The sequence below is a fragment of the Nonomuraea turcica genome (assembly GCF_030718205.1).
GTDB lineage: Bacteria > Actinomycetota > Actinomycetes > Streptosporangiales > Streptosporangiaceae > Nonomuraea.
Genome location: NZ_JAUZQF010000037.1, coordinates 1 through 94,547 on the forward strand (window position 1 = coordinate 1; position 94,547 = coordinate 94,547).

Below are 94,547 nucleotides of genomic sequence, written 5' to 3' on the forward strand. Positions count from 1 at the left end.
GCCAGGATGACGCGCTGCTGGACATCTACCGCAAGCTGCGGCCGGGTGAGCCGCCGACCAAGGAGTCGGCGCAGACTCTGCTGGAGAATCTCTACTTCAATCCCAAGCGGTACGACCTGGCCAAGGTAGGCCGCTACAAGATCAACAAGAAGCTCGGGGTCGACTCGGAGATCACCCAGGGCACGCTGACCGAAGACGACATCGTCGCCACGATCGAATACATCGTGCGCCTGCACGCCGGCGAGGAGTCGATGCCGGGTGTCAACGGCGATGCCATCGTCGAGGTCGACGACATCGACCACTTCGGCAACCGTCGCCTGCGCAGCGTCGGCGAGCTGATCCAGAACCAGGTCCGCCTGGGTCTGGCCCGTATGGAGCGCGTCGTGCGTGAGCGCATGACGACGCAGGACGTCGAGGCGATCACGCCGCAGACTCTGATCAACATTCGCCCGGTCGTGGCGTCGATCAAGGAGTTCTTCGGCACCTCGCAGCTGTCGCAGTTCATGGACCAGACCAACCCGCTGGCCGGCCTGACGCACAAGCGGCGTCTGTCCGCGCTGGGTCCCGGTGGTCTGTCCCGTGAGCGGGCCGGCTTCGAGGTCCGTGACGTGCACCCGTCCCACTATGGCCGGATGTGCCCGATCGAGACCCCTGAAGGTCCCAACATCGGTCTGATCGGCTCGCTGGCCTCCTACGGGCGGATCAACGCCTTCGGCTTCGTCGAGACGCCTTACCGCAAGGTCGTCGACGGCAAGGTGACCGGCCAGATCGACTACCTCACTGCCGACGAGGAAGACCGCTACGTCAAGGCGCAGGCCAACACGGTGCTCAACGCCGACGGCACGTTCGCCGACGCCCGCGTCCTGGTCCGCACCAAGGGCGGTGAGACCGAGCTCGCCCGTGCCGAGGAGGTCGACTACATCGACGTGTCGCCGCGCCAGATGGTGTCGGTGGCCACCGCGATGATCCCGTTCCTCGAGCACGACGACGCCAACCGCGCGCTCATGGGCTCCAACATGCAGCGGCAGTCGGTGCCGCTGCTCAAGAGCGAGGCGCCGCTGGTCGGCACGGGCATGGAATACCGTGCCGCGACCGACGCCGGTGACGTCATCAGCGCCGAGAAGGCGGGCGTGGTGGAGGAGGTCTCGGCCGACTACATCACCGTGATGAACGACGACGGCACCCGCACCACCTACCGGGTGGCCAAGTTCAAGCGCTCCAACCAGGGCACGAGCTTCAACCAGAAGCCCATCGTCGCCGAGGGCGACCGGGTGGAGGTCAACCAGGTCATCGCCGACGGCCCGTGCACCGACAAGGGCGAGATGGCGCTGGGTAAGAACCTGCTGGTGGCGTTCATGCCGTGGGAGGGCCACAACTACGAAGACGCCATCATCTTGTCTCAGCGGCTGGTCCAGGACGACGTGTTGTCCTCGATTCACATCGAGGAGCACGAGGTCGATGCCCGGGACACCAAGCTGGGTCCGGAGGAGATCACCCGGGACATCCCGAACGTGTCGGAGGAGGTCCTGGCCGACCTCGACGAGCGCGGGATCATCCGGATCGGCGCCGAGGTCGTGCCGGGCGACATCCTGGTCGGCAAGGTCACCCCGAAGGGTGAGACCGAGCTGACCCCGGAGGAGCGGCTGCTGCGTGCGATCTTCGGTGAGAAGGCGCGTGAGGTCCGTGACACTTCGCTGAAGGTGCCGCACGGTGAGCAGGGCAAGGTCATCGGGGTGCGGGTGTTCTCCCGTGAGGAGGGCGACGAGCTGCCCCCGGGGGTGAACGAGCTGGTGCGCGTGTATGTGGCGCAGAAGCGTAAGATCACCGACGGTGACAAGCTGGCCGGCCGGCACGGCAACAAGGGCGTCATCTCCAAGATCCTGCCGGTCGAGGACATGCCGTTCCTGGAGGACGGCACCCCGGTCGACATCATCCTCAACCCGCTGGGCGTGCCCGGCCGGATGAACGTCGGTCAGGTGCTGGAGACCCACCTGGGGTGGATCGCCGCCCGCGGCTGGGACATCTCGGGCATCCAGGAGGCCTGGGCCGAGCGGCTGCGTGACAAGGGCTTCGAGAAGGTGGCCCCGCGCACTAACGTGGCGACCCCGGTCTTCGACGGCGCTCACGAGGCGGAGATCGTCGGCCTGCTCAGCAACACCGTGGCCAACCGCGACGGTGACCGCATGGTGCAGGAGACCGGTAAGGCCCAGCTGTTCGACGGCCGCTCCGGTGAGCCGTTCCCGTACCCGATCTCGGTCGGCTACATCTACATCCTCAAGCTGCTGCACCTGGTCGACGACAAGATTCACGCTCGGTCGACCGGCCCCTACTCCATGATCACCCAGCAGCCGCTCGGCGGTAAGGCCCAGTTCGGTGGCCAGCGCTTCGGTGAGATGGAGGTGTGGGCGCTGGAGGCGTACGGCGCCGCCTACGCCCTGCAGGAGCTCCTGACTATCAAGTCCGACGACGTGCTGGGCCGCGTGAAGGTCTACGAGGCCATCGTCAAGGGCGAGAACATCCCCGAGCCCGGTATTCCGGAGTCGTTCAAGGTGCTCATCAAGGAAATGCAGTCGCTGTGCCTGAATGTCGAGGTGCTCTCCAGCGACGGCATGTCCATCGAGATGCGCGACACCGACGAGGACGTCTTCCGCGCCGCGGAGGAGCTCGGTATCGATCTGTCCCGGCGTGAGCCGAGCAGCGTGGAAGAAGTCTGAGGGGGAGATCGCACAAAATGCTAGACGTCAACTTCTTCGACGAGCTCAGGATCGGTCTTGCGACCGCCGACGACATCCGTCAGTGGTCGCACGGCGAGGTCAAGAAGCCGGAGACGATCAACTACCGGACCCTCAAGCCGGAAAAGGACGGGCTCTTCTGCGAGAAGATCTTCGGTCCGACCCGGGACTGGGAGTGCTACTGCGGTAAGTACAAGCGCGTCCGGTTCAAGGGCATCATCTGTGAGCGCTGCGGCGTCGAGGTGACCCGGGCCAAGGTGCGTCGTGAGCGGATGGGCCACATCGAGCTGGCCGCGCCCGTCACGCACATCTGGTACTTCAAGGGCGTCCCGTCGCGCCTCGGCTACCTGCTCGACCTGGCCCCGAAGGACCTGGAGAAGGTCATCTACTTCGCGGCCTACATGATCACGCATGTCGACACCGAGATGCGTGAGCGTGACCTGCCCTCGCTGGAGGCGAAGATCTCCGTCGAGCGGCAGCACATCGAGCAGCGCCGCGACGCCGACGTCGAGGCCAGGCAGAAGAAGCTCGAGGCCGACCTGGGCGAGCTTGAGGCCGCCGGCGCCAAGGGCGACCAGCGCCGCAAGGTCCGCGAGGGCGCCGAGCGCGAGATGCGTCAGCTGCGCGACCGGGCCCAGCGCGAGCTGGACCGGCTCGACGAGGTCTGGAGCCGCTTCAAGAACCTCAAGGTCCAGGACCTCGAGGGCGACGAGCTGCTCTACCGCGAGATGCGCGACCGCTTCGGCCGCTACTTCAAGGGCGGCATGGGCGCGCAGGCGATCCAGGACCGCCTGATCAGCTTCGACCTCGATGTCGAGTCGGAGAACCTGCGCGAGACGATCCGCAGCGGCAAGGGCCAGAAGAAGGCCCGCGCGCTCAAGCGGCTCAAGGTCGTGTCGGCGTTCCTCAACACGACCAACTCGCCGCGCGGCATGGTGCTGGACTGCATTCCGGTCATTCCGCCGGACCTGCGCCCGATGGTGCAGCTCGACGGTGGCCGGTTCGCGACCTCCGACCTCAACGACCTCTACCGCCGGGTCATCAACCGGAACAACCGCCTCAAGAGGCTTCTCGACCTCGGCGCGCCCGAGATCATCGTGAACAACGAGAAGCGGATGCTCCAGGAGGCCGTGGACGCGCTGTTCGACAACGGCCGCCGCGGTCGCCCGGTCACCGGTCCCGGCAACCGTCCGCTGAAGTCCCTCAGCGACATGCTGAAGGGTAAGCAGGGTCGTTTCCGCCAGAACCTGCTGGGCAAGCGAGTCGACTACTCCGGCCGTTCGGTCATCGTCGTCGGCCCGCAGCTCAAGCTGCACCAGTGCGGTCTGCCCAAGCAGATGGCGCTGGAGCTGTTCAAGCCGTTCGTGATGAAGAGGCTCGTGGACCTCAACCACGCGCAGAACATCAAGTCGGCCAAGCGGATGGTCGAGCGCGCCCGCCCCGTGGTGTGGGACGTGCTCGAAGAGGTCATCACCGAGCACCCGGTGCTGCTCAACCGCGCACCGACGCTCCACCGCCTGGGCATCCAGGCGTTCGAGCCGCAGCTGGTCGAGGGCAAGGCCATCCAGATCCACCCGCTCGTCTGCACCGCGTTCAACGCGGACTTCGACGGCGACCAGATGGCCGTGCACCTGCCGCTGTCGGCTGAGGCCCAGGCCGAGGCACGCATCCTGATGCTCTCGACCAACAACATCCTCAAGCCGGCCGACGGCAAGCCCGTGACGATGCCCACCCAGGACATGGTCATCGGCCTCTACTGGCTGACCACCCAGAAGGACGGCGCGATCGGCGAGGGCCGCGTGTTCGGCTCGATCGCCGAGGCGCAAATGGCCTTCGACCGCGGCGAGCTGGAGATCCAGGCGAAGATCCAGATCCGGCTGAAGGACGATGTCCTGCCGCCGCGCGACTGGGTGGCACCCGAGGGCTGGGAGCAGGGCGACGCGATCAGGCTGGAGACGACCTTCGGCCGGTGCCTGTTCAACCAAACGCTGCCCGAGAGCTACCCGTTCGTCGACTTCCAGGTCGGCAAGAAGCAGCTGTCCACGATCGTGAACGAGCTGGCGGAGACCTACCCCAAGATCGAGGTCGCCAACTCGCTCGACGCGCTCAAGGACGCCGGCTTCCGCTGGGCGACCCGCTCCGGTGTCACGATCTCGATCGAGGACGTCGTCGCGCCGCCCAACAAGACCGACATCATGGAAAACTACGAGCGCCGGGCCGACAAGGTCCAGCGCGAGTACGAGCGCGGTCTGATCACCGACGAGGAGCGCCGTCAGGAGCTCATCGAGATCTGGACGCACGCGACGGCCGACGTCGAGACCGACATGGTCAACGCCTTCCCGGCGACCAACCCGGTCTGGATGATGGTCAACTCCGGCGCCCGTGGTAACAAGATGCAGGTCCGGCAGATCGCCGGCATCCGCGGCCTGGTGTCCAACACCAAGGGTGAGACGATCCCGCGGCCGATCAAGGCCTCGTTCCGCGAGGGCCTGTCGGTGCTGGAATACTTCATCTCCACCCACGGTCAGCGGAAGGGTCTGGCCGACACCGCGCTGCGTACCGCCGACTCGGGTTACCTGACCCGTCGTCTGGTGGACGTCGCACAGGACGTCATCGTGCGCGAGATCGACTGCGGCACCGACCGCGCGGTCCCGCTGCACGTGGCCGACAGGGACGCGTCGGGCAACCTGGTCAAGGCGGAGAACGCCGAGTCCAACGTGCACGGCCGCATCCTGGCCGAGGACGTCGAGGTCGACGGCAAGGTCATCGTCCCGGCGGGCGTCGACATCAACGACACCCACGTGACGAAGCTGGTCGAGGCCGGGGTCGAGACCGTGCGCACGCGTAGCGCGCTCGTCTGCGAGGCGAAGATCGGTGTCTGCGCGACCTGCTACGGCCGCTCGCTGGCCACCGGCAAGCTCGTGGACGTCGGCGAGGCGGTCGGCATCATCGCCGCCCAGTCGATCGGTGAGCCCGGCACGCAGCTGACGATGCGGACCTTCCACACCGGTGGTGTGGCCGGCGCCGACATCACCCACGGTCTGCCCCGTGTCACGGAGCTGTTCGAGGCGCGCATCCCCAAGGGTGTCGCCCCGATCTCCGAGGCCGAGGGCCGGGCTCGCATCGACGAGACCGACAAGACCAGGAAGATCGTCATCACTCCGGACGACGGCTCGGAAGAGATCGCCTACCCGGTGTCGATGCGGTCGCGCCTGCTGGTTCAGGACGGCCAGCGCGTCACGGTCGGCCAGCAGCTGGTCGCCGGTGCGGTCAACCCCAACGAGGTGCTGCGCATTCTCGGCCCGCGGGCCGTGCAGCTGCACCTGGTGGCGGAGGTCCAGCAGGTCTACCGGTCCCAGGGTGTGTCGATCCACGACAAGCACATCGAGATCATCGTTCGGCAGATGCTCAAGCGGGTCAACGTCCTGGAGTCCGGCGACACCGACCTGCTGCCCGGCGAACTCGTCGAGCGGCCGCGCTTCGAGCTGATGAACCGCGAGACGGTGGCGGAGGGCGGCTCTCCGGCCGCCGGTCGTCCGGTGCTCATGGGCATCACGAAGGCCTCGCTCGCGACCGAGTCGTGGCTGTCGGCGGCGTCCTTCCAGGAGACGACCAGGGTGCTGACGGACGCGGCGATCCACGCCAAGTCCGACTCGCTGCTGGGTCTGAAGGAGAACGTCATCATCGGTAAGCTCATCCCGGCCGGCACGGGCATGCCGCAGTACCGGAACATCCGGGTGGAGCCGACCGAAGAGGCCAAGGCGGCCATGTACACCGTCGGTGGCTACGACGGCACCGCGGCGGACTACACCTTCGGCACCGGCAGTGGCGAGGCGGTCCCGCTGGAGGAGTACGACTTCGGCCAGTACAACCGATGAATTCTTGATCGCCTGTAGGTGACGCGCCCGGGTCTCTTGTCCAAGAGGCCCGGGCGCGCTGCGTTCCCGGCCGGGGTCCATCTCGCACCAAGCGCGGGTGCGCTGCGCTCAAACCCGGGCCGTTCCCCGGCGGAGGTCCTTCTCGCACCAAGCCCGGGCGCGTCACGTTCAAACCCTTCTTTCGTTACGGCGGTGCCGTGGCGGCCCAGTCGCCGTACGGGGCTGAGGGCCCTCCAGGGAGACGGTTTCTGAGCCCTTCAGTGGTGCACCGCCGTTACGACGCACAGGGGGCCGAGTTCCAGGGCAGGGCGTGAGCCGCTCGTCTCTACGGTGCGCTGTGGGGCCGTGGTGGGGGTGGCGGTTGGTCGCGGTCGGGTGACGGTTGGGCGTACCGGGGACGGAAGGCGGCGGGAGCCTATATCATGAGCGTGGAGCTGTAGATGGGCTGGATGAGATAGGCCCCGGCGACCCGGAGTGGCATGGCTGATCAGCCTTGCCGCGCCGTTTTGACGTGTCGCATGGGCCTGGGTAGTCTTGGACATCGTGCCCGTCTCTATGCGGGCTCTCGACCGTGCGCTCATTACGAGTGCGGGACGGCTTCCTGGCTCGTAAACCTCGCGGGACGTGTGCGTGAATAGCGCGACACGCCCGAGCGCGGGGGCGCCGAGACAGAGAAAACCAGCAGGTCATGACACCGGCAGAACCTGCGAAATGCATCACAACTGACGTAACACCGGCCAAGGCACGAAACGGAGTGGCAGTGCCCACTATTCAGCAGTTGGTCCGCAAGGGCCGGCAGGACAAGGTCTCTAAGACCAAGACTCCTGCCCTCAAGGGGAGTCCGCAGCGGCGCGGCGTGTGCCAGCGCGTCTACACCACGACCCCGAAGAAGCCCAACTCGGCACTGCGTAAGGTGGCCCGCGTTCGGCTCACGAACGGCATTGAGGTCACGGCCTACATCCCCGGTGTGGGTCACAACCTGCAGGAGCACTCCATCGTGCTCGTGCGTGGCGGTCGTGTGAAGGACCTGCCTGGTGTTCGCTACAAGATCATCCGCGGTTCGCTGGACACCCAGGGTGTCCGCAACCGCAAGCAGGCCCGTAGCCGCTACGGCGCGAAGAAGGAGAAGAGCTAACAATGCCTCGTAAGGGTTCTCCTGGCCGTCGTCAGCTCATGGCTGACCCGGTTTACAGCTCGCCGCTGGTGACCGCTCTGATCAACAAGGTGCTCCTGGACGGCAAGCGCTCCATCGCGCAGTCGATCGTCTACGGCGCCCTCGAGGGCTGCAGGGAGAAGACGGGCAACGACCCGGTCGTCACCCTGAAGCGCGCGCTCGACAACGTCAAGCCGACTCTCGAGGTCCGCAGCCGCCGTGTCGGTGGCGCGACCTACCAGGTGCCGGTCGAGGTGCGCGCCGCGCGCAGCACCACCCTGGCCCTGCGCTGGCTGGTGCAATACTCCCGCGCCCGCCGCGAGAAGACCATGACCGAGCGCCTCATGAACGAGCTCCTCGACGCCAGCAACGGCCTCGGGGCGAGCGTCAAGAAGCGCGAGGACACCCACAAGATGGCCGAGTCCAACAAGGCCTTCGCCCACTACCGCTGGTAACAGCGGGTTCGACGAGACGACGAGGACGCGAGTTAAAGTGGCCGCTACGACCGCTCTTGACCTGGCCAAGGTCCGCAACATTGGGATCATGGCCCATATCGACGCGGGCAAGACCACCACGACCGAGCGCATCCTGTTCTACACCGGCATCAACTACAAGATCGGTGAAGTCCACGAGGGCGCTGCCACGATGGACTGGATGGAGCAGGAGCAGGAGCGCGGCATCACGATCACGTCTGCCGCGACCACCTGTGAGTGGATCGGTCACACCATCAACATCATCGACACTCCGGGTCACGTGGACTTCACCATCGAGGTGGAGCGTTCGCTCCGCGTCCTCGACGGTGCTGTCGCCGTGTTCGACGGCGTCGCGGGTGTCGAGCCGCAGTCGGAGACGGTGTGGCGCCAGGCTGACCGCTACGAAGTTCCCCGGATCTGCTTCGTCAACAAGATGGACCGGGTCGGCGCGGAGTTCCACCGCTGCGTCGAGATGATGGTCACCCGCCTGGGTGCGACCCCGGCTGTGATCCAGCTTCCGTGGGGCGTTGAGGCCGACTTCAAGGGCGTCATCGACCTCATCAAGATGAAGGGTCTCATCTGGAGCGCCGAGGCTGCCAAGGGCGAGATGTACGACACCGTCGACATCCCGGCCGACCACGCCGAGGCCGCTCGCGAGTGGCGGGACCGTCTCATCGAGACCGTCGCCGAGAACGACGACGAGCTGATGGAGCTCTTCCTCGAGGGCCAGGAGCCCACCGAGGAGCAGCTGGTCGCGGCCATTCGCCGCGCCACGCTGGCCAGCGCCATCAACCCGGTGCTGTGCGGCACTGCGTTCAAGAACAAGGGCGTGCAGCCCCTGCTCGACGCGATCGTCGCCTACCTCCCCGCCCCGACCGACCTCAAGGCGTTCAAGGGTCACGCGGTCGGCAAGGAGGACCAGGTGATCGAGCGTCACGCGGACCCGGCCGAGCCGTTCTCCGCTCTGGCGTTCAAGATCGCCAGCGACCCGCACCTGGGCAAGCTCACTTACATCCGCATCTACTCGGGCACGCTCGACACCGGTTCACAGGTTGTCAACTCTGTGAAGGGCAAGAAGGAGCGGATCGGCAAGATCTACCAGATGCACGCCAACAAGCGCGAAGAGCGCCCCTCGGCGATCGCTGGTCAGATCGTGGCGGTCATGGGTCTGAAGGACACCACCACCGGTGACACCCTCTCTGACCCGGCGAACCAGGTCGTCCTCGAGTCGATGACGTTCCCGGCTCCGGTGATCAACGTCGCCATCGAGCCCAAGACCAAGGGTGACCAGGAGAAGCTGTCGACCGCGATCCAGCGGCTGGCCGAGGAGGACCCGTCCTTCCAGGTCCGCCGTGACGAGGAGACCGGCCAGACGGTCATCTGGGGCATGGGCGAGCTTCACCTGGAGATCCTCGTCGACCGTATGCGTCGCGAGTTCAAGGTCGAGGCCAACGTCGGCCGTCCGCAGGTTGCCTACCGCGAGACGATCCGCCGCAAGGTGGAGAAGCTCGACTACACCCACAAGAAGCAGACCGGTGGTTCCGGTCAGTTCGCGCGGGTCATCATCAACCTCGAGCCGCTGGGCGAGGGCAACGACGGCTACGAGTTCGAGAACAAGGTCACGGGTGGCCGGGTCCCGAGGGAATACATCCCCTCGGTCGACGCGGGCGCTCAGGAGGCCGCCGAGTTCGGCGTGCTGGCCGGTTACCCGATGGTCGGCGTGAAGGTTACGCTGGTCGACGGTGCCGCGCACGACGTCGACTCCTCGGAAATGGCGTTCAAGATCGCTGGCTCGATGGCCTTCAAGGAGGCCGCGCGCAAGGCGGACGCCGTGCTCCTCGAGCCAATGATGGCCGTCGAGGTCACCACGCCCGAGGACTACATGGGTGACGTCATCGGTGACCTCAACGGTCGCCGCGGGCAGATCCAGTCCATGGACGAGCGGGCCGGCGCCCGTGTCGTCACGGCGCTCGTGCCGCTGTCTGAGATGTTCGGCTACGTGGGTGACCTGCGTAGCAAGACGCAGGGGCGCGCGAGCTACAGCATGCAGTTCGACTCCTACTCGGAGGTGCCTCCGGGCATCGCGAAGGAGATCGTCGCGAAGGCCCGGGGCGAGTAGTTCCTGGTCCGATCCTGCGAGGGATCGAGCCAGGACTTCTGTCCTGGTCCCTGGTGGGGTGGTGCGAGCCACCCCGCCGCCAAGGGGTTCGGGAGTTCCCGGGCCCGAGTGTGTAGACGAAAGTCAGTCAGATTCTCAAGGAGAGAACCAGTGGGCAAGGCCAAGTTCGAGCGGACCAAGCCGCACATGAACATCGGCACCATTGGACACATCGACCACGGCAAGACCACGCTGACCGCGGCGATCACCAAGGTGCTTCACGACCGTTTCCCCGAGCTGAACAAGGCGACCCCGTTCGACAAGATCGACAAGGCGCCGGAGGAGAAGGCTCGCGGCATCACGATCTCGATCGCGCACGTCGAGTACCAGACGGAGAAGCGTCACTACGCGCACGTTGACTGCCCTGGTCACGCGGACTACGTGAAGAACATGATCACCGGTGCCGCTCAGATGGACGGCGCCATCCTCGTGGTCGCCGCCACCGACGGCCCGATGCCGCAGACGAAGGAGCACGTCCTCCTGGCCCGCCAGGTCGGCGTCCCCTACATCGTCGTGGCCCTCAACAAGGCCGACATGGTGGACGACGAGGAGATCCTCGAGCTCGTCGAGCTGGAGGTCCGTGAGCTCCTGTCCGCTCAGGAGTTCCCCGGCGACGACCTGCCGGTCGTCCGCGTCTCCGCGCTCAAGGCTCTCGAGGGCGACGAGAAGTGGGCCGACAGCATCGTCGAGCTGATGAACGCCGTGGACGAGAACGTTCCCGAGCCGCCGCGTGAGACGGACAAGCCGTTCCTCATGCCGGTCGAGGACGTCTTCTCGATCACCGGTCGCGGCACGGTCGTCACTGGCCGTATCGAGCGCGGCATCGTCAAGGTCAACGAGCAGGTCGACATCATCGGCATCAAGCCGGAGAAGACGACGACCACCGTCACCAGCATCGAGATGTTCAACAAGATGCTCGACGAGGGTCACGCCGGTGACAACGCCGCCCTGCTGCTCCGCGGCATCAAGCGCGACGACGTCGAGCGCGGCCAGTGCATCATCAAGCCGGGCACGACGACCCCGCACACCGATTTCACCGGTCAGGTCTACATCCTGTCCAAGGACGAGGGCGGCCGCCACACGCCGTTCTTCAACAACTACCGCCCGCAGTTCTACTTCCGTACGACTGACGTGACCGGTGTCGTGCACCTCCCCGAGGGCACCGAGATGGTCATGCCGGGCGACAACACCGAAATGCGCGTTGAGCTGATCCAGCCCATCGCCATGGAGGAAGGCCTCAAGTTCGCGATCCGTGAGGGTGGCCGCACCGTCGGCGCCGGCCGGGTCGTGAAGATCATCAAGTAGCTAGACCGTCGGGGCGGCGGTCGGCCCCGAACATCCGGGTCCGACCGCCGCACCACGTAAGAGCCTCGCGTAAAGGGCCGTGATCCAGCAGTAGCTTCGGCCTCGTGACCGAAGTCACTGCCGGATCACGGAAGAAATGGCAGATCGACTGCGTCTGCCTCGTGGGGTCAAGCAGGCTTTGGCCTGCACCAGCACAGCGGCAACAGGCCGCACGATACTTTTTCAGACGACAGCGAAGGACACCGAGGCCACTATGGCGGGACAGAAGATCCGCATTCGGCTCAAGGCCTATGACCACGAGGTCATCGACAGCTCGGCCAAGAAGATCGTCGAGACGGTGACGCGGACTGGCGCGAAGGTCGCGGGCCCGGTGCCGCTGCCGACCGAGAAGAACGTGTACTGCGTCATCCGCTCGCCGCACAAGTACAAGGACAGCCGCGAGCACTTCGAGATGCGCACGCACAAGCGGCTGATTGACATCATCGACCCGACCCCCAAGACGGTTGACTCGCTCATGCGGCTCGACCTTCCCGCGGGTGTCGACATTTCGATCAAGCTCTGAGGGAACGCACTGACATGGCTAAGACGATGAAGGGCGTCCTGGGCAAGAAGCTCGGCATGACCCAGGTCTTCGACGCGGACAACCGGATGGTTCCGGTGACCGTGGTCGAGGCCGGTCCGTGCGTGGTGACCCGCGTCCGCACCGCAGAGAAGGACGGCTACTCCGCCATCCAGCTCGGCTTCGGGCAGGTCGACCCCCGGAAGGTCAACAAGCCGCTCGGCGACTACCTGCGTAAGCACGACATCACCCCGCGCCGTTACTTCGCGGAGATCCGCACCGACGACGCGAGCGACTACACCCTGGGCCAGGAGCTGCTGGCCGACACCTTCGAGGCCGGCCAGTTCGTCGACGTGACGGGCAAGAGCAAGGGCAAGGGCTTCGCCGGTGTCATGAAGCGGCACGGCTTCGGTGGTCTGGGCGCGTCGCACGGTACGCAGCGCAAGCACCGCTCGCCGGGTTCCATCGGTGGCTGCGCCACCCCGGGCCGCGTTTTCAAGGGTCTGCGCATGGCTGGCCGGATGGGTAACGTCCGCACCACTGTGCAGAGCCTCAAGGTTCACTCCGTGGACGCCGAGAATGGTCTCATCCTGATCAAGGGTGCGATCCCCGGCGCCAACGGCAGCCTGGTCCTCGTCCGTACCGCTGCCAAGAAGGGGGCATCCAAGTGAGCACCACTATCGACGTCCTCGACCCCAGCGGGGCGAAGACCGGCACGGTTGACCTGCCCGAAAACATCTTCGGCACCAAGGTCAACGTTCCGCTGATCCACCAGGTGGTCGTGGCCCAGCTCGCCGCTCGCCGGCAGGGCACGCACAAGGCCAAGACCCGTGGTGAGGTCTCCGGCGGCGGCAAGAAGCCGTACCGCCAGAAGGGCACCGGCCGCGCCCGTCAGGGCTCGACCCGTGCGCCGCAGTTCGCCGGCGGTGGCGTCGTTCACGGTCCCCTGCCGCGTGACTACTCGCAGCGCACGCCCAAGAAGATGAAGGCCGCCGCGCTGCGCGGCGCCCTGTCCGACCGCGCGAGCGGCGGCCGCGTCCACGTGGTCAGCTCGCTGGTCACGGGGGAGACCCCCAAGACCAAGGCCGCGCTCGAGGCGCTGCGCAAGGTCACGCAGGCGCGGCGCGTGCTCGTCGTGGTCGACGAGGCCGACGAGATGACGTGGCTGAGCCTGCGCAACGCCCCTGAGGTCCACCTGCTGGACGCGGGGCAGCTCAACACGTACGACGTGCTCGTGTCCGACGACGTGGTCTTCACCCAGGAGGCGTACGACCAGGTCGTGGCCAGACTGAGCAACGGCGGGAAGGAAGAGGCCTGATGGACAAGATCGCCGACCCGCGCGACGTCATCATCAAGCCGGTCGTCTCTGAGAAGAGCTACGGCCTGATCGATGAGCACAACAAGTACACGTTCCTGGTGAAGACGACCGCGAACAAGACCCAGGTCAAGATCGCTGTTGAGCAGATCTTCGGGGTCAAGGTCACCGACGTGAACACGATCAACCGGCAGGGCAAGCGCAAGCGCACCCGCACCGGCTACGGCAAGCGTCCCGACACCAAGCGCGCGATCGTGAGCCTGGTTGAGGGCGATCGGATCGACATCTTCGGTCAGATCGGCTAGCAGCCACAGATAGTGCGCGGGCCGAACAGGCCCGCGGGGCGAGACCGTCGCACTTCGGTGCGGCGGGCTCACCCATGTAACCGACGAAGGATGAACGAAAAAGATGGGCATCCGTAAGTACAAGCCGACCACTCCGGGTCGCCGCGGATCGAGTGTCTCGGACTTCTCCGAGATCACCCGCAGCGAGCCCGAGAAGTCGTTGCTTGCGCCCCTTCACGGCAAGGGCGGCCGCAACGTACACGGCCGGGTCACCGCACGCCACCAGGGCGGCGGTCACAAGCGCGCCTACCGGATCATTGACTTCCGTAGGCATGACAAGGACGGCATTCCGGCCAAGGTCGCTCACATCGAGTACGACCCCAACCGCACCGCCAATATCGCTCTGCTCCACTACGCCGACGGCGAGAAGCGCTACATCATCGCGCCGACCGGCCTCAAGCAGGGCGACCGTATCGAGAACGGCCCCGCGGCCGACATCAAGCCGGGCAACTGCCTGCCGCTGCGCAACATCCCGACCGGTACCTTCATCCACGCGGTGGAGCTCCGTCCGGGCGGCGGCGCCAAGCTCGGCCGTAGCGCGGGTGCCCAGATCCAGCTGCTCGCCAAGGAAGGCCAGTACGCCACCCTGCGTATGCCGTCCGGTGAGATGCGCATGGTCGACGTGCGCTGCCGGGCGACGGTGGGCCAGGTCGGCAACGCCGAGCAGGCCAACATCAACTGGGGTAAGGCCGGCCGTATGCGGTGGAAGGGCAAGCGCCCCACCGTCCGCGGTGTCGCGATGAACCCCGTCGACCACCCGCACGGTGGTGGTGAGGGCAAGACCTCCGGTGGTCGCCACCCGGTGAACCCGAAGGGTAAGCCCGAGGGCCGCACCCGCCAGGCCAACAAGTCCAGCGACCGGCTGATCATCCGTCGTCGGAGCAAGAGGAAGAAGCGGTAGGAGCAGCCGAAATGCCACGTAGCCTTAAGAAGGGTCCCTTCGTGGACGACCACCTCGCCAAGAAGGTGGACGCCCAGAACGAGAAGGGCACCAAAACCGTCATCAAGACGTGGTCGCGGCGCTCCATGATCGTTCCCGACATGCTCGGGCACACGATCGCCGTGCACGACGGCCGCAAGCACGTCCCGGTGTTCGTCACCGAGTCCATGATCGGCCACAAGCTCGGAGAGTTCGCCCCCACGCGGACGTTCCGCAGCCACGTCAAGGAAGACCGCCGCAGCCGGCGGTAAGCGTCCCGGAAGTAGGAGAAAGCGATGGAAGCCAGGGCTCAGGCGCGGTTCGTCCGTGTCACGCCCCAGAAGGCCCGCCGTGTGGTGGACCTCATTCGCGGGCTGCCCGCTTCGGAGGCGCAGGCCGTGCTGCAGTTCGCTCCCCAGTCGGCGAGCGAGCCGATCTTCAAGGTGCTCAGCAGCGCCATGGCGAACGCTGAGCACAACTTCGACCTCGACCCGCAGACGCTCGTCGTCAGCCGGGCCTGGGTCGACGAGGGCCCGACGCTGAAGCGGTTCCGTCCGCGTGCACAGGGTCGCGCCTATCGGATCAACAAGCGGACGAGCCACATCACTGTGATCGTGGAGTCCCGCGAGCCGAAGGGAAGGACCCGATAGTGGGCCAGAAGGTTAACCCGCACGGGTTCCGCCTCGGCATCACGACCGACTTCAAGAGCCGGTGGTACGCCGACAAGCTGTACAAGTCGTACGTCGCCGAGGACGTGGCGATCCGCCGCATGCTGCAGAAGGGCATGGAGCGGGCCGGCATCTCCAAGGTCGAGATCGAGCGCACCACGGACCGTGTGCAGGTGGACATCCACACCGCGCGGCCCGGCATCGTGATCGGCCGGCGCGGCGCCGAGGCGGACCGTATCCGTGGCGACCTGGAGAAGCTGACCAAGAAGCAGGTCCAGCTCAACATCCTCGAGGTCAAGAACCCGGAGATCGACGCGCAGCTCGTCGCGCAGGGCGTGGCCGAGCAGCTGTCCAGCCGTGTCTCGTTCCGCCGTGCCATGCGCAAGGCGATGCAGTCGGCCATGAAGTCCGGCGCCAAGGGCATCCGTGTCCAGTGCGCGGGTCGTCTGGGCGGCGCTGAGATGTCGAGGTCGGAGTTCTACCGCGAGGGTCGCGTGCCACTGCACACGCTCCGCGCGGACATCGACTACGGCTTCTACGAGGCCCGCACGACCTTCGGCCGCATCGGCGTGAAGGTCTGGATCTACAAGGGCGAGGCTCCGACCAGCCGCGCCGAGCGCGAGGCGGCTGCCGCCGGTGCTCGTGCCGGCCAGCGTCGCGAGCGCGACGACCGTCGTGGCGGCGGTGAGCGTCCCCGCCGTGGTGGTGGCGACCGCCCGCGTCGCGGTGGTGGCCGCGCCCCCCGTACTGAGGCCGCCTCCCAGGCTGCCCCCGAGACCGGCCCGGCCGCGCAGCCGGGTGCTGAAGGGAGCTGACCATGCTGATCCCGCGCAGGGTCAAGCACCGCAAGCAGCACCGGCCCGACCGCAGCGGAGCCGCCAAGGGCGGCACCAGGGTCACGTTCGGCGAGTTCGGCATTCAGGCGATTGAGCACTCTTACGTGACCAACCGTCAGATCGAGTCCGCTCGTATCGCGATGACCCGTCACATCCGCCGTGGTGGCAAGGTGTGGATCAACATCTACCCCGACCGCCCGCTCACCAAGAAGCCCGCCGAGACCCGCATGGGTTCCGGTAAGGGCTCGCCGGAGTGGTGGATCGCCAACGTCAAGCCCGGACGCGTGATGTTCGAGCTGTCCGGCGTGGCGGAGTCGGTGGCGCGTGAGGCGCTCACCAGGGCGATTCACAAACTGCCGATGAAGTGCAAGATCGTTAAGCGTGAAGTGGGTGAGGCGTGATGGCTAAGGGCCTGACCGCCGGCGAGCTGCGAGTGGAGGACCAGGACACCCTGGTCCAGAAGCTCAAGGAAGCCAAGGAGGAGCTGTTCAACCTCCGCTTCCAGGCGGCGACCGGTCAGTTGGAGAGCCACGGGCGGCTGCGTGCCGTCCGCCGCGAGATCGCCCGTATCTACACCGTGATGCGCGAGCGCGAGCTCGGCATCGTCACGGTCGAGAAGGAGACGAGCGATGGCTGAGACCGAGACCACTGAGAACACCACCGAGAACGCGCGGCACTTCCGCAAGGTCCGCGAGGGCCTGGTCGTCAGCGACAAGATGGACAAGACCGTCGTCGTCGCCGTCGAGGACCGCGTGAAGCACCGTCTGTACGGCAAGGTCATTCGCCGTACGACCAAGTACAAGGCACACGACGAGGCCAACGCCTGCGGCGTCGGCGACCGCGTGCTGCTCATGGAGACCCGCCCCCTCTCCGCCACCAAGCGGTGGAGGGTCGTGGAGATCCTCGAGAAGGCCAAGTAGGCCCTCTCGGATATACCGCGCCTCGTGGGGGCTCTCAGAGCCCCCATGACGGCGTCCAAGGACGCGGGACCACCTGGTCCCGCGTCGCCTGCGGTGCGGCCCTCAGCGAGGGCTGTGGCCGTGGGAACAAGACAACGACGGTTCCGCCAGGCTCAGAAATGAGAACCGGCGCGACTAACAGGAGTTCAAAGTGATCCAGCAGGAGTCGCGGCTCAAGGTCGCCGACAACACGGGCGCAAAGGAGATCCTTTGCATCCGTGTTCTCGGTGGCTCGGGCCGACGCTACGCCGGTATCGGCGACGTCATCGTCGCCACTGTCAAGGACGCGCTGCCCGGCAGCACTGGCGTCAAGAAGGGCGACGTGGTCAAGGCCGTCATCGTCCGCACGGTCAAGGAGCGCCGCCGGCCCGACGGCTCCTACATCCGCTTCGACGAGAACGCCGCCGTCATCATCAAGGACAGCGGTGACCCTCGCGGCACTCGTATCTTCGGCCCGGTCGGTCGCGAGCTGCGTGACAAGAAGTTCATGCGGATCATCTCGCTCGCCCCGGAGGTGCTGTGATGCCGAAGTCGTTGCATGTGAAGAAGGGTGACCTGGTTCAGGTCATCGCGGGCAAGGACAAGGGTGCCAAGGGCCGTGTGATCGCCGCTCTCCCGCGCGAGGACCGCGTGGTGGTCGAGGGCGTCAACATGATCAAGAAGCACGAGAAGGAGTCCAACCAGGGTCCGCGCGGCGCCAAGACGGGTGGCGTGCAGACCATGGAGGCCCCGATCCACGTCTCGAACGTGAAGAAGCTCAAGGACGACAAGCCCGCCGACAAGAAGGCCGACGAGAAGAAGGCCGACGAGAAGACGGGTGAGGACAGCTGATGACCGCCACGACCACTGAGACCGAGCGTCCGACGCCGCGACTCAAGACGAAGTACCGCGAGGAGATCGCGCAGCAGCTTCGCGAGCAGTTCGGCATCGAGAACGTCATGCAGATCCCGGCCCTGACCAAGATCAAGGTCAACATGGGCGTCGGCGAGGCGGCTCGCGACTCGAAGCTCATCGAGGGCGCCGTCCGTGACCTCACCGCGATCACCGGCCAGAAGCCGGCCGTGGTCCGGGCCCGCAAGTCCATCGCGCAGTTCAAGCTGCGTGAGGGCATGCCGATCGGCGCGCACGTCACGCTGCGCGGCGACCGCATGTGGGAGTTCCTGGACCGGCTGCTGGCGCTGGCGCTGCCCCGTATCCGGGACTTCCGCGGCCTGTCGCCCAAGCAGTTCGACGGCAACGGCAACTACACCTTCGGTCTGACCGAGCAGGTCATGTTCCACGAGGTCGACCAGGACAAGGTCGACCGGCCGCGGGGCATGGACATCACGATCGTGACCACCGCGAAGAACGACGACCAGGGCCGGGCGCTGCTGAAGCTCCTCGGCTTCCCCTTCAAGGAGGCCTGATCCAATGGCGAAGAAGTCGCTGATCGCCAAGGCGGGGCGCAAGCAGAAGTTCGAGGTCCGGGCCTACACCCGGTGCACGCGTTGTGGCCGGCCGCGCGCCGTCTACCGCAAGTTCGGGCTTTGCCGCGTGTGCTTCCGCGAGATGGCGCACCGGGGCGAACTGCCCGGCATCACCAAGTCCAGCTGGTAGATACCCTAGGGGGCGGCCCAGCGTCGCCCCCCGTATATATCAAGAAGATCAGGACGCGCTTTGCGTCCGTGACCGCGCCGAAGGTCCACCGGCAGAGCTCCGCTTGGCCGACTGGAAACCGCGGCGAGGAAGGCCACTGGCCATCATGACGATGACCGACCCGATCGCAGACATGCTGACTCGTCTGCGCAATGCGAACTCGGCGTACCACGACAGCGTGTCGATGCCGTATTCGAAGATCAAGGCGCACATCGCCGAGATCCTCCAGCAGGAGGGCTACATCCAGGCCTGGACCGTCGAAGACGCCAAGGTCGGGAAGAACCTCGTGGTGGAGCTCAAGTTCGGGCCCACCCGTGAGCGGTCGCTCGCGGGCCTGCGCCGGGTTTCCAAGCCCGGTCTGCGGGTTTATGCGAAGAAGGACAACCTGCCTCGAGTCCTGGGCGGACTGGGCGTCGCGATCATCTCGACGTCCCACGGCCTCATGACCGACAAGCAGGCCGGCAAGCGTGGTGTGGGCGGGGAAGTCCTCGCCTACGTCTGGTAGAGGGGAGGAACACAGCATGTCGAGAATCGGACGGCTGCCCATCCCTGTGCCCAGTGGCGTAGACATCACGATCGACGGCCAGGATGTCCAGGTCAAGGGCCCGAAGGGCACGCTCAGTCACACGGTCGCCGAGCCCATCAAGGTGGCTCGGGACGAGGACGGCTCCATCGCCGTCACCCGGCCCAACGACGAGAACAAGGTGCGTGCGCTGCACGGCCTGTCCAGGACGCTGATCGCCAACATGGTGCAGGGCGTCACCCAGGGCTACTCGAAGTCCCTGGAGATCGTCGGCGTCGGTTACCGCGTTCAGGCCAAGGGCCCGTCGCAGCTGGAGTTCTCGCTGGGCTTCAGTCACCCGGTCATCGTCGACGCCCCTGAGGGCGTCTCCTTCCGCGTCGAGAAGCCCACCGTGTTCCACGTGGACGGCATCGACAAGCAGAAGGTCGGCGAGGTCGCGGCCAACATCCGAAAGTTGCGCAAGCCTGACCCGTATAAGGGCAAGGGCGTGCGTTACCAGGGCGAACAGATCCGCCGCAAGGTCGGAAAGGCTGGTAAGTAGGCATGGCTCCGAAGACTGCGTTCAGCAAGCACACGGCTGCCCGCACCGTCTCGCGGGCCCGCCGTCACCGCCGCGTCCGCAAGAACGTCGTCGGCACGACCGCGCGTCCGCGCCTGGTCGTCAACCGTTCGACCCGTCACATGTTCGTCCAGATCGTGGACGACACCGTCGGCCACACGCTGGTGAGCGCGTCCACTATGGACCCCTCGCTGCGCGGGTTGGAGGCGGACAAGACGGAGAAGGCCAAGAAGGTCGGCGAGCTCCTCGCTCAGCGGGCCAAGGAAGCCGGGATCACGGCGGTCGTCTTCGACCGCGGTGGCAACCGCTACGCCGGTCGCATCGCGGCCCTGGCGGACAGCGCCCGCGAAGGCGGGCTCGAATTCTGATGGCAACTGAGATGAGGAACCACTGATGGCTGCAGCTCCGCGTCGCGGTGGCGGCACCGGTGGCGAGCGGCGGGACCGTCGTGACGATCGCCGCGGTGGCGCCGCCGACAAGGGCGTCTCGTACATCGAGCGCGTAGTGAAGATCAACCGAGTGGCCAAGGTCGTGAAGGGTGGTCGTCGCTTCAGCTTCACCGCCCTCGTCGTCGTCGGTGACGGCAACGGCCTGGTCGGCGTCGGCTATGGCAAGGCCAAGGAAGTCCCCGCGGCCATCGCCAAGGGCGTCGAGGAAGCGAAGAAGCACTTCTTCAAGGTGCCCCGCATCCAGGGCACCATCCCGCACACCGTGCAGGGCGAGGAGGCGGCCGGCGTCGTCTTCCTGCGTCCGGCCTCGGCCGGTACCGGCGTCATCGCCGGTGGCCCGGTGCGTGCGGTGCTGGAGTGCGCGGGCATCCACGACGTGTTGTCCAAGTCGCTCGGCTCGGACAACCCGATCAACATCGTGCACGCCACTGTGGCGGCTCTGAAGGGCCTTTCCCGGCCCGAGGAGATCGCCGCCCGCCGTGGCCTGCCGATCGAGGACGTGGCTCCGGCCCGGATGCTCAAGGCTCAGCGCGAGGGCATCGCGGAGGCCGCGGCCGCCAAGGCGGTGAGCTAGTCATGGCACGCCTGAAGATCACTCAGGTTCGCTCGAAGATCGGTGGCAAGCAGAACCAGCGTGACTCGCTGCGTTCGCTTGGCCTGAAGCGAATCGGCGATGTCGTCGTCAAGGAGGACCGGCCCGAGATTCGCGGGATGGTCTCCGTGGTGACGCACCTCGTCGAGGTGGAAGAGGTCGACTAGTCATGACTGACAAGGCTCCGCTCAAGATTCACGACTTGCGTCCTGCTCCCGGCGCCAACAAGGCCAAGATCCGCAAGGGTCGTGGCGAGGCGTCGAAGGGCAAGACGGCCGGTCGCGGCACCAAGGGCAGCCACGCCCGTACGACGGTTCCCCTCGGTTTCGAGGGTGGCCAGGTGCCGCTGCAGAGGCGTCTGCCGAAGCTCAAGGGCTTCTCCAACGCCATGTTCAAGACGACCTACCAGGTCGTCAACCTTGACAGGCTCGGCGAGCTGTTCCCCGAGGGTGGCGACGTCACCGTCGAGACGCTGGTCGCCAAGGGTGCTGTTCGCAAGAACCAGCTCGTCAAGGTCCTCGGCACCGGCGAGATCTCCGTCGCGGTGAACGTGCAGGCTCACGCCTTCTCGGCCGCCGCGAAGGAGAAGATCGCCGCCGCAGGTGGCTCCGTTACCGAGCTGTAGCAACGCTATGACGAGGCGTGGGGGTTCTGACAATGGGCCCCCACGCCCGTAGTGCGTTAGAGTTCGCAGACGGCAGGCTTCTGTCCGGCTCGTTTGACAATGAGACTCAGATGGCAGATCCCCGCACCATCGCCGCATACTCACATCGCCTTATAGGCGCGCAGGAGGGACCGTGCTGACCGCGTTTACCCGGGCGTTCCGGACGCCGGACCTGCGCAAGAAGTTGCTCTTCACCTTGGGCATCATCGCGCTTTTCCGTCTCGGCTCGGTTCTTCCGACTCCGGGAGTTCACGTACAGAATCTGGCGGCCTGTTTCAACCAGGCGCGCGCTGATCAAGACACCGGCAACATCTACGGGATGGTGCAGCTGTTCAGCGGCGGCGCCCTCCTGAAACTTTCAGTGTTCGCGCTCGGCATCATGCCGTACATCACCGCGAGCATCATTCTCCAGCTGCTCGTCGTCGTGATCCCGCGCCTCGAGGCACTGAAGAAGGAAGGCCAGTCCGGCCAGACCAAGATCACGCAGTATACGCGTTATCTGACCATCGGACTCGCGGTCCTGCAGTCCACGGCGTTCATCGCGCTGGCCCGCACCGGCCAGCTCTTCCCGAACTGCCAGCAGGACGTCCTGCTCAACCCCGACAACATCTTCGGCATCGTCACGATGGTGGTCATCATGACGGCCGGCACGTCCGTCATCATGTGGCTGGGCGAGCTGATCACCGACCGGGGCGTCGGCAACGGCATGTCCATTCTGATCTTCACCCAGATCGTCGCGGTCTTCCCGTCCGAGCTGGCCAACATCTTCCAGGCCAACAAGTTCACCTTCGCGGTGGTCATGGTGGTCGGCGTCTTCATGATCGCCGCGGTGGTCTTCGTCGAGCAGGGGCAGCGGCGCATCCCGGTTCAATACGCCAAGCGGATGGTCGGCCGCAGGATGTACGGGGGCACGTCCACCTACATCCCGCTCAAGGTCAACCAGGCCGGCATCATCCCGGTCATCTTCGCCTCTTCGCTGCTCTACCTGCCGCAACTCGTCACGTCGCTCTTCCAGACCAGCGACAACGTGGTGATCCGGTGGATCTCTCAGAACCTGGCCACGGGCGACACCCCGATCTACATGGCCACGTTCTTCCTGCTGATCATCTTCTTCACGTACTTCTACGTGTCCATTACGTTCAACCCCGCTGAAGTCGCCGACAACATGAAGAAGTACGGTGGTTTCATTCCGGGCATCCGCCCCGGCCGGCCGACGGCTGAATACCTGAACTTCGTGCTCACCCGTCTGACCACGCCGGGCGCGATCTATCTGGGTCTGATCTCCATGGTCCCGATCGTCGCGCTGGCGATCGCCGGTGCGAGCCAGAACTTCCCGTTCGGAGGGACGAGCATTCTGATCATGGTAGGCGTCGGTCTGGACACGGTTAAGCAGGTCGAGAGTCAGCTGCAGCAGCGTAATTACGAAGGCTTCCTGCGGTAGATGCGTCTCGTTCTGGTCGGGCCCCCCGGAGCGGGTAAGGGGACACAGGCCCAGTACATCGCCTCGAACCTGTCCATCCCGAAGATCTCGACAGGTGACATCTTCCGTGCCAACGTCTCGGGTGGCACGGATCTTGGCAGGCTGGCCAAGACATATATGGACCGTGGTGACCTGGTGCCCGATGAGGTCACCATCGCCATGGTCCGTGACCGCCTCTCGGAGCCGGACGCGCAGGACGGTTTCCTGCTCGACGGCTTCCCGCGCAACGTCGCGCAGGCCGAGATCCTGCGCGACATGCTCAAGGACTGGGGCCAGGCGCTGGACCTCGTCCTTGAGCTCGTCGTGGATGACGACGAGGTGGTCAGGCGGCTGGCCGGCCGGCGCACGTGCAGCCAGTGCGGCCGCATCTGGCACGTCGAGTTCGATGACAAGAAGGACGACAGGTGCGACGCGTGCGGGGGCGCGTTGTTCCAGCGGGACGACGACAAGGAGGAGACCGTCCGGCATCGCCTGGAGGTCTACCAGGAGCAGACGGCGCCGCTGGTCTCCTACTACGCCGACGAGGGCATCCTCGTGGGAGTCGACGCGACCGGACCGGTCGAAGAGGTCACCCAGCGAGCCATGGAGGCGATCCGCCCGTTCATGGGCTAGCTGCGGCGGCACCGATCTGCGGAGGTGGCACGGGTTTCCGTGCCACCTCGCGGCTATTGTGGGGGAATTGGGCCCCCAGGTGGCCCGTTGAGACCCAGGGGGGCAGAACATGTTCAAGAGGAACCGCCACGGAATCCAGATCAAGTCACCGCAGCAGCTCGAGAAGATGCGGGCGGCGGGGCTGGTGGTCGGGCGCACGCTCGACCTGCTGAAGCGCTCGGTCGAACCCGGCATGACGCCGCTGGACCTGGACTCCATCGCCGAGAAGGCGATCAGGGGCGAGGGCGCGATCCCGTCGTTCAAGGGTTACCAGGGCTTTCCGGCGACGATCTGCGCGTCGGTGAACGACGAGGTGGTGCACGGCATCCCGACGAACGCCCGCCACCTGCAGGAGGGCGACATCATCTCGATCGACTGCGGCGCCATCCTCGACGGCTGGCATGGCGACTCGGCGGTCACGGTCGCGGTCGGCGAAGTGGATCCCAAGCTCACGGAGCTGATGCGGGTCACGGAAGAGTCCATGTGGCGCGGCATCGCGGCGCTGCGGCCCGGCCGCCACCTGTCCGACATCGGCCACGAGATCGAGCGGTACGTCAGGTCGCAAGGCCGGTTCGGCATCCCTCAGGAGTACGGCGGCCACGGCATCGGCACCGAGATGCACATGGACCCCTGGATCGCCAACCACGGCCGGCCGGGGCGGGGCCCGGTGCTGGAGGAGGGCATGTGCCTGGCCATCGAGCCGATGGTCAACCTGGGCACGGAGCGCACGCGCGTGCTGGCCGACGACTGGACCGTGGTAACGATCGACGGCAAGGCCTCCGCACACTTCGAACACAGCGTTGCCGTGACACATAATGGTCCTTGGGTGCTAACCGCCCTGGACGGGGGCAAGGAGCGCCTCACTCAATTGCAGACCTAGCCGGGAGTGGGCGGGATGGCGAACAGCCCCGAAATGCGAGCATCCGACTCCGACCGCGACCGGGTGGCAGCCATCCTTCGCGAGCACACCGCGCAGGGTCGCATCACGATGGAGGAGTTCAACGAGCGGCTCGAAGACCTCTACAAGAGCAAGACCTACGGTGAGCTCGCCAAGCTGACGGCCGACCTGCCCGACGTGGACCTGCGCAACCGGCCCGCCAAGACGGCCAAGGCCATCGAGAGCAAAGACGGCATGCATTCGGGCATGAAGGCGGCGTGGGGCGCCTGGGCCATGGCCAGCGGGATCAACTGGGTCATCTGGCTGATCGTCAGCCTGTCGTCGGATGGCGGGGTCTATCCGTGGCCGTTGTGGGTGATGGGGCCGTGGGGCGTGATTTTGCTGGTGAGCACCATTTTCGGCAGCAATCAGCCGAAGAAAAAGTAGGACTTTGTGCATTAGTGCACTGTGTGGATTCGTGCGCAGAACGGATAAGCGCGACTTCCTAACGTGAGCGGTGTCGGGAACACGACTCACGGAGGAAATCACATGCGCAAGGTCCTCGCAGCTGCCGCCCTCGCCGGTTCGATCGCCGTCGCCGGCCTCGCCGTCGCCGCCCCCGCCGCCCAGGCGGCCACCGCGACCCAGACCGCCGCCTCGACGGCGACGTCGATGGGCAACTGGGGCAAGTACTACTCCAGCAACCACAAGGCCTACACCTACGGCAAGACCTGGAAGCAGAACGGCAAGGTCTACACGAAGTGGTACGGCAAGGAGTTCACCTCGAAGCACGGCTACGTGTGGTTCACGTACTACTCCGGCGGTAGCTGGCACAAGTTCTACCGCCAGTGGGACGGGTCGTACAGCGAGACCTGGTCCAAGCACGGGATCAAGAAGCTCTACACCTACACCTGCTGGGGCGGCAAGTTCTCCTACTGCGGCTCCCCGCACCGCATCTACTAGTCCGCCCATGGTCGCGAGGCACCGCACTGCCCTGTGAGCCCTATCCCCTGGAAGGCCCGCCGAGTTCTCTCCCTCGGCGGGCTTTCCGCTGTGCGCCTTGGGCCCGATGATCCTGGGGTACACTATTACGTGGTTGTGTCAGGACACCTGGCACGCGTTTCGCGTTTTGGAGTCAGGTGTCGTACACTCCTTAGTCGGCTCACTATGACTATCACGCGTCGGCGGTCTTTGCTGACCGTCGCTCTCTTCGAAGCGTGAAGGTCGCGGCTGCGTAGTGAACCGGAGCCTCAGACGACCGATCAGTGAAACGCGAGGAATTTTGGCCAAGAAAGACGGCGCCATCGAGATCGAGGGCACTGTGGTTGAGTCGCTCCCGAACGCCATGTTCCGGGTGCAGCTCGACAACGGCCATAAGGTCCTGGCCCACATCAGCGGACGGATGCGGATGCACTACATCCGGATCCTTCCTGACGACCGGGTAGTCGTTGAACTGAGCCCCTACGACCTGAGTCGTGGGCGGATCGTCTACCGATACAAGTAAGACGTCTGAGGAACACGAAGGACAATGAAGGTAAAGCCGAGCGTCAAGAAGATCTGCGACAAGTGCAAGGTGATCCGCCGGCACGGTCGCGTCATGGTGATCTGCGACAACCTGCGCCACAAGCAGCGCCAGGGCTAGTCGCCGCAAGGCTTCTCCGAGTCCGCCCCGCGAGGGAGCGGGCTCGACGCATGAGGAGCCTGCAACGAGAAATAGCGTTTCACACCTGAGCAGGCGGGGTTCCGAACCGCTCAGGAGACCCCCGGTCGGAGGCCGGGGCCCTCACCCCGGGCATGGGGAGGGGTAGTGAGGCGCAAGACCTCCGCCACAACGAAGGAGAATGCCCGACCATGGCTCGCCTGGTTGGCGTCGACCTCCCCCGCGAGAAGCGGCTGGAGATCGCTCTCACCTACATTTACGGAATCGGCCGCACCCGCGCCCAGGAGATCCTCCAGGCCACCGGTGTCAGCGGCGACCTCCGCGTGCACCAGCTCTCCGACACCGAGCTCGTCCCGATGCGTGACTACATCGAGGCGAACTTCAAGATCGAGGGTGACCTGCGCCGCGAGGTCCAGGCCGACATTCGTCGCAAGATCGAAATCGGTTGCTACCAGGGCATCCGGCACCGCAAGGGCCTGCCCGTGCACGGTCAGCGCACGCAGACCAACGCGCGCACCCGTAAGGGCAAGAAGAAGACCGTCGCCGGCAAGAAGAAGCCCGGTAAGAAGTAGTCCTCGCAGCCGCGGGATCGAAGACCTCAGGAGTAATGGCAAACAATGCCTCCTAAGAGCCGTCAGGGCGCACCGAAGAAGGTGCGCCGCAAGGAAAAGAAGAACGTCGCTCACGGGCACGCCCACATCAAGAGCACGTTCAACAACACGATCGTTTCGATCACTGACCCGCTTGGGAACGTGATCTCCTGGGCCAGCGCCGGACACGTGGGTTTCAAGGGCTCTCGGAAGTCCACCCCGTTCGCCGCGCAGATGGCCGCGGAAAACGCCGCTCGCCGCGCCATGGAGCACGGCATGCGCAAGGTCGACGTCTTCGTCAAGGGTCCCGGCTCCGGTCGTGAGACCGCGATCCGCTCGCTGCAGGCCACCGGCCTCGAAGTGGGCTCGATCCAGGACGTCACCCCGGTTCCGCACAACGGCTGCCGTCCGCCGAAGCGCCGCCGCGTCTGAATCCCAGGAGATAGAGAGAAATGGCTCGTTACACGGGCGCGGACTGCAAGCTCTGCCGTCGAGAGAAGACCAAGCTCTTCCTCAAGGGCAGCAAGTGCGAGTCCGCCAAGTGCCCCATCGAGATCCGTCCTTACCCGCCGGGTGAGCACGGTCGCGGACGTCCCAAGGAGTCCGAGTACCAGCTTCAGCTTCGTGAGAAGCAGAAGACCCGCCGCATCTACGGCGTCCTCGAGAAGCAGTTCCGCAACTACTACGAGGAGGCCGCGGGCAAGAGCGGCAAGTCGGGTGAGGTGCTGCTCCAGATCCTGGAGACCCGTCTCGACAACGTCGTCTACCGCGCCGGGTTCGCGCAGTCGCGTGACGCCGCTCGCCAGCAGGTGCGCCACGGCCACATCCTGGTGAACGGCAAGAAGGTGGACATCCCGTCCTACCGCGTTCGCGAGCACGACATCATCGAGGTCCGCGAGAACAAGCGCAACCTGCTGCCCTACGAGGTCGCTCGGGCGACTGCGGGCGAGCGCACCGTTCCCGCGTGGCTCGGCGTCGTGCCGGACAAGCTCCGCGTCCTGGTTCACCAGCTGCCGGTTCGCCAGCAGATCGACACCCAGGTGCAAGAGCAGCTCATCGTCGAGTACTACTCGAAGTGAGCCTTGGTCGAGGTGCGGATTTCCGCACCTCGACTACGCTTTATATCGGAGTGGCGTCATATAGCGGGCGCCACACGAAAAAAGGGGAGACCCGCACATGCTGATCGCTCAGCGCCCGACTCTTCTCGAAGAGTCGATCGACGACACCCGGTCCCGATTCGTCATCGAACCGCTGGAGCCGGGCTTCGGTTACACCATCGGCAACTCGCTGCGTCGCACGCTGCTGTCGTCCATTCCGGGCGCGGCCGTGACGAGCATCCGCATCGAGGGCGTGCTGCACGAGTTCTCGACCGTTCCCGGGGTCAAGGAAGACGTCACCGACATCATCCTCAACCTCAAGGAGCTGGTCGTCTCCTCCGAGCACGACGAGCCGGTCGTGATGTACCTGCGCAAGCAGGGCCCGGGTGAGGTCACCGCCGCCGACATCGCGCCGCCGGCCGGTGTGGAGGTGCACAACCCCGAGCTGCGCATCGCCACGCTCAACGGCAAGGCGAAGCTGGAGATGGAGCTGACCGTCGAGCGCGGTCGCGGCTACGTCTCCGCCGCTCAGAACAAGCAGCCGGGTCAGGAGATCGGCCGGATTCCGATCGACTCGATCTACTCCCCGGTGCTCAAGGTCACCTACAAGGTCGAGGCGACCCGAGTCGAGCAGCGTACCGACTTCGACCGCCTCATCCTCGACGTCGAGACCAAGCCGGCCATGAAGCCCCGCGACGCGGTGGCCTCCGCCGGTAAGACCCTCGTCGAGCTCTTCGGCCTGGCCCGCGAGCTCAACGTCGAGGCCGAGGGCATCGACATCGGCCCGTCGCCGACCGACGCCGCCCTGGCGGCCGACCTCGCGCTGCCGATCGAGGAGCTCAACCTCACCGTCCGGTCCTACAACTGCCTCAAGCGCGAGGGCATCCACACCGTGGGTGAGCTCGTCGCGCGCAGCGAGCAGGACCTGCTCGACATCCGCAACTTCGGCGCGAAGTCGATCGAAGAGGTCAAGCAGAAGCTGCACGAGATGTCGCTGGCGCTCAAGGACTCCCCGCCCGGGTTCGACCCGAGCGCGGTGGCCGGGGGCGGCTATGACGACGACGACAGCGCGTACGTCGAGACTGAGCAGTACTAGACACATCCCGCGCGGTATCGTCTCCGCGCCTTTCGGAGGGCTGAGGTCCTTCGGGGAGGAGAGGAGCGGCGAGAGGTCGCCGCTCCTCGGTCTCCGAGGAAGCTTTCGGGGCGTGGGGGTGTGCGGGTGAAAGTAACGGTGTCGCGCGTTCGCGGCGCCGGCCCGACTCCGGTACCTGATACGGCCGGGGCGGGTTAATCCACAAGGAGAGATGAAATGCCCAAGCCCACCAAGGGTGCACGTCTTGGCGGCAGCCCGGCGCACGAGCGGCTGATCCTGGCCAACCTGGCCACCGATCTGTTCCGCTACGGCAAGATCCGTACGACGGTCACGAAGGCCAAGCGCCTGCGTCCGCTGGCGGAGCGCCTGATCACCAAGGCGAAGAAGGGCGACATCCACAACCGTCGCCAGGTCCTGACCGTCGTCAAGGACAAGGGCGTCGTGCACCACCTCTTCACCGAGCTCGCGACGACGTTCGCCGAGCGTCCCGGTGGCTACACCCGCATCACCAAGGTCGGCCCGCGTAAGGGCGACAACGCCCCGATGGCGGTCATCGAGCTGGTGACCGAGCCGCTGAACGCCGTCACCACTCGCCGCACCGAGGCTCCGGCCGCCGCCGCGGCGCCCGCGCCGGTTGCGGAGGAGACCGAGGCGCCCAAGGCTGAGGAGGCCGCGGAGGCTCCTGAGGCCGCCGCCGAGGAGACTCCGGCCGCCGAGGCCGAGGCGAAGAAGGACGAGGCCTGATCTCGGGCTGAAGAAATTCGGGCCCGGACCCCCACGGGGGTTCGGGCCCTTTTCGGTTAAGGAGGATCATCGTGGTACGGCTCCGCCTCGACCTCGCCTACGACGGGACCGACTTCTCCGGGTGGGCCAGGCAACCCGGGCGGCGCACGGTCCAGGGTGAGATCGAGCAGGCGCTCGGCCGGATCCTGCGCCTCGGCGAGCCTGCCATGTTGACCGTGGCCGGGCGCACCGATGCCGGAGTGCATGCCCGCGGCCAGGTCGCCCACGTGGACGTGCCCGACGGGTCGCTGGCCGAACTGGACGGGAACCGAGGGCCGCTGCGCGTGGATGAGCGGCTCTCTGCGCTCGTGCGACGGCTGGGTGGGGTCATGACACCTGATGTACGTATTTATCGGGTCTCAGTGGCTCCTGAGGGCTTTGACGCCCGATTCTCGGCCAGCTTCCGCCGGTACGCGTACCGGGTGAGCGACGCCGTCGGCGGCGTCGACCCGCTGCGCCGGCACGAGGTGGTCTGGCACAACCGGCCCCTGGACCTGGCCGCGCTCAATGCAGCGGCGGCGCGGCTGATCGGTGAGCACGACTTCGCGGCCTTCTGCAAGAAGCGCGAAGGGGCCACCACGATCAGGGAGCTCCAGCGGCTGGAGTGGGTACGGGAGCCGGACGGCGTCCTGGTGGCCACCGTCGTGGCCGACGCGTTCTGCCACTCGATGGTGCGGGCGCTGGTCGGCTCCCTGCTGGCGGTCGGTGACGGGCGGCGGCCGGTGGAGTGGCCCGGGGAGGTGCTGACCCGCGCTGTACGGGACTCTGGCGTGCACGTGGCTCCCGCCCGCGGGCTGTGCCTGGAAGAGGTCGGCTACCCGCCGGAGCCTGAGCTCGCCGCGCGGGCCGAGGCCACGAGGCGGGTACGGATGTTGTCACCCCTTGGCGGCGCGGCGCTCGAGGACGAGTGAGAGCTGGTCGCGGAACGCGCCGCTGACCTTCGGCAGCGCCTTCTCCTTGGCCGCCGGGGTGTGGCCGTCGGCATGGGTGGCGTAGCTGAAGACGATGTAGCGGCCCCACACCAGGCCGGCCGCGTAGCCGCCGGCGATGTGCACCCGCTCCCCGCCCGACCCGTCCGCTCCGGGCAGGGGCCGGAACCAGACGTTCTTGCCGAGGTCCTTCTCCTGGTCGACGGCCGTGGCCGCGTCCTTGGTCGGGAGCACGGCGATACCCGTGGTGACGGCGTAGCGGCGCTTGTTGTCGACGTATGTGGCGCGTAGGACGCGGCTGCACTTCTGTTCCTTCAGCGCCTCGGCGAAGGCGCCACTGGCGGCCTTGTCGCAGGTCGTCTCCACGCTGGCCTTGACCCTGGTGAACGTGGTGCCCGCCGCGCTGACCTTCTTCTTCGGGAACGCCTCCGACAGCGACAACTTCTGCGGATCGGTCTGCTCGGAATTGAGCACGGACGCGCCGGGCGCCTCGGAGGGCGTGACCGCCGGCTCTTCGGCGGGTGGCGTGGACGGAGTGGCGCTGCCGGGGGCGGCGGCCGTGGTGGGGGTGGGGTTGCTGACGGCCTGCCAGGCGAAGAAACCGCCGGTGGCCACCCCGGCCAGGGCCAGCGCGCCCAGCGTCACCAGGAGGGCTCGTTTGCTCGTGCCTTGGGCGGCCGGCGGCGGGGGCGGGGTCTGGAACGGCGGTTGTTTGAACGCTCCAGGCGGGAAGGCCGGGCTGCTGCCTTGGGGCTGCGTGGGCAGGTCGAGCGCGGTCGAAGGCCTCTGGCCCCAGGCCTCCCGGGAGAACGGCAGGTCCGGGAGTTTCTGGGTGACGGGAGAGTGCGGTGGCCAGACCGGTACGTCGCCGGGCTCGGCGGGGCGGGCCGTTGCCGGGGTCGGGGCGTTGGGGTCGAACCCGTGGGCGGTGGCGGGGTGGGGCTGGTCCCGCTTGGCCGCCTTGGGGTCGAAGAACTGCCCTGGGAGCCCGGTCCCGTCGGAGGCCGGTCGGGTGGTGTCCTCGCGGGCGATGGGACGGGTGTCCTCGCGCTCCGGGGCGATGGGCGCGGCGAGGGGGACGGTGGTCCGCTGCTGGGTGGTCCCCTGCGGTGCGCCCTGGTCCGGCGTGCCTGTCTCCGGTGCGTCGTCGTGTGGCGTGCTGTGAGCTTCCCTCGGTGTGGTCTGTCCCTCCGTGACGCGTGCCTGCGGGGCGGTCGCCTGGAGGGGGGTCGTCTGAGGGGCGGTTGCCTGAGGCGCGGTTGTCTGAGGAGCGATTGTCTGAGGGGTGGATGCTTGCGCACCGCCCGGCGCCGCGGCGTCAGGGAGTCCGCTGCCCGGCTGATCGGGTCGCTGCTGGGCGGCTTCCCGTCGTGCGGCCTCGGGGTCGAAGTAGTGGGCCGGTCGGGTGACGCCGTCCGGCTCGGTGGCGTTGGGGTCGAAGGCGGCAGGGGTGTCCGGCTCGTCGGCGTCCGGCTCGGCCACCAGCTCGCCCGTGGCGGCCGGCCACGGCGGCAAGGCGTGCGGGTCCGAGACGGGGCCCGGCCACACCGGCATGCCGGCGGCCGCGGCGGTGAACGCGGGCGGCGGCTCCCACGGCGGCGCGCCCGGCACCACCGGCTCGATCGGCCAGGCCGGCGCCTTCGCGGCCCAGGGGGCGGTGGGTGGGTCGGCCGTCGGCGGGTGACCGGGGCGGGGATCGGTGTCGGTGTGGTCGGCGAACCAGTCGTAGGGCGCGGCGTCGTCGCCGGGCACCTCCCACGGCTGCGCGTCCTCACGTATCGGCCCGGGCAGCTCGGGCGCAGGTCCCTTGATCAGGGGGACGACGGACAGCGTCTCGTCGTCGTCCGCCTCCTCGAAAGGCGCGAACGCCGGTGGAGCGTCTCCCCCGTTGGTCTGGCCGAAGCTCGGCGGTGGCGTCGCAGGTCTGGCCGAGCCGGCGGCCTCCCTGTGATCGTGCTCGGACCCGGGTTCCTGACCACGCATAGGGCGAGCCTAGCGAGAGTAGCGAGATCGTTATGTCGGTATGAGGGTTCCCAGAAGCATCGGGCATCCCGTTTGGGTGCTTAAGGCCTGCAAAGCCGGGTTACGTCAGCGGGCTGCCGGTCAGCGTACGGTTGTCCAAGGCCTTGAATACGGTGGCCTGGGTGACGTCATCGATGGCCTGGAAAAGCCGCTTGGAGCCCTTCTTGTCGGGCTTCGTGCCGTCCTTGTTCTGGAACCAGACCATGATCGCGTAGTGGCCGTGCGTCCAGATCTTGGCGCCGCCGCTGCCCGAGCCGAGGAACTTGGTGACACTGTCCTTACCCGACAGCGGTTTCACGTAGTTCGTCTCGTCGCCGCTCTTGGCGACCTTGCCCGCGGTCTTGCTGGTCGTGAGGTTGGCCACGCCGACCGTGCCGATCACCTTGCCGTCCTTGTCGCGGAAGCTGGCCCGGACGAGCTGGTTGCACTTGCCGACCTTGAGCGCCTTCTGCAGCTTGTCGCCCAGGGCGCCGTCAGTGCACTTCTTGTCCTTGCTGGTGATCGTCATCTCGTAGCCCCGGCCGGAGACCGTGAGCTTCTTCTTCGAACCGAAGATCTCCTTGACCGTGATCGCCTCGGGGTCCGTGGTACGGGACTCCGCGAAGCCGTACTTGCCGGGCGGAACCGACGGCAGTGGCGCTGACGTCCGGCGGGCGGTGGCGGTCTCGGCGGTGCTGGGGCCGCCGGCGTTCCACATCACCGCGATGCCCCCGCCGAGCAGCCCGAGCACCAGCACGCCGCCGATCGCGAACCAGAGCGGCGCGCGCGATCGCGGGCCCTCGTCGTACGGACTCCAGCCGATCCTGCTCTGTGGCGCCTTCTCGGCCTCGTCGGCGGGCCCTTCCTTGCGGGGGGCCGGCCCTTCCTTGCGGGAACGGGAGCGGGAGCGGCGCGAGGTGGGGGCCGTCTCCTCCAGAGGTGCGGCCGGCTCCTGTGGAGCGCCTCCCGTGCCGGGAGCCTGCGGGGCGCCTCCGAAGCCGCCACCCTGCGGGGCGCCTCCGAAGCCGCCACCCCGCGGGGCGCCTCCGAAGCCGCCACCCTGCGGAGGGCCTCCGAAGCCGCCACCCTGCGGGGCGCCGCCCGCTCCGTTCGCCGGCGGGGCGCCTCTCATGCCGTCGGCCTGCGGGGCGCCTCCCATGCCGGACCACGGCGGTGGGTTGCCCATCCCGTAGGGGGCGCTGCCCGTGCCGTTTTCACGTTCCTCGGGAAAAGCCATGCGGCGACATTACCGTGATGAGCGTCATTGGGTTCCGAAGTCCTGAGTCCACCATGGGCCGTTCGGGCCGGAGGCGACGCCGACGCCGATGGCCTTCAACCGGCAGTTCAGGAGGTTCTTGCGGTGGTCGGGGCTGGCGAGCCACCCTTGCACCGCCTCGTTGGGGCTGCTGTATCCGGCGCCGATGTTCTCGGCGGCGCCGTAGCGGTATCCGGCGCGCTCCATGCGGTCCCACGGGGAGGCGCCGTCGGGGGAGTTGTGCGTGAGCTGCCCCATCCTGGCCATCTCCAGCGAGTGCGTACGCGCCGAGCGCATGAGCCCTTGGTCGACCCTGAGCGGCCCGCAGCCGTGCTGGGACCTGGCCCTGTTGGTGAGGGACACGACCTTGGACGCCATGCCGGGGATCACCGCGACGGACGGCTGCTCACCGGTGAACGTCTGGGTGGGGTCGTCCTGGGAGTCGTAGCCGGGGATCTGGCCGTCGGACGTCCTGCCGGTGGGCTTCGGCGTGCCCGCGCCACGCGGGACCTTCGTGGTCGTGACCTCTCGTGGCACGCTCTCCAGCTGCTGCAGCGCCTTCTTCGCCGTCGTCGGCGCGGGGTTGGCCGTGGCGGCGGCGGGCGGGGCGGTCCCGTTGAGGTAGATGTGCGGGTTCGGCTCGGAGTCGTCGGTCAGCCGGCCGATCAGCACGCCGGTGAACAGGACCGCCGCCATGAGGCAGGTCAACACACCCAGATGACTCCGGCGCCGAGCGCCCCGCTGGGTTGGCCGGGTGTGAGAGTTCTGCCGCATACCGCTGACAACGATAGAGATGTCGGGTCCTGGGAAAGAAGGGGTCCCAGGGAAACGAAATCGAACCGTTCTGCGGTCGGGTAGACTCGTGCGAGGTTACCGGTCTTTTGACCAGCACGCCTGTGGGCGGGTAGCCTAATCGTTCGTTGTGTGCATAGGTCCAGCGCGACCAATGCGCGGCGCGTCCGGCGTCATCTCCCGTAGCGAGGAGACGGAAGGTCCGGGCTGCCGTGTGCCCGCACCGACCGACCAATGTAGCTGTCGCATCCGACAGCGCCGAAGACGCGAGCATAAAGAAGGCTACGACCGTGCGCACGTACTCACCGAAGCCCGCCGACGTCCAGCGTCAGTGGTACGTCATCGACGCGACCGATGTCGTGCTGGGCCGGCTGGCCAGCCACGTCGCGACCCTGCTCCGCGGCAAGCACAAGCCGATCTTTGCCAACCACGTCGACACCGGTGACTTCGTCATCGTCATCAACGCGGACAAGATCGTGCTGAGTGGCAACAAGCTTGAGCAGAAGAAGGCCTACCGCCACTCGGGCTACCCGGGCGGTCTGCGTTCCGTCTCGTACGGCGAGCTCATGGAGAAGCGGCCGGACAAGGCCGTCGAGAAGGCCGTCAAGGGCATGTTGCCCAAGAACTCCCTCGGCCGGAAGATGATCAAGAAGCTGAAGGTCTACGCGGGTTCCGAGCACCCGCACCAGGCCCAGCAGCCGGTGCCGTTCCAGATCACCCAGATCGCCCAGTAGTAGTTCGAAAGAGTTAGAGGAGAACCGTGGCTGAGCCCACCGGTGTCGAGACGGCCGTCGAGGCCGAGCTGGAGGACATCTCCAGCGAGGACTTCCCGTCCGAGTACACCACTGAGTCCGCCGCCAGCGCCGAGGCGCCCGTGCGTAAGCCCGTCACGACGGGCAACTCGTACGGCACCGGCCGCCGCAAGGAGGCGATCGCCCGCGTGCGCATCGTCCCCGGCACCGGCAAGTGGACGATCAACGGTCGTTCGCTGGACGCTTACTTCCCGAACAAGGTCCACCAGCAGATCGTCAACGAGCCCTTCGTGGTGCTCGGCGCCGAGGAGGCGTTCGACGTCATCGCGCGCATCGACGGCGGTGGCGTGACCGGACAGGCCGGCGCGCTGCGCATGGGCCTGTCCCGGGCCCTGTCGATCCTGGACGTCGAAGTCAACCGCCCGCCGCTGAAGAAGGCCGGCTTCCTCACCCGTGACGCCCGCGCCACGGAGCGGAAGAAGTACGGCCTCAAGAAGGCCCGTAAGGCTCCGCAGTACAGCAAGCGCTAACGTTGGCGCGCCTTTTCGGCACCGACGGGGTACGCGGGGTCGCTGGCCGCGACCTCACGGCCGAGCTCGCCATGGACCTGTCCGTGGCAGCGGCCCACGTCCTCGGCGATGCAGGCGCGTTCGCCGCCACCGGACGCCGTCCGGTGGCGGTCGTAGGCCGGGACCCGCGTGCCTCGGGAGAGTTTCTCGAGGCCGCCGTGGTCGCCGGCCTTGCGGCGTCCGGAGTGGATGTGCTGCGCCTCGGCGTGCTGCCCACCCCGGCCGTCGCCCACCTCACGGCCGCGCTTGGCGCCGACCTCGGCGTCATGTTGTCGGCGTCGCACAACCCGGCGCCGGACAACGGCATCAAGTTCCTGGCCCGTGGCGGCTTCAAGCTGTCCGACGCGGTCGAGGACGAGATCGAGCGCAGGCTCGGCGAGGAGTGGAGCTTCCCGATCGGCTCCGGCGTGGGCCGGGTGCGGGACGCGTACGGCGAGGCCGACCGCTACATCTCGCACGTGCTGACCACGATGAGCGCCGCACTCGACGGCCTCAACGTCGTGGTCGACTGCGCTCACGGGGCCGCTCACATGGTGGCTCCCGAGGCGCTGGTCCGCGCGGGCGCCAGGGTCGAGGCCATCGGCGCCCGGCCGGACGGCCTCAACATCAACGCCAGCCACGGCTCCACCCACCTGGACAAGCTCCAGCAGGTGGTCATCTCGCGCGGGGCGGACCTGGGCGTGGCCTACGACGGCGACGCCGACCGCTGCCTGGCGGTCGACCACACGGGCGCGATCATCGACGGCGACCACATCATGGCCGTCCTCGCGGCCGCCATGCACGGCGAAGGGTTACTGGCCAAGGACACCGTGGTCGCGACCGTCATGTCCAACCTGGGCTTCAAGCTGGCGATGCGCGAGGCGGGCATCACCGTGGTGGAGACCGCGGTGGGCGACCGCTACGTGCTCGAACGCATGAAGTCCGACGGCTACAACCTGGGCGGCGAGCAGTCGGGCCACGTCATTATGCTGGACCACGCCACCACCGGCGACGGCCTGCTCACCTCGCTCCACCTGCTGGGCGTGGTGGCCAAGTCAGGCGTGCCGCTGAAGGAGCTGGCCTCGGTGATGACGCCGCTGCCGCAGATCCTGATCAACGTCAAGGACGTGGACAAGGACAAGGCCTCCGTGCCCGAGCTCGCCGAAGCGGTTGCTCTGGCCGAGGCGGAGCTGGGCGAGACGGGCCGGGTCCTGATCCGGCCGAGCGGCACCGAGCCCATGATCCGTGTCATGGTCGAGGCCGCGTCGGAGGAGCACGCCACCCAGGTGGCGAGCCACCTCGCGGACGTGGTCCGCAAGGCCTGCGCTTCCTGATCGGGTACGGCACGTTTGACGTGCCGTACCCGATCTTTTTTATTCGTCGCCCGTGAGTGAGAAGGCCCGCAGGCGCTGGCCTGCCCAGAAGACGCCGCCGATGGTCAGGATGATCAGGGCTGGGACGGCGAAGCTCAGCGTGACGTCTGCCTTGAGGAACGGCGTGGCCGAGATCTGGTCGGCGATCGTCGTGCCCCATTGCTGGATCGAGAACTTCCGCGCCCCCGTGATGAAGCCGCCCACCACGGTCTCCCACACCAGGGCGTAGATGACGCCGATCGTGACCGCGTGCCGGGTGACGACGCCCAGCAGCAGGAAGACGGCGGCGTAGGCGATGCCGGCCACCAGGGCGCCCAGTGCGAAGCCAGCGGCGATACCGTCCTCGGTGCCGATGAGCAGCCAGGCCGCGAAGTATGTCGGCACGGCGCCGAACAAGGCCAGCACCGAGGCCGCCACCAGGAACTTCGTCTGGATGATCAGTGGGCGGGAGATCGGCTTGGACATCAGGTGGATGATCGTGCCGTCGTCGATCTCCGGGGCGATGACCCCGGTGCCCGCGATCACGCCGAGCAGTGGCAGCACGGTGCCGATGGAGAATTTCATGAGCACCACGGCTGTGTCCTGGTCGCCCTCGCCGAGGAGGCGGAACAACACGGCCAGGCCGACCAGAGCCAGGGGCAGCAGCAGGAGCAGGATGATCCTGCGACGGCCCAGCAGAGCGCGGTAAGTGATGCCCGCGACCACTGTATTCATCAGGTGCTCCGGTTGATCAGGTAGGAGAAGACGCTCTCCAGGTCCTCGTCCGCCGGGGAGACCTGGTGCAGGCGTACGCCTTCCGCCTGGGCGAGCTTGGGCAGGAGCCGGGCGAAGCGGCGGAACTCGGTGGCCTGGACCTCCAGGCCGTCGGGGCGGAGCGTGATGCCTCCGGCCGAGTGGTCGCGGATGAGTGCGGCGGCGAGTTTCCTGTCGTCGCTCGAACGGATCATGAACAGGTGGGGCCGATCCGTCATCAGCCGCCTGATCTCGCGGAAGTTGCCCGACGCCGCGTGCCGCCCCGCCACCAGCACCTCGATGTGCTGGGCGACCCGCTCCACCTCCTCCAGGATGTGGGAGCTGAACAGGATGGTCTTGCCGGCCGTGCCCATGGCGCGGATCAGGTCCATCAGGTGGAGGCGCTGGCGCGGGTCCATGCCGTTGAACGGCTCGTCGAGCAGGAGCACCGGCGGGTCATGGACGAGCGCCGCGGCCACCTTGACGCGCTGGCGCATGCCCTTCGAGTACGTCTCCACGCGGCGGTCCTTCGGCTCCTCCATCTCCACCGTGGCCAGGGCTTTGCGGGCGGCCTCGACCGGGTCGGGGAGCCCGTGGAGGCGCGCGGCCGACAGCACGAACTGCCAGCCGGTCAGGAACCCATACACGCCCTCCCGTTCCGGGACCAGGCCGATATTTCGGTAGATGTGGTGGTTCTTCCAGACTGTGGTGCCGTCGAGCGTCACCGTGCCGCCTGACGGGGACAAGAAGCCGGCCATCATGTGCAGGAGCGTCGACTTGCCCGCGCCGTTGGGCCCAAGCAGGCCGGTGACGCCGGGGCCGATCGTCATCGTCACGTCGTTGACCGCCACCACGTTGCCGTACCAGCGGGACACCTGCGAGAGCTCGATCTTCATTGTGCGGCCGCCTTCCTGTAACGCAGCGCGAGCGCGGCCAGACCGATGCCGATCAGCACCACCAGGATCACCGCCGAGGCGGGGCCGTTGGGGTAGCCGCTGCCTTCGATGGAATGCGGCGGCGTATTGAACAGCCAGGACTGCACGGAGTCCACCAGCCAGAACGGGTTCAGCAACCATGCCCAGGCGGCACCCGACTCGTTGCCCGAGGAGTACAGCGCGCCGTAGACCATCGGGACCGACGCCGACGACAGCAGGTAGACGACGATCACCGAGGCCACGCCGAGTCCGCGCCGCGGGGTGAACGAGGCCAGCGCCAGCCCGAACGCCGACAGCAACAGCGCCAGCACCAGGGCCATGACGATGGAACCGACGTATTCACCGGTGGCCGGCGGCCCCGGCATGTCCACGACGACCTCGCCCACGTAGATCAGCGTGAGCGGCACCGCGACCAGCAGGAACAGCGCCACGGTCATCGCGACGACCTTGGCGCCGACGTACTCGGTGATCGAGACGGGGCGCGACAGGTAGAGCGGCAGCACGCGGAACCGCAGGTCGGGCGCGACGACGGCGGGGGCTTGCGAGGCCAGGAAGATCGCCACCACGGCCTGCATGAGGACCGCGAAGCCGCTGTACTGGATGATGCGCTGCTGGGCCAGGGCCATCGTGGCGATGGTCACCACAGCGGGCAGCAACATGATGACGAACAGTGCGAACGGTATGATCTTGCTGCGGGCCGGCCGGCCGAGCCCGAAGACGCCACGCAGGCTGTGCAGGGCCAGCGCCCTGGTCGAGTAGCCGCGCCCGAGCCGGGGGCCGTCGTAGTGGCGGTAGCCGATGTCGTAGATCTCAGACACCCGCGACCTCCTCCCTGAAGACGTCCTCGATGCGGTGACGCCCCTGCTCCAGGCGGATCAGGCAGAGGTCGAGGTCGGCGGCGGCGTCCCTGATCGCGTCGTACGTCTCGGGCCCGTCGACCTTGACCACCAGCATGCGGCCCTGCTGCGAGACCGTCTGCCCGGCCTCGGTCAGGCGGGCCGCGAGCGGATCCGTGCCCTCGTCGACCTCCACCGTGACGGTCTGCGTGGCCTGCGTGAACTCGCCGATGGCCGAGGAGCGCAGCAGCCGCCCGGCGTCGATGACGATCACGTGGTCGCAGATGCGCTCGAGCTCGCCCAGCAGGTGCGAGGTGACCAGGACGCTGATGCCGAACTCGGTGCCGATGCGCCTGATCAGCATGAGCATCTCGTCGCGGCCGCGCGGGTCGAGCCCGTTGGTCGGCTCGTCGAGGAAGATCAGCTTGGGGTCGTGGACGAGGGCCTGGGCCAGCTTGACCCGCTGCTTCATGCCCGTGGAGTAACCGCCGATGGGCCGGTAGCGCTCTTCGGCCAGGCCGACGTGGCGCAGCACGTCGGCGGCGCGCTCGCGGGCGGCCGTACGCGGCAGCCCGGACATCTGTGCGAGGTGGACGACTAACTCGGTGGCGGAGACGTCGGGCGGCAGGCATTCGTGCTCCGGCATGTAGCCGACGAGCCTGCGGATCTCGGCGCCCTGGGCGGTGACGTCCAGATCGAGCACGCGCGCCGCGCCGCCGGTGGGCGGCAGCAGGCCGAGCAGGATTTTGATCAGCGTCGACTTGCCGGCGCCGTTGGCCCCTACCAGACCGGTGACTCCGGGTCCCACGGTGACCGAAAGCTGGTCGACCGCGGTGACGGTGGGGAACCTTTTGGTCAGCCCCTCGGTGGCGAGGATGTGCATGTGCCGGACCCTACCTGGGCGGTCAGGGCCGTGGCCTCGGTCATAGGGATGAACGTCGTCCTACTTGAGGCCAGAATCTGCGCTGGATCGCGAGCGTCGCCGTGCCCGAAAGGATCATTCCGGCGATGTTGACCGCGAGTTGCCCGGCCGAGGGTCCGACCTCCAGCCAGTGGCCCAGCGCCAGGGCGACGGCCACATAGCCGGCCGCGGGCACCGTGGTGACCGAGATGAAGACGCCGACCAGGGCCGACGACTTGCCTGCCGTGATCGACAGCACACCGGCCGCGCCGGCCAGCAGCGCCACGATGAACGACCATTTGTCGGGCTTGACGATGAACTGCACCTCCGCGTTCGTGACGAGGTTGGTGTCGCCGATCCAGCCGAACCACGTGGACACGAGCGCGCAGGCGAAGGTGATCGCGATGGCCAACGCGAACCCCACGGCCAGCGTCTTGAGCGAGGTCGTGATCAGGCTCCACTGGCGTTGCAGCAGGCCGAAGCAGATGGCCGCGACCGCGCCGAACTCCGGCCCGAGCACCATCGCGCCGACGATCAGAATGGGCGAGTTCTGCAGGATGCCGATGCCGGCGATCTGCGTGGCGACGGCGAGGAAGGCCAGGTACGCCCACGTGACGCGGGAGTCGGCGGAGACGCGTTGCGCCAGCTCCTCCCAGATCACCGCGTCGTCGGGCTCGCCCGGCGCCTCCTCGACGGCCTCCTCCGCGGCCTTCGACAGCGACAGATCGACCCGCTCGATGGCGATGGAGCCCTCGTTCTCCAGCCACTTGAGCCGGCCGATCACCTCGTTCGCCGACTCCCTGGCCGCGTCGCAGAAGACCACGTCGCCCTTCGGCTCGCGGGCGGCGCCGGGCAGGACGACGATGTTGGTGACGCCGGGGCAGTCCTCCAACACCGCCGTCACCTCATCGGTGCGCGCGGTCGGGCTGATCAGTCGCAGATGTAGCACTCGCCCATTGTTGTCCATCGAACGTTGACATCGTTTTGATGCGCGTATCCGAGGCGCTCAGGTTCGGCGAAGCCGCACCCGCCGGACCGAGTGGTCGGCGCCCTTCTGCAGCACGAGGTCGGCGCGGCCCCTCGTGGGGGCGATGTTCTCGACCAGGTTGCGCTCGTTGATGTCGCGCCAGACGTTGACCGCGAAGGCGGTGGCCTCGTCGTAGGACATATCCGCGATGTGCCGGAAGTACGACTTCGGGTCCTCGAAGGCCGTCCGGCGGAGCTTGTGGAAACGTTCGACGTACCAGGTGCGGATGTCCTCGACCTTGGCGTCGACATAGATGGAGAAGTCGAAGTAGTCGTTGACGGCGAGGGAGGTGGGTGGGGCGGGCTGGAGGACGTTGAGGCCCTCGATGATCAGGATGTCGGGACTTTTCACGATCTGGGTGGTGCCGGGGACGATGTCGTACTCGAGGTGGCTGTACACAGGGGCGTGGATCTCCGCCGCGCCGGCCTTCACCTCCGCCACGAACCTGACCAGCGCCCGCCGGTCGTAGCTCTCCGGGAAGCCCTTGCGATGCATGATCCCCTTGGCCTCCAGCACCGCGTTCGGGTAGAGGAAGCTGTCGGTCGTGATCAGCTCCACGTGCGGGTGCTCGGGCCACCGGGCCAGCAGCGTGTGCAGCAGCCGCGCCGTCGTCGACTTGCCCACCGCGACGCTGCCCGCCAAGCCCAGGATGTAGGGGACACGCTGCTCGGGATGTCCGAGGAACGCGCTCAGCACGCTGCTGCGTTGCTTGGATCCGGTGAAGTGCAGGTTGAGCAGCCGGGTCAGCGGGAGATAGATGTCGGTGACTTCGTTGAGATCGATGGGGTCGTCGACGCCGCGCAGCTCTTCCAGCTCTCCTGCGGTGAGAGTCAAGGGCGTGTTCTTGCGGAGCTCGCTCCACCGCTCCCTGCTCAGTTCCACGTAGCCGTTATTCACCTAGGCAGCGTAGCGATCGTCGGCAAACCGGCCGTCGGGCGGGGTGTGTCCACAAGCTGTGGATAAAGACGTGGGATTACCGAGATTCAGTTCGGGGAAAGGGATACCGTCTCAGGTTGTGGATCGTCGACGCTTCCTCTCCCATGTGGTGGCCGGCATCGCCGGTCCCTTCGCCGGCGTCGCGTGCGCAGGAGCGCAGGGTGGGGCCAAGGCGGTGCCCGGCGCTTACGGGCCGCTGCGCCCCGTACGCGACCTGCGGGACGGCAAGGTGCGGCTGCACCTGCCCGAGGGGTTCAAATACCGCTCGTTCAGCGCCGCGGGCGAGAAGTTCAGCGACGGGTCGACCGTGCCGGGCCGGCACGACGGCATGGCGGCCTTCTCCGGTCCCGGCGGCAGCACGATCCTGATCCGCAACCATGAGGTCAACGGGCCCGTCGGCGCGTTCGGCGACAAGGACAGGGCCTACGACCCGATGGCCGGGGGCGGCACCTCGACCCTGCGAGTCACTCGCTACGGCGAGGTGATCAAGAGTGGGCCGTCGCTGAACGGCACGATGATGAACTGCTCGGGCGGTCCCATGGCGTGGCGCGCCTGGGTGAGCTGCGAGGAGACGGTCAACGGCCCCGACGTGGCCGACGACTTCTCCGGCGGCGACAACGCCAGGCTGACCGAGAAGCACGGCTACATCTTCGAGGTCCCGGTCGGCCGCGCGGCCACGGCCAGGCCGATCAGGTCGGCGGGGCGCTTCCCGCACGAGTCGGCGGCCTTCGACCCGTCGACGGGCGCGATTTACCTGACCGAGGACAACTTCGGCTTTCCCTCCGGGTTCTACCGGTATCTGCCGCCGAAGCACCCGGTCCTGGCCGGGAAGCTGCTCGACGGCGGCCGGCTGCAGATGCTCGCCGTCAAGGGCGCCAAGCGCAAGGACCTGTCGCTTGGGCAGGAGCCTGGAGCCGCGTACACGACCGTGTGGGTGGACATCGATGACCCCGACCCCGACTTCCGCGGCAAGCCGTCCAACGACGAGGTCGTGCAGGCCGTCGGCCGCCAGGGCCGGGCCCAGGGGGCGGCGATCTTCTCCCGGCTGGAGGGCGCGGTCTTCCACCAGGGGACGGTCTACTTCGTCTCCACGCAGGGCGGCGACACCGATCCCGCCGACCCGCCGCCGTCGGGGTTCGGCAAGGGCCGGGGGCAGGTGTGGGGGTACGAGACGTGGAGCGGCCGGCTCAAGCTCGTCTACGAGTCGCCACGCTCCTCGGCGCTCGACCTGCCCGACAACGTGACGGTCAGCAGACGCGGCACGCTGGTGTTGTGCGAGGACGGCGAGGGCGACAACTACCTGCGCGGACTCACCAGGTCGGGGCAGATCTTCGACTTCTGCCGTCTGGAGCCGATCACTGACGACCCAGGCGCCGAGTTCGCGGGCTCCACGTTCGGGCCGGGCGGCCACACGCTGTACGTCAACGTCCAGGCCAAACAGGGCAGATCCATCGCGATCTGGGGCCCGTGGGAGCGTGGACTGTTTTGAGTAATCTGGGACGGTGATCCTGGGCATCGGCGTGGACGTCGTGGACATCGCCCGCTTCGAGGCGGCGCTCGAACGTACGCCGCAGCTGCGCGAGCGGCTGTTCACCGACCTCGAGCGGCCGCTCCCGGTGCACTCGCTGGCCGCCAGGTTCGCCGCCAAGGAAGCCGTCGCCAAGGCGCTCGGCGCACCCAAGGGGCTGGGGCACCTGGAGGCGGAGGTGCGCTGCGACGAGCTGGGCAAGCCGGAGCTGCGGGTCACCGGCAAGGCCGCCGAGGTCGCCTACGACCTCGGAGTCAAGCGCTGGCACGTGTCGCTCAGCCACGATGCGGGAGTGGCCGTGGCCTATGTGATCGCGGAGGGATAGCTTCGGATCATGCGCACTGCCTACACCGCCGACCAGATCCGGGCCGCCGAGCAGGTGCTCATGGCGAAGCTGCCGCCGGGCACGCTCATGCAGCGGGCCGCCGCCGGGCTCGCCGCCGTCTGCGCCGACCTGCTCGGCAGCGTCTACGGCAGACGCGTCGTGCTCCTCGTCGGCAGCGGCGACAACGGCGGCGACGCGCTCTACGCCGGTGAGCGCCTGGCCAGGCGCGGGGCGTGGGTGGGCGCCATCCTGGCCGGGTCCAGGACGCACCAGGCGGGCCTGGCGGCGCTTCAGGAGGCCGGCGGGCGGGTGGTCGACCTGGCGGCGCTCGACCGGGCCGACCTGATCGTCGACGGGCTCGTCGGGATCGGGGCGAGCGGGGCGCTGCGGGAGCCGTACCGTGAGCTCGTCCAGGAGGCGAACGCGGCCCGCGGCCCGATCGTCGCGGTGGACGTGCCGAGCGGCGTGGACGCGAGCACCGGGCGGGTGCAGGGGACGGCCGTGCGCGCCCGGGTGACCGTCACCATGGGCGCCTACAAGACGGGACTGCTCGTCGATCCCGGAGCCGACTGCGCGGGGAGGGCCGAGCTGGTGGACATCGGGCTCGGGTCCTACCTGCCCGACCCCGACGTGGCCGCGCTCACCGACGGCGATGTGGACGTCTTGCTGCCGCGCCCGGGCAAGGAGTCGGACAAATACCGCAGGGGCGTGCTGGGCGTCGCGGCCGGAAGCGATCTGTACACGGGCGCCGCCGTGCTCGCCGTGGGCGGGGCGCTGCGTGCCGGGGCGGGCATGGTGCGCTATGCCGGGCCGGCCGCCCCCGTGGCGCAGGTGCGTGCGCACTGGCCGGAGGCGGTGATCACCCAGCTGGAGCGGCCTTCGATCGATGACGTCGGGCGGGTGCAGGCCTGGGTGCTCGGGCCGGGACTCGGCACCGACGACTGGGCGCACGAGCTGGCGACCAGGGTGCTCGAGTCGCAGGTGCCGGTGCTGATCGACGCCGACGCGCTGACGCTGGTGGCCAGGGAACGCTCGCTGCTGTTCCGCAGCGCGCCGGTGCTGATCACGCCGCATGCCGGGGAGCTGGCCAGGCTGATCCGGGCCGACCGCGACGACATCGAGGCCGCCAGACTGGAGCACACCCGCCGGGCGGCCGCCGAGCTGGGCGTGACCGTGCTGCTCAAGGGGTCGACCACGATGATCGCCGAGGACTCCAGGCCGGTACGCGTCAACGGCACCGGCACGTCCTGGCTGGCCACCGGCGGCACCGGCGACGTGCTGTCCGGCGTGGCGGGCGCGCTGCTCGCCCAAGGGCTGAGCTGCTACGACGCCGCGGCCTGTGCGGCATACCTGCACGGGCTGGCCGGCCGCATGGCCGCGGACGGCGCCCCGCTCGCGGCGGCCGACGTCGCTACGGCGATCCCGGCTGCCATGCGAGCGGTGAGCAGCGACAACACCTGACGGGCCGCACGGCGTGCCCGTGCCGAGCGGGGCGGCTTGTGCCCGGTGCTTGCGTTCTGCGGGCGGGGCGGCTTGTGCCCGGCGCGTGCGTTCTGCGGGCGAGGCGGGGTGATGTGGGGCGAAAGTTGCGGGGCAGCCGCGTGAGCGGTGCGAATCGCGCTCGACCACACGTCTGAGCTGCCACACTAGAAGGATGTACTCCCCGATGGCCACGCCCGCGCAGGCACGGGTGGACCTGGCCGCGATCAGACACAACGTGGCCCTGCTCAAGGAGCGCGCGGCCGGCACCGAGCTGATGGGCGCCGTCAAGGCGGACGCCTACGGACACGGCCTGGTGCCGTGCTCCGCGGCCGTGCTGGAGGGGGGCGCGAGCCGGCTCGGCACCGCGTTCGTCAGGGAGGCGCTGGAGTTGCGCGCGGGCGGTGTGACCGCGCCGATCCTGGCCTGGCTCATCACGCCGGGCGAGCCGCTCGATGAGGCGCTGGCGCAGGACGTCGAGCTGTCGGCCGCCGACGAGCGGCTGCTCGACGAGATCGCCGCCGCCGCCCGGCGCACAGGACGCACCGCGAAGCTGCACCTGGAGGCCGACACCGGCATGAGCAGGGGCGGCTCGCCGCTCGCCACCTGGCCGCCGTTGCTGGCCAGGGCTCTGGAGCTGCGGGCCGAGGGCGTCATCGAGATCGTCGGCCTCTGGTCCCACTTCGCCTGCGCCGACATCCCCGGTCACCCGTCGATCCAGCAGCAGCTGGAGGCGTTCGAGGCCGCGCTGAAGCTGGCCGAGCAGGCAGGCGCGGCCGGCTCCCACGTGATCAGGCACATCTCCAACTCCGCCGCCATCATGACGCTCCCCGAAGCCCGCTACGACCTGGTCAGGTCCGGCATCGCGATGTACGGCCTGAGCCCGATCCCCGAGCTGGGCGACTTCGGCCTCCGGCCGGCCATGACGCTCACCGCCCAGGTCGGGCTGGTCAAGCGGGTCCCTGAGGGCTCGGGAGTGTCCTACGCTCACCTCTACGTCACCGACCGCGAGACCACGCTCGGACTTGTCCCGCTCGGCTATGCCGACGGCATACTCAGGCACGCCACGGGCAGGGCCGAGGTGCTGGCGGGCGGCCGCCGCAGGCTGATCGCCGGCCGGGTGTGCATGGACCAGTTCATGATCGACATGGGTGACGACCCGCTCGCGGCGGGCGAGGAGGTCGTGCTGTTCGGCCCCGGTGACGGGGGCGAGCCGACCGCTCAGGAGTGGGCGGATACGCTCGGCACGATCACGCATGAAATCGTGACGAGGATCGGCTCGCGAGTGCCGCGGGTTTACCAGGGTCGGGCATAAGAAGGATCGGGGAGATGACGACGACAACACGGCGCAGGGTAGGGATCGCCGGCGCGCTCGTCGGCGCGGCGTCCGCCGGTGTCGCGGCGGCGGCGCTGGCCAAGCGCTACGCGGTCGGCCGGATCAGGCTGCGCCCCGACACCGAGGCCAGCGAGCCGTTCGGCGAGCTGCGGGGCAGGGAGCGCACGCTCGTCACCTCCGACGGGGTGGCGCTGCATGTCGAGATCGACGGTCCCGAGGAGCGAAGGAGCTCGGGGGGAGAGAGCGAGAGCAACGATGCCAACGAGCCCCGAAGCGGTCGCGACCATGAGCACGCCGCGCCCTTGACGATCGTGCTCTGTCACGGCTACTGCCTCAGCCTGGAGTCCTGGCACTACCAGCGCAAGGACCTGCGCGAGAACTACCGCGTCGTCCTGTGGGACCAGCGCTCGCACGGCCGTTCCCAGCGTGCCGGCGCCGACGACAGCACGATCGACCGGCTGGGTGAGGACCTCGCCGAGGTGATCGAGGAGTTCGTGCCGGGCCCGTGCGTGCTGGTCGGCCACTCCATGGGCGGCATGACGATCATGGCGCTCGCCGACCGCTATCCCGATCTGTTCGGCGAGAAGATCCGCGCCGTGGCGCTCATCTCGACCTCGGCGGGCAAGCTGGCCGAGCTGACGCTGGGCCTGCCGGCGATGGTCTCCAAGGTCGTGCACAAGGTCGCGCCGTCCACGGTCTCGATGCTGGGCAAGCGAGGCTCGCTGGTCGACAGGACCCGCAGCGCCGGCAGCGACATCGCCTTCCTGATCACCCGCTTCATCGGCTTCGGCGACTCCAAGAACATCAGCCCCACCGTCGTCGACTTCGCCGAGTCCATGATCAGGGCGACGCCGACCGAGGTGGTCGCCGACTTCTACCCGGCGCTGATGAACCACGACAAGCTGTCCGCCCTGCACGTGCTCGACCCCGTGCCGACCGCGATCGTGGTCGGCGACCGGGACTGGCTGACCCCGCCCGATCACAGCAAGGCCATGGCCGCCGCGCTGCCCAAAGCCCAGCTGACGGAGGTGCCCGACACCTCTCACCTGATCCAGCTCGAACGTCCCGGCGTCGTCAACGACGCGCTGCGCGACCTGGTCAAGCGGGTGGAGGACGAGTGAGGGCGGTGACCGCCGAGGACATGCGCGCGTACGGCGCCCGCCTGGCCGCGTTCCTGCGCGCCGGCGACCTGGTCGTGCTGTCCGGGCCGCTCGGCGCCGGCAAGACCACGCTCGTGCAAGGGCTCGCCGAAGGACTCAAAGTACGCGGGCCCATCACCTCGCCCACGTTCGTGATCGCCCGTGTGCACCCGTCGCTGCACCAGGGCCCGCCGCTGGTGCACGCCGACGCCTACCGGCTGGGCGGCGACCTGGAAGTGGACGACCTGGACCTGGACGCCTCGCTGGATGAGTCCGTCACGGTCGTCGAGTGGGGCGAAGGCCTGGTCGAGGGCCTGTCCGACGACCGGCTGGAGGTCCACATCGACCGCGAGGCCGGCGACGAGGTCAGGATCGTGACGTTGCGCGCCGTGGGCCCGCGATGGGCCGACACGCCGTTTGATCGGCTAGAAGATTAAAATCGCGATCAATTCCCGGCAAAGCTGGCACCCTTGACGTACCGGGCCGATGATGTAAATCATGATCGTTGGCTAGGGATTCGCCCAGATTTTCTGGGTATCAGGAGGGGCGACATCCACGTTTTGGGTGGATGCTGGTGGCAAGACGGCAAAGTGGGGTGCGGCCGGTGCTCAGGGTCAGGCGAGTCGCGTATGCGGGAGCCATCGTCATGGTCGGTCTGACGACCGGCTGCACGGCCTCGGCCGAAACCACCCCCACAGCCACACCGACACCCACAGCCACCGGCACGGCCACCACCCCGGGTGGGACCCCCACAGCCACCCCGACGTCGGCCAGCCCGCGACCGAGCGTCACCCGGCCCACCATCCAGGTCCAGCTCAACCCCGACCGTGTCACGGCCGGCCAGACCTCGACAGTGTGGATCCTGGCCAACTGCCCGCTCCCGAGCGGTGGTCCCGCGCACACCGGCACCGCCACGTCCACGGCGTTCGTCAGCGGCGCCACGCTCGACCCGGTGCCCTCGGGCGGGAGCTCCCCCACACCGACCGGCGCCGCCGGCGGCTCACCCTGGGTGCGCGGCTCGGCGCAGGTCGGGGGAACGGTCAGACGCGGCACGTACACCGTCAACGTCAAGTGTGACGGCACCAACGACATGGGGACAGCCCGGCTGCGGGTCGTCTCGGGCGAGGCGCTGCCGACCAACGTGCCGACCAAGGCGCCCAGGGCCGGCGGCGGCGGCACGTACGCGCAGGACGTCAGCGACGAGTCCTCGATCCCGCTCGGCCCCGCGGGCGTGCTGATCGCCCTGGCCCTGGCCGGCGGCATCGCCTTCGCGGTCAAGCGGCGTAACCGGGCATAACACGATGGCCCGCCCAGGACGGGTGGTGCTCGCCGGGGCCGTGACGGGCCTGCTGCTGTTCGCGTTCGGCAGGGGCATGCAGCAGACCGACTCCACTCCCGCCGCGAACGTCGTACCCAAGAGCATCGACATCCCCTCCATCGACGTCGAGGCCCCGCTGATGAAGCTCGGCCTGGAGAAGAACGGCGACGTTGAGCTGCCTCCATACGAGAAGCCCAAGCTGGCCGGCTGGTACTCGGGCAGCGCCGTGCCCGGCGAGAAGGGCGCCGCCGTGATCATCGGCCACGTGGACACCAAGACCGCGCCGGCCGTGTTCTACAAGCTCAGGCAGTTACGCAAGGGCGAGACCGTGAAGGTCGAGCGCAGCGACGGCAAGACCGTGACGTACAAGGTCGACTCGATCGAGCAGGTGCACAAGGACAGCTTCCCGATCAAACGCGTGTACGTCGAGGACGGGCTCAAGCTGGTGACCTGCGGCGGCAAGTTCGACTACGCCAAGGGCGAATACCTGGACAACATCATCGTCTACGCATCGCAGGTATGAGCCGCCCGCCTGCCCGCGCTCGATCGGCTGTGGCGGCGTACCGGCTGGTCCCGAGGATACGGCCGGGTGAGAGCCGCCCTGCAGGTAGGCTAAACAGTCGTGCTGGTCCTGGCTTTTGATACCGCGACGCCCGCCGTCACCGCCGCGCTTCACGACGGCGAGCGGGTGCTCGCCGAGTCCACGACGATCGACGCCCGGCGTCACGGCGAGCTGCTCGTTCCCACCATCCAGCGGGTGCTGGGCGAGGCGGGGGCGGCGCTGCGCGACGTGACCGCCATCGTGGCGGGCAGCGGCCCCGGTCCTTACACCGGGCTGCGCGTCGGGCTGATGACCGCGCAGGGGCTGGCCACGACGCTGGGCGTGCCCGCGTACGGCATCTGCACGCTTGACGCGGTCGCGTACGGCGGCGGCCTCACCGAGCCGTTCCTGGTGGCCACCGACGCGCGGCGCAAAGAGGTCTTCTGGGCGCGTTATGCGGACATGCGCACCAGGCTCGACGGTCCCTTCGTGGACCGGCCCGCGCAGGTGCCGGTCGACGGGTTGCCGGTCGTGGGAGCCGGTGCAGACCTTTATCCCGATATTTTCGGGCAGAGCGACGCTCCTCTGTACCCCTACGCCGGCGCTCTGGCTTCACTCGCGGCCGAACGGCTCGCGCAAGGCACTCCGCTCGATCCGCCCCGCCCGATCTATCTACGCCGGCCCGACGCCGTGGTGCCAGGAGCGCCCAAGAGGGTGACGGCGTGAAGCTCCGGCCGATGACTGAGACCGACCTGCCGGCGGTCATGGAGATCGAGCGGGCCACGTTTCCGCTCGACGCGTGGAGCGAGAGCATGATGCGCGGCGAGCTGGCCGACATGCCGCGCTCGCGCCACTACGTGGTGGCGCTGGTCGATGACGAGATCGTCGCCTACGCCGGGCTCGCCGCCGCGGCCGACCAGGCCGACGTGCAGACCATCGCGGTGCTGGAGAAGCACCAGGGCACCGGTATCGGCAGCGCGATGCTGACCGAGCTGCTGGCCGAGGCGCGCCGCAGGGGAGCGCGGGAGATCTTCCTCGAAGTACGCGCCGACAACCCGCGCGCACAGGCCGTCTACCGGCATTTCGGTTTCGAGGAGATCGGCACCCGCCGCCGCTACTACGACGACGGCACCGACGCGATCATGATGAGAAGGAACCTGGATGGCTGACGAACCACTGGTCCTGGGCATCGAGACGTCCTGTGACGAGACCGGCATCGGCATCGTCAGGGGCCACACGCTGCTGGCCAACACCATTGCCTCCAGCATGGAGGAGCACGCCAGGTTCGGCGGCGTGGTGCCCGAGGTCGCCTCCCGCGCCCATCTGGAGGCCATGACGCCGACCGTGGAGGCCGCGCTGGCCGCATCCGGGCTCAAGCTCACCGACCTCGACGCCATCGCCGTCACGGCCGGTCCTGGGCTGGCGGGCGCGTTGCTGGTCGGGGTCGCGGCGGCCAAATCCTACGCGCTCGGCCTCGGCGTCCCGCTCTACGGCGTCAACCACCTGGCCGCCCATGTCGCCGTCGACCAGCTGGAGCACGGCCCGCTGCCCAAGCCGTGCATCGCCATGCTGGTCTCCGGCGGTCATTCGTCGCTGCTGCTCGTGCCTGACGTGGCCGAGGACGTGATCTCGCTCGGGTCCACCGTGGACGACGCGGCCGGGGAGGCGTTCGACAAGGTGGCGCGGGTGCTGGGGCTGCCGTTCCCCGGCGGCCCGCACATCGACCGGGCCGCCCGCGAGGGCTCCGGCACGGCGATCGCCTTTCCGCGCGGCAAGATCGACGACGGCACGCTCGACTTCTCCTTCTCCGGGCTCAAGACGGCCGTGGCTCGCTGGATCGAGGCCCGTGAGAGGGCGGGCGAGTCCATCCACGTGCCGGACGTGGCCGCCTCCTTCCAGGAGGCCGTGGTGGACGTCCTGACCCGTAAGGCGCTGCAGGCGTGCCGGAAGTACGACGTGGCGGACCTGCTGATCGGGGGCGGCGTGGCGGCCAACTCCCGGCTGCGGGCACTGGCCCAGGAGCGATGCGACGCGGCCGGGGTGCGGCTGCGGGTGCCCCGTCCCGGGCTGTGCACCGACAACGGAGCCATGGTCGCCGCGCTGGGCTCTGACCTGGTCGCGGCCGGTGTCGCGCCGTCGAGTCTGGAGATCCCGGCCGACTCCTCCCTGCCGATCACCACGGTCCACGTCTGACGCCCGCACGCCCAGGGCGCGCGAGCGCAGACCGGCACTCAGTCTTTGGACCTGCTGGGGCGCAGCAGCGCCTCGGCCAGGACCAGCATCGTCTCCTCCAGGGCGCTCAGGCGCTTGGTGAGGTCGGTGGCCGCCGGCTCGACGATGCCGGTGACCGTCTGGGCCAGCTCGTCGCGGTCGGGACGGGACCTGACGAGGTCGGTCAGCGTGTCGGCGGCCGCGGCCAGGCGTGCGGCCTGATCGCCTGCCTGCGACTGGAGCTCGGAGCCCAGGGCCGCGGGGAGCCGCCCCACCCGCTCGTTGACGGCCTCGATGCGGTCGTCCACCGCCTCCAGATGAGCGCCGGCCTGCTCGGCGCGCCTGGCCAGCCCGTTCATGTGGGTGGCGAGGCCGTTGAAGCGGGTGTCGAGCCCGCCGAGGTGGCCGTCGATCGCGTCGAAGCGGTCGCTCAGGTGCTCCTCGGCCTCGCTGAGCCGCTCGTCCATGGCGTCCATCTGGCTGTCGAGCCGGTTGAAGCGGCCCTCGTTGCGCGTGGCGGTCTCGCCCAGGCGCTGGTCGGTGGTGGCCACACGCTCGTCCAGCGCGGTGAAGCGGGTGTCGATGCGTACGTCGAGCCTGTCGAAACGGTCATCGTGCCTGCCCAGGTGGCCATCCATGGTGCCCAGCCGCTCGTCCACCGCGCCGAGCCGGCCGTCCATGCCCCCGAGCCGCTTGTCGACGCCGCCCATCCTGCCGTCGAGGCCGTCGAGCCTGGCGTCGATGTCGGCCAGGCACTCGTCGGCGGACTCCAGCCGGCCGTCGAACCCGGTGAGCCGGGTGTCGAACCCGTGCAACCTTCCCTCGACCCGATCGAGCCTGGAGTCCACGCCGTCGAGCCTGGCCGTCAGGCGCTGCTCGCTCTCGCCGAGTTGCCCGGCCAGGCGCTGCTCGCTCTCGCCGAGCTGCACGGCCAGGTGCTGGTCGGTCTCGTCGAGCCGGGTGGTGAGGCGCTGCTCGACGTCGGTCAGGCGGTCGTTGAGCTGCGCGTCGGCCTCCTTGAGGCGTGCGGTGAGCCGCTCGTCCGCCGCGTCGAGCCGGCCGGACAGCCGCTCGTCCGCCGCGTCGAGCCGGCCGGACAGCTGCTGGTCCGCCTCCTCGAGCCGGGCGGACAGGTGCCGGTGGCTCTCCTCCAGCCGGGCCGTGAGCCGCTCGTCGGTCTCGTCGAGCTTGGTGGTGAGGCGGCGGTCGGCCTCGTCCAGTTTGGTGGTCAGGCGGTGGTGGGTGTCGTCGAGCCTGAGGGTGAGGCTCTGGTCGGTCTCGTCCAGCCGGGAGGTCAGGTGCTCGCCGGTCGCCTCCAGGCGGGTCGTCAGGCGCTGCTCGGCCGCGTCTACCTTGCCGGCCAATTGCTCGGCCGCGCCGGCCAGCCGATCGTTGACGTCCTCGGACAGCGCGCCGACCGCCGACTCCACCCGGTCGGTCCGGGTGACGAGCTCGGCCACCGACTTGTCGAGTCTGGTGAAGCGGCTGGCGGCGGCTTCCATGCTGGCGTTGAGGCCGGCCAGCAGTGTGGCGAAATCGGACATGCCCTTGGTGATGCCATCGGTGGTGTCGAGCACGGACTGCAGGCGCTGGCCCACGCGCTCGTCGACGGTGTCGACGTGGTCGCGCACCGCCTCCACGTGCTGGGCCAGGCCCTCCGCCCACATCGGCGGCTTGATGGTGATGTCCTCCAGCCGCCCGTTGACCGACTCCAGGGTGCCGCTCAGACCGCCCAGCTCGCGCTCGCGTACCTCGCGAAGCAGCCACTCCATGCCCTCGAGCCGCTGGCGGATCTCGTCGAGCACGGCGCCCTGCGTGCGTTGCTCGTAGACGTGATCCTGGGCGGCGCGCTGGAGCAGGTCGCGCATCCTCTCGGAGATGGGGGAGTGGCCTCCTGCCTGAAGAAGAAGGGTGGTGTGGTTGGAATTGTCCACCGAAAGGCTCCTTCGCGTCGCCGACGGTCTGCCGCGCAGCGGTGGGGTAGGTCCGGTTTGCAGATGAAAAGGCGAGAACGCGGGTAACCGCATTCGGGGGAGAACTCCCGCCCGCCCACCTTAGCCTTTCGATCAAGGTCCGTCAGGGCTGAAATTGAAAGATCGCGGTTAACGCAAGAATGGCCGGTTTCCCTGTTCAGGCAGGTGGGGAGGTGTCGCAGATGAGGGCATATGGCCGCGCCATGATCCGCGTCAAGATGATTACTGCCGACTTGTCCCCATTGAGTCGCAGATCTGCACGCAGGCGCTCGATGTCGAGGGCGGAGGCGCGCTTTTTGATGGTGACATTTCCAATTTGCCGTTCACGGAGGGCCGCACGTAGCTTTTTCAGCGAGAACGGCATAATGTCCTCGACTTCGTATCTCGCGGCCCATGGGGTGTCCACCGGCTCGTCGGCCGCGATGTACGCCACCAGCGGATCGAGCAGGCGGCCGCCGACCAGCTCGGCCACTTCGCCCACGAGGTGAGCCCGGATGGCGGCGCCGTCGGGCTCGTAGATGTAGCGTCCCATCGCGCCGACCGGGGCCTTGACGTCGGCGGAGGTCAGGGTGTGACCGCCGGGCAGCAGCGTGGCGCGGCGGGTCGGCCGCTCCCCGGTCCCGATCCAGAGGCTGGCCTCCTTGACCTCGCCCTTGTACGAGACCCACTCGGCCTCGGCCTGCGCCGGGATGAACTCGTACGGGATGCCCGGTGCGACCTTGAGGCAGGCCCGCTCGGCCCTGGAGACCAGGCCGAGCACCACGGGCCAGGGCGGCGAGTAAGTCAGGGGGTCGAACGTCCTGCCCCGGCTCGTCCGCCGTGCCGGGTCGGCGAACAGCACGTCGTAATCCTCCGGCCGGACGGCGGCCGCGTCCCCAATGGTCACCGTCACCCGGTCGGCCAGCCCGAGCGCCTCGGCGTTGGCTCTGGCCACGGCGACCGTCAGGGGGTCGATGTCCACGGCCGTCACCGTGCAGCCGGCGCGGGCCAGGGCCAGGAAGTCGCCGCCGATGCCGCAGCAGGCGTCGACGACCGAGGCCCCGGCCAGGCGGCGGGCGCGGTGCGCGGCCACCTCCGCCCGCGTGGACTGCTCCAGGCCGTGGTGCGTGAAGTACATCCCCCGGGCGTCCTCGCCGAATTTGGCCTTGGCACGTTCCCGCAGGCCGGCCTGGGTCAGGGCGGCCGAGGTGAGAGGGGCGTCATACGTTTTGCGCAGCTTCGTGGCGGCGGCGACCGGGTCCGCGCCGGTGAGCTCACCGGCCTCGGCCAGCGCCCGTTGGCCGCGCGTCGTCAGCAGCTCGTTGAACGCGTCGAGGTCCACGTCACACGACGTTATCGCGCCCTCGAGACCCCTCGAGACGGCTCCCGCGACCTCGGGGCGCGGCCATGTCACACGGGTGCGGTGTCGCCGAGGGAAAGGAGGAGTTTGCGGAGAAGGCCGGCCAGGGCGTCGCGGTCGGGGGCGGAGAGCCCGGACAGCAGGTGGTCCTCGTTGGCCGTGTGCCGCTCCAGCAGGTCGTTGGCCACCCGCCGCCCCTCGTCCGTCAGCGTGACCAGCGTCATCCTGCGGTTGCCCGGCGCCGGCCAGCGCTCCACCAGGCCGCGCTCCACCAGGCGGTCCATACGGTTGGTGAGCGCGCCCGGGCTGATCATCGCAGCCGCCGACACGTCCTTCATGCACATGGTGGCGTCATCGCCGCTCCTGAGCAGCGTGGTCAGCATGTCGAACTCCCACGCCTCCAGCCCGTGCTCGGCCAGGAACTCCTTGACCCCCCGCTCCAGCAGCCGCGACGCCCGCGACACCCGGCCGATCACACCCAGCGGGGATACGTCGACGTCGGGCCGGGCGCACGCCCACTGTCCGAGCATCGCGTCGACCACGTCGTCCATGCGGCTAATCGTACGACATTGAAATGTTTGACGGCGTGTTATACCTTCTGCGTGGAAATGTTCAATGTCAAAACTTTTGAGGTGGGACAATGAAGGTGCTGGTTGCCGGGGCGACGGGCTACATCGGCGCGGCCGTGGTTGAGCGGCTGATCGAGCGGGGCCATGAGGTGGCGGCGTTCGTACGGCCCGCGGCCGGCGGAGCCAGACGGGTGCCGGCCGCGGCCGAGGAGCGGCACGGAGACCTGGCGGACGCCTTGACCCTGCAGGCCGCGATCACCCCCGACATCGACGCGATCATGCACGCGGGCCAGTTGACCGGCGACCAGGGCACCGACCTGGCGACCATCGCCGCTCTGGCCGGGTCGGGCAAGCGGGTCGTCTATGTGAGCGGCGTGTGGGTGCTCGGCGAGACCGACGGCGCGGACGAGGACAGCCCGGCGAATCCGATTCCGCTCGTGGCGTACCGGCACGAGGTGGAGCGGCTCATTCTGGACGGAGGCGGCTCCGTGGTGCGCCCCGGCGTCGTGCACGGGCGCGGCGCGGGCATCCCGGCGCTGCTGCGCGGCCAGGCCGCCCAGCGCGGGACCGGCGTGTACGTCTCGGCCGGCGGTGAGGCGCCGACGTGGACGTTCGTGCACGTGGAGGACCTGGCCGAGCTGATCGTGACCGCGGTCGAGAAGGGCGAGGCGACCGTCTACCACGCCGTCAGCGAGGAAGCCGTGTCCGTGGCCGCCGTGGCCGAGGCGGCGGCCAGGTCGGCCGGCGTCAAGGAGGCGGCCGAGCCCTGGCCGCTCGAGGAGGCGGCCGAACTGCTCGGTGAGGGCTTCGCGCACGCGCTGTCGATCAGTCAGCGGGTCAGCGCCGCCCGCACCCGCCAGGCCCTCGGCTGGAGTCCCGTCCGGCCCGGCATCGTGGCCGACCTCACACAGGGTTCGTACGCCGAATGAGGCCTGATCGCTCTGAGCAGACGCGTTCGTGTTGACTGTCAAGCCCCTCTTGCATATGTTTCCTGTTGGCACTCTCACCTTGAGAGTGCCAACGTGCGACGAGGCAGGTCTGACACCCGCGACGGCAGGCCCAGCTGGTCGCCTCTTCTAGATCATTCATATCTGAAGGGGAGGTCCGATCGTGACGACCGCCACTAAGGTTCCCGTTAAGCCGCTCGGCGACCGCATCGTGGTTCAGCCGCTTGAGGCTGAGCAGACGACCGCTTCCGGTCTGGTCATCCCAGACACCGCCAAGGAGAAGCCGCAGGAGGGCAAGGTCCTCGCGGTGGGCCCTGGCAACTGGGACGAGGACGGAGACAAGCGGATTCCGCTCGACGTCTCGGAGGGCGACATCGTCCTCTACAGCAAGTACGGCGGCACCGAGGTCAAGTACGGCGGCGAGGAGTACCTCGTGCTCTCCGCCCGCGATGTTCTCGCGATCATCGAGAAGTAAGCCGGATGTGTCGAGCCCCGGGCGCTCTTCAGGGCGACCGGGGCTTTCGACGCTAGGAGAGGACTTTCAGCAATGGCGAAGATCCTGGAGTTCGACGAGGACGCCCGCCGCGCGCTTGAGCGCGGCGTCAACGCCCTCGCGGACGCCGTCAAGGTAACCCTCGGCCCGCGTGGCCGCAACGTCGTCATCGACAAGAAGTTCGGTGCGCCGACGATCACGAACGATGGTGTGACCATCGCTCGTGAGATCGAGCTGGAGGAGCGCTACGAAAACCTCGGCGCCCAGCTCGCCAAGGAAGTGGCGACCAAGACCAACGACATCGCGGGTGACGGCACCACCACCGCGACCGTCCTGGCCCAGGCCATGGTCCGCGAGGGCCTGCGCAACGTCGCCGCCGGCGCCTCGCCGCTGTCGCTCAAGCGCGGCATCGACAAGGCCGCCAAGGAGATCAGCGACAAGCTGCTCGCCAGCGCCCGCCCGGTCGAGGACAAGAAGGAGATCGCGAATGTCGCCACGATCTCCGCTCAGGACGCACAGATCGGCGACCTGATCGCCGAGGCGTTCGACAAGGTGGGCAAGGACGGTGTGCTCACCGTCGAAGAGTCCAACGCCATGGGCATGGAGCTCGAGTTCACCGAGGGCATGCAGTTCGACAAGGGCTACCTGTCGGCCTACATGGTGACCGACCCCGAGCGGATGGAGTCCGTCCTGGAGGACGCCTACATCCTGCTCACCCAGAGCAAGATCTCCTCCATCGCGGACTTCCTGCCGCTGCTGGAGAAGATCGCCCAGACGAAGAAGCCGCTGCTCGTGGTGGCCGAGGACGTCGAGGGCGAGGCCCTGGCCGTCCTGGTTACCAACAAGATCCGCGGCACGTTCACCTCCGTGGGCGTCAAGGCCCCCGGCTTCGGCGACCGCCGCAAGGCGATGCTGCAGGACATGGCCATCCTCACCGGCGGCCAGGTCGTCAGCGAGGAGGTCGGCCTCAAGCTGGAGCACGTCGGTCTCGAGGTGCTCGGCCAGGCCCGCCGCATCGTGGTCACCAAGGACGCCACGACCATCGTCGACGGCGCCGGTGACCAGCAGGCCATCGAGGACCGCGTCAAGGAGATCAGGCTCGCCATCGAGCAGTCCGACTCCGACTGGGACCGCGAGAAGCTGCAGGAGCGTCTGGCCAAGCTCGCCGGCGGTGTGTGCGTGCTGCGTGTCGGCGCCGCCACCGAGGTCGAGCTCAAGGAGAAGAAGCACCGCCTCGAGGACGCGATCTCCGCGACGCGCGCGGCGATCGAGGAGGGCATCGTCTCCGGCGGTGGCTCCGCGCTCATCCACGTCTCCAAGGACCTCGACGACCTCGGTCTGTCGGGCGACGAGGCCACGGGTGTCGGCGTGGTCCGGCGCGCGCTTGTCGAGCCGGCCCGCTGGATCGCCGAGAACGCCGGTCTCGAGGGCTACGTGGTCACCCACAAGATTGCCGAGCTGCAGCCTGGTCACGGCCTCAACGCCGCGACCGGCGAATACGGCAACCTGCTCGACCAGGGCGTCATCGACCCGGTGAAGGTCACGCGGTCGGCCGTGCAGAACGCGGCTTCCATCGCGGGCATGCTGCTCACCACCGAGGTGCTCGTGGTGGACAAGCCCGAGGAGGAGGCCCCGGCCGCCGGCCAGGGCCACGGTCACGGCCACGGCCACTGACCCGTCCGTCCGTCGTACGGCCCGCGTCCCATGCGCATGGGACGCGGGCCGTACGACGTTCTACCGGAGCTCCGCGAGGCGTCCGGTCAGGAACTCCCGCTCGGCCTCGTTCGTGGTGAGCTCCAGTGCCTTCCGGTACGCGGCCGACGCCTCCTCGGCGCGGCCGAGCTCGCGCAGCAGGTCCGCCTTGATCGCGGGCAGATACTGGTATCCCGCGAGGCGGGTGTCCTTCTCCAGCTCCTCCACCTCGGCGAGAGCCTGCGCCGGGCCGCAGACGCGGGCCAGGGCCACCGTGCGGTTCAGCGCCACCACCGGGGACGGCCATACCTTCAGCAGCTCGTCGTACAAGGTCACGATCTGCGGCCAGTCCGTCCGGTCGTAGGCCGGCGCCTCGGCGTACAGGGACGCGATCGCGGCCTGCAACACATAACGCCCCGGCTGCCCGCCGCGCAGGCCGCCCACGATCAGCTCGTGCGCCTCGGCGATCGCGGTTCGGTCCCATCGCGACCGATCCTGCTCCTCCAGCCGCAGCAACCGGCCGCGGGAGTCCACCCTGGTGGCCCGCCGGGCGTCGGTGACCAGCAGCAGGGCGAGCAGCCCCCACACCTCCCGCTCGTCGGGCATCAACTCGCGCAGCATGCGCGCGAGGTGCAGCGCCTGGTCCATCAGGTCCGTACGCAGGAGCGACGCACCCGACGGCGCGGTGTACCCGGTGGTGAAGAGCAGATGGATCACACCGAGCACCCCGCGCAGCCGGTCGGGCAACGCCGCCGCGCCCGGCACCCGGTACGGGATCCTGGCGACCGAGATCTTCTTCTTCGCCCGGGTCAGCCGGGCGGCCATCGTCGTCTCCGGCACCAGGAACGCGCGGGCGATGTCCCCGGTGGACACCCCGCACACCAGCCTGAGGGTGAGCGCCAGCTGCGCCTCTTGCGCCAGCGCCGGGTGGCAGCACATGAAGACCAGGCGCAGACGCTCGTCCGGCACCGCGTCCTCGGGTCCGTTCATGTCGTCCTCGTCCGCCGGCTCCTCCGGCTCGGGCTCGATCAGCAGCGGCAGCTTCGAGCGGAACACCCGCTCGCGCCGCACCGCGTCCATGGCGCGGCGCCTGGCCGTGGTGGTGAGCCAGGCCGCCGGGTTGTCGGGGATGCCGTCGCGCGCCCAGCCGGTCAGCGCCGCGGCGTACGCTTCCTGCACGCACTCCTCGGCCAGGTCCAGGTCCCCGGCCACGCGCGCCGTGGAAGCGAGGACCAGGGCCCACCGGCGGCGGTGCGCGTCCGCGACCGCCGCTTCGACGTCCGTCATCCCCTGACGAACCCGCTCGCCACGGGCCGCACCTCGACGCCGCCGCCCAGCTGGGTGATGGGATTGCGGCGGGCCATTTCCAGGGCGGCGTCCAGGTCGGGGGCCTCGATGACGCAGATCCCGGCGACGACCTCCTTGGCATCGACGAAAGGCCCGTCCGTGACGGCGTCGCCGCGGATGGAGGTGGCGGTGGTGCTGGGCTGGAGCGCGAACGCCGTGAGCATGGCGTCACCCAGCTCGTCGGCGTGCCGCTGGTGCGCCTCGCGCTGCTCGGGGGTCAGATCGTCGGCATCGGCGGGGGCCGTTGCGTACAGGAGGATCGCGTACTGGGCCACGGGGTCTTCCTTTCAGTGGTGGACTTCGTACCTACACCCTTATGTCGGACGGCCGGCCGGAATTCGACAGCTCTGTGCCGAAGAGATTGTCGATGACGTACCGCCGGCGCCCGTCCGGACCGACCTCGTCCTGTCCGGGTCTGCTGGCCCATCTTGCCGAAGCGGGCGTCGTGGATCGGCGCCGGGTGCCCGGCTGCCGCCGCTGTAGCCGCGTCGCCGAGCGCAACTCGTACGCTGGTCGCGAGCCGAACGTGAGGAGGGGCGCACGATGCAGTACCGGCGGGCGGTCGAGAGGGTGCGGATGCTCGCCGAGGCGTGTGACCAGACCAGACGGGTGCCGGCGGCGCAGCCGTTCCTGCGCGAGGCATACGTCTTCGGTGACCTGCTGGAGGGCGCCGATCCCATTGATCACATCGAGGCCGTCTTCGTGCTGAACCTGCCGCCGGAGGAAGTGACCTGGGGCTCTCAACCGCCCGGCACCGCGTGGCTGGTGGACTTCCTGCGGCTGGACCAGGGCGGCATCGCCTCCTACTGGCGGTCTTTCCGGGATCCGGTGTGGAACCACGTCATTCGGGGGCCGGTCCGGTTCTGGTCGCTGGACGGGCCCGACAGGGGTGTGCTCGACGCGCTGGGCGAGCGGCGCTTCGATCGGCTGCGCCGGGTGACGGCCGGCGCCGAGGAGGAGCGGACGCAGGTCGCCGGCGAGCTCGAAGCGGCTCTCGAGCACCTGCGTGCCGTGCATCGCTCGTACTGGGAGCGGCAGTGGCGGCGAGAGCACCGGGGGATCGGCCGGTATCCGGAGCATCACCTGTGGGAGGCCGTTCAGGGGTATCTGGAGTTGCTCGACGCCCGCGATGAATGATCCTTTATAGGGCGGCCACCCCGGCGCTGCGCCGGATCGGGCAGGGATGGGCAGCGTGCCGGTTCGGGCAGCAGATCATGCCGATGGTGGCGAACCGGCCACCCTGCAGCCATTCGCCCCACTGCACGTCCACACCGCGCGGCAGCAGGTCCCTGGCGCCGGCCAGCCGATCCTCCAAGGGGATGCGGTCGGGGACGAGGAGCGCGTCGCCTATGTCGCCGTACGCGGCCGCGAGCCAGTCGACCGCCGCCTCGACGTCGTCGAAGCTGGCCGCGATCCGCGAGGCGGGCTTGGCCAGCCAATCGCCCGTCCGCATCGGGGGCAGGGCGGACGCCCGGAAGTCGGGCGAATCCGGCCGCCGCTCGGCCTCGTTGTCGCGATCGGCGCCGGCACCCGTCCACTGGTAGGCGTGCCAATGCATGACGATCCGCGCCTCCCGTAGAGCGCTGAGGGGCCTCTCCCTCCTGGTGATTCCCGCCGCGCAGCGCGGCACGCGGGCGGGCGCCGAACCCTCATCGCCGAGTCCTTCGCGCGGGGTGACCTGGCCGGACATGGGGAGAAGTGGGGGGAAAAGGTGGATTAATGGAGTAAACCGGCAGTGGGTGATAAGCGTCTATGGTCTGACAATTGTCGCGCATTTCGGGTTGTGGAGTGAAATATTATGTCGAGCAATAAAGCCTTAGTGTGGCCGATTGATTACTGCTCGTTATCGTCGCTTCAATGTGACCAATCCGTAGCCGTTCGCCATGACGACATGCAGGATCAACGCGGGCATCATGCCTATCGTGAGCGAGGGAAGCGTCGCCGACGCCAAAATTGGGGTAAGGCTCGCGTCGAGACTTCCGGCACGGACGGATGACTCCGACCTTAGGGAACTGACGAGCCTCGCCGTGCAGGGAGATCGCAGTGCGATCGAATCTCTGCTCGGTGAGTTGCGTCCGATGGTGGTGCGGTATTGCCGCGCCAGGCTGGGCAGGGTTTCAGGGCAATATCACATTGCCGATGACGTTGCTCAGGAGGTGTGCATCGCGGTGTTGTCCGCGCTGCCGCGGTACCGGGACATGGGGCGGCCCTTCGCGTCCTTTGTGTTCGGGATCGCCTCGCACAAGGTGGCAGATGCACTGCGGAGTTCGGTGCGGTCGGCCGTGCCGACCCAGGATCTGCCGGACGGCCCGGACGACGGGCCGGGACCCGAGGAGACCGTGGTCCGCTACATCGAGGTCGAGCACGCGCGCAGGCTGCTGGCCCGGCTGCCCGAGAACCAGCGGGAATTGTTGCTCATGCGAGTGGTCTCAGGGCTGTCCGCGGAGGAGACCGGTAATGTACTCGGTATGTCACCAGGTGCGGTCCGCGTCGCCCAGCATCGGGCGTTGGCCAGGTTGCGGCAGATGGCCGAACTGGAGTCGGCTTGACGCCAGAGGAGGAGACCGACGCACTGCTCGAAGCGCTCGGCCGTGGAGAGGACCCTCAGAGGGTCCGTCAGAGCATGCTCCACCGAGGCTCGGTCCACCACGGCGATCCGGCTGTGCGGTTGCTGGCCGCTCTCGTCACAGATGTGCTTGACGGTGACGAGGGTGATCTCCGGCGTTCCTCCGTGTTCGGGGGTGGCGGGTTGGGCTCGTCCGTGATCGGTGACGGTGACCGAGCCGGCACATCCGTGCTCGGTGGTGTCGGTCAGCGGCGTTCCTCCGTGTCGATGACGCCATCGACGTAGCCTCTGGCGTACTCCCAGGTGACGTAGTCGGCCGGGTCGGGGTGAAAGGCCGGCTCGTGGACCTGGGGCTGGCCTTTCTCGATCATTTGTCGTAGGTTGCCGCGCAGCAGCTCCCAGTCGAAGAAGTGCTGCTCGCCGCATTCCGGGCAGTCGAGCACGAGACCCAGCACCCCCTGCGGTTCGAGCAGAGAGCGGAAGACCTCGACGTCGGCGAGGTCGGTGATGGCCTCGTCACGCTCTTGCGCGGTCAATGGTTCCGCGTCGTCGAGCGCGCCCATCGCCGAGGAAGGGTCGTTCGGGTCGTCCGCGAACGGGTCGCGGGGGACGTCTTCCAGCACCTTCCCACCATATGACCGATGCGGCCCGAGCGGAGAGTATTAGCTCAGCCATCCGCGCCGGGTGGCCTCCACACCTGCGTGGAAGCGCGACTGTGTGCCCAGCTCGGCCATGGCGTCGGCGAACCTGGCGCGTACCGTCCTGACCGACACGCCCAGCTGGCGGGCGATCGACTCGTCGCACATGCCCTGCGCCGCCAGGCGCAGGACCTGCACCATCCCGTCTCCTTTGCGCCCCCAGGGGAGGGGCACGGCCCGGGCCCACAGCTCGCCGAAGAGCGTGTGGAGCACGCCGACCACGATCGGCGTGCGGACGAGATAGAAGTTGTACGCGTGGTCGGGCAGGTTGCCGCCCCAGAGCGCGGGCAGGCCCGCGACCTCCGGCCCGGCGGTCATGAACCAGCTCGGGACGCGGCGCAGCGTGCGTACGCTGCCGCCGGTCTCGGCGAGTTCGATCAGTTGGTCGCGGACGCCGGGCAGGGCGAGGGTGGCGACCGGGATGACAGCGCGAACCGTGAGAAGTTTTCGTTTTTGCGCATCTATCCACGGGTCCGCAAATTTACGGACAAAGTCAGTCATTGTGCGCTCATCCGGAATGGCGGTCAGCAATTCCATCCCGGGCGACTGCACGGCTATGCCGATCACGCTTTCGTAGAGCACGTCCGCGCCGCTCGCCATTTCCACGGTGAACGGGCCGCTCTGGTAATCCCGGCCGGCGTCGTAGTCGTGGATCAGGGTCCGGATCGAGCCGAGCGCCGAGTCGATCATGCGGCTCTCCTCGGCCAGCCGGTCCAGGCGCTCGGCGATCAGCCGGCCGAGCGCCGCGGCCGGGTGCCTGGCCAGGTATTCGCCCGATCGTTCGTCGACCACCCCCAGCTTGACGAGGGCGTCGAGCTGGCGGCCTACGCTCTCCACCGGCCCGTCCATGGCCTGTGCGAGATCCGTGCGTGTTGCTCTGTGCAGCCGCAGAATGGCCGTGTAGAGCGCACGCTGGGCAGGATCGAGGCCGAGCGTCTCGAAGGGATCTGACCGGATGCGGGACTCGTTGCGCATTGTGTGCGACTCCGTAGGGGGTTCACGGCGTGCCGCGAGAATAACGCCGCATTCCGCTGGTGTCCGCTCCTTGCGTCGACTCGCAACCCCTGCGATGCAACTTCGTGCAATTGCACGTTTTTACCTTGCGATGTTCCGTTGAGTAACGCAGTCTTTACTTAGCGTCGGCATCGTCAAGAAGCAGTGGTCGCGCCGCTCATCAGAACGCGGAGGGGGGTTCGGTGGGCGCGTCGCGTCACCACAGCGGATGCCGGTGGCCGGGGGATGGGACGGATCACCGACCGTCCCATCCCCCGGCACTTTTGATGCCGGGAGTACGACGGGCCGTGGGGGTCATCGTCCTCCCGGCATCGCGACCTCCCAGGCGCCGAGACTCGGTTTGGACGCAGGCCCTAGACTTGGTCCAATCAAGGCAACGGCAGAGGGGGCCGCAGCATGTCCAAGTTCACCGATACGGGATTGACCTTCGATGACGTGCTGCTGGTGCCCGCCTATTCTGACCTGCAGCCGGGAGAGGCCGACACCAGATCCCGCCTGTCGCGCGGCATCTCGCTGTCCATCCCGCTGGTCTCGGCGGCCATGGACACCGTCACCGAGGCGCGCATGGCGGTCGCCATGGCCAGGCAGGGCGGCATCGGCATTCTTCACCGCAACCTGTCGATCGAGGAGCAGGCGCAGCAGGTCGATCTGGTCAAACGCTCCGAGGCGGGGATGGTGACCAACCCAGTCACCTGCAGCCCGGACGACACGCTGGCCGACGTGGAGCGGTTGTGCGCGACGTACCGGATCTCGGGGGTGCCCGTGACCGACATGTCGGGCACGCTGGTCGGCATCGTGACAAATCGCGACATGCGCTTCGAGACCGACCAGTCGCGGCCCGTCCGCGAGGTCATGACCAAGATGCCGCTCGTCACCGCCCCGGTGGGGGTGTCCAGGGACGAGGCGTTCGCGCTGCTCAGGCAGAACAAGATCGAGAAGCTGCCCCTCGTCGACGCCGACGGCAGGCTGCGCGGCCTGATCACGGTCAAGGACTTCACCAAGAGCGAGCAATATCCGCTGTCCACCAAGGACGTCGACGGGCGCCTGCTCGTGGGCGCGGCCGTGGGCGTCGGCGGCGACGCCGAGCTGCGTGCCAAGGCCCTGATCGAGGCCGGGGTGGACGTGGTGGTCGTGGACGTGGCCCACGGCCACTCCAAGGGACTGGCCGACATGATCGGCAAGCTCAAGGCCAACAGCAAGGTCGAGGTCATCGGCGGCAACATCGCGACCAGGGCGGGCGCGCAGATGCTGGTCGAGGCCGGCGCCGACGCGGTCAAGGTGGGCGTCGGGCCCGGCTCCATCTGTACCACCCGGGTGGTGGCCGGCGTGGGCGCGCCGCAGGTGACGGCCATCTATGAGGCATCCAAGGCCTGCGCGCCGGCGGGCATTCCGGTCATCGGCGACGGCGGCCTGCAATACTCCGGCGACATCGTCAAGGCCATCGCGGCCGGCGCGAACACGGTCATGCTCGGCTCGCTGCTGGCCGGGTGCGAGGAGTCGCCCGGTGAGCTGATCTTCATCAACGGCAAGCAGTTCAAGTCGTACCGGGGCATGGGGTCGCTCGGCGCCGTACGCAACCGCGAGCGCGGTGGCACCTCCTTCAGCAAGGACCGCTACGCGCAGGCCGACGTCGGTGGCGATGACAAATACATCCCCGAGGGCATCGAGGGGCAGGTGCCCTACCGCGGGCCGGTCGCGGCCGTCGCGCACCAGCTGGTCGGCGGGCTGCGCCAGGGCATGTGGTATGCCGGGTGCCGCACGATCGAGCAGATGCACACCGACGGGCAGCTCATGCCGATCACGGCGGCGGGCCTCAAGGAGAGCCACCCCCACGACATCCAGATGACCGTGGAAGCTCCGAACTATCACAGAAGGTAAGTTCATGACTCAGCAGGTGGAGATCGGCCGGGGGAAGACCGGGCGCCGGGCGTACGCGCTTGACGAGATCGGCCTGGTGCCCTCGCGGCGCACTCGTGACCCGGAGGAGGTCTCGATCGCCTGGCAGATCGACGCCTATCGGTTCGAGCTGCCCGTGGTCGTCGCACCCATGGACAGCGTGGTGTCGCCGGCCACCGCCATCGAGATCGGGCGGCTCGGCGGGCTGGCCCCGCTCGACCTCGAAGGGCTCTGGACGCGCTATGAGGACCCGTCGCCGCTGCTGGAGGAGTGCGCTGCCCTGGATGCCGCGGCGGCCACCAAGCGCCTCCAGGAGATCTACGCGGCTCCGATCAAGGAGGACCTGATCGGGCGGCGCATCGAGGAGATCCGTGCCTCAGGCGTGACGACTGCCGTACGCCTGTCGCCGCAGCGCACGGTCCAATACCACAAGGCCGTGATCGACGCCGGCGTGGACATCTTCATCATCCGCGGCACCACGGTCTCCGCCGAGCACGTGTCGGGCCGAGCCGAGCCGCTCAACCTCAAGCAGTTCATCTACGAGCTGGACGTGCCGGTCATCGTGGGCGGCTGCGCCACCTACACGGCCGCCCTGCACCTCATGCGCACGGGCGCGGCCGGGGTGCTGGTGGGCTTCGGCGGCGGCGCCTCGCACACCACGCGTAACGTGCTGGGGGTGGCGGTGCCGATGGCCACCGCGATCTCGGACGTCGCGGCGGCGCGGCGGGACTACATGGACGAGTCGGGCGGGCGCTACGTCCACGTGATCGCCGACGGTGGCATGGGGACCTCGGGGGACATCGCGAAGGCGATCGCGTGCGGGGCGGACGCCGTGATGGTGGGCTCGCCGCTGGCGCGGGCCGCCGAGGCGCCGGGGCACGGGTTCCACTGGGGGTCGGAGGCGCACCACCCGGATCTGCCCAGGGGGCGTCGGGTCGAGTTCGGGACCGTGGGGACGCTGGCGCAGATCCTGCACGGGCCGTCGAGCGTGGCGGACGGGTCGATGAACCTGATGGGTGCTTTGAAGCGGACGATGGCGTCCACCGGTTACTCCGACATCAAGGAGTTCCAGCGGGTCGAGGTCGTGGTGGCGCCGACCCAGCGCTGACGTTGACCGGCCTTCGGAAGGATCCAGAGGGCCGGTCACCGGTCAGGCCCAAGGCTTCCACTTGTCCGTGGGGATCTCGATCCCGATCGGGTCGGGCAGGGCGATCGTTTCGCCGATACTCCAGCTCTCCTCATGGAGGTAGGCGGCGGAGGCCTGGTCGGGGATCGAGTAGAGGGTGATTGCGGAGACGGCGGGGTCGAGGTCGATGAGCAGGTAGTAGGGGATCTCGGCCCGCGCATATCCGCACCACTTGCCCTTGCCCGCCCGCTTGCCGGTCGAGGGCCGGTCCAAGTGTGCGTTCGAGGGGGAAGTCACCTCGACGACCAGTTCGGATTGGTCAGTGATCAGGTGCCTCTGGTCGAGCTTCAACGCCTCATGCATGACTTCCTCATCCAGGACGGTAACGTCCGGGATGTAGCCGTTTTCCTCTGCGACGAAGTTCAGCCCGCTGGCGACGACACCCCGCCAACGGTAGGACGGGTCCTTGAAGCGCGCCTCGTGGATGAGGTTGACGATCTCCGTGCAGATGAGTTGGTGCATGAGGCTGAGGGCGGGGGACAGCACGATCTCTCCATCGATGATTTCGACTCGGGTGCCGTCGTGTGCGATGTGGAGGTAATCCCAGAGCACCCCGTCGACCCACATCTGGTAGGCCGAGTTGGGCAGGTCGACGCGAAACCTTCCTTGCGGGTCAATCACAGTGGCGGTCACTTCTTGTGACTCCTCCCTCACGATCAGCTCCCGTCATCGTAGAAGCCCTGCTTACTGACTGTACTCAGGATCATGCAGGCCGTTGCATTCATCCGCATTTTTGCCATGTCTAGGATTCCGTGCCCGCCCGCAGGGGTGGGCACGGGGGCTACACCGAGCGGCCGGGCGGGGTTCGCGCGGCAACTCGTGCGCGTGCTGCATGATTCGGACGCGTAGTGTTTCGACCATGGAATCCGTAGAGGAGAGAATCGCCCGGCTTGAGCGGCAGGTGGCGGATCTTCAGCGGCATCTCGGCATCGATCCCGAGCTCGCGAACTCCGGCGGCCCGTTCCTGCCGCCGGAGTTCTACCACGCCTTGGAGAGGAGGAAGACGATCCTGGCCATCAAGATCTACCGCGAGGCGACCGGGGCGTCCCTGCTGGAGGCCAAGAACACGGTGGAGTCGATGGCGCGCCGGGGGCGTTGAGGCGGGCTCATGCCCGAGATTGAGCGGGTGTTCCGGGAGGAGTACGGCCGGGCCGTGGCCGTGCTGGTGCGTGCCTTCGGGGACATCGACGTGGCCGAGGAGGCCGTGCAGGAGGCGTTCACGGTCGCGGCGCGGCGCTGGCCGGTGGACGGGGTGCCGCCGAGCCCGGCGGGGTGGATCATCACCACCGCCCGCAACCGGGCCCTCGACCGGCTGCGCAGGGAGTCGGTGCGGCAGGACAAACATGCTCAAGCCGCGCTGCTGCAGGTCCGCGACGAGCCTCCGGAGGAGGGGCCGGTACACGATGACCGGCTGCGACTGATCTTCACCTGCTGCCATCCCGCGCTCGCCGTCCACGCCCAGGTCGCCCTGACGCTGCGGTTGCTCGGCGGCCTGACCACGGCGGAGATCGCACAGGCGTTCCTGGTGCCCGAGCCGACGATGGCACAGCGGCTGGTCCGGGCCAAGAACAAGATCCGCGCTGCGAAGATCCCGTACCGGGTGCCGGAGGAGCGCGATCTGCCTGAGCGGCTGCACGCCGTGCTGGCCGTGATCTATCTGATCTTCAACGAGGGGTATACGGCCAGCTCGGGCGATCGGCTCGTGCGCGAGGAGCTCTGCGCGGAGGCCATCAGACTCGGGCGGCTGCTGGCCGCACTCATGCCGGAGGAGCCTGAGGTCATGGGATTGCTCGCGCTCATGCTGCTCATCGAGTCGCGGCGGGCCGCGCGCATGGGGCCGGCGGGTGAGCTGGTGCCCCTGGCCGAGCAGGATCGAGGGCTTTGGGACCGCGGGCTCATCGAGGAGGGACAGGTCCTCGTGCGGAGCTGCCTGCGGATCGACCGGCCGGGGCCGTACCAGATCCAGGCCGCGGTCAACGCGGTGCACAGCGACGCGCCGAGCGTGGCGGACACCGACTGGGATCAGATCCTGCGGCTGTACGATCAGCTCCTGACGTACGACCCTAGCCCGGTCGTGGCCTTGCACCGGGCCGTGGCGGTGGCCGAGACGGAAGGGCCCGAGAAGGCGTTGGCCCTGGTCGACGGGCTCGACGTGGCGGGCTATCACCTGTTCCACGCCGTGCGTGCCGACCTGTTGCGGCGGCTGGGGCGGCATGAGGAGGCGGCCCAGGCGTACGAGGCGGCCATCGACCGGGCGGGCAACGAGGTGGAGCGCGAGTTCCTGCGACGCAGGCGCGAGGCAAATGAGCAGGGGCATTGATGGCGGGTCGGGTATGCGTGGTCACGGGGGCCAATCGGGGGATCGGGCTGGAGGTGGCCCGGCAGCTCGCGCTGGCCGGTGACACGGTGCTGCTCGCCGCGAGGGACCTGGCCAAGGCCGAGACGGCGGCTCAGGGGCTGGGCGGCGAGGTGGTGCCGACGCGACTGGACGTCTCGGACCAGGAGTCCGTGGACACGTTCGCCGAGGGCGTGCGGGAGTCTCACGAGCGGGTGGACGTCCTGGTCAACAACGCGGCCATTCACTACGACACCTGGCAGCGGGCCGCGGACGCGGATCTGGGCGTGGTGCGGGAGGCTTTGGAGACGAACCTGCTGGGGGCGTGGCGGGTGACGCAGGCGCTCCTGCCCCTCCTGCGAGGCGGACGGGTGGTGAACGTGTCCAGCGAGATCGGGTCCCTGGCGTCCATGGGGGCGGGCACGCCGGCGTACGCGGTGTCGAAGGCCGCGCTCAACGCGCTGACGAAGATGCTGGCCGCCGAGCTGCGGCAGGACCGGATCCTGGTGAACGCCGTCTGTCCGGGCTGGTCGGCGACGGACATGGGCGGTCCGGGCGGGCGGCCCGTCGCCGAGGGGGCGAGGAGCGTGCTGTGGGGCGTCGATCTGCCGGATGACGGGCCGACCGGCGGTTTCTTCCGCGACGGGCGGCCCCTCCCCTGGTGACGGGGGTCCACGGGAGTAGGGCAGGACCGGTGCCGGTCAGGCCCGGTGGCGGGTGGAGCGGTTGCTACCCTGACGTGTGGCTGATCTTCAACATACGCACGAGCTGGTCTTCGACGGGGACGTCGTCACCAAACGGTATGTGGATGGCAAGCAGGGCGGGGCGGAGCGCGAATGGCGGGCGCTGACCCTGCTGGCCGAGCATGCTCCGGGGCTGGCGCCGGAGCCGATCGCGTTCGAGGCCGGCGTGGTGTCGATGACGAGGATCGACGGGGTGTCGCTGCGTGGGCTGTCCGTGGGGGATGCCCAGGTCGCGGCCATGGCCGAGGCGCTCGACGTGCTGTATGCGGCTGTGCCGCCTGCCGTGCTCGAGACTGTCCCGATACGCCCGTGGCAGCGTGCGGCGGTCCGCGACTGGGTCCGGCGGCGGGGCGCGGAGTGGCGGTCGCGGGACCCGCTGGCGGACCGGGCCGTGAAAGAGGGCCTGCGGTGGCTGGAGAGCTGGACTCCCGGTGAGTCCGGGGTGACACCGGTGTTCTGGGGCGGCGACGGCAACCTGGCGAACTTCCTGTGGGACGGCGCCCGCGTCCGCAGGGTCGATTTCGAGGACTCCGGACGCAGCGACCGGGTGTGGGAGCTGGCGGAGATGGCCGAGCACGTGTCCATGTGGGTGGACGGCGAGGTGGACATCGTGGGGCGGTTCGAGCTGAGCCCGCCGGAGGAGCGGCTGATGCGCGACTACCGCAAACTGCACGGGATGACCTGGTTGTTCCTGCTGTCGCACGAGAGCCCGCGCAATCCGCCGGGGACCTTCCGGCGGCAGGTGGAGCGGGTGCTGGCAATATTGGCCGCATGAGACTTGCCGGGCCCGAGGACAGAGCCGGCGTGGAGCAGCTGGTCCACGCCGCCTACGAGCCGTGGATCGAGGTCATCGGCATGCGGCCGGTCCCGATGGAGGCCGACTACGGCGCGCTCATCGAGGCCGGGCGGGTGCACGTCACCGACGACTTCCAAGGGCTGATCGTGCTCGTGCCCGAGGACGGGGTCCTGCTGGTCGACAATGTCGCCGTACGGCCCGAGAGCCACGGCAAGGGCATCGGGCGGGAGCTGCTGGCGTACGCAGAGGAGGAGGCGCGCCGGCTGGGGCTGCCCGCGCTGCGCCTCTACACGAACGTCAAGATGGCCTCCAACATCGCCTTGTACACGTCGCTGGGCTACGTCGAGACCGGCAGGGAAGGGGTCAAGGGCCGCTCCGCCGTGATGATGCGGAAGCAGCTCAGCTCGTGAGCACGCCGAGCAGGTGCGTGACCTCGCGCGCCACCGCGTCGCGGCCGGCCTTGACGTATTTGCGGGGGTCGACGACGCGCTCGTCGTGGGCCAGGTAGTCGCGTACGGCGCCGGTGAACGCCTTGTTCAGGTGCGTCGCGATGTTGATCTTCTTCATGCCGCGCCGTACGGCCTCGCGCAGCACGTCGTCCGGCACGCCCGACGAGCCGTGCAGCACCAGCGGCACCGGCACCGCTGCCCGCAGCTCGGCGACGAGCTCCAGGTCCAGCACCGCGTCCTTGCTGGTCATCGCGTGCGAGGTGCCCACGGCCACGGCCAGCGCGTCCACGCCGGTCCTGGCCACATAGCCGACCGCCTCGTGCGGCTTGGTGCGGGCGCCGGGCGCGTGCACGCCGTCCTTGCCGCCGACCTCGCCCAGCTCGGCCTCCACCCACACGCCCCGCTCGTGGCACCAGGCCGCCACCTCAGCAGTCGTGCGGACGTTGTCCTCGTCGGGCAGCGCGGAGGCGTCGTACATGACCGAGCCGAGCCCCAGCTTCACCGCCTCCTCGACGAGCGCGCGGTCGGTGGCGTGGTCGAGGTGGACGGCGACCGGCACGTCGGCTTGCCGGGCCACTGCGAGCGAGGCCAGCGCGATCGGCTCCAGCGCGCCGTGGTAACGCACGCAGTTCTCGCTGATCTGTAGGACGACCGGCAGGCCGAGCGCCTCGGCGCCGGCCACGATGGCGCCCGCGTGCTCCAGCTGGATCACGTTGAAGGCGCCCACCCCCGCGGGCGACTGGCGGACGATGTCGCCGATGGCGGCGAGGGGCATGGCGGGCTCCTTACGTGATGACGATCTGTGGATGGATGGCGGCGTAGACGTCACGGTCGAACGCGCCGGCCACCGGCGCGGCCACGGCCGCCGCGCCGAGCGCCGCGGCCCTCCTGAGCCGGTCGGGCCACGGCCGCCCCACGTCCATCGCCAGTCCCGCGACGAGTGCGTCGCCGGCCCCGGTCGGGTTGCCCACCACGGTGTACGGCATCCGCGCCCGGAATGTCCCTTCCCCGGTCACGGCCAGCAGCCCGTCGGCGCCCATGGACACGACCACGGCCTCCGCACCCTGACTCCGCACCTCCTGTGCGCCCTGTCCGCCGGGAAAGGCCCTGGCCAGCTCCTCGGCGTTGGGTTTGACGACGGCGGGGCGGCCCTTGGGCGCGTGGCGCAGGGGGTCGCCGTCCGCGTCCACGATCACGGGCGCGTCGGGGATGCCGGCGAGCGTGGCGTAGATGTCGGCGGGCACCCCGCGCGGCAGGCTGCCCGAGAGGACCACTACGTCCGCCTCCCGCGCCAGGGACGTGTAGCGCCGCACGAAGCCGGCCAGCTCGTGGGGTGTGACGTCGGGGCCGGGCTCGTTGAACAGCGCCGTGCGGCGAGTCGTGACCTCCTCATGCGGGGCGCCCGGCTCTTGCGGGGCAGCCGTGCCAGCGTCGTGGGCGGGCGTGCCGGCGGTCTCGCAGACGGCCAGCGTCGTGCGGGAGTCGCCGGCGATCCGGCACAGCTCGCTCCGCAGTCCCGCCGACGCCAGGTCCTCCTCGATGGCCCGCCCGGTCGGCCCGCCCACCAGGCCGGTGACCAGCACCTGTCGGCCGAGCGCGGCCAGCACGCGGGCCACGTTGACGCCCTTGCCGCCCGCGCGCCGGTGCACGGCACCGACCCGGTTGACCCCGTCCCAGTCGACGGAAGGCACCTCGTAGGTCACGTCGAGCGCCATGTTGAGCGTCACGGTGAGGATCATCGGGGCTCCGTGACCCAGACGCCGTCCTTCATCACCCCGGCCACCTCCAGTTCATCGGAGAGCACCACGAGGTCGGCCGCCTTGCCGACGGCGATCGAGCCGATCCTGTCGGACAGCCCCAGCACCCGCGCCGGCGTCAGCGAAGCGACCTGGACGGCGTCGGGCAGCGACATGCCCACCTCCCGCACGGCGCGCCGGAAGGCGACGTCCATGGTCAGCGTGGAGCCCGCGATGGAGCCGCTCTTGACGAGCCGGGCCACGCCGCCGTCCACGCGTACCTGCATGGAGCCGAGAGCGTAGTCGCCGTCGCCCAGCCCGGTGGCCGCCATCGCGTCCGTGACCAGCGCGGTCCTGCCGGGCCCTGCCACCTCGTACGCCAGCCGCAACATGGCCGGGTGCACGTGCACCCCGTCGTTGATCAGCTCGACCGTCACGCGCTCGTCGTCGAGCAGCGCCGCCACGGGCCCCGGGGCGCGGTGCCCGAGCGGCGGCATGGCGTTGTAGAGGTGCGTGGCCACGCTCGCGCCGGCCTCGATGCCGGTGATCGTCTGGTCGTAGTCGGCGTCGCTGTGCCCGATGGCCGCGATCACGCCTTCGGCCACGGCCATGCGGATCATGTCGAGCGCGCGGGGCAGCTCGGCCGCGATGGTGATCATGCGTACGTGCCCGCGCCCGGCCTTCACCAGCCCCGCGAACTCCTGCGTCGAGGGCTCGCGCAGCAGCGTCGGGTCGTGCGCCCCACAGCGGCTCCTGGCGATGTAGGGGCCCTCGAAGTGGATGCCCGCCAGCAGCCCTTCGTCGCACAGCTCGGCCAGCGCCGCCGCGGCCCGGGTCAGCCCGTCGAGCGAGTCGGTGACCAGGCTGGCCATGGTCGTCGTGGTGCCGTGCCGCCGGTGCAGCGCCACCGCGTCGCGGGCCCGGTCCTGCTCGCCGGTGGGGAACGAGCCGCCCGCGCCGCCGTGGTTGTGGATGTCCACGAACCCGGGGACGACGTGCCGCCCGCCCACGCTCAGGCCCGGCCCCGGCGCGGATCCGTGGCCGACGTGTGTGATGCGGCCGTCTTCAATGGTCAGCCACCCCTCGTGCACTCCCTCGGGAGTCACGATCCTGGCGTCGGCGAGAGTAAGGCTCATGAGGAAAGAATCACAGATCGCGTGAGGTGCATGGGCTCGTCAGGGTCAAGCCCACGGGCGAAGGCCCTGGCGACGGCCACGCGCTGGGCGCGGATCAGCTCGGCCATCGGGTCGAGCCCGCTCTCGACGAACGTCCCGCCGGTCTGCTCGACCTGCGCCCGAAGGCCCCCGGGGGCGGCGCCGAGCATCCACGTCACGCGCCCGGGCGCGGCGATGCTGATGGGGCCGTGCCGGTATTCCATGGCCGGGTAGGCCTCCGTCCACGATCGGGACGCCTCGCGCATCTTCAACGCCGCCTCCTGCGCCAGCCCGACCGACCAGCCGATGCCCAGGAAGCTGAACTGCTCGGCCTCGACCAGCGTGTCCGGCAGCGGCGCGGCCACGGCCTCCTCGGCGTCGGCGATCGCCTGCGCGAGGTCCTCGCCGAGGCCGGCACGCAGCAGGGCGAGCTGCGTGGTGGCGAACCTGGTCTGCACGACCGACCGCTCGTCGGCGTAGTCGAGCACCACGACCTCGTCGGCGGCCGTCATGATCGGGGTCGTGGGGTCGGCGGTGATGGCCGTGGTCGCCGTGTCGATCCGGGCCAGCAGCTCCAGCACCTCCGTCGTGGTGCCCGAGCGGGACAACGCCAGCACGCGGTCGTAGCGGCGGCCGGCGGGGAACTCGGAGGCGGCGAAGGCGTCGGTCTCGCCGTGGCCGGCGCGCTCGCGCAGGGTCGCGTACGCCATCGCGATGAACCACGACGTGCCGCAGCCCACGACGGCGACCCGCTCGCCCCGGCGGGGGAGCACGTCGACGGGAACGTCCTCGATGGCCTGCCGCCAGCACGACGGCTGGGACGCGATCTCGGCCTCGGTGTGGGTGGTCACCGCATGCCTCCCATGATTGATTGTTTCTGCATTGTTTATAACAGAAAAGTGCAGCAATGTGCAGTGGTGGCTGGGGCTGCCGTCGTGTGCCACGCTTGCTCCTGACCGCATCCGCTAGGAGGCCTCGTGTCCCGCTACGACCGCTGGAACGCCATCCTCGAGCTGCTGGCCCAGGAGGGCAGGCTGTCGGTCGAGGAGGCCGCCGAGGCGCTCGACGTCTCCACCGCGACGATCAGGCGGGACTTCGACCAGCTGGCCCAGCAGCAGATGCTCATGCGCACGCGGGGTGGGGCGGTCGCGCAGAGCGTGAGCTACGACCTGCCGCTGCGCTACAAGACGGCCAGGCACGCCGACGAGAAGCACCGCATCGCGAGCGCGGCGGCCGAGCTGGTCACGCCGGGGGCCGTGGTGGGGCTCAACGGCGGCACGACCACCTCCGAGCTGGCGCGCACCCTCGCCACGCTGTCCACGCTGGAGAGCGGCTTCACGATCGTCACGAACGCGCTCAACATCGCCGCGGAGCTCACCGTACGCCGGCACGTCAAGATCGTGGTAACGGGCGGGGTGGCCAGGCAGCAGTCGTACGAGCTCATCGGGCCGCTGGCGTCCGGCGTGCTGGAGCAGGTGACGCTGGACGTGGCCTTCCTCGGCGTGGACGGGCTCGACGTCGAGCTGGGCGCGTCGGCGCACCACGAGGGCGAGGCCAGCGTCAACCACCTGATGATCAGCCGGGCCGCCCAGGTGGTCGTGGTGGCCGACTCCTCGAAGATCGGTAAACGGGCGTTCTCCCGCATCTGCCCCATCAATCAGATTGACACCCTCGTCACCGACTCGCAGCTGCCTGACGCCCTCGCCGGGCAGCTCTCCGACGTCGGCGTCAAGGTCGTACGCGCGTGACAGCGGCCCCCTCGCCGGAGGCAGGGGTCGTATGGGGCCGGGCTTGGGTAGGTATGGAGCGCAGGCGATAGGGGGAGCTATGACGTCGGGAAGGAGCGTGGCGCGGCTCGGGCCCGCGGAGCGCGCCGCGGCACTGGAGGACATGGCCGCGCGGGAGCTCGACGTGGTCGTGGTCGGCGGCGGTATCGTCGGCGCGGGGATCGCGCTCGACGCCGCGACCCGCGGCCTCGACGTCGCGCTGGTCGAGGCCAGGGACTTCGCTTCGGGCACCTCATCACGCTCCTCCAAGCTCATCCACGGGGGCCTGCGCTACCTGGAGCAGCTCAACTTCGAGCTCGTACGCGAGGCGCTCCAGGAACGCGCGCTCCTGCTGCAGCGGATCGCGCCTCACCTGGTCAGGCCGGTGCCGTTCCTCTTCCCGATGACCCATTTCGGCTGGGAGCGCCCCTACGTGGGCGCCGGCGTGGCGCTCTACGACACGCTCGGATTCGCCTCCGGGCTCAGCCGCGGCGTCCCCGGCCATCGGCACCTGTCCAGGTCGCGGGCGCTGCGGCTGGCCCCGGCGCTGAAGAGGGCCGCCTTCACCGGCGCCGTGCAGTACTGGGACGCCCAGGTGGACGACGCGCGTTACGTGATGACGACGCTGCGCACGGCGGCCACGTACGGCGCTCTCGTCGCGCCCCGGTCGCAGGTCGTGGGGTTCCTGCGGGAGGGGGAGCGGGTCACCGGCGTGCGGGTGCGGGACCTGGAGTGCGGCGAGGAGCTGGAGGTGCGCGCCCAGCAGGTGGTCAACGCCACCGGCGTCTGGACCGACGACATCCAGGAGCTGGTGGGCGGGCGGGGCCAGATCCACGTCCGCGCGTCCAAAGGCATCCACCTGGTCGTGCCGCGCGACCGGATCCACTCGCTGACCGGGATCATCCTGCGTACCGAGAAGTCGGTGTTGTTCGTGATCCCGTGGGGCCGCCACTGGATCATCGGCACCACCGACACCGAGTGGACGCTGGACAAGGTCCACCCGGCGGCCTCCCGGGCGGACATCGACTACCTGCTCGACCATGTGAACGCCGTGCTGTCGGTCCCGCTGACCCGCGACGACGTCGAGGGCGTCTACGCCGGGCTGCGGCCGCTGCTGTCGGGCGAGTCCGACGAGACCTCCAAGCTGTCCCGAGAGCACGTGGTGGCGCACCCGGTGCCGGGGCTGGTGATGATCGCGGGAGGGAAATACACGACCTATCGGGTCATGGCGCGCGACGCCGTGGACGCCGTGGCGCACGGGCTCGACCAGCGGGTGCCGCGCTCGTGCACCGACCGCATCCCGCTCGCCGGCGCCGAGGGTTACCAGGCGTTGTGGAACTCCAGATATCGGCTCGCCCAGAGCTCGTCCCTGCACGTGGCCAGGATCGAGCACCTGCTCCAGCGGTACGGGTCGCTGATCGATGAGGTGCTGGAGCTGATCGAGGGGGACCCGTCGCTGGCCAGGCCGCTGACCGGGGCGGACGACTACCTGCGTGCCGAGATCGTCTACGCCGCCACCCACGAGGGCGCCAGGCATCTCAACGACGTGCTGACCCGGCGTACGCACATCTCCATCGAGACCTTCCACCGCGGCCAGGGCGTGGCGCAGGAGGCGGCCGAGCTGCTGGCCGGGCCGCTCGGCTGGGACGGGGAGCAGGTCAAGAGGGAGGTGGAGTACTACACCAAGCGCGTGGAGGCCGAGCGTCGCTCCCAGGAGCAGGACTCCGACCAGGAGGCCGACGCGACCAGGCTCGGCGCGCCCGAGATCGTCCCCGTGGTCGCACCGGAGTGAGCATGACCGAACCGTCCAGGCCGCTTGGTGCGGGCGGCCCGGAGGCCGCCCGCTGACTGCTACGCCGGGGGCTAGTAGCGCGTGGCGTCGTGCACGTCGAGCAGCGGCTCCTTGACGCCGTCGCCCGAGTCATCGGTCCAGTTGGAGTTGCCCGTGGCGATCAGCGTGCTGCGGACGGCCAGCGAGCCCGCCCTGGTCGTCGGCTTGCGGGCACCCGAGGTGAGGATGCCGGCCGCGCCCGCCACGTGCGGGGAGGCCATCGAGGTGCCGCTGATCGTGTTGTAGCCGCCGTTCCGCCACGTCGAGTAGATGCAGGTGCCGGGTGCGGTGATCTCGACGGTGGCGCCGTAGTTGGAGTAGAACGCCGAGGTGTCGTCCTGGTCGGTCTCGCTGCGGCAGGACAGCGTGCTGCCGCCGGCGCCGCCGGGCAGGCCGTCGTTGTCGGTCAGGGCCGAGACGGTGACCACGTCGGGGTGGTTGGCGGGGAAGAAGGTCGAGGTGTTCGCGTGGCTGTTGCCGGCGGCCACGACGACCACGATGCCGGCGTTGACCGCGTTCGTGATCGCGGTGTTGATCGCGCTGCTGGAACAGCCGTTGCAGCCCAGGCTCAGGTTGATGACCTCGATGGTGGAGGCGCGGGCCACCACCCAGTTGATGCCTGCGGCGATGCCGGACAGGGTGCCCGAGCCCGCGGCGTTGAGCACCTTCACGCCGTGGATGCGGGCGCCGGGCGCGACGCCGACCGGGCCGATCGCGTTGTCGATCGCGCCGACGGTGCCCGCGACGTGCGAGCCGTGTCCGTTGTCGTCGGTGCCGGAGTTGTTGAGGCAGACGCCGGTCATGCAGTTGGCCCGTGCGACCACGTTCAGGTCGGGGTGGGTGTAGTCGACGCCGGTGTCCACCACGGCCACGTCCACGTCGATGCGGACGTCGTCGGTGCCGTCGATGTCGAGGTTCGGGTTGTCGGGGCCGAAGATCCGCCGTACGCCGGTGGGCGTGGTCTGCGGGAAGGCGGTGACCTCGGCGTCGGGCTCGACGCTGAGGACGTTCGGGTTGCGCTTGAGCTGCTCGGCGGCGGCCGCGCTCAGGCGGGCGGTGTAGCCCTTGAAGGCGTGCTCGTAGACGCCGATGAGCTGGCCGCCGTGCTGGGACACCTGGTCCTGGGCGGCGCCGCGGGGCGCCCGCATCGCCGGGTTGAGCTGGACGATGTACGTGCCGTCCGGTGCGGTGGCAGAGACGGGGATGGGCGTCAGGGGTAACGCCAGAGCGCCGATGAGCAATGCGAGCAGGGGGGTGAGTGGTCGCATGAAAGCCCTTCCTCGACAGGGAACTGTCAGTAAAGCTTTCATCATTTGTCTGGAAAAGTCCACAAAAGAGGTGCCAGTCGATGCGAGCCGATTCCTTTGGCCGACACCTCTTAAGTGGCTTAACGAAGCGGGATCCAGGCTTGTGAGGCGAGCGTCGCGGCGTCGTTGACCTGGATGCCCTCCTGCGAGAACGTCCAGATCGTCTCGCCGATGACCATCGAGCGCTGGATGCCGGGCTGGTAGTCCTGGCCCTCCTGGACGGGGTGCTTGATCATGCCCAGCTTCGACACACCCGAGTCATCGATCTTGAGGACGAGCGCGCCCGACTCGGTTTGCTGGGTCAGCGGGATCACCGACAGGCCGGTCTTCGGCCAGTACAGGAACGCGTGCGGATCCCACTCGGCCTCCGACCCTGAGTCCTTCTGGAACAGCTGCGACAGTCGGCGCGGGCTGGCAGGGTCGCTGACGTCGAACAACGACACCTGGGTGCCGAGCGTCCTGCCCTGCTCGCTGGCCTCCTGGCCGATGCCGATCAGCCGGCCCTCGCCGCCAGGGTGCAGGTATGCCGAGTAGCCGGTGATCTTCAGCTCGCCGGTCACCTTGGGGGCCGCCGGGTCCCGCAGATCGAGCGTGTAGAGCGGGTCTACCTGCTTGAACGTGACGCAGTAGCCGATCGGCCCGATGAACCTGACCGAGTAGATGCGCTCACCCTCGCCGAGCCCGCCGACCTCGCCGCTCTTGGCCAAGGTGTCGGCCTTCAGGACGTGGACGGTGCTGGAGCTGTTCTTGCCGTCAGCCGAGGTGAGCGTGGTGGCGACGCGGAGGTGGCCGTCGTGCTCGGACATCGAGTATTGGTTCAGCAGCCTGCCGTTGACCTTGCCGGAGGCCACGTAGGAGGGCGGTCCAGGAGAAGCGACGTCGAACCGGTGGATCTCGGTCTCCTCCGGCGGGATCGTGGGGGTCGGCTTCGGCTCTTCGGGGGTGGGCTCCTCCGCCGGGGCGGCGTCCGGGGTGTCCTCGATCGGCATCGGGAATGACCACCAGCGCGGGTTGCTGGCTACGTACAGGCTCGTGCCGGTGCCGTACACGATGTCGCCGTCGGCGGCGAGGCTGATCGGGTCGGTGCCCGTCGCGGTGACGCCCTGCGCCAGGTCGAGCGTGTGCACGGTCAGCAGCGAGGTGCCGGTGTAGTCGGCGGGGTGGCTGACCCGCTCGCAGCGGACCGCGTCCTTCCTGACGGCGCCCGACGTGTCCGTGATCTCGATCTTCGGGAGCCAGGCGTCGATCGGGGCCTGGCGCACCGCGGCCTGGTTCGCCTTGATGCGCTCGGCCTCCGAGGCGTCCTCCTTGGGCTGTGGGAGCGTGATCTCGGGCTGGCTGCGGGTGACGATCCTGACCGTGGAGCCGACCATCCTGGCGTCCACGTAGGTGCCCTGGGGTTTGACCGTGCTGAGGACCTTCGGTCCGCCGGACAGGTCGACCAGCACGTAACGGGTGTCGCCGAGCGGGACCATCGAGCGCCCCTTGAACATGATGTCGCCGTAGCCGCGGAACAACACCAGCGCGCGGTCGCCCGACAGCAGCAGGTCGGCGGGGGCGAAGACGCGCTCGTCGCCTTCGGTCAGCTTCAGCGTCGAGGTGACCTTGCGCGTGGCGGTGTCGACGACCCGCAGGGTGCCGCCGGTCACCGTGATCACCCGGTTGCCGTCGGTCTTGACCAGGTCGGGCTCGTCCACGCCGGCCTCGTGCACATTGGTCGTGGAGTGCTCGGGCACGGCCGTCTTCGCGTTGGGGGTGATCGCCGCCGTGTCCTCCGCCCGCGCCGTCAGCGGCATGACGCCGCCGAACCCCCACGGGCCGACGTTCGCCGCCGCCTTCTCCCGCAGGCCCGCCAGCATGTCGTCGCAGCTGGTGTAGGCCACCAGGCGAACCGCCCCGAGGGTCGTCTTCTTCGGGGGCACCGGCGCCTCTCCCGTGGAGGAGGTGCAGGCGGCCGCCACCGTCACGAGTGCCGCGGCGGTCACGGCCGTACGGATCAGCGTCTTCATGACCTCATCACGGCTTTCCCTACCGGATGGTTCAGGAGCCCCGCTGCGGGTTGATGGTGAAGGCGGGGCTGAAGTCCACCTCGTTGGGCACCTCCAGCAGCTTGCGCAACAGCTTGCCGGAGAAGTCGATCACCTGGATCTCGTCGTTGAGGCCGTTGTCCTGCTCCCAGCAGTAGAGGTGGCTCTCGTCGTAGAAGCCGAGCACCTTGTCGCAGTCGGAATAGAACTTGCGCAGGCGCTCGCCGGAGGCGGCGTCCCAGATGCAGTGATCGCCGTCCCCGCCGTTGGGGCAGTTGGTGACGAACGTCTTGCCCGACGGCGAGAAGATGTCCTGCGTGCCGGCCGACAGCGTGCCGATGCCCGGCATCGAGCGCGTGGCCTTGCCCTGGGCGTCGAAGAAGCGCAGGCCGCGGTTCTTCTCGCTGCCGTAGGCGTTGACCACGCCCTCGTCGGCGCCGTCGAAGCCGAAGGCCGTGTCGCGGACAGAGGAGTCGGACACGTCGACCTTGGTGGCCTCCTTCGTGGCCAGGTCCACGAGGACGAAGCCGAGATAGATCCACTTGTCCTTCCCGGTCTTCCGCTCCGTGTTGAGCAGGATCTTCGAGCCGTCCTTCGACCATGCCCTGATGCTGCTGATCAGCGGTTCCTTGACGGTCTTGATCGTCGTACGCTCACTGGACTGCCGGTCGGTGATGTAGATGAAGTCGTAGCCGTCGTCGCTGTACTGTCTGCCCCTGCTGGCCAGGTAGCGGCCGTCCGGCGAGACCATGGACTCCCAGTTGCCGGCGTATTTCGTGAACGGGCCGCGGAGCGAGCCCCTCGCGTAGTCGATCCAGTCGTCTTTGGCCTTGTCGAAGATCTCGTAAGAGGTCAGGACGATCGCGTCGGACGGGTTCTCGTACAGCGAGACCTTGCCGGGGAGCGTCTGCTTGGTGCCCGTCCGCGGCACGGCGGCCGTGGACGACGGGTTGGGGCTCGGTCTGGCGCTGGTGTCCGTGCCGGTGCCAGAGCTGGGGCTGGCGCTGGCACTGGTGCTGGTCCGCGTGCGACCGGGCGTCGCCGAGTCGGACGGTCCCGCCTGCATCGACGCCGCCTTGTCCATCTGGATGACGACGATCACCCCGGCGAGCAGCAGCAACGCGGCCGCCACCGTGATGCCGGCGATCAGCGGGGCCTTGCTCTTCTTCGGCGGCGGGTTGTACATGCTCGCGTACGTCGGCTGTCCGTACGGGGGCGGCGGCGTCGGCGGCTGCCACTGCTGCTGGGGAGGCGGCGGGACCTGCCCGGAATGCGCGGCCGGCGCCGGGTGCGGGAAGTGGCCGGGATAGGGAACCGGCACGGACTGAGGATTCGACGGCGGGCCTGCCTGCGGACCTGAGGGCGGGCCCGGCTGCGGACCCGGCTGCAGGCCGGGCTGCGGACCCGAGGGCGGGCCGGACGGCGGCGCGAAGGGCGCCTGCGGGGCCGCTTCGGCGGCGGCCTGCGCCAGCATGCCGGGCTTGGGCGCCGGGTGCTGGAGCAAGCGCATGATCACCTGCTCGGCGGTGGGCCGCTGGGCCGGATCCTTGTTCAGGCAGGCGGCCACCACGTCACCCAGCATCCCGTCCAGGACGCCCAGATCCGGCTGCTGGTTGAGCACCCGGTTGATCACGGCCGGCATCGTGTCGCTGCCGAACGGCGCCCGCCCCGAGGCGGCGAACACCATCGTGCTCGCCCAGGCGAACATGTCCGCCGCCGGCCCCACGGTATGCCCCATGATCTGCTCGGGCGGCATGTATGACGGCGTGCCCACGACCGTGCTGCTGACGGTGGAGGTGGCGTTCAGCGCCCTGGCGATGCCGAAGTCGATCACCCGCGGCCCGTCCGCGCCGATGATCACGTTGGCCGGCTTGAAGTCGCGGTGCACGATCCCGGCCTGGTGAATGGCGGCCAGCGCGGTGGCGGTGCCGATGGCCAGCCGGTGCAGGACGGTGCCCGCGCGCGGGCCCTCTTCCTGCACCACGCGCTGCAGCGAGGGCCCCTCGATGAACTCGCTGATGATGTACGGCCGGTCCTGCTCGACTCCGGTGCCCAGGACGGCGGCGGTACAGAACGGCGCCACCTGCTGGGCCACCTGGACCTCGCGCAGGAACCGCTCGACGCTGGCGTGGTCGCCGGACAAGTCGGGCCGCAGCCATTTGACCGCGACATGTCCGCCAGAATGGTCTTTGGCGAGATATACGACGCCCTGGCCGCCCTCGCCGAGCCTGCCGAGGAGATCCAGGCCCCCCAGCCGTTGTGGATCTCCGGGTCGTAGCGCAGCGTAGGTTGCCATGAAGAGATTCTGTCGCTATGGCACGGATCCGCAAAAACTACCCATGGGTAGCTTTACGAATGTCTCCTGGATGCACGTGACGTCCAGCGCCAGTACATGGGACGTCCATCTTGGTCAACTGCCGCCAAACCCCGCTGAGCTGCCACGATGTGCCGGGGTGGCTTCCCCGTGCTCTGCCGCCGGGCGACCTGGCGGATCGACGACGGGCTCCGGGCGGAATAACCCGGCGTGGCGCCGTGTCGTTGACGTTCATGGAAATCCGTTATGTCGGCGGGCCGACCGCGCTGCTGGAGCTGGGCGGCGTGCGGCTGCTGACCGATCCCACGTTCGACGCGCCCGGCGAATACCCGATCGGGAACAGGACACTCACGAAGACCGCCGGTCCCGCCCTCGGGGCCGACGAGGTCGGGCCGGTGGACGTCGTGCTGCTCTCCCACGACCAGCACCCGGACAACCTGGACAGAGCCGGGCGTGCCTATCTGGCGTCCGCGCCGCTGGTGTTGTCCACAGGGGCGGCGGCCGAGCGCGTGGGCGCGCCGGTGCGTGGGCTGCCCAACTGGACGTCCGTCGACGTGGGTGGTGTGGTGCGGGTGACCGGGGTACCGGCCCAGCACGGGCCTGACGGGACCGAGCACCTGGTGGGGGAGGTGACCGGGTTCGTGCTCGCCGGGGAGGGGCTGCCGACCGTCTATGTGAGCGGGGACAACGCCTCCCTCGACGTCGTGCGGGCCGTCGCGGAGCGGGTGGGGCCGGTGGACGTGGCACTGCTGTTCGCGGGTGGGGCGCGGACGCCGCTGGTGGACGGGTTCCTCACGTTGCCGAGTGCCGACGCCGTCACGGCCGCGGAGATCCTCCAGGCCCGGTACGTGGTGCCGCTGCACTTCGAGCATTGGGCTCATTTCACGCAGGGCAGGGACACGGTGGAGCAGGCGTTCGCGGGGTTCGGCGACCGGCTCCGGCTGCTCGGGCCGGGCGAACGGACGTACCTGGACGTGTGATGCTCGCCTGTGGCGAACGGACGCGGCCTTCCGGGCCGGCGCCTGGCAGGGTGGAGTGGTGAGCTGGAACGCGCGAGTGCTGGACACCCTGGCCGCCGGGCCGCCGACCCCGTTGATCGACTTTCCGGTGCCGGCGCCCGGGATCAGGCTGCTGCTGAAGGACGAGTCCGCGCAGCCGACAGGGAGCCTGCGGCACCGGCATGCCAGGGCGTTGTTCCGGCAGGCCATCCTCGATGGGCTGGTCGTCGAGGGCACGACCGTGGTGGAGGCGACGGGCGGGAATGCCGCTGTGGCGCAGGCGTGGTTCGCGCGGCGGCTCGGGTTGTCTTACGTCGTGGTCATGCCGGGCGAGCGCAGCGAGGCGCGGGCGCGGGCGGTGGAGGCGCTGGGCGGGGAGTGCAGGTTCGTGACGCCGCCGTTGGCGATCTACGATGCGGCCCGGGAGATCGACGGGCATTTCCTCGACCAGTTCGGCCGGTCGGCGCCTCATGACCTGGCGGAGGAGTTGTTCGGCCAGGTGAGCCCGGACTGGGTGGTGACGGGCGCAGGCACAGGCGCGACCTCCGCCACCCTCGGCCACTGGCTACGCTCCCACCGCCCAGCCGACACCTCTGCCCCGAGCACCGACGCCGACGGCCCCGTCCCGAGCGCCTCCGACGGTTCGGTCCCGAGCGCTGCCGACGGTCCTGTCGAGAGGGCTTCCGACGGTTCTGTCGTGTGGGCTGGCGACGGCGCCTTTCCAGGGGTCTCTGCCGAGGGGGCCGCGCCAGGTGTCGGTGGGAGGCCCGTGCCAAGCGACGAAGCGGCGGGTGGCGGGGAACGCCGGTGCCGGGTCGCGGTGGCGGATCCTGATAACTCGGCGTATTTCCCGGGTTGGACCCTCGACACCCCTGACTACGCGACCGGCATGCCCTCGCGCATAGAAGGCATCGGCCGGCCGCGCATCGAGCCCGGTTTCCGCCCCGACCTCGTCGATCTGGTCATCCCCGTGCCGGACGCGGCGAGCCTGGCGGCGGCCAGGCACATCAGGGAAGTGACGGGGCTGCCGGTGGGCGGCTCCTCGGGCACCGCGCTCTGGGCAGCGCTGGAGCTGGTCGAACGCATGCGCGCGAGAGGCGAGACCGGCACCGTGGTCTCGCTGATCGGCGACGCCGCCGACCGGCATCTGGCGACATACCACGATGACGCGTGGGCCGTGGGGAAGGGCCTGGACGTCGGTCCTCACCTGGCCGAGCTGCGCCGCCGTACGACCGTTTAGCCCAGCGGGTGGCTGACCCAGACGTTCGGCTCCACGTAAACGGCGTGGTCGTGCTCCACCGAGCAGTGCACCGGGTTCAGCGCGCCCGGCACCTCGACGGTGCCCGTGCGGTCGAAGGGCAGGCCGGACCACACGCGCCATTCCGCCGGAGTGCCCGCGATCGTCATCGACCGCGGCGCCACCTTGACGATCTTGCCGCCCGCGCGTACGTGCACCCGCAGCCACCCGTCGTACGGCAGGCCGTCGTCGCGGGTGCGGTAGGCGTACTCGCTCATCGGGGTGTGCGGTTCGAGGTGCTTCATGTTGGGCCGGACCGGCGCGACCAGCTCGCTGAAGCCGTGGCGGGCGGCACGCTCGCGCATCGCCGCGAGCATCATCGACGACAGGCCCTTGCCCTGCAGGTCACGGCGGACGGTGATCTCCAGGGCCGAGACGGCGTCGGGCCGCGTGCCGCGCTGGCGGGCCAGCCAGCCCCGCCGGACCACGCCGTCCCAGCCGTCGTCGGGCAGCTCGTCCCCGTCCGCCCGGTACGGGATCATGCATGCCCTGGCGACCAGCCGGCCGGGGTCGAGGTCGTCGTCGGCCACGAGCACGTACTCGGGGTAGATCGTGTCGGCGAACGGGTAGAAAAGATCGGCGATCGCATCCTGGAACATGAACTCGGGCCAGGTGTGGTCCATGTTCCACAGCGCCGCCCCGAGCTCCGGGCGCTCGGCGAGGGTCGTGATCTGGAGGGCCATGCCGAGCATTCTCACATCATGATTTGCCGGGAAGCTCATGATTTATCGGTGCAATACCGTGCGCTAGCGTCGGCGGCATGACGGAACTTGATCACAGGCTGAAGGCGGTCACCGACCTCATGGTGGCCGAGGCGCGCGAGGGCGGCGGCAGGCACGAGTACGACGGCCGGATCCAGGACCTGTCGCCCGACGGCGTACGGGCCGGCCTGGCGCGGCTCGGAGAGGGGGCCGCGCCGGCCGACCCGCACGACGCCGAGCACCTGGAGGTGTTCGAGGAGAGCCTGCGGTTTCAGCTCGGGGAGCTGCAGCTGCACCGCAAGAACCCCATGGCGCACCTGTCGAACCTGGATCTCGCCTGCTACGACCGCGACTACGGCCCCGAGGCCGAGCGCGCCGCGGCCAAGGCGGCCCATCTCGCGCTCTGGCCGGACGCCGTGGACGGCGCGATCGCCGCGCTCGACCAGATGAGCGCGCCGGTCGCGAAGTCCCTGATGGGCGCCGCCAGAGGGTTGGCGGCCGGTGTCACGGACGAGCAGGCGCTGGCGGCGCATGGCAGGCTCGTCGCCCACATGGAGCGTGCCGCGGCGGAGGGCGACCCCGACGCCTCGCTCGGTGGCGACATGCTGGCCAGGCTCATGGGCACGGCCGAGGGCCTGCCGGTGGACCTGGGCCGGCTGGCGGAGCGGGCCGACGCCGAGCGCGACCGGCTCATGGGGTTGCTCGCCGAGTCCTGCGCGCGGCTGGGGCGTTCGGGGCCCCCGCTGGACGTCGTACGTGAGCTGGTCAAAGACCACCCCGACGCGGACGGCGTGATCGAGGCGGCCAGAGCGGGCACCGAGAAGGCCATCGCGTTCACCCGTGAGAAGGACCTCGTGCCCTACCACGACGGCGAGTGCCTGGTCGGTCTCGCGCCCGAGTCGCGCCGCTGGGCCATGGCGATGATGGCCTGGAACTCGCCCGGCGAGCCCGAGGGACCGTCCTGGTACCACATCACGCCGCCCGACCCCTCCTGGCCCGAGCAGGACCAGGAGGAATGGCTGGAGGTCTTCAGCCACACGACGCTGCCGGCGATCAACGTGCACGAGGTGGCGCCGGGACACTTCTCGCACGCCCGTGCGCTGCGCCGGGCGCCGTCGGACGTGCGGCGGCTGCTGCAGTCGATGGCGTTCATCGAGGGGTGGGCGCACTACGCCGAGGAGTTGTGCGTCGAGGAGGGGTTCGAGGCCGGCGATCCGCGCTTCGAGATCGGCGTGTGGGTGGAGGCGCTCATCCGCGTCACCCGGCTGGCCTGCGCGATCGGCGTGCACACCGGGCAGATGACGGTCGAGGAAGGCGCCAGGCGCTTCGAGTCGGACACGCATCTGGCTGGGCCTGCGGCGCTGTCGGAAGCCCGGCGGGCCACCTTCGACCCGACGTACGGCCGCTACACGTGGGGCAAGCTGCTCATCCTCGACCTGCGGGAGCGGGCGCGCACGGAGTGGGGGACCGGCTTCACCGTGCAGCGCTTCCACAAGGCGCTGCTCGATCTGGGCTCGCCGCCCCTGGGACTGATCGGCGCGATCCTGTAGCGTCGATCACGTGCGCGAGCTCGTTGGCAAGGTTGCGGTGGTGACGGGCGCGGCCAGCGGCATCGGCCGGGCCCTGGCCCTGCGGTTAGCGGCCGAGGGCATGACGCTCATGCTGGCCGACGTCGACCACGGCGGGCTCGCGGAGACGGCCGCGCTGGCCGGGGACGGCAAGGTGCTCACGCAGATCACCGACGTCTCCGACGCGGCCGCCGTCGCCCACCTGGCCAATCGTTGCTTCGGCGAGCTTGGGGCTGTGCACGTGCTCTGCAACAACGCCGGCGTCTACCAGGGCGGCCACATGTGGACCCGCGGCGAGGAGGACTTCGCCTGGCTGCTCGGCGTCAATCTGTGGGGCGTGCTGCACGCCGTCCACGCGTTCGTGCCGCGCATGATCGAGCAGGACACCGAGGGGCACATCGTCAACACGGTGTCGGTGGCGGGGTTGTTCGCCGTCTCCGGGTCGGGTGGTTACGCGCTCAGCAAGCACGCGGCCCTGGCCGCCTCCCAGGCGCTCGCCCAGGACCTGGCCGCCGTGGGCGCCAAGCTCCGGGTGACCGCCCTCTGCCCCGGAGCGGTCAGAACGCGGATCGCCGAGTCCGAGCGCGTACGCCCGTCCGTTCTGGCCGGCAGCCCCACCCAGGACGAGATGGAGGCGCTCGACCAGGTCGGCAGGGCCGTGGCGGGCGGCATCGAGCCGTCCGAGGTCGCTGATCTGGCCGTGCAGGCCATCCGCGAGGAGCGGTTCCTGGTGCTGAGCGATCCCAAATACGCCGCCAGGCTGCGCCTGCAGACCGAGACCCTGCTGACTGGGAACCTGCCGTCCTACCAGTGACGCTCGTGGGCGAGCACCCTGACCACGGTGCCGCTGCGCGGCTTGACGACCAGCCGGACCGCGTCGCCCGGCAGCACGTCCTTGTAGACACCCTGCTCCACGCGGAACGCCGTGGCCTTGTCGGAGCTGCCGTCGTGCAGCGCGATGTAGTAGTCCCGCCGCGACCCGTGCTCGCCGCCCGACTCGACGTGGACCCACCGCTTGACGACGTGGCCGGTGACCTCCTGCCGCTTATGGCCCGGCCAGGCGGCTTCGGCGGGTTCGATCTCCACACCGTGCCAGCCGCTGCCCGTGAAGATCCACTCCTGCTCGGGGTTGAGGGGCGCGGCCTCAGGCCCGGCGATCTCCCGGCCGCGCGCGGTCGGGAGGAATCCCCGCCCGCCCATGAGCAGGCTTATCCCCGCCACGAACGACACCATCGTCGCGATCCCGCCGGCCCACGACACCCCGGACCTGGTGATGGTGGCGTACCAGGGGACGACGAGCGCGGCGGCCAGGAGGACCGGCACGATCATGGTGGGCCAGCGCCGCCGCGCCAGACCGAGATCGATCGCACTCTGCCGGACCAGTGGCATGAACTCGCGCTCCAGATCGTCGCCGTCCGGCATGAGCGCGACGACCGGCGCGTCCGCCGCCCCTTTCATCCGGGCGGCCACCCGTTCCAGCACCCACCGCTCGTACGGCAGCAGCGGCTCCCGCCGAGGTATCGCCAAGGCAAGACGGTCGCCCTCGACCGTCGCCCACCCGCGCCCGGCCAGCTCGAACAGCGCCGCATGGAACACCTCCTGCGCCCGCATGTCGCGCAGAAGCTCCACCACGGGCTGAGGCGCGTCCCGCGCAGGAGGCGCCTTCGGCGGCCGCTCGCGGCTGGACACCTTGAAGGCGGCGGCCAGCGCGGCGACCCACACGGCCCACGCGGCCACCGGCCAGACAAGATCCATCTTTCTGTGTTAGCACGAGTCTCCCCGGCAGGCCAGGCGCAATATTCGGGGCCGATAGACTAGGGGTACCGCATTTCGCCTTTGGGGGGGGTTCTCACGGTGTCTGAATTCGACACAGTGCTGGTGGTCGACTTCGGCGCGCAGTACGCACAGCTCATCGCCAGGCGGGTGCGCGAGTGCCACGTCTACTCCGAGATCGTCCCGTCGACGATGCCCGTCGAGGAGATGATGGCCAAGAATCCCAAGGCGATCATCCTCTCCGGCGGTCCCTCCTCGGTCTACGCCGAGGGCGCGCCGCCCGTGCCGCATGGGTTGTTCGAGACGGGCGTGCCCACGTTCGGCATCTGCTACGGCTTCCAAGCCATGGCGCAGGCGCTCGGCGGCGAGGTGGCCCGCACGGGCGTGGCCGAATACGGCGGCACCGCGCTGGAGGTGCTCGACGAGGGCATCATCTTCGCCGGCCTGCCGGCCAGCCAGAAGGTCTGGATGTCGCACGGTGACAGCGTCGCGGCCGCGCCCGAGGGCTTCCGGGTGACCGCCTCGACGCGCGAGACCCCGGTCGCCGCCTTCGAGCACGTCGAGCGCGGCCTCTACGGTGTGCAGTTCCACCCCGAGGTCCTGCACTCCGAGCACGGCCAGGTGGTGCTCAAGCACTTCCTCGACGCGGCCGGTTGCCGCCCGACCTGGACGATGCTCAACATCGTCGAGGAGTCCGTCGAGGCCGTACGCCGCCAGGTCGGCGAGGGCCGCGCCATCTGCGCGCTGTCGGGCGGCGTGGACTCGGCGGTGGCCGCCGCGATCGTGCAGCGGGCCATCGGCGACCGCCTGACCTGCGTCTTCGTCGACCACGGCCTGCTGCGCAAGGGCGAGGCCGAGCAGGTCGAGCGGGACTTCGTGGCCGCCACCGGCGTCAAGCTGCGGGTGGTCGACGCCTCTGACCGCTTCCTCAAGGCGCTGGACGGCGTCACCGACCCCGAGGAGAAGCGCAAGATCATCGGGCGCGAGTTCATCCGCGTCTTCGAGGACGAGCAGCGCGCCATCATGGCCGACGGCCCCGTGGACTTCCTGGTCCAGGGCACGCTCTACCCTGACGTGGTCGAGTCGGGCGGCGGCACCGGCACCGCCAACATCAAGTCCCACCACAACGTGGGCGGCCTGCCGGAGGACCTGCAGTTCAAGCTGGTGGAGCCGCTGCGCGCGCTGTTCAAGGACGAGGTGCGCCGGGCGGGCGAGGAGCTCGGCCTGCCCGCCGCCATGGTCTGGCGCCAGCCGTTCCCCGGCCCCGGCCTCGGCATCCGCATCGTCGGCGAGGTGACCCGCGAACGCCTGGCCCTGCTGCGCGAGGCCGACGCGATCGCCCGCGAGGAGCTCTCGCGGGCCGGCCTCGACCGCCAGATCTGGCAGTGCCCGGTGGTGCTGCTGGCCGAGGTGCGGTCGGTGGGAGTGCAGGGGGACGGGCGCACGTACGGCCACCCGGTGGTGCTGCGGCCGGTCACCTCGGAGGACGCGATGACGGCGGACTGGGCGCGGGTGCCGTACGACGTGTTGTCGCGGATCTCGACCCGGATCACCAACGAGGTCCGGGAGATCAACCGGGTCGTCGTCGACGTGACCAGCAAGCCCCCGGGCACCATCGAGTGGGAGTGACGTAGGCCGAGCTGGCCGGACTCGCTCCAGTAGGTGCCGTCCGGCCGTCGGCAGGCGGGTGCCTACTGGGTCAGCAGTTCTTGCCGCCGTTGATGCACTGCACGACCTTGTTCATGAGCTGCTCCGACATCACGACGATGGCGCCGGCGTGGTCGGTGTTCGGGCTGTTCCCTTCGCTGGCGAAGCTGTCCACGGCGAACGGGACGTCCGTGCTCTCGGGCTCGGTGGTGGGAACGTCGTCGTACGTCAGCGTCAGGCGCAGTTGCGGCACGGCCTCGGTGCCGCTCGGGCAGGCCCCCTCCTCGTCGGGGAAGGTGAGGTGGGTGCGGTGGTCGGCGCTGTCGATGTTCTCGCCGTCCCAGCAGCTCGGCATGTCGAAGACGCGGACCAGGTCGCTGCCGGAGGGGCAGATGGGGTATTTGTCGGTCAGGCGGTCGGTGAAGCCCGTACAGGTCCACGTCGGGCGGGCTTCGGCGTCGCCGTTGGTCGCGGCTCTGGCGTCGCCGGCGAGCATCCTGAGGAACTGCGGTGGCGCGGTGACCTCGGAGGTCGCGTTGCCGCGGTACTCCAGTCGCACCGACGACGGCTGTACGGCCGTGCCGGCGGTGTCCCCGTCCGTCTCGGCGCCGAGTACGCGCAAGGCCGGCCAGAAGTAGGCCGACTGATCGGCCTGGTTGCGGCAGGTGGTGTCCGCGTCGGAAAGGCTCTCGTTGGTGGAGACGGCGTCGGTGGACATGTTGCCGACGTAGTCGTATTGGGCCTGGGTTCCGTTGCTCACGCCGGGGGCCGTGATGACGTTGTCGTTGTTGCTGTGGCCCTCGCTGCTCGTGCCGCATCGGGAGACGAACGTGCCGGTCGAGCCGCTCTCGCTCGGCTCCGGTTGCTCGAAGGCGGCAACCTGCTGGATGTCGACGAAGTCGGCGGCCGACAGCGCGGCGTTCCCCGCATTGCCGAGGGCGCAGGTGGCCAGGTTGTCGAGGCCGGTGGGGCGTTGGGCGGTGCGGCCAATGGCGATGGCGATGCGGTCGATGGTGGCGCCTCGTTTGGAGGCGAGGGGGCCGAGGATGGCGTTCTGGACGAAGTTGGGGCCTCCTTGGCCGACGGAGCGGGCTAGTCGGTCGTTGGCTTCCTGGAGTTGTTTGTCCAGGAGGGCGAGGTTGCGGTCGACCTCGGCCTGGGCGGTGGCCGGTATTTGGGGAAGCTTGTCGGCGACGCTTGGGCAGACGATGGCCTGTCCCGTCCCGGGGCCTGAGGTCGAGCTTGGGTTGGGGGTGGCCGTCGCGTTGTCGCTGGGTGCCGGTGCGGCCGTGCCGGCGTCGGTGGGTGCCGGTGTGGCCGTGCCGTCGGGGGGCGCCGGTGCGGCGGAGTCGTTAAGGGTGCAGGTCGCGAGGTTGTCGAGGCCGGTGGGGCGTTGGGCGGTGCGGCCGATGGCGATGGCGATGCGGTCGATGGTGGCGCCTCGTTTGGAGGCGAGGGGGCCGAGGATGGCGTTCTGGACGAAGTTGGGGCCTCCTTGGCCGACGGAGCGGGCTAGTCGGTCGTTGGCTTCCTGGA

At 68.8% G+C, this 94,547-nt stretch carries 100 protein-coding genes and 1 pseudogene; 73 read left to right on the forward strand and 28 right to left on the reverse strand.

Features of this window, described 5'->3' with window-relative positions:
- The 40 genes from rpoB to truA all read left to right on the forward strand — a co-directional run.
- A partial coding sequence (gene rpoB, locus Q9G87_RS53445) for a DNA-directed RNA polymerase subunit beta (protein ID WP_305924400.1) occupies positions 1-2,714 on the forward strand: 2,714 nt, incomplete at its 5' end.
- Positions 2,715-2,731: 17 nt separating this feature from the next.
- Entirely contained in the window at positions 2,732-6,610 is a 3,879-nt protein-coding gene (locus tag Q9G87_RS53450; protein WP_305924401.1) for a DNA-directed RNA polymerase subunit beta', read from the forward strand.
- Between the two features lie 760 nt (positions 6,611-7,370).
- Positions 7,371-7,745 (forward strand): 30S ribosomal protein S12, encoded by a 375-nt coding sequence (gene rpsL, locus Q9G87_RS53455; RefSeq protein ID WP_020542315.1) that lies wholly within the window; start codon positions 7,371-7,373, stop codon positions 7,743-7,745.
- Positions 7,746-7,747: 2 nt separating this feature from the next.
- Positions 7,748-8,218, forward strand: a complete 471-nt coding sequence (gene rpsG / locus Q9G87_RS53460) for a 30S ribosomal protein S7 (RefSeq protein WP_020542314.1) — start codon at positions 7,748-7,750, stop codon at positions 8,216-8,218.
- Between the two features lie 88 nt (positions 8,219-8,306).
- Complete coding sequence (gene fusA, locus Q9G87_RS53465; RefSeq protein WP_371825977.1) at positions 8,307-10,355, forward strand: elongation factor G; 2,049 nt, start codon at positions 8,307-8,309, stop codon at positions 10,353-10,355.
- Between the two features lie 150 nt (positions 10,356-10,505).
- Positions 10,506-11,699: an elongation factor Tu gene (gene tuf / locus Q9G87_RS53470; protein ID WP_305924403.1), complete on the forward strand. Its 1,194-nt coding sequence runs from the start codon at positions 10,506-10,508 to the stop codon at positions 11,697-11,699.
- A gap of 253 nt (positions 11,700-11,952) precedes the next feature.
- The gene (gene rpsJ / locus Q9G87_RS53475) at positions 11,953-12,261 is read left to right on the forward strand and encodes a 30S ribosomal protein S10 (RefSeq protein ID WP_012887830.1); all 309 of its coding nucleotides are present in this window, start codon (positions 11,953-11,955) and stop codon (positions 12,259-12,261) included.
- A gap of 14 nt (positions 12,262-12,275) precedes the next feature.
- Positions 12,276-12,929 carry a 50S ribosomal protein L3 gene (rplC, locus tag Q9G87_RS53480; protein WP_305924404.1) on the forward strand — a complete coding sequence of 218 codons (654 nt, stop codon included), beginning with the start codon at positions 12,276-12,278 and terminating at the stop codon, positions 12,927-12,929.
- Positions 12,926-13,576, forward strand: a complete 651-nt coding sequence (rplD, locus tag Q9G87_RS53485) for a 50S ribosomal protein L4 (RefSeq protein ID WP_305924405.1) — start codon at positions 12,926-12,928, stop codon at positions 13,574-13,576. Before rplC ends, rplD begins: the two co-directional genes overlap by 4 nt.
- A complete protein-coding gene (gene rplW / locus Q9G87_RS53490; RefSeq protein ID WP_305924406.1) occupies positions 13,576-13,878 on the forward strand; it encodes a 50S ribosomal protein L23 in 303 nt (100 codons plus the stop codon). The genes rplD and rplW overlap by 1 nt, the downstream gene beginning before the upstream one ends.
- A 103-nt stretch (positions 13,879-13,981) precedes the next feature.
- Positions 13,982-14,818 carry a 50S ribosomal protein L2 gene (gene rplB, locus Q9G87_RS53495; protein ID WP_127939590.1) on the forward strand — a complete coding sequence of 279 codons (837 nt, stop codon included), beginning with the start codon at positions 13,982-13,984 and terminating at the stop codon, positions 14,816-14,818.
- 11 nt (positions 14,819-14,829) lie between these two features.
- Positions 14,830-15,108 carry a 30S ribosomal protein S19 gene (gene rpsS / locus Q9G87_RS53500; protein ID WP_219539599.1) on the forward strand — a complete coding sequence of 93 codons (279 nt, stop codon included), beginning with the start codon at positions 14,830-14,832 and terminating at the stop codon, positions 15,106-15,108.
- A gap of 24 nt (positions 15,109-15,132) precedes the next feature.
- Complete coding sequence (gene rplV, locus Q9G87_RS53505; RefSeq protein ID WP_305924407.1) at positions 15,133-15,486, forward strand: 50S ribosomal protein L22; 354 nt, start codon at positions 15,133-15,135, stop codon at positions 15,484-15,486.
- Positions 15,486-16,319, forward strand: a complete 834-nt coding sequence (gene rpsC, locus Q9G87_RS53510) for a 30S ribosomal protein S3 (protein WP_305924408.1) — start codon at positions 15,486-15,488, stop codon at positions 16,317-16,319. The genes rplV and rpsC overlap by 1 nt, the downstream gene beginning before the upstream one ends.
- A gap of 2 nt (positions 16,320-16,321) precedes the next feature.
- A complete protein-coding gene (rplP, locus tag Q9G87_RS53515; protein WP_305924409.1) occupies positions 16,322-16,741 on the forward strand; it encodes a 50S ribosomal protein L16 in 420 nt (139 codons plus the stop codon).
- Positions 16,741-16,977, forward strand: a complete 237-nt coding sequence (rpmC, locus tag Q9G87_RS53520; RefSeq protein ID WP_080047279.1) for a 50S ribosomal protein L29 — start codon at positions 16,741-16,743, stop codon at positions 16,975-16,977. The genes rplP and rpmC overlap by 1 nt, the downstream gene beginning before the upstream one ends.
- Complete coding sequence (rpsQ, locus tag Q9G87_RS53525) at positions 16,970-17,260, forward strand: 30S ribosomal protein S17 (RefSeq protein WP_305924410.1); 291 nt, start codon at positions 16,970-16,972, stop codon at positions 17,258-17,260. The genes rpmC and rpsQ overlap by 8 nt, the downstream gene beginning before the upstream one ends.
- Positions 17,261-17,450: 190 nt before the next feature.
- The gene (rplN, locus tag Q9G87_RS53530) at positions 17,451-17,822 is read left to right on the forward strand and encodes a 50S ribosomal protein L14 (RefSeq protein WP_026214151.1); all 372 of its coding nucleotides are present in this window, start codon (positions 17,451-17,453) and stop codon (positions 17,820-17,822) included.
- An 11-nt stretch (positions 17,823-17,833) separates the two neighbouring features.
- Positions 17,834-18,130: a 50S ribosomal protein L24 gene (gene rplX / locus Q9G87_RS53535; protein ID WP_305924476.1), complete on the forward strand. Its 297-nt coding sequence runs from the start codon at positions 17,834-17,836 to the stop codon at positions 18,128-18,130.
- Positions 18,130-18,705 carry a 50S ribosomal protein L5 gene (gene rplE / locus Q9G87_RS53540; RefSeq protein WP_138670601.1) on the forward strand — a complete coding sequence of 192 codons (576 nt, stop codon included), beginning with the start codon at positions 18,130-18,132 and terminating at the stop codon, positions 18,703-18,705. The genes rplX and rplE overlap by 1 nt, the downstream gene beginning before the upstream one ends.
- Before the next feature lie 4 nt (positions 18,706-18,709).
- Positions 18,710-18,895: a type Z 30S ribosomal protein S14 gene (locus Q9G87_RS53545; protein ID WP_090769707.1), complete on the forward strand. Its 186-nt coding sequence runs from the start codon at positions 18,710-18,712 to the stop codon at positions 18,893-18,895.
- Positions 18,896-19,040: 145 nt separating this feature from the next.
- Positions 19,041-19,439 carry a 30S ribosomal protein S8 gene (rpsH, locus tag Q9G87_RS53550; protein WP_020542297.1) on the forward strand — a complete coding sequence of 133 codons (399 nt, stop codon included), beginning with the start codon at positions 19,041-19,043 and terminating at the stop codon, positions 19,437-19,439.
- A 16-nt stretch (positions 19,440-19,455) separates the two neighbouring features.
- Complete coding sequence (gene rplF / locus Q9G87_RS53555; RefSeq protein ID WP_305924411.1) at positions 19,456-19,998, forward strand: 50S ribosomal protein L6; 543 nt, start codon at positions 19,456-19,458, stop codon at positions 19,996-19,998.
- A gap of 2 nt (positions 19,999-20,000) precedes the next feature.
- Entirely contained in the window at positions 20,001-20,384 is a 384-nt protein-coding gene (rplR, locus tag Q9G87_RS53560) for a 50S ribosomal protein L18 (protein WP_305924412.1), read from the forward strand.
- Positions 20,385-20,409: 25 nt separating this feature from the next.
- Positions 20,410-21,039, forward strand: coding sequence for a 30S ribosomal protein S5 (gene rpsE, locus Q9G87_RS53565; RefSeq protein WP_049572667.1), 630 nt, complete (start codon positions 20,410-20,412; stop codon positions 21,037-21,039).
- A gap of 2 nt (positions 21,040-21,041) precedes the next feature.
- Entirely contained in the window at positions 21,042-21,224 is a 183-nt protein-coding gene (gene rpmD, locus Q9G87_RS53570; RefSeq protein ID WP_080043226.1) for a 50S ribosomal protein L30, read from the forward strand.
- Between the two features lie 2 nt (positions 21,225-21,226).
- Positions 21,227-21,682 carry a 50S ribosomal protein L15 gene (rplO, locus tag Q9G87_RS53575; RefSeq protein ID WP_305924413.1) on the forward strand — a complete coding sequence of 152 codons (456 nt, stop codon included), beginning with the start codon at positions 21,227-21,229 and terminating at the stop codon, positions 21,680-21,682.
- Between the two features lie 172 nt (positions 21,683-21,854).
- On the forward strand, positions 21,855-23,162 hold the full coding sequence (gene secY, locus Q9G87_RS53580) for a preprotein translocase subunit SecY (protein ID WP_305924414.1): 1,308 nt from the start codon (positions 21,855-21,857) through the stop codon (positions 23,160-23,162).
- Positions 23,163-23,813 (forward strand): adenylate kinase, encoded by a 651-nt coding sequence (locus tag Q9G87_RS53585; protein ID WP_305924415.1) that lies wholly within the window; start codon positions 23,163-23,165, stop codon positions 23,811-23,813.
- Positions 23,814-23,922: 109 nt separating this feature from the next.
- Positions 23,923-24,732 carry a type I methionyl aminopeptidase gene (gene map / locus Q9G87_RS53590; protein ID WP_305924416.1) on the forward strand — a complete coding sequence of 270 codons (810 nt, stop codon included), beginning with the start codon at positions 23,923-23,925 and terminating at the stop codon, positions 24,730-24,732.
- Between the two features lie 15 nt (positions 24,733-24,747).
- Positions 24,748-25,176: a DUF1707 SHOCT-like domain-containing protein gene (locus Q9G87_RS53595; protein ID WP_305924417.1), complete on the forward strand. Its 429-nt coding sequence runs from the start codon at positions 24,748-24,750 to the stop codon at positions 25,174-25,176.
- A gap of 102 nt (positions 25,177-25,278) precedes the next feature.
- On the forward strand, positions 25,279-25,692 hold the full coding sequence (locus Q9G87_RS53600; protein WP_305924418.1) for a hypothetical protein: 414 nt from the start codon (positions 25,279-25,281) through the stop codon (positions 25,690-25,692).
- Positions 25,693-26,011: 319 nt separating this feature from the next.
- Positions 26,012-26,233, forward strand: a complete 222-nt coding sequence (gene infA, locus Q9G87_RS53605; RefSeq protein ID WP_012887858.1) for a translation initiation factor IF-1 — start codon at positions 26,012-26,014, stop codon at positions 26,231-26,233.
- A gap of 24 nt (positions 26,234-26,257) precedes the next feature.
- Positions 26,258-26,371 carry a 50S ribosomal protein L36 gene (gene rpmJ / locus Q9G87_RS53610; protein ID WP_003956441.1) on the forward strand — a complete coding sequence of 38 codons (114 nt, stop codon included), beginning with the start codon at positions 26,258-26,260 and terminating at the stop codon, positions 26,369-26,371.
- A gap of 209 nt (positions 26,372-26,580) precedes the next feature.
- Complete coding sequence (gene rpsM, locus Q9G87_RS53615) at positions 26,581-26,961, forward strand: 30S ribosomal protein S13 (RefSeq protein ID WP_125644650.1); 381 nt, start codon at positions 26,581-26,583, stop codon at positions 26,959-26,961.
- A gap of 45 nt (positions 26,962-27,006) precedes the next feature.
- Positions 27,007-27,411, forward strand: coding sequence for a 30S ribosomal protein S11 (gene rpsK / locus Q9G87_RS53620; protein WP_132337049.1), 405 nt, complete (start codon positions 27,007-27,009; stop codon positions 27,409-27,411).
- A 20-nt stretch (positions 27,412-27,431) separates the two neighbouring features.
- Positions 27,432-28,058: a 30S ribosomal protein S4 gene (gene rpsD / locus Q9G87_RS53625; protein ID WP_127939604.1), complete on the forward strand. Its 627-nt coding sequence runs from the start codon at positions 27,432-27,434 to the stop codon at positions 28,056-28,058.
- Between the two features lie 97 nt (positions 28,059-28,155).
- Entirely contained in the window at positions 28,156-29,172 is a 1,017-nt protein-coding gene (locus Q9G87_RS53630) for a DNA-directed RNA polymerase subunit alpha (protein WP_103960866.1), read from the forward strand.
- A 216-nt stretch (positions 29,173-29,388) separates the two neighbouring features.
- On the forward strand, positions 29,389-29,916 hold the full coding sequence (gene rplQ / locus Q9G87_RS53635; protein WP_305924419.1) for a 50S ribosomal protein L17: 528 nt from the start codon (positions 29,389-29,391) through the stop codon (positions 29,914-29,916).
- A gap of 71 nt (positions 29,917-29,987) precedes the next feature.
- On the forward strand, positions 29,988-30,866 hold the full coding sequence (truA, locus tag Q9G87_RS53640; RefSeq protein ID WP_305924420.1) for a tRNA pseudouridine(38-40) synthase TruA: 879 nt from the start codon (positions 29,988-29,990) through the stop codon (positions 30,864-30,866).
- Here truA and Q9G87_RS53645 read toward each other — a convergent pair.
- From Q9G87_RS53645 to Q9G87_RS53655, 3 genes are all read right to left on the reverse strand, one after another.
- The gene (locus Q9G87_RS53645; RefSeq protein WP_305924421.1) at positions 30,831-32,867 is read right to left on the reverse strand and encodes a hypothetical protein; all 2,037 of its coding nucleotides are present in this window, start codon (positions 32,865-32,867) and stop codon (positions 30,831-30,833) included. The two genes, truA and Q9G87_RS53645, sit on opposite strands and share 36 nt — an antisense overlap.
- Before the next feature lie 100 nt (positions 32,868-32,967).
- Entirely contained in the window at positions 32,968-34,122 is a 1,155-nt protein-coding gene (locus Q9G87_RS53650; RefSeq protein ID WP_305924422.1) for a hypothetical protein, read from the reverse strand.
- A 24-nt stretch (positions 34,123-34,146) separates the two neighbouring features.
- Positions 34,147-34,836 (reverse strand): CAP domain-containing protein, encoded by a 690-nt coding sequence (locus Q9G87_RS53655; RefSeq protein WP_305924423.1) that lies wholly within the window; start codon positions 34,834-34,836, stop codon positions 34,147-34,149.
- 386 nt (positions 34,837-35,222) lie between these two features.
- Here Q9G87_RS53655 and rplM point away from each other — a divergent pair, with 386 nt between their 5' ends.
- From rplM to glmM, 3 genes are read left to right on the forward strand one after another with little or no spacing between them, the layout of a single operon-like run.
- Entirely contained in the window at positions 35,223-35,666 is a 444-nt protein-coding gene (gene rplM, locus Q9G87_RS53660; protein WP_305924424.1) for a 50S ribosomal protein L13, read from the forward strand.
- Positions 35,667-35,692: 26 nt separating this feature from the next.
- Positions 35,693-36,214: a 30S ribosomal protein S9 gene (rpsI, locus tag Q9G87_RS53665; protein WP_305924425.1), complete on the forward strand. Its 522-nt coding sequence runs from the start codon at positions 35,693-35,695 to the stop codon at positions 36,212-36,214.
- Between the two features lie 2 nt (positions 36,215-36,216).
- Positions 36,217-37,566, forward strand: a complete 1,350-nt coding sequence (glmM, locus tag Q9G87_RS53670) for a phosphoglucosamine mutase (RefSeq protein ID WP_305924426.1) — start codon at positions 36,217-36,219, stop codon at positions 37,564-37,566.
- A 39-nt stretch (positions 37,567-37,605) separates the two neighbouring features.
- On the opposite strand, the gene Q9G87_RS53675 is transcribed toward glmM, so the two are convergent.
- From Q9G87_RS53675 to coaA, 6 genes are read right to left on the reverse strand one after another with little or no spacing between them, the layout of a single operon-like run.
- The gene (locus Q9G87_RS53675) at positions 37,606-38,319 is read right to left on the reverse strand and encodes an ABC transporter permease subunit (protein ID WP_305924427.1); all 714 of its coding nucleotides are present in this window, start codon (positions 38,317-38,319) and stop codon (positions 37,606-37,608) included.
- Positions 38,319-39,233 (reverse strand): ABC transporter ATP-binding protein, encoded by a 915-nt coding sequence (locus Q9G87_RS53680; protein WP_305924428.1) that lies wholly within the window; start codon positions 39,231-39,233, stop codon positions 38,319-38,321. Before Q9G87_RS53680 ends, Q9G87_RS53675 begins: the two co-directional genes overlap by 1 nt.
- Positions 39,230-40,090 carry an ABC transporter permease gene (locus Q9G87_RS53685; protein WP_305924429.1) on the reverse strand — a complete coding sequence of 287 codons (861 nt, stop codon included), beginning with the start codon at positions 40,088-40,090 and terminating at the stop codon, positions 39,230-39,232. The genes Q9G87_RS53680 and Q9G87_RS53685 overlap by 4 nt, the downstream gene beginning before the upstream one ends.
- Complete coding sequence (locus tag Q9G87_RS53690) at positions 40,083-40,991, reverse strand: ABC transporter ATP-binding protein (RefSeq protein WP_305924430.1); 909 nt, start codon at positions 40,989-40,991, stop codon at positions 40,083-40,085. The genes Q9G87_RS53685 and Q9G87_RS53690 overlap by 8 nt, the downstream gene beginning before the upstream one ends.
- Before the next feature lie 40 nt (positions 40,992-41,031).
- Positions 41,032-41,958 (reverse strand): DUF389 domain-containing protein, encoded by a 927-nt coding sequence (locus Q9G87_RS53695; RefSeq protein ID WP_305924431.1) that lies wholly within the window; start codon positions 41,956-41,958, stop codon positions 41,032-41,034.
- 57 nt (positions 41,959-42,015) lie between these two features.
- Positions 42,016-42,918, reverse strand: a complete 903-nt coding sequence (gene coaA / locus Q9G87_RS53700) for a type I pantothenate kinase (RefSeq protein WP_305924477.1) — start codon at positions 42,916-42,918, stop codon at positions 42,016-42,018.
- Between the two features lie 133 nt (positions 42,919-43,051).
- On the opposite strand from coaA, the gene Q9G87_RS53705 reads away from it, so the two are divergent.
- From Q9G87_RS53705 to tsaD, 11 genes and pseudogenes are all read left to right on the forward strand, one after another.
- Positions 43,052-44,461: an alkaline phosphatase PhoX gene (locus Q9G87_RS53705; RefSeq protein ID WP_305924432.1), complete on the forward strand. Its 1,410-nt coding sequence runs from the start codon at positions 43,052-43,054 to the stop codon at positions 44,459-44,461.
- A 13-nt stretch (positions 44,462-44,474) separates the two neighbouring features.
- The gene (locus Q9G87_RS53710; protein WP_305924433.1) at positions 44,475-44,825 is read left to right on the forward strand and encodes a holo-ACP synthase; all 351 of its coding nucleotides are present in this window, start codon (positions 44,475-44,477) and stop codon (positions 44,823-44,825) included.
- Between the two features lie 9 nt (positions 44,826-44,834).
- On the forward strand, positions 44,835-46,286 hold the full coding sequence (locus Q9G87_RS53715) for an NAD(P)H-hydrate dehydratase (RefSeq protein ID WP_305924434.1): 1,452 nt from the start codon (positions 44,835-44,837) through the stop codon (positions 46,284-46,286).
- A 205-nt stretch (positions 46,287-46,491) separates the two neighbouring features.
- Positions 46,492-47,619 (forward strand): alanine racemase, encoded by a 1,128-nt coding sequence (gene alr, locus Q9G87_RS53720; RefSeq protein ID WP_305924478.1) that lies wholly within the window; start codon positions 46,492-46,494, stop codon positions 47,617-47,619.
- A gap of 14 nt (positions 47,620-47,633) precedes the next feature.
- A complete protein-coding gene (locus Q9G87_RS53725) occupies positions 47,634-48,761 on the forward strand; it encodes an alpha/beta fold hydrolase (protein WP_305924435.1) in 1,128 nt (375 codons plus the stop codon).
- 20 nt (positions 48,762-48,781) lie between these two features.
- Complete coding sequence (gene tsaE / locus Q9G87_RS53730; protein WP_305924479.1) at positions 48,782-49,216, forward strand: tRNA (adenosine(37)-N6)-threonylcarbamoyltransferase complex ATPase subunit type 1 TsaE; 435 nt, start codon at positions 48,782-48,784, stop codon at positions 49,214-49,216.
- A gap of 209 nt (positions 49,217-49,425) precedes the next feature.
- Positions 49,426-50,076 (forward strand): hypothetical protein, encoded by a 651-nt coding sequence (locus tag Q9G87_RS53735; RefSeq protein ID WP_305924436.1) that lies wholly within the window; start codon positions 49,426-49,428, stop codon positions 50,074-50,076.
- A 4-nt stretch (positions 50,077-50,080) separates the two neighbouring features.
- Entirely contained in the window at positions 50,081-50,620 is a 540-nt protein-coding gene (locus Q9G87_RS53740) for a class F sortase (RefSeq protein WP_305924437.1), read from the forward strand.
- Positions 50,621-50,719: 99 nt separating this feature from the next.
- A complete protein-coding gene (tsaB, locus tag Q9G87_RS53745) occupies positions 50,720-51,364 on the forward strand; it encodes a tRNA (adenosine(37)-N6)-threonylcarbamoyltransferase complex dimerization subunit type 1 TsaB (protein WP_305924438.1) in 645 nt (214 codons plus the stop codon).
- Positions 51,277-51,807, forward strand: a pseudogene (gene rimI, locus Q9G87_RS53750) (ribosomal protein S18-alanine N-acetyltransferase); the annotation flags it as partial. The gene tsaB and the pseudogene rimI, both read left to right, overlap by 88 nt.
- The gene (tsaD, locus tag Q9G87_RS53755; protein WP_305924440.1) at positions 51,800-52,831 is read left to right on the forward strand and encodes a tRNA (adenosine(37)-N6)-threonylcarbamoyltransferase complex transferase subunit TsaD; all 1,032 of its coding nucleotides are present in this window, start codon (positions 51,800-51,802) and stop codon (positions 52,829-52,831) included. The pseudogene rimI and the gene tsaD, both read left to right, overlap by 8 nt.
- Before the next feature lie 38 nt (positions 52,832-52,869).
- Here tsaD and Q9G87_RS53760 read toward each other — a convergent pair whose 3' ends face one another.
- The 3 genes from Q9G87_RS53760 to Q9G87_RS53770 all read right to left on the reverse strand — a co-directional run bounded on the left by Q9G87_RS53760 (position 52,870) and on the right by Q9G87_RS53770 (position 56,712).
- Entirely contained in the window at positions 52,870-54,783 is a 1,914-nt protein-coding gene (locus Q9G87_RS53760; RefSeq protein ID WP_305924441.1) for an apolipoprotein A1/A4/E domain-containing protein, read from the reverse strand.
- Between the two features lie 196 nt (positions 54,784-54,979).
- Positions 54,980-56,143, reverse strand: coding sequence for a class I SAM-dependent methyltransferase (locus tag Q9G87_RS53765; protein ID WP_305924442.1), 1,164 nt, complete (start codon positions 56,141-56,143; stop codon positions 54,980-54,982).
- Between the two features lie 68 nt (positions 56,144-56,211).
- Positions 56,212-56,712 (reverse strand): MarR family winged helix-turn-helix transcriptional regulator, encoded by a 501-nt coding sequence (locus Q9G87_RS53770; protein ID WP_305924443.1) that lies wholly within the window; start codon positions 56,710-56,712, stop codon positions 56,212-56,214.
- An 89-nt stretch (positions 56,713-56,801) separates the two neighbouring features.
- Between Q9G87_RS53770 and Q9G87_RS53775 the strand changes: the two genes are divergently transcribed.
- The 3 genes from Q9G87_RS53775 (at position 56,802) to groL (ending at position 59,844) form a co-directional block, all read left to right on the forward strand.
- The gene (locus Q9G87_RS53775; RefSeq protein ID WP_305924444.1) at positions 56,802-57,659 is read left to right on the forward strand and encodes an NAD-dependent epimerase/dehydratase family protein; all 858 of its coding nucleotides are present in this window, start codon (positions 56,802-56,804) and stop codon (positions 57,657-57,659) included.
- Between the two features lie 181 nt (positions 57,660-57,840).
- Positions 57,841-58,152 carry a co-chaperone GroES gene (gene groES / locus Q9G87_RS53780; protein ID WP_043623565.1) on the forward strand — a complete coding sequence of 104 codons (312 nt, stop codon included), beginning with the start codon at positions 57,841-57,843 and terminating at the stop codon, positions 58,150-58,152.
- A gap of 72 nt (positions 58,153-58,224) precedes the next feature.
- Positions 58,225-59,844, forward strand: a complete 1,620-nt coding sequence (gene groL, locus Q9G87_RS53785; RefSeq protein ID WP_305924445.1) for a chaperonin GroEL — start codon at positions 58,225-58,227, stop codon at positions 59,842-59,844.
- 60 nt (positions 59,845-59,904) lie between these two features.
- Here the strand turns inward: groL and Q9G87_RS53790 are convergent, their stop codons facing one another.
- Together Q9G87_RS53790 and Q9G87_RS53795 are read right to left on the reverse strand one after the other, a co-directional pair.
- Positions 59,905-61,149 carry an RNA polymerase sigma factor gene (locus Q9G87_RS53790; RefSeq protein ID WP_305924446.1) on the reverse strand — a complete coding sequence of 415 codons (1,245 nt, stop codon included), beginning with the start codon at positions 61,147-61,149 and terminating at the stop codon, positions 59,905-59,907.
- Entirely contained in the window at positions 61,146-61,484 is a 339-nt protein-coding gene (locus tag Q9G87_RS53795) for a YciI family protein (protein WP_305924447.1), read from the reverse strand. The genes Q9G87_RS53790 and Q9G87_RS53795 overlap by 4 nt, the downstream gene beginning before the upstream one ends.
- 268 nt (positions 61,485-61,752) lie before the next feature.
- Here Q9G87_RS53795 and Q9G87_RS53800 point away from each other — a divergent pair, with 268 nt between their 5' ends.
- Entirely contained in the window at positions 61,753-62,346 is a 594-nt protein-coding gene (locus Q9G87_RS53800; RefSeq protein ID WP_305924448.1) for a DUF7711 family protein, read from the forward strand.
- Between the two features lie 4 nt (positions 62,347-62,350).
- Here Q9G87_RS53800 and Q9G87_RS53805 read toward each other — a convergent pair whose 3' ends face one another.
- Positions 62,351-62,899, reverse strand: coding sequence for a hypothetical protein (locus tag Q9G87_RS53805; protein WP_305924449.1), 549 nt, complete (start codon positions 62,897-62,899; stop codon positions 62,351-62,353).
- Between the two features lie 223 nt (positions 62,900-63,122).
- Here Q9G87_RS53805 and Q9G87_RS53810 point away from each other — a divergent pair, with 223 nt between their 5' ends.
- Complete coding sequence (locus Q9G87_RS53810; protein ID WP_305924480.1) at positions 63,123-63,758, forward strand: sigma-70 family RNA polymerase sigma factor; 636 nt, start codon at positions 63,123-63,125, stop codon at positions 63,756-63,758.
- 262 nt (positions 63,759-64,020) lie between these two features.
- On the opposite strand, the gene Q9G87_RS53815 is transcribed toward Q9G87_RS53810, so the two are convergent.
- Positions 64,021-64,398, reverse strand: coding sequence for a DUF5319 domain-containing protein (locus Q9G87_RS53815; protein ID WP_127939638.1), 378 nt, complete (start codon positions 64,396-64,398; stop codon positions 64,021-64,023).
- A gap of 39 nt (positions 64,399-64,437) precedes the next feature.
- Entirely contained in the window at positions 64,438-65,448 is a 1,011-nt protein-coding gene (locus Q9G87_RS53820; RefSeq protein ID WP_305924450.1) for a helix-turn-helix transcriptional regulator, read from the reverse strand.
- Positions 65,449-65,883: 435 nt separating this feature from the next.
- Here Q9G87_RS53820 and guaB point away from each other — a divergent pair, with 435 nt between their 5' ends.
- Together guaB and Q9G87_RS53830 are read left to right on the forward strand one after the other, a co-directional pair.
- Positions 65,884-67,365 (forward strand): IMP dehydrogenase, encoded by a 1,482-nt coding sequence (gene guaB, locus Q9G87_RS53825; RefSeq protein ID WP_305924451.1) that lies wholly within the window; start codon positions 65,884-65,886, stop codon positions 67,363-67,365.
- Between the two features lie 4 nt (positions 67,366-67,369).
- A complete protein-coding gene (locus Q9G87_RS53830) occupies positions 67,370-68,491 on the forward strand; it encodes a GuaB3 family IMP dehydrogenase-related protein (RefSeq protein ID WP_305924452.1) in 1,122 nt (373 codons plus the stop codon).
- Positions 68,492-68,533: 42 nt separating this feature from the next.
- On the opposite strand, the gene Q9G87_RS53835 is transcribed toward Q9G87_RS53830, so the two are convergent.
- Positions 68,534-69,202, reverse strand: a complete 669-nt coding sequence (locus Q9G87_RS53835) for a Uma2 family endonuclease (protein ID WP_305924453.1) — start codon at positions 69,200-69,202, stop codon at positions 68,534-68,536.
- 226 nt (positions 69,203-69,428) lie between these two features.
- Here Q9G87_RS53835 and Q9G87_RS53840 point away from each other — a divergent pair, with 226 nt between their 5' ends.
- From Q9G87_RS53840 to Q9G87_RS53860, 5 genes are all read left to right on the forward strand, one after another.
- Positions 69,429-69,668 carry a hypothetical protein gene (locus Q9G87_RS53840; RefSeq protein WP_305924454.1) on the forward strand — a complete coding sequence of 80 codons (240 nt, stop codon included), beginning with the start codon at positions 69,429-69,431 and terminating at the stop codon, positions 69,666-69,668.
- Positions 69,669-69,677: 9 nt separating this feature from the next.
- Positions 69,678-70,889, forward strand: a complete 1,212-nt coding sequence (locus tag Q9G87_RS53845; RefSeq protein ID WP_305924455.1) for an RNA polymerase sigma factor — start codon at positions 69,678-69,680, stop codon at positions 70,887-70,889.
- Complete coding sequence (locus Q9G87_RS53850) at positions 70,889-71,569, forward strand: SDR family NAD(P)-dependent oxidoreductase (RefSeq protein ID WP_305924456.1); 681 nt, start codon at positions 70,889-70,891, stop codon at positions 71,567-71,569. The genes Q9G87_RS53845 and Q9G87_RS53850 overlap by 1 nt, the downstream gene beginning before the upstream one ends.
- Before the next feature lie 76 nt (positions 71,570-71,645).
- Positions 71,646-72,422 (forward strand): phosphotransferase family protein, encoded by a 777-nt coding sequence (locus Q9G87_RS53855; protein ID WP_305924457.1) that lies wholly within the window; start codon positions 71,646-71,648, stop codon positions 72,420-72,422.
- A complete protein-coding gene (locus Q9G87_RS53860) occupies positions 72,419-72,853 on the forward strand; it encodes a GNAT family N-acetyltransferase (protein WP_305924458.1) in 435 nt (144 codons plus the stop codon). Before Q9G87_RS53855 ends, Q9G87_RS53860 begins: the two co-directional genes overlap by 4 nt.
- Here Q9G87_RS53860 and Q9G87_RS53865 read toward each other — a convergent pair.
- Genes Q9G87_RS53865 through Q9G87_RS53880 form a run of 4 tightly spaced genes read right to left on the reverse strand, consistent with a single transcriptional unit; the run spans position 72,843 to position 76,633 of the window.
- Complete coding sequence (locus tag Q9G87_RS53865) at positions 72,843-73,667, reverse strand: class II fructose-bisphosphate aldolase (protein ID WP_305924459.1); 825 nt, start codon at positions 73,665-73,667, stop codon at positions 72,843-72,845. The genes Q9G87_RS53860 and Q9G87_RS53865 overlap by 11 nt on opposite strands.
- Before the next feature lie 10 nt (positions 73,668-73,677).
- Positions 73,678-74,631 (reverse strand): 1-phosphofructokinase family hexose kinase, encoded by a 954-nt coding sequence (locus Q9G87_RS53870; RefSeq protein WP_305924460.1) that lies wholly within the window; start codon positions 74,629-74,631, stop codon positions 73,678-73,680.
- On the reverse strand, positions 74,628-75,764 hold the full coding sequence (gene nagA, locus Q9G87_RS53875; protein WP_305924461.1) for an N-acetylglucosamine-6-phosphate deacetylase: 1,137 nt from the start codon (positions 75,762-75,764) through the stop codon (positions 74,628-74,630). Before nagA ends, Q9G87_RS53870 begins: the two co-directional genes overlap by 4 nt.
- Entirely contained in the window at positions 75,761-76,633 is an 873-nt protein-coding gene (locus tag Q9G87_RS53880) for an SIS domain-containing protein (protein WP_305924462.1), read from the reverse strand. Before Q9G87_RS53880 ends, nagA begins: the two co-directional genes overlap by 4 nt.
- Positions 76,634-76,759: 126 nt before the next feature.
- Here Q9G87_RS53880 and Q9G87_RS53885 point away from each other — a divergent pair, with 126 nt between their 5' ends.
- Together Q9G87_RS53885 and Q9G87_RS53890 are read left to right on the forward strand one after the other, a co-directional pair.
- Positions 76,760-77,530, forward strand: a complete 771-nt coding sequence (locus Q9G87_RS53885; protein WP_305924463.1) for a DeoR/GlpR family DNA-binding transcription regulator — start codon at positions 76,760-76,762, stop codon at positions 77,528-77,530.
- A gap of 79 nt (positions 77,531-77,609) precedes the next feature.
- Positions 77,610-79,340: a glycerol-3-phosphate dehydrogenase/oxidase gene (locus tag Q9G87_RS53890; RefSeq protein ID WP_305924464.1), complete on the forward strand. Its 1,731-nt coding sequence runs from the start codon at positions 77,610-77,612 to the stop codon at positions 79,338-79,340.
- 71 nt (positions 79,341-79,411) lie between these two features.
- On the opposite strand, the gene Q9G87_RS53895 is transcribed toward Q9G87_RS53890, so the two are convergent.
- The 3 genes from Q9G87_RS53895 to Q9G87_RS53905 form a co-directional block, all read right to left on the reverse strand.
- Positions 79,412-80,647, reverse strand: coding sequence for a S8 family peptidase (locus Q9G87_RS53895; protein ID WP_305924465.1), 1,236 nt, complete (start codon positions 80,645-80,647; stop codon positions 79,412-79,414).
- A 119-nt stretch (positions 80,648-80,766) separates the two neighbouring features.
- Positions 80,767-82,695, reverse strand: coding sequence for a beta-propeller domain-containing protein (locus tag Q9G87_RS53900; protein WP_305924466.1), 1,929 nt, complete (start codon positions 82,693-82,695; stop codon positions 80,767-80,769).
- A gap of 31 nt (positions 82,696-82,726) precedes the next feature.
- Positions 82,727-85,009: a WD40 repeat domain-containing serine/threonine protein kinase gene (locus Q9G87_RS53905; protein WP_305924467.1), complete on the reverse strand. Its 2,283-nt coding sequence runs from the start codon at positions 85,007-85,009 to the stop codon at positions 82,727-82,729.
- A gap of 251 nt (positions 85,010-85,260) precedes the next feature.
- Here Q9G87_RS53905 and Q9G87_RS53910 point away from each other — a divergent pair, with 251 nt between their 5' ends.
- Positions 85,261-86,007, forward strand: coding sequence for an MBL fold metallo-hydrolase (locus Q9G87_RS53910; RefSeq protein ID WP_305924468.1), 747 nt, complete (start codon positions 85,261-85,263; stop codon positions 86,005-86,007).
- Between the two features lie 58 nt (positions 86,008-86,065).
- Positions 86,066-87,265 carry a PLP-dependent cysteine synthase family protein gene (locus tag Q9G87_RS53915; RefSeq protein WP_305924469.1) on the forward strand — a complete coding sequence of 400 codons (1,200 nt, stop codon included), beginning with the start codon at positions 86,066-86,068 and terminating at the stop codon, positions 87,263-87,265.
- Here the strand turns inward: Q9G87_RS53915 and Q9G87_RS53920 are convergent.
- Positions 87,262-88,005 carry a GNAT family N-acetyltransferase gene (locus Q9G87_RS53920; RefSeq protein ID WP_305924470.1) on the reverse strand — a complete coding sequence of 248 codons (744 nt, stop codon included), beginning with the start codon at positions 88,003-88,005 and terminating at the stop codon, positions 87,262-87,264. The two genes, Q9G87_RS53915 and Q9G87_RS53920, sit on opposite strands and share 4 nt — an antisense overlap.
- 77 nt (positions 88,006-88,082) lie before the next feature.
- On the opposite strand from Q9G87_RS53920, the gene Q9G87_RS53925 reads away from it, so the two are divergent.
- Together Q9G87_RS53925 and Q9G87_RS53930 are read left to right on the forward strand one after the other, a co-directional pair.
- Positions 88,083-89,573 (forward strand): DUF885 family protein, encoded by a 1,491-nt coding sequence (locus tag Q9G87_RS53925; RefSeq protein ID WP_305924471.1) that lies wholly within the window; start codon positions 88,083-88,085, stop codon positions 89,571-89,573.
- 10 nt (positions 89,574-89,583) lie between these two features.
- Complete coding sequence (locus Q9G87_RS53930) at positions 89,584-90,405, forward strand: SDR family NAD(P)-dependent oxidoreductase (protein WP_305924472.1); 822 nt, start codon at positions 89,584-89,586, stop codon at positions 90,403-90,405.
- On the opposite strand, the gene Q9G87_RS53935 is transcribed toward Q9G87_RS53930, so the two are convergent.
- Positions 90,396-91,346 (reverse strand): DUF2207 domain-containing protein, encoded by a 951-nt coding sequence (locus tag Q9G87_RS53935; RefSeq protein WP_305924473.1) that lies wholly within the window; start codon positions 91,344-91,346, stop codon positions 90,396-90,398. The two genes, Q9G87_RS53930 and Q9G87_RS53935, sit on opposite strands and share 10 nt — an antisense overlap.
- 99 nt (positions 91,347-91,445) lie before the next feature.
- On the opposite strand from Q9G87_RS53935, the gene guaA reads away from it, so the two are divergent.
- Positions 91,446-92,993, forward strand: coding sequence for a glutamine-hydrolyzing GMP synthase (gene guaA / locus Q9G87_RS53940; protein ID WP_305924474.1), 1,548 nt, complete (start codon positions 91,446-91,448; stop codon positions 92,991-92,993).
- Between the two features lie 70 nt (positions 92,994-93,063).
- Here guaA and Q9G87_RS53945 read toward each other — a convergent pair.
- Positions 93,064-94,547: DUF1996 domain-containing protein (locus Q9G87_RS53945; protein WP_305924475.1), on the reverse strand; the 1,484-nt coding region annotated here is incomplete at its 5' end.

Coding starts and splice junctions, on each gene's coding strand:
- rplR (WP_305924412.1), top strand. CDS start 20,001: ATGGCTCCGAAGACTGCGTTCAGCAAGCACACGGCTGCCCGCACCGTC.
- rplB (WP_127939590.1), top strand. CDS start 13,982: ATGGGCATCCGTAAGTACAAGCCGACCACTCCGGGTCGCCGCGGATCG.
- rpmD (WP_080043226.1), top strand. CDS start 21,042: ATGGCACGCCTGAAGATCACTCAGGTTCGCTCGAAGATCGGTGGCAAG.
- rplV (WP_305924407.1), top strand. CDS start 15,133: ATGGAAGCCAGGGCTCAGGCGCGGTTCGTCCGTGTCACGCCCCAGAAG.
- rpsE (WP_049572667.1), top strand. CDS start 20,410: ATGGCTGCAGCTCCGCGTCGCGGTGGCGGCACCGGTGGCGAGCGGCGG.
- Q9G87_RS53585 (WP_305924415.1), top strand. CDS start 23,163: ATGCGTCTCGTTCTGGTCGGGCCCCCCGGAGCGGGTAAGGGGACACAG.
- rplC (WP_305924404.1), top strand. CDS start 12,276: ATGGCTAAGACGATGAAGGGCGTCCTGGGCAAGAAGCTCGGCATGACC.
- Q9G87_RS53715 (WP_305924434.1), top strand. CDS start 44,835: ATGCGCACTGCCTACACCGCCGACCAGATCCGGGCCGCCGAGCAGGTG.
- Q9G87_RS53600 (WP_305924418.1), top strand. CDS start 25,279: ATGCGCAAGGTCCTCGCAGCTGCCGCCCTCGCCGGTTCGATCGCCGTC.
- Q9G87_RS53820 (WP_305924450.1), bottom strand. CDS start 65,448: ATGCGCAACGAGTCCCGCATCCGGTCAGATCCCTTCGAGACGCTCGGC.
- rpsD (WP_127939604.1), top strand. CDS start 27,432: ATGGCTCGTTACACGGGCGCGGACTGCAAGCTCTGCCGTCGAGAGAAG.
- Q9G87_RS53840 (WP_305924454.1), top strand. CDS start 69,429: ATGGAATCCGTAGAGGAGAGAATCGCCCGGCTTGAGCGGCAGGTGGCG.
- Q9G87_RS53865 (WP_305924459.1), bottom strand. CDS start 73,667: ATGCCCCTCGCCGCCATCGGCGACATCGTCCGCCAGTCGCCCGCGGGG.
- Q9G87_RS53770 (WP_305924443.1), bottom strand. CDS start 56,712: ATGGACGACGTGGTCGACGCGATGCTCGGACAGTGGGCGTGCGCCCGG.
- Q9G87_RS53805 (WP_305924449.1), bottom strand. CDS start 62,899: ATGTCCGGCCAGGTCACCCCGCGCGAAGGACTCGGCGATGAGGGTTCG.
- Q9G87_RS53890 (WP_305924464.1), top strand. CDS start 77,610: ATGACGTCGGGAAGGAGCGTGGCGCGGCTCGGGCCCGCGGAGCGCGCC.
- Q9G87_RS53630 (WP_103960866.1), top strand. CDS start 28,156: ATGCTGATCGCTCAGCGCCCGACTCTTCTCGAAGAGTCGATCGACGAC.
- fusA (WP_371825977.1), top strand. CDS start 8,307: ATGGCCCATATCGACGCGGGCAAGACCACCACGACCGAGCGCATCCTG.
- guaB (WP_305924451.1), top strand. CDS start 65,884: ATGTCCAAGTTCACCGATACGGGATTGACCTTCGATGACGTGCTGCTG.
- rpmC (WP_080047279.1), top strand. CDS start 16,741: ATGGCTAAGGGCCTGACCGCCGGCGAGCTGCGAGTGGAGGACCAGGAC.
- alr (WP_305924478.1), top strand. CDS start 46,492: ATGGCCACGCCCGCGCAGGCACGGGTGGACCTGGCCGCGATCAGACAC.
- Q9G87_RS53910 (WP_305924468.1), top strand. CDS start 85,261: ATGGAAATCCGTTATGTCGGCGGGCCGACCGCGCTGCTGGAGCTGGGC.
- rpsQ (WP_305924410.1), top strand. CDS start 16,970: ATGGCTGAGACCGAGACCACTGAGAACACCACCGAGAACGCGCGGCAC.
- rpmJ (WP_003956441.1), top strand. CDS start 26,258: ATGAAGGTAAAGCCGAGCGTCAAGAAGATCTGCGACAAGTGCAAGGTG.
- Q9G87_RS53790 (WP_305924446.1), bottom strand. CDS start 61,149: ATGACGGACGTCGAAGCGGCGGTCGCGGACGCGCACCGCCGCCGGTGG.
- Q9G87_RS53595 (WP_305924417.1), top strand. CDS start 24,748: ATGGCGAACAGCCCCGAAATGCGAGCATCCGACTCCGACCGCGACCGG.
- Q9G87_RS53920 (WP_305924470.1), bottom strand. CDS start 88,005: ATGGCCCTCCAGATCACGACCCTCGCCGAGCGCCCGGAGCTCGGGGCG.
- rplW (WP_305924406.1), top strand. CDS start 13,576: ATGGACAAGATCGCCGACCCGCGCGACGTCATCATCAAGCCGGTCGTC.
- Q9G87_RS53650 (WP_305924422.1), bottom strand. CDS start 34,122: ATGGCTTTTCCCGAGGAACGTGAAAACGGCACGGGCAGCGCCCCCTAC.
- Q9G87_RS53800 (WP_305924448.1), top strand. CDS start 61,753: ATGCAGTACCGGCGGGCGGTCGAGAGGGTGCGGATGCTCGCCGAGGCG.
- rplP (WP_305924409.1), top strand. CDS start 16,322: ATGCTGATCCCGCGCAGGGTCAAGCACCGCAAGCAGCACCGGCCCGAC.
- tsaE (WP_305924479.1), top strand. CDS start 48,782: ATGCGCGCGTACGGCGCCCGCCTGGCCGCGTTCCTGCGCGCCGGCGAC.
- Q9G87_RS53900 (WP_305924466.1), bottom strand. CDS start 82,695: ATGAAGACGCTGATCCGTACGGCCGTGACCGCCGCGGCACTCGTGACG.
- tsaD (WP_305924440.1), top strand. CDS start 51,800: ATGGCTGACGAACCACTGGTCCTGGGCATCGAGACGTCCTGTGACGAG.
- Q9G87_RS53690 (WP_305924430.1), bottom strand. CDS start 40,991: ATGCACATCCTCGCCACCGAGGGGCTGACCAAAAGGTTCCCCACCGTC.
- rplE (WP_138670601.1), top strand. CDS start 18,130: ATGACCGCCACGACCACTGAGACCGAGCGTCCGACGCCGCGACTCAAG.
- Q9G87_RS53740 (WP_305924437.1), top strand. CDS start 50,081: ATGGCCCGCCCAGGACGGGTGGTGCTCGCCGGGGCCGTGACGGGCCTG.
- Q9G87_RS53905 (WP_305924467.1), bottom strand. CDS start 85,009: ATGGCAACCTACGCTGCGCTACGACCCGGAGATCCACAACGGCTGGGG.
- Q9G87_RS53655 (WP_305924423.1), bottom strand. CDS start 34,836: ATGGCGGCGGTCCTGTTCACCGGCGTGCTGATCGGCCGGCTGACCGAC.
- groL (WP_305924445.1), top strand. CDS start 58,225: ATGGCGAAGATCCTGGAGTTCGACGAGGACGCCCGCCGCGCGCTTGAG.
- rplO (WP_305924413.1), top strand. CDS start 21,227: ATGACTGACAAGGCTCCGCTCAAGATTCACGACTTGCGTCCTGCTCCC.
- Q9G87_RS53850 (WP_305924456.1), top strand. CDS start 70,889: ATGGCGGGTCGGGTATGCGTGGTCACGGGGGCCAATCGGGGGATCGGG.
- rpsG (WP_020542314.1), top strand. CDS start 7,748: ATGCCTCGTAAGGGTTCTCCTGGCCGTCGTCAGCTCATGGCTGACCCG.
- map (WP_305924416.1), top strand. CDS start 23,923: ATGTTCAAGAGGAACCGCCACGGAATCCAGATCAAGTCACCGCAGCAG.
- Q9G87_RS53845 (WP_305924455.1), top strand. CDS start 69,678: ATGCCCGAGATTGAGCGGGTGTTCCGGGAGGAGTACGGCCGGGCCGTG.
- Q9G87_RS53775 (WP_305924444.1), top strand. CDS start 56,802: ATGAAGGTGCTGGTTGCCGGGGCGACGGGCTACATCGGCGCGGCCGTG.
- rpsS (WP_219539599.1), top strand. CDS start 14,830: ATGCCACGTAGCCTTAAGAAGGGTCCCTTCGTGGACGACCACCTCGCC.
- Q9G87_RS53725 (WP_305924435.1), top strand. CDS start 47,634: ATGACGACGACAACACGGCGCAGGGTAGGGATCGCCGGCGCGCTCGTC.
- Q9G87_RS53545 (WP_090769707.1), top strand. CDS start 18,710: ATGGCGAAGAAGTCGCTGATCGCCAAGGCGGGGCGCAAGCAGAAGTTC.
- Q9G87_RS53935 (WP_305924473.1), bottom strand. CDS start 91,346: ATGGATCTTGTCTGGCCGGTGGCCGCGTGGGCCGTGTGGGTCGCCGCG.
- Q9G87_RS53810 (WP_305924480.1), top strand. CDS start 63,123: ATGCCTATCGTGAGCGAGGGAAGCGTCGCCGACGCCAAAATTGGGGTA.
- rpsH (WP_020542297.1), top strand. CDS start 19,041: ATGACGATGACCGACCCGATCGCAGACATGCTGACTCGTCTGCGCAAT.
- Q9G87_RS53895 (WP_305924465.1), bottom strand. CDS start 80,647: ATGCGACCACTCACCCCCCTGCTCGCATTGCTCATCGGCGCTCTGGCG.
- Q9G87_RS53450 (WP_305924401.1), top strand. CDS start 2,732: ATGCTAGACGTCAACTTCTTCGACGAGCTCAGGATCGGTCTTGCGACC.
- Q9G87_RS53860 (WP_305924458.1), top strand. CDS start 72,419: ATGAGACTTGCCGGGCCCGAGGACAGAGCCGGCGTGGAGCAGCTGGTC.
- rpsM (WP_125644650.1), top strand. CDS start 26,581: ATGGCTCGCCTGGTTGGCGTCGACCTCCCCCGCGAGAAGCGGCTGGAG.
- rplQ (WP_305924419.1), top strand. CDS start 29,389: ATGCCCAAGCCCACCAAGGGTGCACGTCTTGGCGGCAGCCCGGCGCAC.
- nagA (WP_305924461.1), bottom strand. CDS start 75,764: ATGAGCCTTACTCTCGCCGACGCCAGGATCGTGACTCCCGAGGGAGTG.
- rpsK (WP_132337049.1), top strand. CDS start 27,007: ATGCCTCCTAAGAGCCGTCAGGGCGCACCGAAGAAGGTGCGCCGCAAG.
- Q9G87_RS53735 (WP_305924436.1), top strand. CDS start 49,426: ATGGTCGGTCTGACGACCGGCTGCACGGCCTCGGCCGAAACCACCCCC.
- rpsJ (WP_012887830.1), top strand. CDS start 11,953: ATGGCGGGACAGAAGATCCGCATTCGGCTCAAGGCCTATGACCACGAG.
- Q9G87_RS53675 (WP_305924427.1), bottom strand. CDS start 38,319: ATGAATACAGTGGTCGCGGGCATCACTTACCGCGCTCTGCTGGGCCGT.
- Q9G87_RS53870 (WP_305924460.1), bottom strand. CDS start 74,631: ATGATCCTCACCGTGACGCTCAACATGGCGCTCGACGTGACCTACGAG.
- rplF (WP_305924411.1), top strand. CDS start 19,456: ATGTCGAGAATCGGACGGCTGCCCATCCCTGTGCCCAGTGGCGTAGAC.
- Q9G87_RS53680 (WP_305924428.1), bottom strand. CDS start 39,233: ATGAAGATCGAGCTCTCGCAGGTGTCCCGCTGGTACGGCAACGTGGTG.
- Q9G87_RS53925 (WP_305924471.1), top strand. CDS start 88,083: ATGACGGAACTTGATCACAGGCTGAAGGCGGTCACCGACCTCATGGTG.
- Q9G87_RS53645 (WP_305924421.1), bottom strand. CDS start 32,867: ATGCGTGGTCAGGAACCCGGGTCCGAGCACGATCACAGGGAGGCCGCC.
- Q9G87_RS53830 (WP_305924452.1), top strand. CDS start 67,370: ATGACTCAGCAGGTGGAGATCGGCCGGGGGAAGACCGGGCGCCGGGCG.